Consider the following 114,410-nt stretch of genomic DNA (forward strand, 5'->3'; position numbering starts at 1 on the left):
CACTCCCAAGACGACCTCGACTACGTCGCAGACCAAATGAACCGCAGACCCCGCAAACGCCTCGACTTCGCCACCCCCTACGAGACAATGCAAGAGACCCTGTTGCAATGACCCATTGAATCCGCCGGCCCAATAGGCAGATTCATGGCCCATTCGAGGGGGCACCTCACGTGGCGCCCAGTGGAGCGGGTGACGGGAATCGAACCCGCGTGATCAGTTTGGAAGACTGAGGCTCTACCATTGAGCTACACCCGCACTGCTGATGACTCAGCGCGTACTAGAGTAGCGGAGCCTGCCGGTGGCAGGTGTCACGGGGTGTAGCGCAGCTTGGTAGCGCGCCTGCTTTGGGAGCAGGAGATCGCAGGTTCAAATCCTGTCACCCCGACGAGTGAGCGAGCGCCGAAAGCCGAACGGCTTTCGAGCGCGAGCGAGCGAGGAAGGGGTTGAGGAGCGCCGCAGGCGCGACGATCACCCCGACGAAGTCCCCAGGCGCGACGATCACCCCGACGAAGTCCCGGCGCGCCGAACGCCTCCGGCCTTCGCCCCGGTGCGACACCCACCTAGAACGCAATCCTCACCACGCGACGCCGTTTCGACGGCTCGTGCACCACCTCGAACCCTGCGTCGAGGAACGCACCGAGCGGACCCACGAACACCTCGCCCCATGTGATCGCGGAGTCTCCCCACGTCACGATGGGGTAGCCCTCAAGGATCTTCGCGCCGCGCTCTCGAGCGAACGGCACGGTCGCCGCGCACAGCGGGTGTGTGAGCCCTAGCCCTTGAAACTCCTTGCGCACGCGAAAGCACGTGACGGCCCACACGTCGGGGTCCCCGCGGTCCTGTGTACGGCCCTTCCACACGGTCGCGGTGGGCTCGTTGATGTGGAAGATCCGGTAGTTCACGCGCGGCTCCACGGCCACCCACCCAGCCGGCTCATCGTCCAGGTAGAGCACGAGGCCAGAAGTCTCCACAGCGTCGGGCTGTCCGCAGTTCGTCTGGTCCCTGAGCGCCTCCGCGCGCGCCTCCCACGGCTGGGGCGCGTATCCCGCCTGGCCCATCTTGTAGCGCTGGCACTGGCAGCGGTGAGGGTACCCGCGCTCGCCGAAGATCAACTGCAGGTCTTCCCAGGACGCCTCGTTGGCGGGGACTACGCGCTCGGCCATGTCGCCAGGCTATGCCCGACGCTATGGCCGGCTCGGGCTCAATCGCTCAGTTGGCAACGGGAACAGGCGGCACCGGCCGCTCGCGGAACGTGCGCGCCACCGTGAGGATGCCGAGGATGAGCGCCGCGGGAACGAGCAGCGCCACGCGCCACGTGGTCGCGTCCGCGATGATTCCCGTGGCTGCGGAGCCCACCACCACACCCACGTAGTTGAAGAGGTTGAGGCGGGACACGATCTCGTCGATCTGCTCTGGTGCGAGGTCGCCAGACGCGGAGAACGCGAGCGGCACCAGCACGCCAAGGCCAAGACCAACCACCGCGAAGCCGCCAACCGCGAGCCACGCAACGGGCGCTACCGCGGCCACCGCAAATCCTGCGGTCGCGAGGATCACCGCGAACACCACCACAAACACGCGGCCAACGGCCGCGACGATCCGGTCGCCGATGATCCGTGCAACGAGCACTGTTCCCTGGTACGCGGCATACCCAAGCGGCAGCACCGCCGCGGACGCCATGAACGTCTTGTCCAGGTACACGGGGCTCCACGTGCTGACTACGCCGTCGCCCACGTAGACCACCAGGATTACGAGGCCAAAGAGCGTGAGGCCGCGCCAGGGCAGCGTGGGCTTCGCCGACTCCGGCACACCAACCTCGGGATCGCGAACCAACCCACGCCGCAGCCCAGGCAGTGCGGCAACGGCAACCACGGCGCCCACGAGGAACGCCGTCTCGAACGGTGCGCCGGTGCCGTTAATGCCCGCCACCAGCAGTGCTCCCGTGATCGCGGCCGCAGTCTGGAACGCATAGAAGGTGGTGAAGATGGGGCGTCCGTAGGCGCGCTGCACCGTGAGGCCCTGCATGCCGTTTCCAGCATCGCCAAGGCCAACTCCCAGCCCGAACAGCGCGTACACGGGGAAGAGCGCCGCGTACGGCAGGTTGATCATCGCGAGCAGCAGCGCCGTCGCCTGGATCGCGAAGGCGGGAAGCAGCAGGAACGCGGAGCCTTTGCGCAGCGCGATCGACCCACCAAGCAAAGACCCGATCGCGGCGAATACCAGCACCGACAGCACCACAAACGACACCTGAGTGTCGTCGATCCCCGTGCGATCCTCTAGCCCCGGCAGGTTCGTCAGCACGAGCGCCTGCAGCAACCCCTGCACAACGAACCCAAGCGTTGCCCACGTGCGGGCCCTGGTGAGCACAGCGTCGGCCATCAAACCTCCATGGTTGGCACGGTGCGCTCACTGTAGCGCCGGTTACCTTCGCATACGGCCCGACGCTCGCTCACCCGGGTGCGGGAGCCTCACCGTTGCGGGTAGAATCGCGGGGTTGCCCGTGGCACCACCATGCACAGCGGGACCCATCCATCATCAGGAGAATGCAGTGACCAGCGCCCTCGAGCAGATCGACGCCACGACCGTCAAGCTGACGGTCACCCTCACGGAAGAGGACATTGCGCCCGTTATGGCGCACGCCTACGAGCACGTTGGCTCGCAGGTGCAGATTCCCGGATTCCGCAAGGGCAAGGTGCCGCCGAAGATTCTTGAGCAGCGCGTGGGCAAGGGTGCGATCATCGAGCACGCCGTGAACGACGGCCTGCCTGGCTGGTACTCGGAGGCCGTGCAGGAGCAGGGCATCCGCCCCTACGGCCAGCCCGAGGTTGAGGTTGTGAAGATCCCGGGTATCGAGGCTGGGGATGAAGGCATCGAGTTCACCGCCACCGTTGAGGTGCGCCCAGAGGTGACGCTTCCCGCCGCGGACTCGCTCACCATCACGGTGGCGCCTGCGGAGATCACCGACGAAGACGTGGACGCGCGCCTCACGGCGCTGCGCGAGCGCTTCGGCACCCTCGTTGGCGTTGACCGCCCGGCGGCCGAGGGCGACTTCGTGACGCTCGACCTGTCCGCTGTGGTGGACGGTACGGACGTGGACGCGGTGCAGGGCACCTCGTACCAGGTGGGCGCCGGCAACATGCTTGAGGGTCTCGACGAGGTCATCACCGGCCTCTCGGCCGGCGAGGAGACCACCTACGAGGGTCCGCTCGCCGCGGGCGACCACGCAGGTGAGAAGGCCACGATCACGGTCAAGGTCACCGCGGTGAAGGAGCGCCAGCTCCCCGACGCCGACGACGACTTTGCCCAGCTTGCCTCGGAGTTCGACACCATCAACGAGCTCAAGGAGGACCTGCGCGAGCAGGCCGGCCGCATCAAGACCAACAACCAGGCCATGGAGGCCCGCGAGAAGCTGCTCGAGGCGCTGACCGAGGCCACCGACTTCGAGCTTCCTAAGAAGGTCATCGAGTCCGAGGTGCACACGCACCTCGAGAACGAGAACCGCCTTGAGGACGACGAGCACCGCGCAGAGGTCACCGAAGAGGCGGGCAAGGCGCTGCGCGTGCAGATCCTGCTTGACCAGCTCGCGGACGACTTCGACATCGAGGTGGAGCAGTCCGAGCTTCTCGACTACCTGCTGAATGCATCGCGCCAGTACAACGCGGACCCCGCTCAGTTCATCGAGCAGGTGGAGAAGGCCGGCCAGATCCCCGCGATGGTCGCCGAGGTAGCACGTTCCAAGGCCACCGCGTACGCCCTGCGTCGCGCCACTGTGGTGGACGAGAAGGGTGCTGCAGTTGACCTCACGCCGGTCATCGGATCCATCGAGGACGAGGTTGCTTCGGACGAGGTTGCCGAGGACTAACTTTTCACGCAAGAAAGAGGGGCGTCACCGGATCGGTGACGCCCCTCTTTGCGTATGCGCGATGCGCTAGCTCGTGGAACTGGCGATAGCGGCGATGATGATGATTCCGAAGAACAGCACCAGGAACGCGAGTTCGATGTAGCCGATGATGAGGCCCGCGAGACCGAGTCCCTTGAGGTCGGCCTTGCCCTCGTTCGCGGCCTTGACGCCCAAGTGGCCAAAGATGATCGGCACGATAACCATGCCGAGCAACGCGGTCACGAGCGCCACGATGTTCATCCAGGTGTTGGGCGTGGGGTTTGGCGCGCCATACGCCTGCGGGGGAGCGGGCGGAGCGGCGTAGGGCGCCGGCGCCGCGACGGGCTGGGCGGGGAACACCGGAGCGTCCGCGACGACGGGCTCTGGCACAACCTCCTCGGCGACCTCCGGCTCGGGCGTCGTCGGGGTGTTTTCATCTGATGTGGTCATGATGATTCCTTTCTAGCTACTCAAGTGAGCCTGAGGTCGCGGCCCAAATGATGAATCCGAAGTAGGCGATGATTCCCACCACCGACAGATAGCCGAGCACGAGTCCGGCAATAGCTGCTCCTCGCGCGTCCGCCTCGCCGCGCTTCGACGCGCTGAGGCCCATGTGCCCAAAGACGATGGCGGCGATGCCGGAGATGCACGTGAAGATCGCCGCGATGCCGCACCCAAGCGCCACCCAGTTCATCCAGGTCTTTGGCTTGGACTGGCCCGGGTAGTAGCCAGGCGGAGGCGGGGCGTAACCGGGTTGCGGATAACCGGGCGGGGGATAGCCGGGCGGCGGGTACCCAGGCTGGGCCGCCGGTTGGAGAACCCCGGGTTGCACCACGCCCGGCTGCGCAGGCTGCTGTTGCGGGTACTGCTGTGGTGGGTACTGCTGCTGCGGGTATTGCTGCGGAGGCTGATACTGCGCGGGCGCTCCCTGGGGCGCGGGCGCCGCGTTCGGCGCCGGAGGCGGCGGAGGTTGCGGCGTCGGCTGAGCCGGCTGCATGCCCTCCGAGCCTTTGGGAAGGAACGGGTCGTCACTCATCTTTACCCCCAACCAAGGTGGCGCGTTTCGCCTGACTTGACTCTAGCGTCGGGCCTAGAAGGCGACGAACAGGATCGCGCACGCAACAGCGACAAACACGATTGCGGCGAACGCCCCCGCGACGATGAGCGCGAGCTTTCCCCACGACGTGGGCACCCAAGGATGCTCGCGCTCCGTCTGCTCGTTCCAGGAGTCGAAACGCGTGGTGCGGCTCGACATCGCGGACGCGAACCGTTCGGCATGGCTGACCTGGTCCGGATCGGACGGTGGATCGGTGTTCTTGTCCGCGCCTGCCACGGGTTGCTCCTTCGTCGAGGTACTGCTGGCGACTCTAGCTTCGCCGTTCTCCCAGTAGCGAAAACGGGCCGCAAACGGCATAGGCGAGGCAGCGTCGGGCGTTAGGGTCACACGTGACGAAAGGACGCGACGTGAGTGATTTCACCGCACGAGGCGAGGGCCCCGGAATGGGTCTCAACGACTCGATCTTCAACCGCCTGCTGCGCGAGCGGATCATCTGGCTAGGCGACGAGGTGCGCGACGACAACGCGAACGCCATCTGCGCCCAGATGATGCTGCTTGCTGCGGAGGACCCGGACAAGGACATCTACCTGTACATCAACAGCCCCGGCGGCTCCATCACCGCGGGCATGGCGATCTACGACACCATGCAGTACATCAAGCCCGACGTCGCCACCGTCGCGATGGGCATGGCGGCGTCGATGGGGCAGTTCCTGCTCTCATCCGGTGCGCCAGGCAAGCGCTACGCGACGCCGCACGCGCGGGTCATGATGCACCAGCCCTCCGGCGGCATCTACGGAACCGCAACGGACATCCGGATTAACGCGGAACTCATCATGCACATGAAGAAGGTGCTGGGAGAGCTGACGGCCGCGCAGACCGGCAAGAGCATCGAGCAGATCACCAAGGACGCGGACCGCGACCGCTGGTTCACGGCCGACGAGGCGCTCGAATACGGATTCGTTGACAAGGTCATCAAGCACGCTGCCGAGGCCGGCGACGTGTCGCAGGGAGGTAAGGCATGAGCGAGCTCTACCAGGCCATTCAGGCCGCTGGGCGTACCGCGGGATCGTTCGAGTCGCGATACATCCTCCCCCAGTTCGAGGAGCGCACGGCCTACGGCTTCAAGCGCCAAGACCCCTATGCCAAGTTGTTCGAGGACCGCATCGTGTTCCTTGGCGTGCAGATCGATGACGCGTCCGCGGACGACGTCATGGCGCAGCTGCTGGTGCTCGAGTCCCAGGACCCTGACCGCCTCATCAAGATCTACATCAACAGCCCCGGTGGCTCGCAGACCGCGCTGACCGCGATCTACGACACCATGCAGTACATCAAGCCAGAGATCCAGACGGTGTGCCTTGGGCAGGCGGCCTCTGCGGCGGCCGTGCTGCTCGCGGCGGGAACGCCGGGCAAGCGCCTCGCGCTGCCCAACGCTCGCGTGATGATCCACCAGCCGCGCATTGAGGGCGGGTCTCGGGCGCAGGCCTCGGACATCGAGATCTACGCGGAAGAGATCCTGCGCATGCGCGAGTGGCTCGAGAACACGCTCGCGTTCCACTCTGGCCAGACGCCGGAGAAGGTGCGCGAGGACATCGAGCGCGACACCTTCCTGTCCGCCGCCGAGGCCAAGGAGTACGGCCTCGTCGACGACGTCCTGGAATCTCGCAAGGGCGCCGCGATGGTGGAGGGCGTCAAGTAGCCAACTGATGCAAAAGGCGAGGCCCGACGCTGTGGTGACCATAGCGTCGGGCCTCACCTTTTGGGCGAGTCGCCAGGTGCGTGTCAGGGAGTCTCTGTACGCTGGAAAGACTTGGGAAGGAGCCTTGAATGGCGCGACCAGCCGACTCCGGCGATCTGCTGAAGTGCACGTTCTGCGGAAAGACGCAGAAGCAGGTGCGCAAGCTCATCGCAGGCCCCGCCGTGTACATCTGCGACGAGTGCATCGGGCTGTGCAACGAGATCCTTGACGAGGAGCTTGCCGAGGCGGTGGAGCAAGAGTTGGTTGAGCTGCCAAAGCCGCGCGAGATCTTTGACTTCCTTGAGCAGTACATAGTTGGGCAGGACGCGGCCAAGCGAGCATTGGCCGTGGCCGTCTACAACCACTACAAGCGGGTTCGTGCGGGGGAGACCAAGTCACTTCCGGATGCCGAGGCGGTGGACATCGCCAAGTCCAACGTGTTGTTCATTGGGCCAACGGGATGCGGCAAGACGTACCTTGCGCAGACGCTGGCTCGGATGCTCAATGTGCCGTTTGCGATCGCGGACGCGACCGCGCTCACCGAGGCCGGCTATGTGGGCGAGGACGTGGAGAACATCCTGCTCAAGCTGCTACAGGCCGCGGACTATGACGTCGAGAAGGCGCAGCGCGGCATCATCTACATCGACGAGATCGACAAGGTCGCCCGCAAGGCGGAGAACCCGTCGATTACCAGGGACGTGAGCGGCGAGGGTGTGCAGCAGGCGCTGCTCAAGATCCTTGAGGGATCCGTGGCGTCGGTGCCCCCGCAGGGAGGTCGCAAGCACCCACACCAAGAGTTCATCCAGATCGACACCACCAACGTGCTGTTCATCCTTGGTGGTGCGTTCGCCGGCCTCGAGGAGATCATCTCCTCGCGCGTTGGGCGCAAGGGCATTGGCTTTGGCGCCACGCTCAAGGAGGCGGACAACTCGGACCTGTTCGCGCAGGTGACGCCAGCGGACCTTCACAAGTTTGGGCTCATTCCTGAGTTCATCGGCCGCATGCCGGTGATCGCCACGGTGTCGCCGCTTGATGTGGACGCGATGGTCTCGATCCTCACCACTCCAAAGAACGCCCTGGTGAAGCAATACCAGCGGATGTTCGAGCTCGACGGCGTGGAGCTCGAGTTTGAGCCGGATGCGATCGATGCCGTGGCCGAGCAGGCGCTTGACCGCGGCACGGGTGCGCGCGGGCTCCGGGCGATCCTCGAAGAGGTTCTGCAGGGCGCGATGTTCGAGGTGCCCGGCCGCGACGACGTCTCTCGAGTGGTGGTGACGCGCGAGGCGGTTGTTGATCGCGCTGAGCCGGTCTTCTACCCGGCCGCGCGCGAAGCCGGCGCGGCCTAGCCGCCCGCCGGGCGCCGCCCATCCTGCGACCTCCTACGGGTGCACCAGGTCCGCTTCTGGCACATGGTTGACTCCCGCGGGTACCTTGGGTCCGCCAGCGACCCGCGTCCCCAGATCCGGGGTACATGGGCTTTGTCCACAGTCGAGTCACTCATGGCCAACGCGAATGCCCATTTGCGAGTTGGTTTGGTCCATGACCTCGACTCGCTCGGACACCGTCTCCCTCGACGACTTTCTACGTGACTGCACCGACGCGACTCGGGGGAGAGACCTGCGTGCGCGATACGGCGGGAGTGCGATCAAGCGCGCCGTTGCTAGAGGCGACCTCGTCCGAATACTGCCCGACGTGTACGCCACGCAACTTCACGCGCGCTCGTTTCACGTACGAGCTCGCGCCGCCGCGCTATGGTCAGGCGGCGTCATTTCGGGCGCGGCCGCACTGTTCGCTTGGGGACTGCTAACCGAACCACCACATGTGATCGAAGTGGTGGTCCCCCACGGGATCAATCCGAGACCCAGACCCGGCTTCGCCGTCAGGCGATCGACCATCGATCTGCCCGGAACGGTTCGCCAGGGGCTTCCGGTGCTGACTCCGGCGGCGGCCGTGGTCCTTGGCTACGGACAATTGCCCAAGAGCACCCGGGCCGAGGTGTTCTACACCGCCGTCCGGCGACGTCTAGTGAGTGTCACACAACTTGAAACGATGGTCGCGTTAGCGCCGAGGATCAAAGGTCGCCGGAGCCTCGAACGTAGTATTCGAGCGGCTAGCGCGGGGGCTCAGAGCTGGCTCGAAGAGCGGGCGCTGCGCAAGGTCTTCAATACCGCCGAGTTTGCGCGATTCAAACCGCAGCACGAGATAGTGATCGAGGGGAACCAATTCTTCCTCGACCTCTTTGATCCCGCGACCAAGACCTGCCTGGAGTTTGACGGGCGGAAGGGGCACCTGAACGAGTTCCGCCAGAAGAACATCACCCGAGACTGCTGGGTTGCGTCGGAGGGAATCGTCACCTTGAGGTTCAGCTACGAGGACCTCACAGAGCGCCCGGAGTGGTGTCGGCAGATTGTTCGCGAGGTGCTCCGCGTGCGCGAGGCACAGTTCGGTGCCCGCACCTGGACCTGAGGCACCCACAAGAGACATGCAAGTCCCGAAGCCGGACCTGACGTACCCGCAGGGCGCCCGCGTGGGGGTGGGGCGTGGGGTGGGGCCCGGGTTGGGCGCCGGTGGGGCTACTCCGCCAGGATGGCCGCGGTTGCCACGGGCTCTGGAACGTCCGCGCCCACGAGGTCCAACGACTCAACGCGCCCTGCGGACATCACATCCCCGCGCGCGGACACCACGAGCGACACAGCATCCTGGGGCACCTGCAGCGTCACGGACGTGATGACCGTGCGCTGCGACACCTTCGCCTCAGACTTCACCTTGCGCAGCGCCGCCAGCGCGCCACCGGCGGCAGCGAGCGTGGCCGCGCCCTCGCCCGGCACGCCGGACGGCCAGGCTGAGCGGTGCACCGAACCCTCGCGGTACCAGGACCACACCTCCTCGGTGGCGAACGGCAGCACGGGGGCAAGCAGGGCAAGGAACGTGTCCAGCGCGCGCACCAGCGTGGCACGGGCCGACGCTGCGCCGCCTGAGCACTCGGCGAACGGATCGATCGCCTCACCTGGGGCAGCGCCGTCGTACGCGCGCTCTTTTACAAGCTCCACATAGTCGTCGCAGAAGGTCCAGAACAGCGATTCGGTCACCTCGAGTGCCCGCGTGTGGTCGTACGCCTCGAGCGCCGCGGTGGCGGTGGCGACCACGGAATCCAAAGCACCGAGCATCGCCTCGTCGAGGGGCTCGGTCACGGAGAAGCCGCGCACCAACTCGGCCGCACGCACGCCATCCTCAAGGGTTGCCGCAGAGCCAACGCCCGTGGCGCCCAAGACGAACTTGGACGCGTTGAGCACCTTCATCGCGAGGCGGCGCCCCACCTTCATCTGCCCCTCGTCAAAGGCGGCGTCGGTACCAAGGCGGGCGGAGGCGGCCCAGTACCGCACCGCGTCCGAGCCGTGCGTCTCGAGCAGCCCCATGGGCGTCACGACGTTGCCCTTGGACTTGGACATCTTCTTGCGGTCGGGGTCCAGGATCCAGCCGGAGATCGCTGCATGCTTCCACGGCAGCTCGCCGTGCTCGAGGTGCGAGCGCACCACCGAGGAGAACAGCCACGTGCGGATGATGTCCTGACCCTGAGGCCGCAGGTCCATGGGGAACGTGCGGGAGAACAGGTCCGCGTCCCCACGCCAGCCGCACACGATCTGCGGGGTCAGAGAAGACGTGGCCCACGTGTCCATGATGTCGGCGTCGCCAACGAAGCCGCCCGCCACCCCGCGCTGAGCCTCCACAAAACCGGGAGCAGGCTCGGCAGACGGGTCAACAGGCAGCGCGTCCTCGGCAGGAACGATCGGCGAGTCCCACACGGGCTCGCCATCAGCGCCCACCGGGTACCAGACGGGCACGGGCACACCAAAGAACCGCTGGCGCGAGATCAGCCAGTCGCCCGTGAGCCCGCCCACCCAGTTCTCGTACCTCTTGCCCATGTGCGAGGGCACAAAGTCGAGCGCCTCGCCGCGCTCAAGCAATTCAGAACGCAAGGAAGAGTCGCGCCCACCATTGGAGATGTACCACTGGCGAGACGTCACGATCTCGAGCGGCCTGTCGCCCTTTTCATAGAACTTCACGGGGTGCGTGACGGGCTTGATGTCGCCAACCAGATCCCCGGACTCGCGCAACAGTTCCACGATCCGCTGCTGTGCCGCAAACACAGTCTTACCAGCGATTTCGGCGTACGCAGCGAGTCCCGCACGCGAAGAGATAGCCGAAGGCGCCTCCTCCAGAATGCGACCATCGCGCCCAAGAATCGCGCGCGTAGGCAGCTGCAGTTCGCGCCACCAGATGACGTCGGTGACGTCACCAAACGTACAGATCATCGCGATGCCGGAGCCCTTGTCCGGGGAGGCAAGCGGGTGGGCCACCACGGGCACGGACACCCCAAACAGCGGCGTCACCACGGACGTGCCAAACAGCTCCTGATACCGCGCGTCATCCGGGTGCGCAACGAGAGCCACGCAGGCTGCCAGCAACTCCGGACGGGTGGTCTCAATGAAAACTGGGGAACCGCCGTCGGGCCGTGCAAAGCCAACCCGGTGGTAGGCGCCCGGGCGCTCGCGATCCTCGAGCTCCGCCTGCGCAACGGCCGTGCGGAAGGTGATGTCCCACAGCGTGGGCGCCTCCGCCTGGTAGGCCTCGCCGCGCGCCAAGTTGCGCAAGAATGCCTGCTGGGCCACCGCAATGGAGGACGGCGAAATCGTCTGATACGTGCGCGACCAGTCAACGGACAGGCCAAGGTGGCGCCACAGCGCCTCGAACTTCTCCTCGTCCTCCGCGGTGAGGCGCTCGCACAGCTCAACGAAGTTGCGACGTGAGATCGGCACCTGGTCGGCGGGCTTGACCTCTTTGCCTTCGGTGCCCTGATGCGGCGGCTCAAAGTCGGCAACGTACGGCAGCGTGGGGTCGCAGCGCACTCCGTAATAGTTCTGCACGCGGCGCTCGGTGGGCAGGCCGTTGTCGTCCCACCCCATGGGGTAGAACACCTCGCGGCCGCACATGCGCTGGTAGCGCGCCACCACGTCGGTGTGGGTGTACGAAAACACGTGACCCACGTGCAGCGAACCGGAGACGGTGGGCGGCGGGGTGTCGATTGAGTAGATCTCTTCGCGCGTCTTGGTGCGGTCGAACGCGTACGTGCCCTGCTGCTCCCATACGTCGGCCCAACGGTCTTCGAGTCCGTCGACAGTGGCCTTCTCGGGGATGCGTGCAGTCATGGCGGACATTCTCTCAGAACTTGGCATAGGCCCGACGCTGTGCACGGCCACGCGAAAATCTTCCGCCTTGCGCGGAATGGCTTTGGCCTGCCTGGGCGTTGTCAGTCCCGTCACCTAAGGTGGCCTAAGTCCGCCAGGGTCGGCGGCACACCTTATCCCCGGGAGGTCCGCCCATGGCGGAGTCAGTTCTGCCTGCGTCCGTGAACGCAGACTCCAACCGTTGGCGCATGCTCGCCGTGATCGCGGTTGCTCAGCTCATGATCGTGCTTGACGGCTCGATCGTGAACGTTGCGCTGCCGCACATGCAGCAAGACCTCGGCATCTCCGACGCCAACCGCCAGTGGGTGGTGACCGCGTACATCCTCACCTTCGGCTCGCTGCTCCTCCTCGGTGGACGTATCGCCGACTACTGGGGCCGCAAGCGCGCATTCGTGGTGGGTCTCATCGGTTTCGCGTTCGCCTCCGCTCTCGGCGGCTTCGCGCCGTCCCAGGGCTACCTGTTTGCCGCCCGCGGTCTGCAAGGCATCTTCGCCGCGCTGCTCGCTCCCGCGGCGCTGTCCCTCGTGACGGTCGCATTCACTGAGCCCAAGGAGCGCGCCAAGGCGTTCGGTGTGTTCGGTGCGCTCTCCGGCGCCGGCGCGGCCATCGGTCTGATCCTCGGCGGCCTGCTCACGGACAACTTTGGGTGGGAATGGGTGATGTGGGTCAACGTGCCCATCGCCGCGATTACCGCCGTCTTCGCCGTGATCATCGTTCACGAGTCCAAGGCAGGCGGGCACCCGCACTTCGACATTCCCGGCGCGCTACTCGCCACGTTTGGCCTGCTCGCGCTCGTCTACGGCTTCACGCGCGTTTCCGAGGTGGAGCACGGATGGGCGGACCCAAGCGTGATTGCGCTCTTGGCCGCGGCGGCGATTCTGCTCGTTGGGTTCGTGCTCATGGAGCGCCGCAGCCCCAACCCGCTGCTGCCGCTGCGGATCCCGCTTGACCGCGTGCGTGGTGGCTCCTACCTCACGTTCCTCGTGGTGGGCGCGGGCCTCACGGCGATGTTCCTGTTCCTCGGCTTCTACCTGCAGATCGTGCTCGGCTACTCGGCGCTCAAGGCAGGCATGCACTTCTTGCCGTTCTCCGTGGTCATCATCCTCACGGCAGGCGTGGTGGCCCGCGTGCTTCCCAAGGTGGGCCCGCGCCCGCTGATGGTTGCGGGACTGCTGATCGCGGCCGTCGGCATGCTGCTATTGCTGCGCACGACGCCCGAGGACCAGTACTGGACCCACGTGTTCCCGTCGATGGTGATCATCCCCCTGGGTATGGCGTTCGTGTTCATCCCCACGTCCTCCACGGCGCTCATCGGCGTCGAGGCGCGGGATGCTGGAGTGGCGTCCGCGCTGCTCAACACGTCGCAGCAGGTTGGTGGCTCCATTGGCCTCGCGCTGCTCAGCACGCTCGCTCTCACGGCGCAGGCCAACTCGATCGACGAGCTTGGCCTCACCGCGGACGGCTACCCACATCCTGAGTCGCTCGTCGCTGGCTATCACGTGGGCTACCTGTGGGGTGCGGTGCTGCTCGTGATCGGCGCGCTCATCGCGTTCGCGCTGGTCCGCGTGAAGCGGCACGAGTTCCACGCCTCCGCCGAGGATGAGGCCCCTGCGTTGGCTATCTAGCGTTTCGCCGCGCACAGGCGGCGGCAACGGACTAGCGTTCAGCACATGATCCGATTCCTGATTCGCCTCGCCATCAACCTTGTCGTCGCCGCTCTCGCGTTGTGGGTCACCTCCGTGATCCTCGAAGACTTCAACGTCACGTTGCAGGGACTCGTCGTCGCCGCGGTGATCTTTGCGCTTCTGCAAGCCGTGCTCGCGCCGTTCGTCTTCAATATGGCGCGCAAGTATGCCGACTTCCTGCTCGGCGGCGTTGGGCTCGTCTCAACGTTCCTCGCGCTGTGGATCACCACGCTCATCACGGGTGAGGACGGCCTTGAGATCTCGAGCATCGCCGGCTGGATCGTGGGCACGCTGCTCGTGTGGCTTATCACGGCGCTGGGCGGCTGGGCCCTTGGCCTTATCTTCCTCAAGAAGCGCGCGGAAAACCGCTGATTTTGCTCGCGAGAACCGGCCCCGTGCACACCGCGCGGGGCCGTTTTCCTTGCCCGACGCTGGGGCCAAGATTTTGGTGACAGCCCAGTTTCGTAATTGGTAGGATTGCGGCCATGACTGTGACTGAGGAGCAGACCGGAATTGCCGCTCGACTGCGAGAGGCCACCGCCCCAGAGCACCGCGACACCGAGACCCGCGGCTTCATCACCCGCCTCATGGGTGGCGAGCTGGATCTGGCCGCGTACACCGCATACCTGGCTCAGTACGCCTACGTTTACCGCGCGCTCGAGGCGCGCGTGCCCCTCGCTTCAGACCCCGAGTTCCTCAAGGACGCGGGGCTCATCCGCACGCCCTCCATCGCGAGCGACCTCGCCAACCTCGGCGCCCCAGACTGGGAGCAGACACACCCTGCGCTGCCCGCCACCGCCGCGTACGTGGCGCATCTCGAGTCACTCGATCGCGATGATGTGCCGCGCTACGTGGCGCATCACTACACGCGCTACCTTGGCGACCTGAGCGGCGGCCAGGCCATCGCCGCGCTCGTGGCGCGCCACTACGGCGCCACCGACGATCAGCTCGCGTTCTACCGTTTTGAGACCATCGACTCCCCGGTGCGCTACAAGCGCGCCTACCGCGACGGCCTCGACGGCCTCGACTTCGACGAGGACCAGACGCAGGTGCTCTTCGCCGAGGCGAAGAAGTCGTTCGTCTTCAACGGCGCGATCTTCGAGGCGCTCGGCGCCTCGATCGCCGAGTGAGGCTCCGCGCCACCGCAGCGCTGACAGTCCTCGCGGCGCTCGCTCTCAGCGCGTGCGGCATCTCGATGACGCCGTCGGACAAGCCGACGACGTCCGCCCCCACCTCGAGCGAGACCACCGCCCCGGCCACGCCCCTTGACCAACTGGACTTTCTCGCCGATCCCAGCAACTACCAGGGCCCTTCCACGGCGACCCTGCACATCGACGGCCTCCAAGCCCCAGCGTCGGCCCCTGCGCAAAGCCTTCCCGTGACGGTGACAAGCCACGACCGCTCGGGCGACCAAATGGTGACCGTCACCGACACGAGCCGCATCGTCGCCGTCGACATCGCGGGATCCATTGGCGACACGATCTGGGCGCTTGGGCTCAGCGACCTCGTCGTGGGGCGCGACGTCGCGGCTAGCTTCCCCGGCTCCGAAGACGTGCCCGTGGTGACAGGCAACGGCCACTCCATCAGCGCGGAGGCGGTGCTCGCGCTCGGTCCCACGATCGTCATCACGGACGGTTCCGTTGGCCCCACGAGCGCCATCGACCAGCTTCGCGACGTTGGCGTAACCGTGGTTTACGTGGACAACGTCAGCAGCTTTGACGGCGCGGCCCAGTTGGCGCGGGACGTTGCCCACGTGCTTGGGGTGCCCGACGCGGGGGAGACCGTGGCGCAGAGCCTCACCGAGCAGGTGGACCAGGTTCGCGCGCAGATAGCGCAGATCGCGCCGGCAGAGGGCGACAAGCTGCGCATGGTGTTCCTGTACTTGCGCGGCTCGGCGAGCGTGTACTACCTCTTTGGCGCGGAGTCCGGAGCGGACCAGCTCATCGCGGCGCTTGGGGGAGTGGACGCGGCCGCCGAGACGGGCATCAAGGGAACCCAACCGCTCACCGATGAGGCGATGCTCGCGGCCGATCCCGACGTGTTGCTCGTCATGACAGACGGCATCGAGAGCGTAGGCGGCGTGGACGGGCTCACCGAGACGTGGCCCGCCATCGCGCTCACCACCGCAGGGAAGAACAAGCGCGTGGTCGACATGGCGGACACGCTCATCCTGTCTTTTGGCCCCAAGTCGGCAGCAGTGCTCGATGGTCTTGCCCGTGCCATTTACGCCCCGGACGCTCCGTAAGCCATGGCTCCCGCCGCTCGCCGCAACCGAATCGCCATCGCTACCGCGGTGCTCGCGATCGCGCTCGTGATTGGGGTGGTGATCAGCGCGGCCATCGGCCAGTTCCCCGTGGCCGTCACCGAGGTTCTTGGTTCGCTCCTCAATCGCGTGGGCCTGCACACGTCGTGGGCGCCCGTTGAGGAGCTCAAGGATCAGGCACTGTGGCAGATTCGCTTCCCGCGCATCGCGATGGCCGTGCTCGTGGGCGCGGCGCTTGCGATCGCCGGTTGCGTGATGCAGGCGATCTTTGGCAATCCGCTCGCGGAGCCCGGCGTGGTAGGCGTGTCGAGCGGTGCAGCGCTTGGCGCCGCGTTCGCGATCGCGCTTGGCGTGACCTTCGCGGGGGCCGCCGGGGTTGCGGTGTTCGCGTTTGCCGGCGGGGTCGCGGCCACGCTGCTCGTGTACGTGACGGCAAGGGCCAACGGCCGCACCGAGGTGGTCACGCTGCTGCTCACGGGCATCGCGATCAACGCGTTTGCGGGCGCGGGGCTCGCGCTCATGATCTTCATGGCGGACACGGCCTCGCGAGAGCAGATCATCTTCTGGCAGCTCGGCTCGCTCAACGGCTCGCGGTGGAGCGAGGTGGCGGTGGTTGCGCTGCTTGGCACGGCTGCTGCGGTGGTCGCCTTCGCAAGCGCCCGACGCTATGACCTCCTTGCGCTTGGGGAGCGCACCGCCGCACACCTTGGGGTGCGCGTCGAGCGGCTGCGGGTGGTGTCGATCGTGGTCGTGGCCGTGCTCACGGGTGCAGCTGTTGCCTACGTGGGCATCATCGCCTTTGTTGGCTTGGTGGTGCCGCACGCGCTGCGCATGATCATGGGTCCCGGTCACCGCGCCTTGTTGCCAGCGAGTGCGCTTGGCGGCGCGGTGCTGCTCGTCTTCGCGGACGTCATCGCGCGCACCGCAGTCACGGGTGCGGAACTGCCCATCGGGCTCATCACGTCGCTCATCGGTGGCCCGTTCTTCTTTTACCTGCTGCGCCGCACGCGTACCAGCCAAGGGGGCTGGGCATGAGCGCGCCCAAGCTAACCCCAGCTCCAGCCCTCGCGGCCAGGGAAGCCAGCTACAGCGTCGGGCAGGCCGTGCTTGTCGATGGCGTGACGCTCGAGGTGAACCACGGCGAGCTCGTTGCGCTCGTGGGGCCGAACGGGGCGGGGAAGTCGACGCTGCTGAGCCTGCTCACCGGCGAGCGGGTGCCGTCCGCGGGCAGCACCGAACTTGAGGGCACGCCGCTGCGCGGGTGGAACCACAAGGACCTGGCGCGGCGCCGTGCGGTGCTGACGCAAGAGAACCACGTGGCGTTCTCGTTCCGCGTGAGCGAAGTGGTGGAGATGGGTAGGGCCCCGTGGAGGGGCACAGAAGCCGATTCCGACGACGAGTTCGCGATCGCCGACGCCATGGCCCGCACCGACGTGACGCACCTGGCAGAGCGGGTGTTTAGTTCGCTCAGTGGGGGAGAGAAGGCCCGGGCCTCGCTCGCACGTGTGCTAGCCCAGCGCGCCCCCATCATTTTGCTCGACGAGCCAACCGCCGCCCTGGATCTGCGCCACCAAGAGGAGGTGCTCACTCTTGCACGAGAACTCGCGAGGGAGGGAGCGGCCGTGGTTGTGGTGGTCCACGACCTGTCGCTCGCGGGCGCCTATGCGGACCGTGTGGCCGTGATGGATCGCGGGCAGCTCGTGATCGCTGGCGCCCCGCGCGAGGTGCTGACAGCGGAACTGATCTCTCGCGTCTACGGCACGCCCGTGCGCATCGTGAGCGACCCCGTCACGGGTAACCCCGTGGTGGTCCCAGAGCGCTCCTAGCGCTCTCGTCCTCAGGCGCCCAGAGTCACCACCCCGACAAAAGCGAAGGCGGGCCGGCTTGCGCCGACCCGCCTCGCTTTGGTGTGCTCCGCTACGCCATCGTGTCCCTTCTCCGGCGGGCGAGCACGATGGTCACGGCAATGGCCGCGACCACGATTGCGGCGAGGGCCCACCAGATCCACGATGAGCCGTTGGGCTCGCTCACTCCCTGCGCCGCCTCGGCAGTGGGGGAGGGCTCTGGGGTAGCCGAGACGCTCGGCTCCTCGGTGGGGGCAGCGCCCGCGAGAACCGCGAGGCAGCCATCGGCGCCCGTGGCGGTGAGCGTGATGGGGTCAAGCTCCTCGCCCTGCGGGTAGGTGCCGAACGCCTCTGCGCCCTCCGCGGTGAGCGTCGCCGGGACGTCGGTGAAGGTCACCACGTCGCCGTCAACGGTGGGCGTGACGCTCGTGAGGTCGATGCTGGCGAAGCGCACGCCCGTGGCGGACACCTCCTCGCCCTCCTGCGTGACGCCGGTGACGTCGAGCACCAGGTAGGCGCCGTCCGCGCTGAGCTCCACCACAGGGTTGGAGATCGTCGTGTCGAGAGCGCCCTCGTGGCCCGTGAACTCGATGGAGCCGGTGAAGGCCACCGAGCCGATGCCCGTTGCGGGGTCAACCGCTCCAGAGCCGGCCGACCAGGTGAAGATTCCGGCGTTGTCCTCGACGCCCGTGACGGTCCACTCGCCGTTAGCGATCGTGGAGTCGATGTACGCGCGGAAGGACTCCTTGAAGCCCCACGTGAGCGTTGCCGGGTCAACGAGGCACATGCCCTCGAGCGACGCCCGCTCCGGAATGTTGAGCACGATGCCCTTGGCCGTGTCGCCGCTAAAGAACACGAGCGTGTGTTGCCCGCTCAGCGACGCGGGAAGGGAACCCGTCCACGTGGCGGTGCCCCCAGCGTCGGCCGTCACGGTGCCAAGCACCGTTGGCGAGGAGTAAATGACCACCGTCACCGAGGCGCCGGGCTCGAAGCCGGGGATCGAGATGGTGACCTGCTCGCCTGCGAGGAGCGAGGTCAGGGACTCGTCGTCGAGCTCGATGCCGGTGGTGGCGGGGGGCTCCGACGGGATCTCGGAGCCGGCGGTGTCGCCGTCACCGGTGGCCGTGGCGACCACCTTGGTGCCGCCGCCCGACGGCGTGGTTGCGCCAGCCCCGAACGTCACCGTGACGGGGTCAAGCGCCTTGCCAGCGGAGTAGTAGCCGTCGAACGCGGTAGCTCCGGCCGCGGTGAGCGTGGCAGGCACGCCTGAGTAGCGCGTGGCGCCATCGAACGTGGACTTGGTGCCGCCCGCGAGGTTGAGCGTGGCGAACGTGACGCGCTTACCGTTGACCGTGAGTTCGAGCTTGGCGGTGCTCTTGGAGGTGAGCGTCACCGACGGCTGCGAGAAGGTTAGGTCAAGCGCGCCGTGGTGGCCCGTGAAGCGAGCCGAACCGGCGTAGTTGGCCGTTCCGGAGCCCTTCTTCGCGTCGACCGTGCCGGACTTCTGCACGAACGTGAAGCTGGAGCCCGAGTAGTTCGCGCCCGTCACCGAGATCGCACCCTGCGCGATGGGGCCGGTGACGTAGTTGCGCCAATCGGAGTCGATGCCCCACGTGAGGCGACCAACCACCGTGGTGGTGTCGGGCACCTCGGGCTTGGGCGTCACCGAGGGCTCTGGAGAGGGCTCCGGGGTGACCGAAGGCTCCGGCTCGGGATCTACCGGGGGCTGGGTGTGCGTGAGCGTGAACCCGCCGCCAAGTTCCGTTTCGCTCACCACGGGGAAGGAGAACGTCACGGGTGCGAGAGCGGTGCCAGCCGCGTACGTGAACACCGCAGAGCCGGCCGCCGTCAAGGTGGCGGGCACGTTCGCAAAGGTGACCACGCCGTCGGCCACCGTGCCGGTGACGCCGTTGAGGTTGAGCGTGGCAACCGTGACCGTCTCGCCGTTGAGCGTGGCGTTGAGCTGGCCGATGGTGGCGCCGGTCTGCTTCACGGTGGGGTTGTCGAGCGCCACGCTGAAGTGGTGCGTGGCGTGTGCATAGGTCACGCCGCCGGAGTAGTCGACGTCATCCGTGCTCACCGCGTCGTTGGGGAACGACGTGACCGTGCCGTTGTCGGTGGCACCGTCGCGCGGGGTGATGTCGGTGACGTAGCCGCGCCAGCTGGCGAGGAACGCCCAGTCAAGCTGCCCGACGCTGGGTTCAGGGGTGACCGACGGCTCCGGGGAGGTGGTGGGCTCGGGAGACGTGGTGGGCTCGGGGCTCACCGAGGGCTCCGGGCTGGTGGTGGGCTCAGGTGCGGCCTTCCACGTCACCGGCGTGTACGTCTCGAACGGGGCATAGACGGCGCCGGATCCGGGGTAGGTGTAGATGCCCCAGTTGCCGGTCTCATTGATGACCGTCCCCTTGCCCACCGTGATGGTGGTGGTGAAGGTGCCGTTCGCGTCGATGGCGACGTAGGGGTCACCGCTCGCGTCCGCGGCGGCGACAGCCCACTTCTGCACCGCTACGCGGCGCGTGGAGCTGGCGGCGCTTTCCGAGGGCTTCCACGTGGAGTCGAAGTTGCCGAGCACCACGTACGCGCCGCCGAACTTTCCGGCGAGCGGCGGGCGCGTGCCCGACGTCGTGGTGCCGTTGGGCACAAAGTTCTTGCCCGTAATGGTGATCTCGTCGCCGGCCTCGAGGTCCGCGGTCTTGGATACCGTGATGGTGGGCTTGAAGGTGACCGGGGTGTAGGTCTCGAACTCCGCGTAGGCGGCGCCGGAGCCGGAGTACGTGTACACGCCCCAGTTTCCGGACTCGTTGGTCACGGAGCCCTTAGCCACCACCAGCTGCGTGGTGAAGTTGCCGTAGGCGTCGATGGCGACGTAGGGGTCGCCGGTGGCGTCTGCAGCGGCGACGGCCCACTTCTGCACGGCGACTCGACGTGTGGTGCTCGCGGCGGCCGCCGAGGGCTTCCAGGACGAGTCAAAGTTGCCGAGCACCACGTACGCGCCCGAGAACTTGCCCGCGAGCGGCGGGCGCGTGCCCGTGGTTGCGGGGGCGTTGGGCAGGAAGTTCTGGCCCGTGACGGTGATGACGTCACCGTTCTCGAGGCTTGCGGTCTTGGAGACCGTCACCGAGGGCTTGAACGAGATGGGCGTGTAGGTCTCGAAGCCCGCGTACGTGGCTCCGGAACCGGGGTAGGTGTAGATGCCCCAGTTGCCGGACTCGTTGACGACGGCTCCCTTGCTCACGGTGATCTGAGCGGTGAACGTGCCGTTGGCGTCGATCGCGACGTAGGGGTCACCGGTGGCATCTGCCGCGCCAACCGCCCACTTCTGGATCGCCACGCGGCGCGTGGAGCTGGCTGCACTCTCCGAGGGCTTCCACGTGGAGTCGAAGTTGCCGAGCACCACGTAGGCGCCAGCGAACTTGCCCGCGAGCGGCGGGCGCGTTCCGGTGGTGGCGGGGGCGCGGGGGCCAAAGTTCTGGCCGGTGACCGTGATGACCTCCCCGTTGGCAAGGCTCGTGGTCTTGGACACGGACACGACCGGCTTGAACGTGACGGGCGTGTAGGTCTCGAAGGCGGCGTACGTGGCTCCGGAACCCGCGTAGGTGTAGATGCCCCAGTTGCCGGTCTCGTTCGTCACCGTGCCCTTTGCCACCACGATCGTCGTGGTGAAGTTGCCGTAGGCGTCGATGGCGACGTAGGGGTCGCCGGTGGCGTCTGCAGCGGCGACGGCCCACTTCTGCACCGCTACACGGCGCGTGGAGCTGGCTGCGCTTTCCGAGGGCTTCCACGTGGAGTCGAAGTTGCCGAGCACCACGTAGGCGCCTGCGAATTTGCCTGCCATGGGCGGGCGAACCCCGTTTGTAGCAGGGGCGTTAGGCGTGAAGCCGGTGCCGGTGATCGTGAGGACGTCGCCCGCAACAAGGTCAGCGGTCTTCGAGACCGTGATAGTGGGGGTCGCGGGAACCTCTGGCTCCTCGGTGGGCTCAGGGGTGACGGAAGGCTCGGGGGTCACTGACGGTTCTGGGGTCACGGAGGGCTCAGGGGTGACCGACGGCTCCGGGGTGACCGACGGCTCCGGCTCGGTCTGCGGCACCACGAACCCGCCGCCCGCGTTCTCGCCGCTGAGCTTGGTGAAGGACACGGTGATGGGGTCCATCGCGGTGCCAGACGGGTACGTCGCCACCGCGGTGGTGAGCACCACGGGGATGTTGCGGAATGTGACCACGTCACCGGAGACCTCGGGCTCGATGCCTTCGAGGTTCAGCGATGCGATGGCGCCGCTCGTGGGGGCGCCGGGTGTGAGGGTGGTGTCAACTGACAGGGTTCCGGTGGTGCCAGAAACGCTGATCGACGGGTTCGACACCGTGAACACGAAATGACCCTGCGGCTGCGTGAAGGTCGCGGTGCCCTGGAAGGACACAGCAGACGTGGTGACGCTGGCCTCGGGGAAAGACGTAACGGAGCCGTTGTCCGAGGCGCCCGCGGAGCCCACGGGATTGCCCGCGTAACCGCGGAAGGAGGTCTTGAAGCCCCATTGCAGTGCGCCCGCTCCATCCGCGCGAGCGGGAAGGGCCACCATCACGGTGGAGACGATCAGGGCAATGAGTGCGAGTGCAATGCCGGCCGTACGAGGGCGCGACAGGGCAAGGCGCGAGGTCACAGAGGACTCCCTTGGTGTAGTCAGGTGGGGCGCATACTAGGCGCGATGCCCGCTACGCCGCGGGACTAAGGTCACCCTAACCAACTAGTGAAATTAACGCAACGTCACTGTTGCGTTAATGACTCACCGCCCGGCGTTACGGCGTCGATCATGATATCCGCGACCTCGTGCACGCCCACGATGACGCGGTCGGCACCGCGCTCCTTGAGGTACGTGACGTCGGCGTCCCTGATGCCGCGCGCGAGGATCACGATCGACGGGTTGAGCGCCTTGGCGGTGTCGATGATCGCGCCCGCGTTGAGTGGATCGGGGATGGCGATGATGAGCGCCTCCGCAGACTCCACTCCGGCGGCACGCTGCGCGGACTTGCGCACGGCATTGCCGAGCACCGCGTCGTGACCCTCGTCGCGAATCGCCTGCACGCGCGTCTCGTCGTCCTCGATCACGGTGATGTCGACGTCGGAGTCCCACAGGGCGCGCGAGACGCGCGCCCCTACCCGTCCGTACCCCACGACAACGACGCTGGCAACGCCACTTTCCCCAGCGTCGGACTCTTGGGAAGCCCGGTAGGCGCGAGACGCCCACGCGAAGAGCGCGGGGTTGAGGACGATCGAAATGATGGCGCCCGCCAGCACGAGCGACTGGGCGTCCGAATCAAGGATGTGGAGTTCCTCGCCCATGGTCATGAGGATGAAGGAGAACTCGCCGATCTGCGCGAGTGCGGCGGCAATGACGAGCGACATGGACCGCGAGTACCGCAAGAGCCGCACCAGGCCATACGCCACCCAGAACTTGCCGACGACGATGACGAGCACCGTCGCGACCACCGCGAGCGGGCGCTCGAGGAGGATGTGCCAGTCAAAGAGCATGCCTACGGACACGAAGAACAGCACGGCGAAGGCGTCGCGCATGGGGAGCGAATCATCGGCGGCGCGGTGGGCCAGCTCCGATTCCTTGAGGATCATGCCGGCGAAGAACGCGCCGAGCGCGAAGCTCACGTCGAAGAGGTAGGCGGCGCCCACTGCGACGCCGATGCCGAGGGCGAGCACGCCAAGGGTGAAGAGCTCGCGGGAGCCGGTGGCGGCCACCTTGGCGAGCAACCATGGGACCACGCGGCGACCAACGATGATCATGAGCGCAACAAACGCGCTGACCCGCGCGAGCGTCCACAGCAGTTCTTGGCCCAGTTTGCCGGGATCGCTCGCGTCCGCGGCGATCACGGGAACCGCCACCAGGGCGATGACCATCGCGAGGTCCTCGACGATGAGCCAGCCAACGGCGATGTGGCCGCCGCGAGTGTCGAGCAGTTGGCGCTCCTCGAGTGCTCGCAAGAGCACCACCGTGGATGCGACGGAGAGCGCGAGGCCGAAGAGCAGGGACGATCCCACGTTCCAGCCCAGTATCAGGCCAAGCCCGGTGCCGAGCGCCGTGGCGAACAGCATCTGGCTGATGGCGCCGGGAAGTGCCACGCGCCGTACGGCGAGCAGGTCCTTGATGGAGAAGTGCAGGCCAACGCCAAACATCAGCAGGATTACGCCGATCTCCGCCAATTGCGCTGCTATTTCCCCGTCAGCGACGTACCCGGCGGTGTACGGGCCGACGACGATTCCGGCCGCGAGGTAGCCAACAATCGGCGAGAGATTGAGCTTCTGCGCCCCGAAGCCGAGGGCGAAGGCCATCACCAGGCCCACCGCAATGGTCATCAGCAGGGGCGCGTGGTGCAACATCTGCCAATCCTACCGGGCGGGGCGGGGCCAAAACCGGCCCGTTTTTCCGCGTCTGGCGGACATCCGGCCGCCAGGACAGCCACCAACCCGAATCACCCCTCCACACACGGCGAATGCCTCTCCACACAACCAGAGTGATTCACCCGCCCGCCTGTGCGGGAACAGGTCCTGATTCCGGCCGCACACGGCCGTTTTGTGTGGAGAGGCATTCGCCCTGTGTGGAGAGGTGTCAGTTGTCTTGGGCTGCGATCCTGGCGTCGAACTCGTCGTGCTCGGCCTGGACGGCCGCGGCGACGGCCTCGGAGTCCGCGTCGGTCCAGCCCTCAATATTGAACACTCCCGCCCACGCGTCCGTGTAGTCGTGCACGGCGTACTCGTGGCCAAAGCCCTGCGGAGCACCTCCCGCGCCTGCGAGGTCCATGGCCCCCTGCCAGAACGACACGATCGGCACCCACGTCATCTCGTCTGAGACGTCGGGGGCACGCTCGCCCTCCTTGAGCCAATCGGGCTCGCGATACAGGAGCGTGGGGGAGAACCACACCACGCCGTCGGTCCCGTGCTGCAGGTAGACGAGCCGCGTGTTAGGTCCCCAGACGCCTTCGTCGCGCTTGAGTAGGTCGTCTTGAGCGGTGAATCTGACCGTGCGCCCCTCGTTGTACCAGGGGTTCCAGGCGGGGGTGCCCTCGTCCCTGTCATCGGTGATCTGGGTGTGCAGCGGGTTGAGGAACGGCGGACCTGCCATGAGGGCACCATCGAACGGGGCGTTGACGATGTCGACGTCGGTGAGTACCCCTTCAACGCCGAACGAGCCGAGCGACAGCCCAAAGAGGTACAGCTTGGGCCTCGAGTCTTCCGGCAACGTCACCCAGTAGTCGTGGATGGTGGTGAACATTGTCACCGCGGTCTCTTTGGTGATCGCGGAGTCCGCGAACAGCGAGATCCAGCTGGGAAGGTAGGAGTACTGCATGCCGGCGATCGCGTTGTCTCCGTTGAACATGTAGTCGATGGGGTCCACGGCGTTGGGGTCAAGCCAGCCCGTGCCGGTGGTCGAGCCGATGATGATGGCCTTCCGATCGAAGGCGCCGGTGCGCTTAAGTTCCTCGAGTAGAAGATCCGCTCGCTCCTGCACCGTCTCGCCAGATTTGAGCCCCACGTAGACGCGAATGGGCTCCATGGCGCCGCCGCCACTCACCGCGTTGATGTCCTCTACCTTTGGCGTGCGGCTGATGAAGTCCCGGCCCTGGCGGCCAAGGTCGTCCCACGCCACGACGGAGCCTGGACCCCCCGAGTGGTACTGGTCTGTTGGCTGGGTAGCGAACGGCTTGTCGCCGCTGTCCCTCGTGGAGAAGATCGCGTTCGCGCCCCAGAAGAACGCGTCAAGAATGGCGCCGGAGAGCAGTCCCCAGATCAGCAGGCCCATGACGATCGCGTTGAGCGTGAGCGCGAACCGTCGCGGCAGCCACCGGTTGATCTTCTCTCCGCTCCACCGGAACAGCGTGCGGAACGCCCTGCCCGCGGCCAGTAGCAGCCAAAACGTCACCGCCCCAACAAGAAGAATGGTGGGCCATACCAGGGGAGACATGGCCTCCATGCCCATCAATTCGCGAGTCTGGTTCTGCCACCCAACGTACTTCCAGATCGCGTAGCCAAGCACAATGGCAAGGGTGGCGGTGAGCGAAAGCAGGGTCCAGCGTCGGACCTTTCCGTGCGGAACGGGTCCTTGAACGTAGTGCCAAATGCCCACGAATGAGCACGCGAGGCCGTATCCGATGACCGCAGTGAGGCCCGTGATGATGCCCTGTACAACGCCGGAGCGCGGCAGCAGCGACGGCACCAGTGAGGCGCTGAAGAACAGGAGTGCGCCAACGAGCCCCCAGCGGTTGTACGTGAGCTCGAACGCGTGGGGAGGGCGCCTCTCCGTTCGGCCCCTTTGGTCCGACGCTGCAAGCAGTTTGCGTCGCCTGGTTTCGGTGGTCTCGGTGACGGTCATGGTGCCTCCTCTATGCGCAGATTAGCGGGAGCGCCGACGTTCGACGGCGCGCGCCACGAGTGCGATGCCGGTCATGGTGACGACGGCCGCGAACACGACGATTGCGGAGCGCCAGCCGAACGCGGGATCGAGGAAGTTGCGGTTGGTCATGGTGGGCATGGGGGAGGAGCTAGGCCCGTCGGGAATGACCAGGTTGTCGGGGAGGGCTGCCGAGACCGCGAGTGCGACGGCGAGCACGGCGGCGGTGACGCCTATCACCACCGCGACCACTACGCGAGTCCTCACGCTCCCGAGACTACTGGGGGGCGTGCCAGGAGATTTGACATCACGACGCCATATACCTAATCTCTAGCGAACCCATAGGAAATAAGTCCTGGGCCAAACCAATGGAGAGAGCGATGAACAAGAAGGCACGAGCAGGGTGGTTGGCAGGTGTAGCGGTGGTCGTATCGATGGGCCTCGCGGCCTGCAGCTCGGCCTCAGATGAGACAAGCGGTGCGCCAGATGGCGGCGGCGAGACGTCTCTTTCGCTCGTAGGTTTCGCGGTACCAAAGGCAGCGAACAACGCTATCCAGAAGCTGTGGGCTGAGACGCCAGAAGGCAAAGGCGTGACGTGGGTTGAGTCCTATGGTGCTTCCGGCGACCAGAGCCGCGCCGTTGAGGCGGGCCTCGAGGCCGATTACGTGCACTTCTCGCTCGAGGGTGACGTGACGCGGCTCGTGGACGCCGGCCTCGTTGACCCGTCGTGGAACGCAGGCGAGACCGGCGGCATCGTGTCGTCGTCCGTGGTGGTGTTCGTTGTCCGCGAGGGCAACCCCAAGAACATCCAGGACTGGGATGACCTGGTCGCCGACGGCGTCGAGATCGTGACGCCCAACCCCGGCTCTTCCGGTTCCGCGCGGTGGAACATCCTTGCCGGCTGGGGCGACGTGATCGCCAACGGCGGCTCCGAGGATGACGCGATCGCCTACACCACGGAGCTGTTCAACAACATCGTGGCCCTGCCCGGCTCTGGCCGTGACGCCACGTCGGCGTTCCTCGCAGGAACCGGTGACGTGCTCCTCAGCTACGAGAACGAGGCAATCCTCGCTCGACAGCAGGGAGAAAAGATCGACTACGTGCTGCCGGCTACGACGCTGCGCATCGACAACCCCGGTGCGGTGCTCAAGGACGCGGACCCCAAGGCCTCTGAGTGGCTGAAGTTCCTCTTCACGCCCGAGGCTCAGGCGGAGTTTGGCAAGCTGGGGTTCCGCCCGGTGATCGATGGTGTCGATGTTGGAGAGGTTGAGGGCGCGAATGATCCCGCGAACCCGTTCCCCGCTCCCACGACGCTGCTGAACATCAACGACGACTTTGGTGGGTGGTCAGAGGCCAATCCCAAGTTCTTCGATGAAGAGAACGGCATCATCACCAAGATCCAGATCGAGACAGGCAAGTCGAGTTGACACAAATAGTCGATACACCGACTGACTCAGGGCCGGACCGCGATGTGCGGTCCGGCCCTCGGGTCGTTTTCTACCGTCCTCGCTCCACGCTGACGAAGGGCTCGGGGCTGGCCCTTGGCGTTGCCGTCACGTGGTTCTCGATCCTCGTGCTCATCCCGTTGGCTGCGGTGATTGCGACGGCGCTCGCGGGCGGGTGGTCCGGCTTCTGGTCTACTCTCACGAATGCCCAGACGCAGGCGGCGATCCTGCTGACCCTTGGCCAGGCGGCAGCCGTGACCGTGGTGAATGTGGTGATCGGCACGGTCATCGCGTGGGTGCTTGTGCGAGACTCGTTCCCGGGCAAGCGGCTTATGGAGATCATCATCGATGTGCCGTTTGCTCTGCCCACGATCGTGGCCGGCCTTGTGCTGCTTGGCCTGTACGGGCCGCGCAGCCCCATTGGCTGGGACGTGGCGAACACGCGCACTGCGGTGTTCTTGGCATTCGCCTTCGTGACGCTGCCTTTTGTGGTGCGAGCCGTGCAGCCGGTGCTCGAGGAGCTGGACCCGGAGGTGGAGCAGGCGGCACGGTCCCTGGGTGCCTCTGGGCGGCAGACGCTCACCCGCGTGATCCTGCCCGCGCTCACGCCTGCCATCGCGGCGGGCGCTGCGTTGTCATTCGCGCGCGCGGTGTCTGAGTACGGATCCCTCGTGCTCATCAGCGGAAACCTCGCGCTGCGCACCGAGGTCACGAGCGTGCGCATCCTCACCTATGTGGAAGGTGGTCAACCCGCCCAGGCGGCGGTGGTTGCCACCGTCATTTTGGTAGTAGCGCTACTCGTTATCGTGGCGCTTGACCTGCTGCAGCGGCGGGTGAGCCGCCGTGGCTAAGGCAGTGGTTGGCGCGCGCGGGGCCACCAAGCACGTGGCGCGCTGGGTGGCGATCCTGTACGTGGCGCTCCTCGTCGCGTGGCCCGTTGCGCTGGTGTTCTGGAATACCTTTGCCGACGGCCTGCAACCCGTAATCGAGACCTTCACCGATCCGCTGGTGCTGAACTCACTGCGCCTGACGGCTATCGCGGCGGCGTGGTCCGTGGTGCTCAACGTGTTGTTTGGTGTCACCGTCTCGATCCTGCTGGTGCGCTACGAGTTCCCTGGAAAGAGGCTGCTCAACGCGCTGGTTGACCTGCCGCTATCCGTTTCACCTATCGTCGTCGGCCTGTCCATCGTGCTGGTGTACTCCACCACTACGGGGTGGTTTGGCGAGCCGCTCGCGTCCGCGGGAATCAAGGTGCTGTTCTCCACCCCCGCGATCGTGCTGGCAACCACCTTCGTGGCGATGCCGCTCGTCATCAGGGAGCTGGTGCCCGTGCTGCAAGAGGTGGGCACGGACCAAGAGCAGGCCGCCCGCTCGCTCGGCGCCAACTTCCCGCAGACCTTCCGCCGCATCACGTTGCCGGCGATCCGCTGGGGACTGCTCTACGGCGTGGTGTTGTGCCTCGCGCGGTCCATCGGCGAGTTTGGCGCCGTCAAGGTGGTCAGCGGAAACCTCATCGGCCAGACCCAAACCGCAACGCTCATGGTTGAGCAGTTGTATTACGACTTTGACCAAGAGAAGGCGTTCGCCATCGCGAGCCTCCTCGCCGTAATTTCCATCATCACCATCGTCACCGTGAGCCTGTTGCGCTCACGCGCAGAATCCCGGAGGGACTCGTGAGTATCGAGATAGAAGGGGTGGGCAAGAAGTTCGGGTCGTTCGTTGCGCTCGAAGACGTCAACGTCTCCATCCCCACCGGCCAACTGACGGCGCTGCTGGGGCCGTCCGGCGGCGGAAAGTCCACCCTGCTGCGCATCATCGCCGGTCTTGAGGATGCCGACGAGGGGCGCGTCTTCATCGAAGGCACCGAGGCCACCAACCTCCCGCCGCAGAAGCGCAACGTGGGTTTCGTCTTCCAGCACTACGCCGCCTTCAAGCACATGAGCGTGGCGAAGAACGTGGCCTTTGGGCTGGAAATCCGCAAGCGTCCGCGCGACGAGATCAACGAGCGCGTTGACGAGCTGTTGCGATTGGTTCATCTGCAACAGTTCGCCCACCGGTTGCCGTCCCAGCTGAGTGGCGGGCAGCGCCAGCGCATGGCGCTGGCGCGAGCTCTGGCCGTGGAACCTTCAGTGCTGCTGCTCGACGAGCCGTTTGGGGCCCTGGATGCCCAGGTGCGCAAGGAGCTTCGCCAGTGGCTGCGCCGCCTCCACGACGAGGTCCACGTCACCACCGTGTTCGTGACTCACGATCAAGAGGAGGCCCTGGAGGTCGCAGATGACATCGTGGTCATCAACCAAGGCCGCGTGGAGCAATCCGGCACTCCGGACCAGATTTACGACGCCCCAGCAAGCGAGTTCGTGATGCGCTTCCTCGGCCCCACCACCGAGTTCGGTGGCTCCGTAGTCCGCCCCCACGACCTCGATGTCTTCTCCATCGCGGTTCGCGACTCCACCAAGGCGGAGGTCACCGACGTGCAGCGAGTGGGGCACGAGGTGAGGCTTACGGCGAAGCCAGGCGGGCCGTCGGGCAGTGAAGAGACCACGGTGAGCCTCACGCGCGCCCATTTCCGCGACCTCGAGGTGGGCGTTGGCGACACGGTGTGGTTGCGGCTCGCGGAGGGTGCCTCGCAGATCGCGCAGGCCGAACCCGCTACCCAAGCGGCCCGATAGGATTACCGCATGCACGTTTCAGCCAAAGGCGACTACGCCGCGCGCGCCGTCACGTACCTCGCGGGCGTGTACCCGGAGCGGGCGTCCGCCCAGGTGATCGCGGATTCGTATGAACTGCCGCGGAAGTTCCTCGAGGCCGTACTCGCGGACCTACGCAGGGCGGCGATTGTCACCGCCACGCGCGGCGCCGACGGCGGATACGCGTTGCGCCGAAGCCCGGCTGAGATCACCGTTGGCGAGGTGCTGCGCGCCATCGACGGGCCACTTGCCGACGTCCACGGCCTGCGCCCAGACGAGGTCACCTACCCGCCCGCCCTTCAGCACCTGCAAGAGGTATGGGTGGCGGCGCGGTCTGCCGTGCGCTCCGTGTTCGACGAGGTGACGCTTGATCAACTCGTGACAGGGGAGTTCCCAGAGGCGATCCGGGTCTTGTATGACAACGACGACGCCTGGACCCCCCGCCTTGGCCCGCAACAGCCCACGATCCCGCGCGGAGCCGATCCGGAGTGGCGGATCTAGGACGCCTGCACGCGTCCCTACCCCGTCACGCGCTGACCCTTGACCGTCACCTCGTACCGGAAGATCTGGTTGTCTCCAGACGCCGGATCCGGGAAGTCCCGCCGCACCAAGAACCCGGAGTACGTGGTCCCGCGCAACAGGTTGTCCAGCGTGACCGTGACATTCGCGGGCACCACCCAACGCTCCGCCGCGCGCCACTCGCACGTGGGGGACGTGGGGTAGTAGATCAGGTCGCTGAACACGTTGATTGCGCTCGCGATCTCGTACTCCCGCGCCAGCGGCACCTCGCCCAACCCGGCCTCGGAATCCCTAGACGTCACGCCCGGCCCAAAGCAGCGGTCGCGCTGCCAGTACCCAAATGACGGATACAGCGCCTCTCCAGCCACCGTGATCTCCGAGTCGCGCACCATGAAGGCCGCGTCCTCATACCCAGACCTCTCGATCCGCACGTACGTCTTGACCGCGATCATCGCCTGCGGCGTCGTCACGGCGCCATCCCACCACATGACGTCGGCCGCGACGCCGCCCGCGCCAGGCGGGGCCGCGACGGTCGTCGAGCCATCCGCCGTGGCACGCACAATCACGTCGTAGTGGGTGCCGGGGCAGAGGTTGCGGAACGTCACGGGAGCGCTCCACACCCCGTTGCCCGACGCTCGTGCAGTGCCGCTCACCGCGGCACTTGTCGCGGTCCCGGCATAGCACGGCCCCACGGCTTCTGCGGTGAAGGTCACCTGGCGGTCGAACCCGAGCGTGGTCGCGAGCTGGGCGGTGAATCCGTCGGCGCTCAGCGTTCCCGTGAGGCGCGCCAGTTCGTCGAACTGGGGAGCGTCCGGCACCACCGCGTCGCGGTCCTGTGCCGCGACACCTGACACCGTCCACGCCGCCCTGCCGCTTCCGCCGCCGGGCTCCCACGTCACGTCGATCGTTGCGCGTGCCCCGGCGGTGCGCCGCCTCAGGTCGCAGTCATCCGCAACGGAGTCGGGGCACTGATCCTGGCCCAGTCCCGGAAGGAACGCGGTGTAGGTGCGCGGCTCTGGCTGCGGGCACGCGCCGGTGCACGAGAGCCCGCCCAACAGCAGTCGCGTAGTGGAGTCCGCGTCTTCACTCGTGCCTGCGTCGGACCGCCACCAGGTGCCGATCTCGATCGCGATGTTCTGCCCACCAAGGCGGCACAGCGTGGTGTCCACCGGTGTCACGGTGGGGGTGTCGGAGACCTCGCCCCTCACCGTGATGTAGGAGCTTGGCCCGCAGTACGAGCCGGACTGGCCCGTGGCGCGGATGTTCACAAATCCGGGGCGATACGTGGTGAGCTCGCGCACGGTCACTGCCGCAACCCAGCTGTCGGGAGCCGCCGCAGAGGCGAACTGGGTGCGCTCCGGCACGTCAGCGTCCCAACTTGGGTCGCCCCCCGCGAACGTCATCCCGCACACTCCGGCCTGCGTTCCTCCTGGTACATACAGCAGTGCGGACGTCACGCGGGTAAATGCGTCGTTGATGTTCGCGGCCCGCAGCGCCGTCGCCGAGACCAAAGAGGTGTGGGTGCGCACATCCTCGCGAAGTGCCGGCACCGTCTCCGAGCGAGCGTCCGCGCACGAGGCGGCCCCGCCGTCGGCCAGTGCAAAGCCCTTGATAATCACGGACTCCGTTGGCGTGTGCCCCACGCCCACCCACAGCCAGTTGGAGCCGAGCGGCACCACCGTCATCGCGGGTTGCTCTGGGCGGCCGCGAGAGTCGAAGGTGAACGGCCAGGCCGAGGAGATGGAGCTCATCGATGCCGCGATCGCGCTGCCCGCATAGTCGCCCGCTACCAGCTCGCCTGTGGCGCCGCAGTGGACCACCTCGCCCGTGGCAAACGAACGCTCCGGCTCGAGCACCGCAGACTGCACGTTCGACGGGTCATCCGTTGGCCAATAGGTGACGGTCACCGTGGCCTCCGAGGTGGTCATCGCGCCAAGCCGCAGGCGGTTCTCGCCGGGATCGGTGGCGGGACACCAGATGCTGCTGCCCTGGTCCGCGCCCGTGACCGGATCCGCGACGGCCCACACCCGCAGCGTCTCGTCGTGCTCGAGCGAAAGCAGCGTCGCGGTCACGCCCTCGGGGCACGTCTCGGCAGTGTCGCCCGCGTCCACGGCGCACGGATCGCTCGCCGGCATGCCCGACGCTGTGGGCGCCGGGGTTGGCACCGTCGCCTCGTCGCTTGGTTCTGTGAGCGGCAGGCCCGCGCTGGAGTCGAGGGAGGCGGCAGCCTCGAGGATGGCGGGGGATAGCTGGAACTCGGGAAGGTCCCCTCCGGACTCTGTGGTGATGACTGTGACGGGCGCCGTGCCGGTGGCGGGTGAGAGGTCTTCGGCCGCTGCTGACAGGGCCGCTTCGCCCACGGCAACCGGCCGCAGCACCGAGGCCTGTTCCGTGGTGCTCGCCGGAATTGCGATGGGCTCGTCCACAGGGAGAGCGTCTGGCGTCATCGCGTTCGCTACCAGGAAGGACGTGGCGAAGAGGACTACGGCCGTGCCAGCGGTGACGAGGATGCGGGTTGGTGTCTTCATGATCATCCGAAGCAGTTGGAGCTAGACGACTCCAGCCCAGGCGAGTTGTGGCTTTGGGTGTTGTTCGAGGTGTCCTTTGCCGTCACCTTGAGTACAACCGTGACGTCGTCGACTCCATGACGCTGAACGGTGAACGTGTACTTTGACCCGGACTTGGTGGGTCCGCTGATCTCGATTCCGGGCGCGGTTGAGGTTGCCGTGACGCTCTTGACCTTCACGTTGTCCCTAACGGTGACGGTGTACTTCGCGACGAATGGGCCATCGCCCCCAACCTCGGGAGTGCATAGCCTTGCCACGTTCCAGGATCCGTTGCTGAAGGTCGGCTTCTTGGTGTCCTTGGGCTTCTCAGGCTCTGGCTCAGGCTCCGGCTCGGGCTCGTCGGTCTCGGTGGGCTTGGGTTCCGGCTTGGTGGTCTCGCTGGGCTCGGCACTCGGCTCGGCGCTGGACGATGGCGATGGGGTGACGCTCGGCGATGCGCTGGGGATGGGCGAGGTGGCCTCGTCGCAGCCGCCCACGGGGAGCGCGCTGACGCTCTCGTCGGGGATGGCGTAGCCAGCGGACACCCACACCACGGAACCCAATGCGCCCGGATCGCGCACCGCGAGGTAGGCGCCGTCATCGGTGCGCTGAACCGCGAGAACCCGTGCGCCAGGATCAAGTTGCGTGGTGGACGCCCCGCCGGGGCATGCCGCGGCCGGAATGGCGCCATTACCAGGCAAGGCGACGAAAACGGCGTCGGTGCCTCCAGCGTCGGCCCCCCATGCCTGGTTGGCCCACACGCCGCCGCCAATCGCCACCAAGCCCACCACAGCGGGCACCACCCACGCCGAGAACCCAGCTGCACCCCCACCGGCCGCACCACCGGCAGAACCGAGCGCGGCGGCCTTGGCGGCCACAGCGTCGGCCACGCCTGCGGTGTCACCGGGCTCGGCGAGCCGGCCGAGCGACTCGCGCAACGTGTCGTCGAGGTCAGTCATCGCTGGCCTCCTTTCCTAGCGCCGCGGCAAGTGAGGCGCGGGCGCGGTGAAGCTGGGTCTTGACGGTGCCGGTTGACACCCCAAGCGCGCCCGCGATCGTGTCCACCGAGTGGTCCATGAGGTAGTGGAGGATGCAGATGTCGCGCTGGCGCTCCGGAAGCGCGCGGATCGCGGCGGCGACGTCAAGGTCCAGCGCGGACAGCTCGTCCGCGACGTCCTCGCGCGGCGACGGCATGCGGCCAAGTGCCCGCTGTTCGGCACCGCGACGGCGCTGCACGTCTCGCAGCTTGTTGGTGGCCACCACGGTGATGTAGGCGGCGATGTTGTCCGGCTCACGGCGGGGCGGATTGGCGATGAGGCCAACCAGTGCGTCCTGCACGGCATCGGGGGCGGCGTCGTGGTCGCCCGTGGTGAGGCGAACCGCGGCGACGACGCGCGGATACTCCGAGGCGACGAAGGCCTCGAGGTCAATCCGGGTAGCAGTTGCCACGCTCATATCCCCACGACGAAAAGGGGACGGTCGCGGGTTGACATCCCCAGCTGAAAACGAGGGTAGCGGTGCGCGGGCTGCTGCGCTCGGGCAAGAGCGCTAGGCCAAGGCGGGCACCACGTCGGTCTTGGAGAAGTCGTCCCCCACGAACAGCAGTGGTTCGTCCAAGGACGTCGCAAGCGCGTAGCTGAAGCAGTCGCCAAAGTTGAGGCGCGCGGGGTGGCCGGAGCCCTGCCCAAAGTCTTTGAATGCGCGATCGGCGATGGCCGCCTGGGCTGCAGTGAAGTCGACAATGGAGATGTTGTATCCCCGGAGCACGCGCTCAGCACGTGATTGGGCCACGGGATCTAGGGTTCGTCTCAGTACGGCGGTCAGTTCCACGCGCGTTGCGGCCGACATGACCATTGAGTCGGCGTACTCCAAGCACTCCTTGACTGCCGTTGCCGACGGTTCCTCCCGGAGAATCGCGATGACCCCAGATGTGTCGATCACCATACGGGTAGACCATTCGCGTCGTACATGTCGTCTTGAGCGGTGCGCAGCGCCTCACGCTCCCCAGGGGTGAGGCTTTCGTGCAGTTCGGCGAGGACGGGCTCCACGAGCGAGCGGCGACGCTGAGCTCTCGCTTCACGCGCGTCTTGCGAGTCATGCAGTTCGCGCAAGCGTGCCTCAAGCGCCTCTTCAATCGCGCTAGTAAGCGTCAGCCCGCGTACCTCGGCGAGTTCACGCGCGAGCGCTACGGTGCGCTCATTCTTGATATTGATGGCCACGGGTAGAAGTCTACCTTGGGCAAGGTAGAAAGGGTAGAAGCACCAAGACCAATACGGCCCGACGCTACGGCGGCTACCACCCCCGGCTCGCGATACGTTGTGGGCATGAAGCGAGAGACGGTGGCGGAGCACATCGTCGACGTCTTCGTCTACGTGGTGGTGCTCAACCTCGCCGCGCAGTTTGCGCCCAAGGTGATCACCGAAACCTTCTTGATGTCGCTCCTGGTAGCGGTGCTGCTGAAGCTGGTGCTCGAGGTGGTGGTGCTATTCAAGAAGCGCGCGCTCGCGCGAGTAGGGGGCGCCCCCACCCGCGCGGGCAAGGCCATCGGTGTGCTCACCCTGGTGGTGTTGATACCCGGCGCCAAGTTTGTGGTGCTGTGGCTCGTCGATGTGCTGTTCGGCGACGCCGTGAGCCTCGGCGGCTTCTGGCTGGTGACGGGGCTGATCATCACGCTCATGGCCGCGCGGGCGGGCGTGCGATGGCTGCTAACAAAAACTTGAGCCCCATCCACTCAAGTCTTATAATTGCGTCACGGAGCACACTCTGTTGTGCTTCGCCCGGAGGGTGAGCGCCCTCCGCGGCCACACGACTAAAGGAGGTCAGAGATGACTCGCGATGTACTGCGCCGTCCCGTTCCGGCCACTTCACCGTGGCAGAGTGATTTTCACCGCATCATGACCCAGTTCTTCGCGGACGAAGAGGCGCCGCTTACTGGAGCTTTCGCCCCTGCGCTGGACGTGGAGGAGACCGACGAAGGCTTCACGCTTCACGTGGAGCTCCCGGGTATTAGTCCGGACGACGTCAATCTGTCGATCGAGGAGAACGTGCTTACCATCGCAGGTGAGCGTGCCTTCTACTCGGACAAGACGACTGACGGATTCCGCAGGGTCGAGCGCCGGTTTGGGACGTTCCACCGCTCGGTACGGCTGCCGGACCGGGTTGACCCCGACGCCGTGACCGCAGCGTATGCGGACGGTATCGTCACCGTTACCGTCCCTAAGGCGGAGTCTGCGAAACCGCGACGCATCCAGGTGGAGGCTAAGTAGCCCGCTGTCGAGTGCGGCCGTCGAGAGGCGGCCGCACTCGGCGTGTGCGCACTCGACATCATGTGGTCGCTGTTGGCCTCGTCACGCAAAGTGGATTAGCGCGACCTTCGCGGGATAGCGTGTCTCGCGTGCGAGGGACCACGTGACGGAGAACAACAACGGGCCGACGCCGGGGCAACTTCCCTCTGCAGGTTGGCTTCCCGATCCCGCACGCACCGACCTGGAACGCTACTGGGATGGCAGCGCGTGGACGGGCCACGTGCGGGCCCGCTATATGGGCTATGGGCCTTCGGCACCCATCTACACGCAGCCCGCGAAGAAGCGTCGCGGCGGCCTGCGCGCCCTCGTGCTCACGGCCATCTTGGTGGCCCTTGTGGCCGTTGCCGGGCACCAGGGGATTCTGCCGGAGTGGGTGCCGTTCCGGGCCGCCCTTGTGGGCGGCCCGCCACCAACCCCGGAGGTGGCGTACCCCGTGATGGGGTCAGACGATCTGGTGAAGTACCTGGCAGCAAGCATGATTGACCAGAAGAAGTCCATTGATGTGACCTACTGGGCGAACGCCGAAGGAGTGGGCAGGGACGGCGTCTTCGACGCGGTCTCTGAGGCGGCGATCCAGAACCCGTATCTCTTTGTCCGCGGCTGGACGTACGTGACCTCGCTGTCCGGGGTGACCCTGCAGCCCGACTACGTGTATCCCAGAGCCGAGGCGCGCGAAAGGCAAGACGAGACGGCGGCTGCCGTGGCCGTCGGGCTGGAAGAGCTGGACCTGAGCCAAACCTCAAGCGACGCGGACAAGGCGCGCGCCATCCACGACTACGTGGCGAGCGTGGCCACCTATGACTACGAGGCGGCCGACGCGATTGGCGAGGGCGAGACGGACTCGACGCAAGTGGACCAGTCGCAAGAGGCGTACGGGATCCTCGTGGCGGGAACGGCCGTGTGCAACGGGTATGCGCAGGCGTTCCAGGCCCTCGCCTACGAGGTGGGGCTGCCCACCGTGGTGGTGACAGGCGAGGCCAACAGCGGGCTCACCGTGGGCGCGCACGCGTGGAACCGCGTGCTCGTGGACGGCGAATGGGACGTGGTGGACGTGACGTGGGACGACGTCGACGGCAGTTACGTGCGCCAGGACTATTTCCTGGTGCCGCCAGGAGATGAGAAGCTGGACTCGCGCACCCCTGACAAGGAATGGGTCGTGGACTCGGAGGCCGCCAACTACGGCGGATAGCAGGGGTGCGGCCCTAGATTGGGGCCATGACCACGCACGTGCTGGCGATAGACCAGGGGACCACGTCCACGCGCGCCATGATCTTCTCGCGTGACGGTTCCGTGGTGGCCAGTGCCCAGAAGGAGCACCGGCAGTTCACCCCTCACCCCGGCTGGGTGGAGCACGATCCGCTTGAGATATGGGACAACACTCGCGCGGTGATCGCCGAGGCGCTCTCCGCGGCCTCGCTCACCCACCGCGACATCGCGGCCGCAGGCATCACCAACCAGCGCGAGACCACGATCATCTGGTCCCGCGTCACCGGCGAGCCCGTCTATCCGGCGATCGTGTGGCAAGACACGCGCTCGCAAGACATCGTGGATCGCCTCGCACAGCCCGACGGCGTTGACCGGTTCCGCTCCACCACCGGTTTGCCTCTGGCCACCTACTTTGCTGGGACCAAGATCGCGTGGATCCTCGAGAACGTTGAGAGCGCGAGGGCGCGGGCCGAGGCGGGGGAGTTGCTGTTCGGCACCATCGACACGTGGCTGCTGTGGAACCTGACGGGCGGCGTGGACGGCGGGATGCACGTCACCGACGTCACGAATGCGTCCCGGACGCTGCTCATGGACTTGGAGACGTTGGAGTGGGCGCCGGAGCTGCTGGCGGCGTTCGACGTTCCGCGGGCGCTGCTGCCCACGATCCAGTCTTCATCCCAGGTATATGGGCATGCGAGCCCTCGCACCATGCTGGACGGAGTGCCGATCGCGGGCATCCTCGGCGATCAGCAGGCGGCCACGTTTGGCCAGGCCGCGTTCGACGTTGGCGACACCAAGTGCACCTACGGCACGGGCAACTTTGTGCTCGTCACCACGGGCGAGCGCGTGGTGCGGTCATCGCACGGACTGATCTCCACCGTGGGCTACAAACTGGGCGACGCTCCCGCCGTCTACGCCCTCGAGGGCTCCGTTGCCGTCACCGGATCCCTGGTGCAGTGGCTGCGCGACAACCTGGGCGCGATCACGTCGGCGCCAGACATCGAACGCGTCGCCGCCACCGTCGCCGACAACGGCGGGGTCTATTTTGTGCCGGCTTTTTCTGGCCTGTTCGCTCCGTACTGGAGGCCCGACGCTAGGGGCGCCTTGGTAGGCCTCACCCACTTCGCGAATCGTGGGCATTTGGCGAGGGCCGTACTCGAGGCGACCGCCTACCAAACTGCCGACGTGCTCGAGGCGGTGGCGGCGGATGTGGGGACGCGGCCGTCGGGCCTACGGGTGGACGGTGGCATGACGGCCAACGGGCTGCTGATGCAGTTTCAGGCGGACCTGCTGGGGATCGACGTGGTGCGGCCGCGCGTGCCGGAGACCACGGCGCTTGGCGCGGCCTATGCGGCGGGCCTGGCCGTGGGGTACTGGGGGTCGCTCGACGAGGTGCGCGCCAACTGGCGCGAGGCGGAGCGATGGTCGCCGACGATGCGGCGCGACGAAGCGGAGCGGCTGCTGCGCAACTGGCGCAAGGCTGTTGACAAGACGCTGGGGTGGGTGGACGAGGACGTGAGGTAGGGGCTGACGGGTGCGGCGCGGACTCGACCCGTACGATCGTGACCATGACTCTGCAGTGGCTCCCCGGCGATTTTGCTCACCCCCTGCGCGTCGAGGTGGCGCCCGGCGTCCACGTTCGCCCCATCTCGCCCGATGACACCGAGATCGACATGGTCGCCGTGATGGGGAACCGGGAGATGCTGTGGGCCAAGTATGGCGAGGAGTGGGGCTGGCCGCCCGAGGACATGACCGCGGACGAAGACCGCGCGGACCTCGACCGCCACGCACGCGAGATGGTCACGCACGAGTCGTTCAACTACGCGATCATGCCCGAGGACGAGAGCGCCATCTGGGGCTGCATCTACATTGACCCGCCGGAGCTGGACGTGGAGGCAGTGCCGCTCGAGGCAGAGGTCTCGTGGTGGGTTGTCGCCGAAGCGCCGACTGGGGTGGCCGACGCTTTGGCGGCTTTCGTGCCCGCTTGGCTTGAGCGTGACTGGCCCTTTGAGCAGGTGCGATACCCGTTTGGTGAGGTTCGCTGAGAGTTCGGCGGGTTGAGCGCTCAAGGCGACCACAGCGTCGGGCGGGCTGTGGCTGTTTCGCTGTTTTAAGGATTCCTAAAACAGCCAAACAGCACTAGGCCTCCCCGCGCCGCCGGTCATCGTTGCCGGCGGCGCGGCCGCGAGGGCTAGGCAGCCCTAGTTGCCCTTCACATTCACGAGCTGGTGCAGCGTGTGCCGGATCTCCACCAGGTCAGACGCATCCGCCATGACCTGGTCGATGTCCTTGTACGCCGCGGGGATCTCGTCGATGAAGGCCTCGGAGTCCCGGTACTCGATGCCCACCATCGACGCCCGCAGATCGTCAATCGTGAACGTTGCCCGAGCCCGGTTCCGCGAGTACTCACGCCCCGCCCCGTGAGGCGAGGAGTTCAGGGCCAAGGCGTTGCCCAGCCCCTGAACCACGTAGCTCGCAGTACCCATGGACCCCGGGATGAGGCCCCACTCGCCCTCGCGGGCCGAGATGGCGCCCTTCCGGGACAGCCACACGTCCTTGCCCCAGTGCTTCTCCTGCTGGGTGAAGTTGTGGTGGCAGTTGATCCGCATGGCCTCGTCCACGTGGACCTCGGAACCCGTAGCAGCAGTCATCCACCGCTCGAACTGGTCCACGACCCGGTCCATCATCTCCTCCCGGTTTGCCAGGGCAAACGCCTGGGCCCAGGTGAGGTCGGCGATGTACTCGTCGAACTCCTCCGTGCCCTCCACGAGGTAGGCGAGGTCCCTGTCAGGCAGCGTGATCCAGTACCGGCTCATCACCGTGTGCGCCACGGCGATGTGGTACGTCGCGAGCCGGTTTCCCACGCCCCGGGACCCGGAGTGCAGGAAGAACCAGATCCGGTCCTGCTCGTCGGCGCTCACCTCGATGAAGTGGTTGCCGGAGCCGAGCGAACCGAGCTGCATCGGCCACGAGCCGCTGAGCTTGTTGATCCGTGCCAGCTGCTCGGGGGTGGTCGCCGCCTCCAATGCGGCAACCCGGGCCTCGGCGCTCTCGCGCAGCTTCCGGTTCCGTCCGCCGGCGCTCAGGGGGATCGCCCGCTCGATCTGCTCGCGCAGCTCGGCGAGGTTCTTCCCCTCGAGGTCGGCCTTCGTGAACTGGCTCAGCACCGCGATCATGCCGCACCCGATGTCCACGCCAACGGCGGCCGGAATGATGGCTCCCAAGGTGGGAATCACCGAGCCGACCGTTGCGCCCTTACCCAAGTGAGCGTCGGGCATGAGGGCGAGGTGGGGGTAGACGAACGGCATGGACGAGGTGGTGACCGCCTGCTCCTTGGTCTGAGGGTCCAGGATGGACGCCCAGTTCAGAAGCCGAGCGTTCAGCTTCTCCATTGGTCTTTCCTTTCTGTGAGTTGGTGTGGTGTTCTCGTGGCGAGCAGGCGTGCGCGCGCACGAATGTGCAGCTTGAGTCTTGGTTGGCCGTAACGGCCCGACGCTGGCTGCACTCCCCGCGTTCGTGTGCGGGGAATCCTGTGGCCCGGTGGGGCGAGGAAGTGTGCTGGCTTAGCGCTGGGGGTGCGTTAGGCGACCGAGTTCGCTGGCTTTGCGCTCATTGACCTGGGTCAACTCAAAGCCCCACAAATCGAACTGCGGGTAGGCAGGCAGCAGTGGGCGCCTTGTGATCGGATCTATGGCCTTGATCACGGCGACTCCTTTCCTGCTGCTCTTGGTGTTGGCCGGAACTGTTCCGGCGCACGAGCATGGGACCGTACTCCTGTTTGGCGGGGAGGGCAAGGCTTCGCGCCGTGGGGCGTGTCTGAAGCAGGCGCTACGTTGTGGACATGACCGTCACACCGCGCGAACTTGCGCAGCAACTAGGCGTTGACCAGAAACGCATCCGTCGCGTCCTCCGGAAGCTATTTCGGCCCAATGGCGAGAACTCGCATGCTCGCTGGATTCTCGATGACGAAATGGTTGACCTCGTACGCAAGGAGTTAGGGAAGTGAGCGACACCCGAGACACCGCCAAGCGGAAGTACTACGCATCATTCGAAGCCGCGTTGGCGGACTCGAATGTGCCGCTTGAGAACGTTGATATTGCGCGACAGGTGGCAGCAGCGATTCCTCACGACACGGTCTACATCCCCCAACAGACCAAGGCGTATGTCGCACTTCGAACTGCTAGCGAACGCAGACTCTCCGCCACCATCTTGGCGGGCCACGCGTGGGTTCGGTCTGATCTCGCGCCCTTGCTCGGCGATCTTGCCGAGCATCAGGGCAATTGGTGGGGTGTTCCGTTCCCAGTGCGTCGCGAAGTCGAACGCGGTAGCGCGCGCGGAGCCGTGAGTCTCGCCGCACCAGTTTGCGGTGATTGCTTTGTCCAGTTGCCGGTGACAGGTATCTGCGACAACTGCGATGGCTAGGCCGATCCCTGCCGCGGCAGAGACACTGATCGGGTATCAAGCGCGAGTCGAGTGGATGGGTCGCGAGATCCTCACGCTTGCCGATCTGTGGCCCCGTGAGGTGAGGGCCGCCATCGTGGGCCTCAACCCGGCTCCGCCAAGCGTTGCGGCAGGGCACTATTACCAGGGCAGACTGGGTCTGCCGCAGATGCGGCGCCTGGCTGCGGTCGGCGTATTTGACCTGGCGGATGACGCGCGGACGTATGAGGTTCAAGCCCTCAATGCTGGCGTGGGGCTTACCGACCTCGTCAAGCGACCAACGGTGGGCGAAAAGGATCTGGCTCCCGCGGAGATCGAATACGGACGCGCGATCTTGCTGGAGAAGCTCGCCGTTCACCGGCCTCCAGTCGTGATCTGCGTTTTCCGCCACGTTGTGCGCGCCCTGCTTGGGGCAGAGGGTGCGCCGGGGATCCAACCGAACTCGACGCCCTGGGGCGGAAGCGTCTTTCGCATGCCCGGGCCGTTTTCCCCGAAGGAGGCGGTGGCGCCGGTTATGGCAGAACTCCGCGAGGTTCTCAGCCATCCATAGTCGCGCAGCATCCGGCTTTGCTCGCGCGACCGGTCGACCGCGCGTGATTATTTGGCGGCAAGGAGCTTAATGACCCGACTCCCAGACCTGGCGTTGGCGGAGCAGGGCGAAGACGGCGTTGATGGTGGGCTGGTCGACCACTCCCTCGCTCAGGGCGATCGCCTCGACGACATAAGCGGTCCGGTCTACGACGACGTCTTCTGGCTCGCGGACCACGTGGAAGTCGCTGTAGCTCGTGAGGTCGAGGGCGACGGCGGGATGCACGGGTACGTCGAAACCGTGCGCCTTCAAGACGCGGGATACGTACGCCGCCTCCCGGCGGGCGGCAGGCACGTGGTCAACGAAGGAGCGGCCGACGCTCATGCGATCGCCGATCACCTTGATTGGGAGGTTGCCGTGGGCCTTGGCATTGACTGTCCACACGCCGCCGGAACCGATGAGGAGGTGGTCGATGTCGGCGCGGCCGCCGTAGAGCGGTATGGCGTGGAGAACGCCCCAGCCGCGCTTGTGTAGTTCGTTGAGCTTGACGCCAATGCGGAGTTCTCCGGTGTTGCCCTTGAGGTACTGATCTCGCTGGTAAACGGCGTTCTCGCGCATGTCGTAGATAGTCCGAATGTCTTCGTCGAGAGCGTCGATTTCTGCCTGCCAGGCAGCGGCGAGAGCCTTGGTGTTGTGGCCCGGGATGTGGGTGGCGAGGTCGTCGGCGGGGTAGAAGAGCGCCCAAGCGGTAAACGCGGCCTCGACGCGCGCCTCGCTGCCCGGGATCTGGATGGTGGTCTCGCCGGTGGCTGTGTCCGCCCAGCCGTAGGTGAGCCCTTCTGAGTCTTCGACGTACAGGCGGTCCATGGCTCCCTTGCGATATCGACGCACCCTTGGGAGTTCCACGGAGACAGCATCGGCCCCGTGGATGCGCGCTTCAAGCGAGTGTGGCGAGGTTCACGTGACTAGAACTCTTCGAGCTTGCTGACGCGCGTGATAGTTGACGCGAGCTCGGCAAACGTCACTGCCTCACCGAAGGGAGATCCGATCAAAGCGGCAACACCAATTGAATGCTGGCTGCGCTCACGCGCGTTGAGCCAACTCGTAGGAACCACCCAAAACGACCACTGGGTTAGGTCCAGGGGATTCAGCGTCCCTTGATCGAGGTGATGAAGGAGCGCGAAGACCCAAACCTGAGAACGTCGGCTCACCACGGGTGTCTCGCCGAGGACGACGGTGGGGCTCGCTGTGGGTCTCACCAGAAAGTTGATCCTAGACAGCGCTCTCTGGTCCCATGCTTGGAGGTACGCGGCGGACTTGACCTCGATGGTGACGCCCGCTGGGTCGACTACGTCGTACGGTGCCCACGGATCTCTAGGTACCGTCGTCGAGCCCACTGCGAGCGCGACCAGGTACTCGGCCAGCACACCACGTGAGACATTCCCTACGAGGTCCGAGTTCGCCCATCGCCAGTAGTCGAGAACGGTCGCGGCCTGGTCCGCAGTGCCCTGGAATTGTTCGTCGCCCCCGAGGGGACGTACAGGGATCGCGGGGTACGGCGGTGGCAAGTCAGGCCCGGGGGTCATCTTCGACGACAGTCCAGACCTGTGTCAGAGGGATCGCGTCACGAATCGCGGCCGGCAAATCCGAATACACGGAGATGAGTTCGCGGATGAGGTCGTCCGCATCCCAGAGGCGGATCTGGAAGAACGTCCTGCGCTCCTCGAGTCTCACCGTTCTCCTATAGCCGCCCCACGCCACGAAAAGACCGTGCGTCGCGCCATGCGAATGCATCGTGCCCTGGAGATCGCGAAGCATTGGCGCGTCGGCCTCGCCGGTCTTGACCTGAACGCAAATGCGCGGCTCGCCGAAGCCCATCGGGGGTGCGCCAGCGAGAATATCCACGCCGCCATCCGGGCCCGCGGGCGAGACGATCGTGTGGTACCCGCTCGCCTGCAAGACTGCATTGACGAGGGCAGTGAGCTCGTGGCCAGCGAAGTTGCGCGAAATGATCGATGCGATTCGGTCTCGTCCATATTGCTCGAGGTCGAAGGAAACCGCCGGATCGGTGTCATCGTCTGGCGCCTCCGACACCCTTCCAGGGACGCTCGGAGCCTCGCCCATACCGGGGTCGGGTTGTCCGGCCATAATCCGCGCGATTCGCTTGTCCGCGTCGTTTCGCTGTACTTGGCAGACCGTCAAGAATGCACCGAGCGTGTAGAGGAGATCTTGTCCGAAAGCATTGCGCGGCACGGCGTCGCGGACCCAGCGCACACGCCGACGGTGCCTGACACCAGGAGCGGCATTCGGGTCGTACTCGTAGTCGCCAACCACTTCTCCGAGTGCTACGGCGGCAACTGATCGCAGCGGCAGAGTGACGGTGTCGCCCTTCTGGATCTTGTGCACGAACGTCCAAACTTGGTTCGCATGTGTACGCACCGCGGCCTCGTTCGAGTGGCCTGCGTCGCGCAGCGCCTGACTCAGTTCGGCTTTTGACGTGAACTGTCGGAGATCCGGCAACTCGTGCCAGCCGATCACGGCGTATCCACTCTCGAGTGCAAAGTCCTCGTTAGCCCCGTCGCGCCCAGCGCGTACAAGCCAGGTAGCCATCACCCCTCCTAGGTCTCGCTAGCACCTTAGCGCCCGCGCGATGCAGCTGACTGGGAGGCGCGAGGATCGGTTGAAGTTACTTCACCTGATCTGGACTTCCTGCAGGTCAACGTCTCAGTGAGCCGACCGCAGCGCCCTTACCCAGGTGAGCGTCGGGCATGAGGGCGAGGTGGGGGTAGATGAACGGCATGGACGAGGTGGTGACCGCCTGCTCCTTGGTCTGGGGGTCCAGGATGGACGCCCAGTTCAGAAGCCGAGCGTTCAGCTTCTCCATGAGAGTTTCCTTTCTGTGAGTGGTGGTGTGGTGGGGGTGTCGTGCTCGGTTCCGTTGGGGGAGCCGGCCCGACGCCGTGGCGAGCAGGCGTGCGCGCGCACGGGTGTGCGGGGTCGCTTTTGGCTGCAAATAGCAGGGGTGACGGCGCCCCACTCCCACGGGTGGTGTGGGAATTCTGGTGGCGGGGTCTAGTGCTTGCGCAGCTCTAGGTAGGCCCTGGGTTCTGGCCGCAAGCAGCTATCCAGGGCAGGCAGAAGCGGGCGCTGCGTGTTGGCGGTCGCTTTGGCGAGGGTGCTAAACACGTGCGGCTCCTTTCTTCTGCTCGTTGTGCGGTTCCGGGAGATTCGGCGCACGAGCATGGGACCGTACACCCTGGTAGCGGGGGAGGGCAAGGGTTGTGGGTGTGTCCGGAGCACCTTCGCGCAAGGCTGCGACTCCATCCGTCCAGAAGAATCCGCGTGGCGTCGAAGTCAGCCCTGGGTCGGGCGCGCAGTTGCGGGTCGGACCGTGCTGGGGGTATCACGATGTTTGCTGGTAAGCGGCCGTATAGTGACCGTTGTCGGCAAACAAGTTCGACGTTAGCACTTGCGAGGTCACCAGCGCCTCGATGCGCTAGTTGTAGATCGACTGGGCAATACTGCGTGAAAGGCGGCGGCCTCGATGGCTCCTACTCTCTATCGCGATACCGGGTACTCGCTAAACCACCTTGTTGGCGACATCGAACACGGCAACATTGCTCTGCCGGACATACAGCGACCATTTGTTTGGTCCTCGGCAAAGACACGGGATCTCTTCGATTCGCTCTATCGGGGCTACCCCGTCGGAACGCTCATGTTCTGGGAAACGGGCGCTGAGGTTGGCACGCGACAAGTTGGTGGGGGCGACAGTGACAAGGTCGCGAAGTTGCTTATCGTCGACGGACAGCAACGTCTCACGTCGTTGTATGCGGTGTTGACGGGTACCTCTGTACTTACGAAGTCCTTCGAGGAGAAGCACATTAGGGTCGCCTTTCGTCCCGCGGACGAAACGTTCGAAGTGACGGATGCGGCGATCGAGAAGGATCCAGAGTTCCTGCCTGATATCACTGCGCTGTGGCGCGACGGGTATCGCCCGACAATCAGGAAGTTCTTCTCGCGACTTGCGGACAGTCGCCGCACAGATCTCTCTCAGGAGGAAGAGGACACGCTTGAAGACAGGATCGACCGCGTCTACGACCTGCAGAACTTCAGGTTTCAGGTCATCGAGTTGAACGCAGGCGCGGACGAGGAGCAAGTCGCGGACGTCTTTGTTCGGATCAATTCCGAAGGCGTGCAACTCAAGCAGTCCGACTTCATTCTGACCCTCATGTCCGTTCACTGGGAAGCGGGGCGGAGGGAACTTGAGCACTTCTGCAGAAGCGCGGTTGACCCTGCCGTTCAAGGAGCGTCGTCGAAAAACCCCTTCATTGATCCGAGCCCGGACCAACTCCTCCGCGCGAGTGTCGGACTCGCCTTCCGTCGCGGTCGACTTCAACATGTGTACAACATCTTGCGCGGCAAGGACCTCGAGTCGGGAGACGTGTCCGCTGAGCGTCGTGCCGACCAGTTTGCGGAACTTGCGCGCGCTCAAGCCGAGGTGGTGGACCTATCGAACTGGCACGAGTTCTTGAAGTGCTTGACTTACGCCGGTTTCCGCACACGCCGAATGCTGACGTCGGAGAACGCTCTCATCTACACGTACGTTCTTTGGCTCATCGGCAAGCGCGACTTCGGCTTGGACCGCAAGGTGCTTCGGTCTGTCATCGCGCGATGGTTCTTCATGGCGCACACGACGGGCCGCTACACGTCTTCGCCCGAGAGCGCGATCGAAGCAGATCTTGGTCGAATCGCGGATCTAGAGCCGGGTGACGCCGACGCGTTCTGTGACGAGCTCGACCGAATCGTGCGCTCGAATTTCACTGGAGACTACTGGGAGATCTCCTTGCCGAACCGCCTGGACACGTCGTCAGCGCGGTCGCCGGTCCTGTTCGCATACTGGGCGGCCCTGAATCTTCTGGATGCGGAGCTCTTGTTCAGCGACCTCCGCATTCGCGAGATCCTCGACCCGAGCCTCGCGGCTCCGCGTTCGATCGAACGGCATCACCTCTTCCCCAAGGCGCACCTCGCAGGTGTAGGGATCAAGAACTCGAGGCAAGTCAATGCGATCGCAAACATGGCGTTCCTCGACTGGCCAGACAACTTGGAGATCAGTTCGAACGACCCCAAGGACTACTGGCCCGTCCTAGTGGATGCGCTCGATCCCGAGCGCCTCAAGAGGCAGGCGTATTGGCACGCGCTGCCAGTTGGCTGGGAGCAACTCGACTATCCGACGTTCCTCGAACGCAGACGCGGACTCATAGCGAAGGTCGTCAGGGATGGCTTCGCGCGACTGCAGGAGGGCGCGGCCGCGGCCGTGGGGGGCACAACACTCGGTGACATGCTCGCTGTCGGAGAGTCGCAAACCGTCGAGTACAAGTCGACCGCACGTTGGAACGTTCGCGCTGGCGTGGCTGACAAAAGGATGGAGCACGTGATCACGAAGACGGTCTGTGGGTTCCTCAATGCCGAAGGCGGAACGCTCCTCATCGGTGTTGATGACGATGCGCACGTCCTCGGGCTCGACGACGACTTCAAAACGCTGGGCGCGAAGGGGAACCGAGACGGATTCGAACTATTCCTTCGGCAACTCCTCGATAGCAACTTGTCAATCCAGACCGCTGGCGTCGTGCGCATTCGCTTCGAACGGGCTGGCGACGCGGACGTGTGCGTGGTTGCTGCCGCTGCTGCAGGCAAGCCGGTATTCGCGAAAGCATTCGAGGGAGGGGCCGGCGCTACCGAATTTTGGGTCCGGATAGGCAATGCAACCAAACAGCTGCACGGCGATGACATGGTTGGCTACCAGGGAGAACACTGGGGCTGAGGAGCGCCGAGTGGTGCGCCGTCGAAAGTAGCCGGGCTCTCTCAGGACTCGCACATATCGCGGCGAGTGCCGATACCTCACAACGCAGCGCGTCGCGCTAGGGGCCGTGTGCCGGTCCAACGGGATTCGGCCACGTCCGAGGGCGGTGCGATCGCCCGAGTGGGGACGCCTTGCAGGCGCCCTGGCTACCTTGGACTTGTTCCGACGACCACACTGTCTGGTTCGCCTGCGGGAGGTGATGCGCCGCGGCGGCACCGCGTTCGCGAGCTCGATCTGCACTTGGAAGTGCCAGAATTCATTGGCATGAGCGAGAGCCACGACGCCGAGACTCCTGGCGACGACAAAGACCAAGACTCGGCGGCGGCGGAACGCGCGTACCACCAGGCGTCCCGTGAGTGGCGTGCATCGCTCATCGACGTCAGCGCAAACAACAGGCTCCTCTACTTTCGACCGACTCAGTCCACGCTGAGCTTGAGGGACGTGCCACGCGGTGCGCTGGACAAACTTCTGACCGGAAGTACGGTGCGACTCTCCGAGCTGTTCCCGGACCCTTCGCGTCTTGAGACGGCCCAGAGAGCTTGCAAGTTGCTTGCGCAGAAGCAGCGCGAGGCTCGCGAAGAGTACGGCGTGTCGGTGGCGTATCTGGCGGTGGGTCTAGCGTCGTGGGACCCGGTTGCAAGCGATGCGATCGTTGCTGCAGAGTCCGAGGATCTGGACCAGCCCAAGCGCGCCATTGGAGCCCGGCGGCCACAAGCCCCGGTGTTCATGCGACCCGTTGAGGTGGCGGTTCGGCGTGGCGCTCAGACTGCTTGGGAGCTGACGCTCGATGATGACTTCCAACTGAACGGCGTCTTCCAGCACGTCATGAACGCTGACCGCGTGAGGCTTCCAGAGGACGACGATTTTGGACTGGGGGCGGGGTCTCTCGGCGAGATCTCCCAGGCGTTGGGGAGCGTCCAGCGCGCCTGCGCGGACATTAGCGACTTCGAGGTCGCCGACGACCTGATCCTCGGTGCCTTCAGTTACCTCAAGCAGCCGATGGTGAGCGATGTGGACGACATCACCGCCATTGCGGTGTCGGATCTTGTCGCAGCACTCGCAGGAGACCGCGAGGCAGCCACGCGGGTGCGGGCTCAGGTGGGCGACGTGAGCGAGCGGCAGCCGGACTACGCGCCCGTGGACTCCGAGTTCTTGGTGGTCGACGCCGATGCAAGCCAAAGCTACGTGGTCAATGCAACCCTCGCGGGTCGCAACCTCGTTGTCCAAGGACCTCCGGGAACCGGCAAGAGCCAAACGATCGCCAACCTCATCGCTGGCCTCGTAGCGTCGGGCAAATCTGTGCTCTTTGTCGCCCAGAAACGAGCGGCGATCTCCGCAGTGCTCGACCGCTTGGATCACGTGGGCCTGGCGCACCTCATCCTCGACATGTTCGCGTCGACTGGTTCACGCCGCTACATCGCGGAGCAGCTGCAGCGCGTCCTGGAACACCAACGGACCGTGGGAGTACCGGATGTCGCAGCCCTCGAGTGGGCGCTTGATGCTTCGCGTCGGCGTCTGGTTGAGCACCACGATGCTCTCCACTCGCCCACGCATGCATGGGGCTTGTCTATTCACGACCTCCGCGTGCGGAGCAGCGCCGTTCCCGTGGGTGCGCGGGTGCACCTACGCCTCCCGTCATCGCTCTTTGACCAGTGGGAGCCAACATCGCTCAATGAGTACGAGCAAGCGGTGGATGAGCTTGCGCGGATCGGGTACTTCTCGCCCGGCTGGCAAAGACCGGGAGGGTGGCGGCCGCACACTTTGGCCACCACTGAGCACCTGGTGTGGGCCGACGGTGTGGTTCAGCGGGTTGGCTCTGTTGAGTTGCCGCGCATCACCCAAGACCTGGCTAGGTGCGCGTCGGCGTTGTGCTTTGAGACGCCCACTACGTGGGACGAGGCGCGCGGTCTTGTGGCGCTCAATGAGCAGTTGCAGGGGCTAGTCGCCGCGGCTCCCGCGCTGTACTCGCCGCAGGTCTCCGACGCTGTTGTGGCCCGGTACGCGGCGGCCTCTGACAAGGCTCTTGGCCGACGCCTGGGTGCGGATCTATCGTGGCGAGAGCGGCGCGCTGCCCGCAAGGAGTGCGCGGCGCTCGTCGCTGGGCCAGGCTTGCACGACCCGCGCCGACTGGCGGTGGCGGCGTACGAGCACCGCGCTCGCGGCGCAAGCACAGGCGCGATCCCTACGCCGATCGCTGTGCAGGGGCTCGCTGAGGCAATCCAGAACACGATCGAGGCCTTGACGCAGCTGGAGCCTTACGTGGCTCGGCCACTGGCCACCGTTCCCATCGCTGAGATCGGGCCGATCTTGAAGGAACTCCAGCAGGATCAGCGGCGGCTGCAAATGCCGCGTGCGAATGAGTTGGCTTTGCGGCTGGGGCAGGCGGGTCTGCAACCGCTAGTTGACCTGCTTGTGCGGAGCGGGCGCGAGGAGGATGCGCCTGGGGCCGTCGCACCGAATGCGGTTGCCCCCAGCGCCACTCTCCGGTGGGTGGTGTTGCGGTCCATCCTCGATGCCGCGCAGGTGGCGGACTACCGCATCGGCGCGTCAACTGGTGCCGCGCTGAACGCGGCCACCGCCGAGTTTCAGGCAAACGACCACGAGCACCTCGCCGCAAATGTGGCGCGCATCAAGCGCGCGCAAGCGGAGCGCCTTAAGGCGGCGTTTGACACTTATCCCGAGGAGCATCAGGTGCTCAAGGCGGAAGTCTCGAGAAAGCGCAACTTCCGTCCGATCAGGCGGTTGTTCACTGATGCGCCGCATGTGCTGCAGGCGGCTAAGCCCGTGTGGGCGATGAGCCCGTTGCAGGTCTCGCGCTTCCTCCCGCTGGAGCAGTGCTTCGACGTGGTCATCTTTGATGAAGCGAGCCAGGTGCGCCCGGCGGATGCGATCCCGTCTCTTATTCGTGGGCGACAGGCCGTTGTTGCGGGTGACACCAGGCAGTTGCCGCCTACGGAGTTCTTCGCGAAAGTGCTCGAGGAGTCCGAAGTCTCGCTTGACGAAGTCGACGACGAGTCGATGGATCTCGACGCCGCGCCATCCGCGGCCGCACCGCGCGTCAACGCTGAGAGCTTCACTCGGGACGCGGAGAGCATCCTCTTTGCGATGGACCGCCTCTTGGCTGGGCAGTCGCGGCGGTTGCTGTGGCATTACCGTTCGCGCGATGAGCGGCTGATCTCGGTCTCCAACGCGGGCGTCTACGACCACTCCTTGACCACGTTCCCGGCGGCGGACGCCACCGACGTGGTGCGGCACGTGGTGGTGCCCTATTCGCCGGGGGTCAAAGGCACCGCGAACAGTCCCGATGCCGAGGTGCGCGCCGTCGTGGACCTTGTCAAGGAGCACCTGGTTGCGTACCCGGATCAATCTCTGGGGGTGATCACGTTTGGCGTTGCTCATCAGCGCCGAATCGAAGACGCCCTTGAGGCCGCAGCGACGCAAGACGTCACGCTGCGCACCTTCCTAGACAGTGATGGACACGAAGACTTCTTCGTCAAGTCGATCGAGCGTGTTCAAGGCGATGAGCGTGACCGCGTGATCCTCACCATGGGTTACGGCAAGGGCGCGGATGGCCGCGTGCGCCTGTTCTGGGGTCCGCTCCTGAAGGAGGGCGGCGAGCGGCGGCTCAACGTGGCAATCAGCAGAGCTCGCCGGCACATGACGCTCGTCACGAGCTTTGATGCTGATGACATTGCTCCCGACGCGCATCCGTCTGCGGGCTTCCGGCTCATGGTGCAGTATGTGCGGTTCATGGCCAGCGGAGGTCGCGACCTCACCACGCTGCCCACCCGAGAAGTGGAGCTCAACGCGTTCGAGGTAGACGTGCGAGATCGGCTCCAGGCGGTGGGGCTCCAACTGGACTGCCAGGTGGGGGTAGCGGGATACCGCATCGACTTTGCAGTGAGGCATCCAGAGAAGCCTGGTCGCCACGTGCTCGCGATCGAAGCCGACGGCGCGTCCTACCACTCCGGCCACATCGCGCGCGAGCGCGACCGACTGCGGCAGACCCTTCTGGAGTCTCGAGGGTGGAAGTTTGTGCGCATCTGGAGCACAGACTGGTTCAACGACGCGGATGCGGAGGTAGAGCGCGTGCGCCAAGAGTTCCTGCGCACGATGCGGGAACTCGAGACCGACGAGGCGATCGAAGACGACGCGCCGGACGTGGAGCCCGCGAAGTGGCACTCCGCGGTCGCTGACGCGCCTATCGAAAAGCCATCCGTGTACCCGGGTTTGCCCATCGGCGAGTACGACCACGCCGAGTTGGTGTCGCTGGTCCGCTACGTGCGCCGAGACCGGGTGCTGCGCAGTCGCGACGCGGAATTTGACCTACTGATGGCGGAACTGGGGTTTGCCCGAAAGGGAAACCGCATTGTTGCCGCACTGACCGCGGCGCTCGAAGATCCCGCGGCCATCGTCCAGTAGCTGGACTGTGGCATTGCTCACGGAGGATCCCAGGAATCCGGGTGACGCGAATAGTATGCCGGCATGTTCACGCTGGAGTCGGCCAGAGGCAAGGTCGTGGCGGTTGAACGAGTCGTCGTTGTTGCGTCGGTGGCTGCCGCATTGCTATCCCTTGGCGGGTGTACCCAAGGTGCAACGAACGCCCCGCCCCAAGTCAGTTGTGACGACGTCGTGGCGAGCGTGATCCAGCGCGAGCGTACGAACGACACATCCGGCCGAATCAACACCGAGATTCAGTGGCTCGCCGACCACTGCAGTGAGGGGTACGACATCGCGGTGGGCTACATCTCGGAGAGCGGGATGGCAAGAAGCGAGCTGGGCCCGAATGCCTGTCAGTTCTTGCTTGACCATGACTTCCATCCGACGGCAGTTGAGATGCTGAGTCAGGACGGCCTTTGCATCGAAGACTCGGCAGATGCCGATGCGGGAGTTGACTGGCGCCACGCTGCCAGTGGTGGCGAAGTGTGGCCCGACGGCGGCGTAGCCTGGAACGAGGCAGTCAACTACGTCGGGACCAACAAGCGGGTTTGCGGTCCCCTCGTGAGCATCCGGGGTTCGAATGACGATGTCTTCCTGAACATCGGCCACGACTTCGACAACCCGAATCGCTTCATCATCGTTCTGTGGGACGTCGGCGAGCTGGTGTCGGTCATCGATGCGGGTACCACAGTATGTGCCAGCGGCGTCATCGAACTTTATGAGGGAGCCGCAGAGATTCAGTTGCGGGACGCGGGCGAGGTCGAAATCTGGCGGTGACTGACCTGTGGGGCGGATCTGCGGCTCGGCCTCGCCGGTCTAGTGCGGTTTGCCGCAAACGTACCGGCGGCGGGGGAGCGTTGGTGGTGATGCCCGGGGGCGATTCTCGTTGGTCTGTGAGTTCTCACCGAGCGCGCAGATCCGGACGCCACCGTGTCACCACCCGCGCGTATGGTGCGGCGCATGATCTCTACCAACGAGTCCGAGGGTGGCACTCAGTCAGCTCCGCTCGAGATTCCGCTCGCGCCGACGCTGTTCGAGTTGCTTGTGCGGTTTATGCGCGATCAGGACTCCGACCTCCGTCTGCTCGCGCTTGCAGTCGAACACGCCGAGGACGACGAGTCGCGCTTGCGGCGCATCGCCAGTGAACTGGTGAAACGCTTTCCAAGCTCCGATCCCGAGGTGATGCTGGACTTTGCGCGACGAGGAAGTGACCTGATCAGAGCCCACTTTGCTGCGACGAACGCAGCGAGTGGTTCGCTCGACGGCGCGCAAAGCAGCGCGGCGGAACTCGCCTCGGAAATCGCCGCGAACGACGAGCCTGAGGCTCTTGCGGGAGCCCTGCTTCGCGCGTGCCTGGACGATGCCGACTTGCGGCGCATGACGAACGTGATCCTCGTCACGACGATTGCGACCTTCGAAGGCTGGCTCCTGGCGCTGTCTCGGCTGATCGTGTGGGCTGACCCGGACTCGTTCACGGCGGGCCAACGGCTCGCGTCACCACTTGTCTCGTCGCTGAGGGTTGATCTGGATGCCGAGACGGATGAGGCGATTGAGAAGTCACTCAAGCGCGCATTGCGCGGCAGTTGGCCATCCTGGGAGAAGCTGTTCGCGAGGTTCCCGGCTCCACTGCCTCCGCAGTCAGCTTTGCTGCGCAGCGCGTTTGACGCGCGCAACGACATCGTGCACCGCGGTGGAGCCATCGATGCCGTCGCCGACTCCGGAGACAGCGTGCAGTTGGGAGTATCGGTCGCTGCGGGCGACGTCCGGGCGGTTGCTGACGAGTTGCTTCTGGTCGCGGCCAGGTTGACGTTTGCGCTGCTAGGCGAGACTAGCGGTAGCGGGTCTGAGAATAGCGGCGCGCGCCTGGTGAACCTGCGTTACGAGTTGCTGCTGCGTGAGAGATTCGAGTGTGTGGCACAGTCTGAGGAGTTGGACCCCGTGGTCGCCTTCGGGAGTTCGCGCGCGCGGCTCAATGCCGATGTCAACCGCTGGATTGCGCTGCAGCGGCTGGGTCGGAAGTCTGCATACATGCGCCAGGTCCGAACCCTGGATCGGGACTTTCCGGAATCCATCTACACCGTTGCGCGATTGATGCTGAGTGGGCAGGTCCGTGAGGCGCGTCGGTTGTCTCTGCGCTTACGCGCGGCGGGCCTCATCTCCGAGCGCGAGTGGCAGACGTGGCCGCTGCTCGACGACATTCGAACGGTGGCGTGAACAGACTCGCCCTCGGTTCGGCCGCGACTACCAAACGATCGTCGCGCCGACGTCCGTGAGAACGCCAACACCGCTAACGTGATCGCCAGAGGGCGACGTCCACTACTTTCATCGAGGAACGTGACAATGACACCCACCACAAGCGAAGCCCAGCGCGCGGAACTCCACAAGACGATCTGGCGCATCGCGAACGACCTCCGCGGCAGCGTGGACGGTTGGGACTTCAAGGCTTACGTGCTTGGCATGCTCTTCTACCGGTTCATCTCCGAGAACCTCACCGCCTACATCAACAATGGCGAGCACGAGGCGGGCGATCCCAACTTCGACTACGCGCAGTTGCCCGACGCTGCGGCTGAGTTCGGTCGCAAAGAGACGGTTGCGGAGAAGGGCTTTTACATCCTTCCTTCAGACCTGTTTCAGAACGTGCGACGCGACGCAGCGAACGACCCGAACCTCAATGAGACCCTGGAAAGGGTGTTCAAGGACATCGAAGGATCGGCGCTCGGCACTGATAGCGAAGGCGACCTCAAGGGCCTCTTCGACGACCTCGACGTGAACAGTTCCAAGCTCGGCAACACCGTCGCCAAGCGCAACGAGAAACTCGTGAAGCTCCTCGACGCGATCGGCGACCTGCCGCTGGGGAACTTTGATGACCACTCCATCGATCTCTTCGGCGATGCCTACGAGTACCTCATGCAGATGTACGCCTCACAGGCCGGCAAATCCGGTGGTGAGTACTACACACCGCAGGAGGTCTCGGAGGTCCTCGCCCGCATCAGCGTCGCGGGCAAGAAGCGCGTCAACAAGGTCTACGACCCAGCCGCAGGATCAGGCTCGCTACTGCTGAAGTTCGCCAAGGTACTCGGCAAGGAGAACGTCGGCGGATTCTTCGGCCAGGAGATCAACCTGACCACTTACAACCTCGCGCGCATCAACATGTTCCTGCACGACGTGAACTACGAGAAGTTCAACATCGCGCACGGCGACACCTTGCTGGATCCACAGCACTGGGACGACGAACCGTTCGAGGCGATCGTGTCTAACCCGCCCTACTCGATCAAGTGGGAGGGCGACGCGAACCCGCTGCTGATCAACGACGAGCGCTTCGCTCCCGCTGGTGTGCTGGCACCGAAGTCGAAGGCTGACCTCGCCTTCACGATGCACATCCTTTCGTGGCTGGCAGTAAACGGGACGGCAGCGATCGTCGAGTTCCCGGGCGTGCTCTACCGCGGCGGCGCGGAAGCCAAGATCCGCAAGTACCTGATCGACAACAACTACGTCGACGCCGTGATCCAACTGCCGCCGGACCTGTTCTTCGGCACCACCATCGCGACCTGCATCATCGTCCTCAAGAAATCCAAGACCGACAACGCGGTCCTGTTCGTCAACGCGTCCGATGAGTTCAAGCGAACCGGCAACAAGAACAAGCTCACTCCAGACAACCAGCAGAACATCCTGCTCGCACTCGAAAACCGCGTCGATGAAGACCACGCCGTCAAGCTCGTGTCCAACGCAGACATTGCCGCCAACGATTACAACATCGCCGTCTCGTCATACGTGGAGGCTGAAGACACCCGCGAAACCGTCGACATTGCCGAACTCAACGCCGAGATCGCGCGCATCGTCGCCCGACAGGCTGAGCTCCGCACATCGATCGACGCGATCGTTGCCGACCTGGAGAGCTCCAAGTGAGTCGGCTGTCCGTGCTCATCGACGAGCTCTGCCCAGACGGTGTTGAGTACCGGACACTCGCTTCGCTTGGCCGGCGGAACAAAGGCACCGCCATAACGGCCTCAAAGATGAAGGTTCTCGCATTGACGCCTGGTCCGATCCGCGTCTTCGCCGGGGGCCAAACGATCGCGGACGTTGCGGAAGACGCTGTCCCCGCGAAGGACGTCGTCCGCGTTCCAAGCATCATCGTGAAATCACGTGGGCATATCGGATTCACCTATTACACCGACCCGTTCACCCACAAGTCCGAACTCTGGTCCTACACCCTCGACCATGCCGATATCGATCAGAAGTTCGTGTACTACTACTTGCTCACCCGCGTAGGTGCGCTTCAAGAGCTTGCACGTGCTACGTCAGTGAAACTCCCGCAGTTGAGCGTGCGAGACACCGATGGGCTGCGCATCCCCGTGCCGCCTCTCGAAGTGCAGCGCGAGATCGTGCGAATCTTGGATCAGTTCACTCAGCTGGAGGCGGAGCTGAAGGCGGAGCTGAAGGCTCGCACGCGCCAGTACGACCACTACCGCCAGGAAGCGCTTCAACCCGGCACTGACGCGCGCTGGTCGACGCTTGGTGCGATCTCAACCCGCACTTCGTCAGGCGGTACCCCACGTGCGGGGAGTGCCAAGTACTACGAGAACGGGATCATCCCGTGGCTCCGTACCAGTGAGGTGCGTTTCGGTGAAGTCTGGGAGACCGAAGTCAAGATCACGCAGGCGGCACTCGACGAGACTTCTGCGAAGTGGATTCCGGAGAACTGCGTGATCATCGCAATTTCCGGTGCGACCGCAGGTCGATCGGCGGTCAACAAGATTCCGCTCACGACAAACCAGCACTGCTGCAACCTCGAGATCGACCCCGAGCAGGCCGACTACAGGTACGTCTTCTACTGGGTTGCGGCGAACTACGAGAAGCTGAAGGCTCTCGGACGCGGCGCTCGTGCAGACCTCAACTCGGCGCTCATTAAGGCGTTCGAGATCCCGCTCCCCCCGCTGCCTGAGCAACGCGAGATCGTTGCTCTGCTTGAGAAGTTCGACTCCTTGGTGAACGGCATGACTATTGGCCTTCCGGCTGAGATCGCCGCCCGTCGTAGGCAATACGAGCACTATCGCGACAGGCTGTTGACCTTCGAGGAGGCCGCGGCATGAGCGAGGCCCTTCCGCACAAGTACGATCCGATCGCGGTCTCGGCCGAGAGCACAGTCGTTGCCGAGTACGTTCCGGATGCAGCGTCTCAGGCTGCATATCAGTCGGAGTCTGCTCTCGAGCAGGAACTGATCCGTCTCCTCGAGTCCCAGGCTTACGAGTACCTCCCGGTCACGTCGGAGGAGCAACTCGTCGCCAACTTGCGCGTCCAGCTCGAGGTGCTTAACGGCATCACGTTCACCGATCTCGAGTGGGAACGGTTCTTCACCACGAGCGTGGCCGCCAAGAACGACGGCATCGTCGAGAAGACGGTCCGCATCCAGGAGGACCACGTCCAGGTCCTCAAGCGTGACGATGGTTCGACGAAGAACATCACTTTGCTGGACAAGAAGAACATCCACAACAACCGCCTCCAGGTGATCAACCAGTACGAGATCGACCGGGGCGAGGGCGGCGCGAACTACGCCAACCGCTACGACGTGACGGTCCTAGTCAACGGACTGCCGATGGTCCACATCGAGCTCAAGCGCCGCGGCGTCGACATCCGTGAGGCGTTCAACCAGATCAACCGCTACCAGCGCGACAGCTTCTGGGCTGGCTCGGGTCTTTTCGAGTACGTCCAGCTGTTCGTGATCTCCAACGGCACGTTGACGAAGTACTACTCCAACACCACTCGCAGCGCGCACCTGAAAGAGGCGGCCAAGCCGGGAAAGGGTCGCAAGACCAGCAACAGCTTCGAGTTCACGTCGTGGTGGGCAGACGCTCAGAACAAGCCGATCACCGATCTGACCTCGTTCGCGAAGACGTTCTTCGCCAAGCACACCCTGCTGAACATCCTCACGCGCTACTGCGTTCTCACAGCCGACCGGCTACTGCTGGTGATGCGGCCGTATCAGATCGTCGCGACCGAGCGGATCTTGCAGCGCATCGACATCTCGATCACGCGCGGCAACGACAAGCCCCTCGGCACGACCGCGGCCGGCGGATACGTGTGGCACACCACCGGCTCAGGCAAGACCCTTACGTCGTTCAAGACCGCTCAGCTCGCGTCGAAGATGGACAGCGTCAACAAGGTGCTGTTCGTCGTGGACCGCAAAGACCTCGACTACCAGACCATGCGCGAGTACGACCGTTTCGAGAAGGGTTCGGCCAACTCGAACACCTCGACGGCGGTGTTGAAAAAGCAGCTCGAGGACCCAAACGCGCGGATCATCATCACCACGATCCAGAAGCTCGCGAACTTCATCGCCGCAAACAAGGGCCACGAGATCTACTCAGGTCACATCGTCCTGATCTTCGACGAGTGCCACCGCTCCCAGTTCGGAGACATGCACTCAGCGATCACGAAGGCGTTCAAGCGCTACAACCTGTTCGGCTTCACCGGCACGCCGATCTTCGCCGTGAATGCTGGCTCGGGCGGCAACCCGCAGCTGAAGACCACCGAGCAGGCCTTCGGTGACAAGCTCCACACCTACACGATCGTGAACGCCATCACGGACAAGAACGTGCTGCCGTTCCGCATCGACTACGTCAACACCATCAAGGTCGGAAACGTCAAAGACGCCCAGGTCTCGGCCATCGATGCCGAACGCGCCCTGCTCGACCCCAAGCGCATCAGCGACATCGTCACTTACACATTGACCCACTTCGAGCAGAAGACCAAGCGGTCCTCGAGCTACGAGCACTCAGTCGTGACGAACGTGCATGAGTCCACCCGCGCCCGGCGTCAGGCCGAAGCGATCCGTGAACGCAAGCGTGTCCGAGGCTTCAACGCCATCTTCGCCACCGCCTCGATCGAAGCCGCGACCCGCTACTACTTCGCGTTCCACGAGGCCCAGAGGCACCTTCCCGAGGCCCAGCGGCTCAAGATCGGCATGATCTACTCCTACGGAGCCAACGACGCAGTCGACGACACCACCCTCGATGACGAGGCGTTTGACACCGACCGGCTCAGCAACGACGCGCGCACCCAGCTCGAGATCGCGATCGCCGACTACAACGAGATGTTTGGCACGAGCTATGACACGAGCGCCGACAAGTTCGGCAACTACTACAAGGACCTCTCCCAGCGGCTGAAGAACCGTGAGCTCGACATGGTCATCGTGGTCAACATGTTCCTCACCGGCTTCGACGCCACCACGCTGAACACCCTGTGGGTCGACAAGAATCTGCGCGCCCACGGCCTGATCCAGGCGTGTTCGCGCACCAACCGCATCCTCAACTCCGTCAAGACCTACGGCAACATCGTCGCCTTCCGCGACCTCGAAGAAGAGACCAACAAGGCTCTCGAGCTGTTCGGCAACAAGGACGCGCGCGGCATCGTGCTCCTCAAGCCGTACGGCGACTACTACGCCGACTATGCCGAGAAGGTCACCGAACTCCTCGACCGCTTCCCGCTCGGCCAGCAGATCATCGGCGAGGCCGCACAGAAGGACTTCATCGCCCTGTTCGGTGCGATCCTGCGCCTGACGAACATCCTGACCTCGTTCGACGACTTCGCCGGCAACGAGATCCTCACCGACCGCCAAGCCCAGGACTTCCGAAGCGTCTACCTCGACCTCTACGCCGAGTTCCGCGACAAGGACAAGGCCGACAAGGAAGCGATCAACGACGACATCGTCTTCGAGATCGAGCTGATCAAGCAGGTCGAGATCAACGTCGACTACATCCTCATGCTCGTTGAGAAGTACCGCGCGACCCACGGTGACGGTGATGACAAGGAGCTGCGCGCGGAGATCTCGCGTGCGGTCGACGCCAGCCCGTCACTGCGCAACAAGCGCGACCTGATCGAGGACTTCGTCGAGCGCGTCACCGTCGACGGATCGCTCGACGACGAGTGGCAGACCTTCATCGCCGCGCGACGTGAAGCCGAGCTCGAGGCCATCATCGCCGACGAGAACCTCCGCGCCGACCGCACCCGCGAGTTCATCGACACCGCCTTCCGCGACGGGGCGATCCGCACCAGCGGCACCGCGATCACCAAGGTCCTCCCGCCCGCCTCACGCTTCAGCGCTGACGGCGGCCACGGCGAGAAGAAGCAGCGTGTCATCGAGAAGCTCGGGACGTACTTCGAACGATTCTTGGGCCTAGGCGAAGGGACGCGACAGTGAATGGGTCAGCGCGATGGGAAGAGGTGGCAGATCGGCTTGAATCGTTAGTCGCCTCACCCACGGAAGAGCAGCAGCAACTTGCGACTGCCGTCGGCCTAGACATCCCGGAGAATGCGCCCGCGCCCGTTGTGGCGGTGCTACTCCGTGAACGTCTGGCTGATGTCCTGATGGAGCCAATCGGACGCGCGGCGGAGATTCCTGAGACGCTTACCGCCCTGGAAGATGACCTTGGGCTGACTGAGCGTGCCGTGCTCCGGACAGGTTCTCGCCTGGAGTTGTCCGCATGGTTCACAGCCCGATACATGCTTGTTACCGCGCGGGGGCTGCGCGCTCTGCAACCAGTTCCAGGTGACGTGGTTGTTCGGGCCGACCGGCCGACCGAGAAGTCGGTCATTTCAAGCATCGATGACAGCGGTCGTGTGTTCATGAAGGGCGGGCGGGGACAGCGCGCTTGGCCCAACCACCTACGACTGATCGCCCGTGAGGGCGAATCAGACGAGTACCGCGAAAAGGCTTCAGCAGTCGATGCTGCAATCCGAAACGCAAAAACCAACTACTCACCGAGCTCTCCCGCTTTCGCACATCTAGATGAGTTCCGCGTTGATACGTACGTCCCCACCGTCGATGCGATCCGAGAACTCGAAGACCTCCTGGATTCTGGGGAATCGAATGAAGGTCCGTTCCAGAAGCTTGTGGAGCGCCATCCTCAGCTGCTCTGTTCCCTGGTAATCGGCAACTGGGGCACCTATGTGCTGCCGCAGCAGCGGCTCGGCGCAGAACACGTCACGGACTTCCTCGTCATGGGCGCCAACTCCTTGGGCCCTCAGTGGGTCGCGGTCGAGCTCGAGGCACCGCGGCATGCGCTCCTCACACGAAGCGGTGAGCTTCGGTCCGAGGTGCAACACGCCGTCACTCAGATTCAGGACTGGCGCGACTGGCTTACCAGCAACGTCGCCTATGCACACATGACACTCCACCTCCATGGCATCACCAACTCAGTCCCGGGCCTCGTGATCATTGGACGCGATGATCCGAGCCCCGACCGGCAAGCGGCCCGTAGCCGAGTGGCGGAGCAACAGAACATTCAGATCCATAGTTGGGACTGGGTGCTGCGCCAGGCCAAGCGGCTTGCCGCTGACGGTCGGCAGGTTGCCACAAGCCCGATCTACGACCGTGACGAGGATGGAAATCCATGATCGAGAAGCTCGTACTCATGAACTTTCGCCGGTTTGAGCAAGCCACAATTGAGTTTGATCAGGGCCTCAACATTCTGGTCGGAGACAACGAGGCCGGTAAGTCGACGGTGCTTGAGGCAATCAACCTTGGTCTGACCAAACGCTGGAATGGAAAGTTCTTCGAGCAGGAACTCTCGCACCACTTCATCACGGGGGCAGTCTCGGACGCCTATGTGCAGGATGTCCGTGCGGGTAACAATCCGCAGCCGCCAGAACTGCTTGTCGAGGTGTATCTCGCAGACGATTCGGCGCTCGCTCGCCTCAAGGGGGAGAACAACTCGCTGAGAGAGGACGTCCCCGGCTATCGCCTGCGGGCTGCGCTGGATCCCGATTTCGAAGCGGAATACAAGAGCTTCCTTTCCGAGCCCGACAAGGTGACCTCCGTGCCCACGGAGTACTACCGCGTCGATTGGACAGACTTCTCGGGACAGCCCGTCAATGTTCGGGCGCTCCGTGTCAGAGCGTCACTCATCGACGCCTCGCGCATTCGGCTTCACACCGGAGCCGACTACCACCTCCAGAAGATCATTGGAGAGACTCTCGACACGAAGGACCGGGCCCAGCTAGCTCGGAGTTTCCGACTCCATCAGGAGAGCTTCGGCGCGAATGAGGCCATCGCCGCAATCAATGACTCGCTCGCAGAAGGAAGCGAAGGCATCACCGACAAGAACTTCACGCTCGAGATCGACACCTCGGGTGCGAGCGGGTGGGAGTCGGCCTTGTCTCCGCACCTCGACCGCTTGCCGTTTCACTTCTCGGGCAGCGGCGAGCAGAACAAGTTGAAGATACTGACGGCGCTCGCGCGCAAGGCTCAAGAATCCCACGTCATTCTGATCGAGGAGCCCGAGAACCACCTGTCGTTTTCAAATCTCAACATATTGGTTGAGAGGATCGATACTCAGAGTGGTGACAGTCAAGTGATCATCGCCACCCACAGCTCGTTCGTCGTGAACAAGCTTGGTCTGGCGCAACTGAAGCTCTTGGGTGCGAACGGCACCAACAAGCTGACAGGCCTTTCGCCGGCTACCCAGGAGTACTTCAGGAAGATTGCGGGTTACGACACCCTCCGCTTGGTGCTCGCAAGGAAGGTCGTGCTTGTCGAGGGTCCAAGCGACGAACTCATCTTTCAGCGCGCGTACTGGGACAAGTTGAAGCGGCGCCCGATCGAAGACGGCATCGACGTGATCAGTGTTCGTGGCCTGTCTGCAAAGCGGTTCCTCGATCTTGCGATTCCCCTGGAACGCGAAGTTGTCGTCCTCGCTGACAACGATGGGGACTACGCGAAGAAGGTCGATGACCGCTTTGCCGACTACGCGGTGCACGACTTCGTGACAATCTCGAGAAGCGACAACAATGCGCGGCCCACACTTGAGCCTCAAATGGTCGACGCGAACGGGCTAGACGGCACAAATCTCATCCTCGGCAGATCCTTTGACTCCGAGGAAGCCCTCATCGCGTACATGCAGGACAACAAGACGGACTGCGCGCTTCGGTTCCACGACACGGACGAACCTGTGACTTGGCCGCGATACATCGAGGACGCTATCGATGCCCTCGCGTAACGAGGTTGTGATCGCTGCCGCCGGATCCGGCAAGACGACTCGACTCGTGAACGAGGCTCTGAACGACCCCAGCGCCCGGGTGTTGATCACCACCTACACGCGGGAGAATCTCGCGGAGATTGGCAGCAGGCTCTGGAGTGGATCCGCCTCCGCACCTCACCAAGTCGTAGCCATGACGTGGTTTGAGTTCCTCCTTCGTGAAGGCATCAAGCCTTACCAGGCGTACAAGACAGACATCCTGAGTATCCGTTCAGTCAACTTCGACTCGCAGCCACCCCGCTACGCAAGGGAAGCCAACTTCGACCAGTATTTCGTGGACTCTGCGGGCAACGTGTACAGGGACCGCGTATCGAACCTTGCCTGCAAACTTGACGACCTGTCGGGTGGGCGTGTCGTCGCTCGCCTCGCACGCTGTTTCAGCCTCATACTCCTGGACGAGATACAAGACTTCGCTGGCTACGATCTCGAGCTTGTGCGTCGCCTACTCGACTGCGGTGCGCGCGTGATAGGCGTCGGAGACCCGAGGCAGTCGGTGTACGTCACCAACTACTCACCTAAGAATAAGGGTCTTCGTCGTGCACAGATTGTCGAGTGGATCGAGCAACAGGAGGCCGCTGGTCTGGTCGCGGTCTCCAATCTGACCGATAGTTATCGCTGCAACCAGCCCATATGTGACTACGCCGACGCCCTCTATCCGGACTTGCCAGAAACGGTCGGCAAGAACACAGAAGTTGTGGACCACATGGGTGTCCACCTCGTGCATGTAGATGATCTCGAGCGGTATCGAGAGGAACTCGGTCCACAGGAGTTGCGCTGGGACCGGCGGAATTCACTCGCCCTGCCGTCGGCCAGGAACTTCGGGGAGGTCAAGGGGAAGTCCTTCAACAGAGTGCTCATCTTCCCGACCAATCCGATGTCGTCATATATCGAATCCGGAACTGAACTCGCTCAAGGTGCACGATCCAAGTTCTATGTTGCGGTGACGCGCGCGCGGCACAGCGTCGGACTAGTGACGCGAACACGAGCGAGCAGTTCAGGTTTGCCCTATTGGGCGTGAGGCTGGGCTCACCGTCGCGAGGCAGTGCCGCGTGACCGCTCGCGGGGGCTGCGGATTCTGACGCAACGTTCACGAAGCCGGTCTGCGATTGTCTTCGCGTCGAACCCGAGTTGGGCGCTTACCGCTGCAAGCGGCGAACCTGACTCGTAGAGTTCGCAAGCGCGATCGATCTCCTGGGGGTTCATAGATCTCCGCCGTACCTTGACGCCGTGGCGGCTGAGGATCGCGGTCACCGTGGTGCGGTGCAGCTTGAATGCCCGGGCAACTGCGTTGATCGTCTTCCCCGCCTGATACATCGTGACGACCTCGACCTGCTCCTCCGGACTCAAGTGGCGCTGCACCTGAGACCGGCTTCGTGGTCGCGCGAGTGTCGCGGGGTCGGGAGCCCACCGTCCCGGCTCGAACAGGGGTGAGCATTTTCCCGACTCCCACTCAGAGAGGTCCGCCACTCGGGCTTCAAACCCCTGACACTTTCGGTGCGAGCCGGTTTCCGTAGCGGAGCGCGTGCTTGAGCGGACTACAAGGCCCGACAGCCCGATCGGCGGAATCCTGAGCACCCCATGAGGCGAATGACTTCGCTAGATGCTCACAGCGTCGAACTCCGTCCCGGGGCGTCCCGATGCCCACCGTCGTCCCCCCAAATAGACTCCCCACCAAAGGAGCCGCTCATGCACGAGATCATCTGCCCGCACTGCCACAAGGCCTTCACGATCGACGAGGCCGGCTATGCTGACATCGTCGCGCAGGTGCGCACCAAGGAGTTCGACGCCGCGCTCACCGAGCGCCTGCACCTCGCCGAGCAGGACAAGCGCAATGCCGTGGAACTCGCGAAGACGCAGACGGCAGCGGAACTGGAGCGCGCGTCGGCCGGAAAGGACGCGCAGATCCAGGACCTCAAAGCCAAACTGGACGCCACGAAAACTGAGCAGCAACTCGCGGTGGCCGACGCTGTGGCCAGGTTGGAGAAGGAACGCGACGCGCTCGCGAGCCAGTTGAAGCAGGAGAAGGACGGCGCCAAGACCGCGAGCGAGCTCGCGCAGGCGAAGTTCACCGCCGAGCTGGAGCGCTCGGGGGTGGGCAAGGACCAGGAGATTCAACGCCTGAAGTCGGAGCTGGAGCAGGCGGCGCTCACGAAGCAGCTCGGCGAGACGGCGCTCAAGGACAAGTACGAATCCGAGCTCAAGTCGCGCGAGGTGCAGATCAAGGACCGGGACGACGCGATCGAGCGGCTGCGGGACATGAAGGCGAAGCTCTCCACGAAGATGGTGGGGGAGACCCTCGAGCAGCACTGCGAGATCGAGTTCAACCGCATCCGAGCCACCGCGTTCCCGCGCGCGTACTTCGAGAAGGACAACGACGCGCGCTCGGGAAGCAAGGGCGACTACATCTTCCGCGAGACGGACGCGTCGGGGCCCGAGGTGGTCTCGATCATGTTCGAGATGAAGAACGAGTCCGACACCACCGCCACCAAGCACAAGAACGAGGACTTCCTGCGCGAGCTCGATAGGGACCGCGTGGAGAAGGGGTGCGAGTACGCCGTGCTCGTGTCGCTGCTCGAGCCCGAGAGTGAGCTGTACAACGGCGGGATCGTGGACGTCTCGCACCGCTTCCCCAAGATGTATGTGGTGCGGCCGCAGTTCTTCATACCGATCATCACGCTGCTGCGGAACGCGGCGCTCGGGTCACTGCAGTACAAGCAGGAGCTTGCGCTGGAGAAGGCGCAGCGGATCGACGTGGAGAACTTCGAGAGCCAGCTCGACGCGTTCAAGACTGCGTTTGGGAAGAACTACGACCTGGCGTCGCGACGTTTCCAAACGGCGATCGACGAGATCGACAAGTCCATTGACCACCTGCAGAAGACGAAGGACGCGTTGTTGGGGTCGGAGCGGAACCTGCGGCTCGCGAACGACAAGGCCCAGGACGTGACGGTGAAGAAGCTGACTCGGGGGAATCCGACGATGGCGGCAAAGTTTGATGAGGTGCGGGGAGGCGTCTCGGACACCTTGTAAATCGAACGCAACATGTTAGATTAGCAAGGTGAACACGCCCTGGATCGAGCGCAGCGTCGCACAAGCGCGCCTCGACACCGCCCTGCACCGCGCCCCAGCCACACTCCTCACCGGCCTCCGCCAAGTAGGCAAGACCACACTTGCTCGGCGCCACCTCGCGCCGGACGAAGCCCACTATTTTGATCTCGAGGACCCTCGCGACCTCGCTCGCCTCGCCGACCCCATCCTCGCGCTCGAGCGCCTCGACGGCACCGTCGTCATCGACGAGGCCCAACGCCTCCCCAGCCTCTTCCCGGCGCTCCGCGTGCTCATCGACGCGGACCGCCGCCCCGGCCGCTTCCTCTTGCTGGGCAGTGCGTCGCCAGACCTTGTGGGCCTGGGCGCTGAGTCACTCGCTGGCAGGGTCGCCTTGGTGGAGTTGGGCCCCCTAGGCGTGCCCGACGCTGGGGCCGGGTCGCTGGACACGCTGTGGCTCCGCGGTGGGTTGCCGCCAGCGTTCGCGGCGGCCGACGACGAGGCCGGTTTCGCCTGGCTGGGTGACTACGTTTCCACGTTCCTCGAGCGCGACCTGGCGCAGCTCGGCGTCCGGGTCCCTGCCACAACCATGCGCCGGTTCTGGACGATGCTTGCGCACCGCCACTCGAGCCCGTGGAACGGCGCGGAGATGGCCAGGTCTCTCGGCGCTTCCGAGCCCACCGCGCGGCGCTACCTCGACGCGCTCACCGACGCCCTGGTGGTGCGCCAGCTTCAGCCGTACCTCGCGAACATCGGCAAGCGCCAGGTGCGTTCGCCCAAGGTGTATCTGCGCGAGACCGGCCTGCTGCACGCGCTCTTGGGAATCTCGTCGACCACCGATCTGCTGAGTAATCCCATTGTCGGCGCGAGCTGGGAGGGTCTCATCGTGGAACACGTCGCGGGCTGGGGTGTGCCGGTTTACTTTTGGCGCACGCAGGCTGGCGCAGAGATCGACATCGTGATTGAAGTAGACGGACGACGCTGGGGCATCGAGGTCAAGCGCACGGACGCGCCTTCCGTGACCCCGAGCATGCGCCATGCGCTTGGCGACCTGGAACTTGAGCGCATCCTCGTGGTCCACGCCGGAGACCAGCGGTATCCGCTCGCCGAGCGCATTGAGGCGATCGGCGCTGCGCAGTTCCTGGCCGCCACCTCGCCGGAGGCGCTGCTCTCGTGAACGACCTCACGCTCCACCTCCACGCCACGGCGCCCTTGGCGAAGAAGATTGGCGGCTTCACCGAGCAGGGCCGTGTCACCGAACCGGCGCTTCTCGACACGTGGTACGCCACGCTCATACGCCGTAGGCGGCCCCGCGTCATCGCCGTGAACCCGAACACGCTGGCCACTGTCATCGTCTCGCTCGCGCCAGCCGCCGCGATCACCCAGACGCTGCTGTACGCGATCGGTGAGCACCTCGCACAACGGGGGGCGCCCGCCGGGTTCGCCGAGGAACACGTCCCGACGCTGGGAAATGACAGCGTCATCCTCAAGACCGCGGACCGCAGGATGGTGGGCATCCTCAACCGGCGGGTGTTGTACACGGAGCAGTTCGCGCTCGAGGGCGAGGACCAGTGGGAGAGCATCGCGCACTGGATGACGGACGACCTCACGAGCGTCCCCGGCGGAGGGTACGTGCGCGGTGCCGACCTCTTGGCGGATGCCTTCAAAAACTGGGAGCGTGGCCGCTAGGTACCCCCGGCCTACCTCTTCACCTTCGCCGACGACGCCGTATACACACTCACGGTGGTGTAGCCGCTCTTCTTGCCCGTCACCTTGGCTTTCACGGTCTTTCCGGCCCACGAACTCTTGAGCACGATCTTGCTCTTTGTCGCCCCTGAGACCGCCACGCCGTTGACGTACCACTGGTACGTGAACGTGGTGCCGGACGTCCACGTGCCGGTCTTTGCGTAGAGCGTGCGGCCCACCTTCGCCGTGCCGGAGAGGTACGGCTTGCCCACGCGAGGCACCGCGATGCTCGCGGAGCTCACCGTCTTGGTGGTGTAGCCCGTCTTCTTGCCAGTGACCTTCACGGACAGCTTCTTGCCCACCAAAGTCGAGGGCACCTTGTAGCTCTTGCCCGTGGCGCCGGAGATAGCGACGCCGTTGGCGTACCAGCGATACGTGAACGACGTCCCAGACGTCCACGTCCCAACAATTGCCGTCACCGTGGATCCCACCTTCGCAGAGCCTGAGATCGTCGGCGTTGCGCTCGTCAGCGTCGCGTAGCCCACGGTGACCGCGTTGGAGAAGACCGTCTTGTCGCCAACGTTTTCGTCGGCCCCGCGCACCCGGACGCTCAATGTGGCGCCGGCGTCACTCGCGGTGGTCTTGTAGGTCTGCGCGGTGGCGCCGGGGATGGGTGAACTGTTGCGATACCACTGGTACGTCAGCCAGAGGCCGTTCCACCATCCGCCGGGATCCGCCGTGACGGTGGTCCCCACCTTGATGGCGGTGGGGATGCTCGGTGCGCGCCAGTTGATCTGCCCGCCGGTCACGGCCGCTGAGACGGCGTAGATCTCGTAAGGCTCGTACGCCGTGCGGGTGGCGCGCACCACGCCCTCGAGCGCGCACCCAGAGTCCTCAACCCGCACCGTGTACGTCAGCCCCGTGCCCACTTGCGTGCCGCTGCAGTACCACGTCACCGCGATGGTGGTAGGCGCGGGGAGCACCAACTCCTCGGGCAGCGTCAGCGTAATGGTCTGTCCCACCACCGCCTCGCCGTCCACGCCAATTTCGCCAACCAGCAAGAACGCGTGCGTGGCAACCTCGATGGTCTCTGGGGAAACCTGCGTGAGCGAACCCCCGCTCCAGGTAGCGGTGACGCGAACACTCAACTTGGCCCCGCCGTCGGCCGTAGCGACCACGTAGGTGCGCTCCGTGGCGTCGGGAATCTCAACGCCGTCGCGAAGCCACTGGTACGTCACCGTGGCGCCCGCGGGTACGCCGGCGCCGGGGACGGCGGTGAGCGTGCGGTCTGGCTTGGCCGTGCCGACGATCGCGGGCAGCGAGGTGCGTACGTATCCGTCCACCGTGGGCGAGACGGCGGCGGTGGGGTAGTACCCGGACGCCCGCGCGATCACCTGCACGCGCAGTGACGTGCCAACGTCCTCGGCCGTAGGCGTGTATGAGGCGGAGGTGGCGCCCTCGATGAGCTCGAGCCCTCTGAACCACTGATACGTGAGGGTCGCGTTCGAGGGCGCAAGCCCGGTGACCACGGCGCTCACAGGGGAGCCGACGGCGGGCACGCCAGTGAGCGCAACACCTGTGATAGCAACGCGTGAGACCGGACCGGTGGTGACGGTCACGCTCGCGGACGTGGAACCGGCGGAGGTCACCGTCACGTGCACGTCGCCCGCGGCGTTGCTCCAGGCGCCCTTGGCTTTGAGGCCGTAATCGAGCCTGGTATCCACGCCGTTGAGACGCACGGGCGCCCACTCGCTCGTTCCGTCGTCGTGCACCTCGGTGACGCGCACAATGGCGGAGTCGGGGTACGCGAACTGGTAGACGGTCTCCTCACCAACCCCCGCTCGGTACTCGAGGTAGTACTCCTGGCCGCTCGTGGGGCCGGTCACGTGGATGGCCTGAGTCCCCGTGCCCACTCCCAGGGTGCCCAAGGTGTAGGTGGTGGCTCCCGTGCCTGTCTTCGTGGCAACGGTGCCTGCTGGCATCACGCCAAGGAGATCGCGGCGGTACGCGTCGAGCAGAGGCGTCTCGTTGAACTCGCCGTTATCCTCGACGCTCCCCGCACCCATGGGCGACATGTAGTCGCCGTACTCCGAGAACCCGCACTTCTCCACGGCCGTGAACATGGGCTCGTCGAGGTAGTCGCAGTCCCAGTCGCTCACCGCGCCCGCGTGCTCGAGGCCCAGGTTGTGCCCCAGCTCGTGGATGAGGCTGTCGTCGAACCCAAAGAATCCCGCCGGCGACGAGAAGGCATCGTCGACAAACACGGTCCACCCGCCGGAGCCCAGACCGTCACCCATGGTCGCCGTGGCCGGATTGAGGCTGTATTGGCATGAGCCCAGAACCAGCAAGTGCGCGGGCGTGCCCACCGCAGGTGGACCGATGTAGTCGGATGCCGCGAGGCCCTGGCCGGAGTGGGTAGCTGCGTCTGCGGCCCACGCGCTGTCCGAGGCGTCGCACGTCAACGCCGACGAGTAGCGGGTAATCGAGCGCACAGAGAAGCCGCCGATCGCGCCGTAGGTGTTGGTCGCCCAGTAGGCGCTCGCGGTCTCGATGACGTCCTCGATCTGGGCGTTCGTTGGCTGCTCGTAGTCGCGCAGGTTGGAGACGTTCACCACGATGTCAACAGGGCGCACGTCGCCGTAGGAGTCGAGGCTCTGCGGCGTGGCCGCCGCAAACGAGCCCTGCACGGCACGCAGGGGGCCCGACGTTGGCGCGGCTTGGGCGGTGAGAGGCGCCGCGAGCAGGGCGGCGAGGACGGCAGTGGTCGCGAAGGCGCGAAGGGTCACACGAACTCCCTCAGTACGGTCAGGTGACGATCGGGACCCTAGCAGGGATAACGGTGCCGCAGAGACGAATGTGAGCGTTTGCACACGCGCGCGGGACTAGCGTGGGCTCTATGGCACGCGAACACGTCAGTGTGGGTGAGGAAATACCCGACGACGCTCTGCGTGACGTGGTCTCTCAGGTGGCCTCAGGACGGGTCACGCCGGAGCAGGGCTGGGTCAACCTGCAGTCTCGCCGTGCCGCCAAGGCCCGGCCGGACTTCGAGGACCAGTTTGTGGACCTGCTGCCGTTTCTCACGGCCAAGAGTCACCACGGCGCCAAGTACCCTTACGACACTGCGGGCATGGGCTGGCGTCGGTCCGCGGTGATCGCCGACGATATGCGTGCCACGGGCGTCGAGGCAGACCTTGGCGCGGGGCTCACGCCGTCGCCCGCGGGCTTCCGCGCAACGGGCGAGGTGATGGGTGAGACCCACGTGCCAGGGTGGGACGACCTCGCCGAGGTGTACCTATTCCACAAGAGCTTCTTCCCGGTGCTCAGCGACCCCGACCTCGAGGCAGAGTTGCAGAACTACCGCGCGGCCGTGGCGCGGGGAGAGCTGCGGATCGCCGAATACCGGCGGCAGGAGCGTCGGCTGCTGGAGGCAGATAGGGGTTAGGCGCGCAGCGTGGCCTGGATGTCCGTGATGAGAAGGGCCAGGTGCAGCGGGTCGGTGGGGCTGTGCTCGAACTCCGGTAGCGCGTGGAGGTAGAACGCGCGCGCCTCGTCGCTCTCGGCGTGGACTAAGAGGCCGCGGCAACCAATTTCCTTTCCGAGTTCCGCCGTTCGGGAGACCACATCGGCGAGTAGCGCGTGACCAAGGCCCCGACCTTCGTGCTTGCCGTGAACCCCCAGTCGCGACAGCAGCGCGAACGGTTGTCGGTGGCGACCAACGCCGCGGCTCGCGCGCGCGGGCAGATCGCCGGTGGCAACGCTCGCCATGGACCACGCGTAGTAGGCGACCACGGCTGCGGACTCGCGCTCCGTCACCACCATCACGTGCGCCGAGCGTGATGCGTGCGCCTGTTGCGCGTGGTCGCGTAGCCACAGCGTGTGGGCGGGGGAGTGGCACTCGAACTGGGTGAGGTCGTCGCTTCGTTCGAGCGCTCGAGGTCTCAGGTACGCGGGCATGCACTCAGCTCTGGCGGCCCGTCAGTCCACGAAGAGACTGGGGCGTTCCATGAGGGTCCGCAGGCCCGGCAGGTCACGGGCGGGCCGGTCGTTCAGAGCCTCCCATAGCGCCCACTCCGCGGGAGAGAGGAGGAAGTCGGTGCGATCGGCAAGCACGCGTTGGGCGGCGACGCGGAGCTCGTCCGTGGCGAAGGTGGACACGGACACGCCCGACGCCGCGGCAGCTCGCGCGAAGAGGTCCCTGTCGGCGTCGGACACGCGAAACTCGAGGCGCTGGTCTTTGCGGTTGACATCACTGCTCATCGTTGGCGCTCCAAACGCTTGTGTGGCCTACGAATCGGTGTACGGACAGTGTACGGCGGGCGCTTTGGAGCGGCAACGCCCACGTGGGTAGCTCACGGCTCCCGACGTTGCTCCCGCAGCTCCCTAAGGATCGCGGTACCCAATCGGAACAGCGCCACCAAGGGCAGCATCAGCAGCAGGGTGGCGATGGCGCCCATGAAGAACCCGCCGGCGCCGTTGCCTCCGGTCTCACTGCCGTTGGCCTGCGTGACGGCGCCAACGACGCCCCCAAAGATCACGGCAAGGAACACGCTGATTCCTAGCAGGCTAGACCCAGGAACCGGTGCAGGGGTTTGCGCTGGCTCGGTCATGATGCCCCCAAACTCCAGGACTCGGCCCGGTCATCGGCCCTGGAAATGGGCCGCTTGCGGGGAGCATAGCGCGCGAGTGTTAGCGGCGCACAGTCCTATTGGTCCTGATCGGCGAGGTACTGCGCGCCGGTCTTCAGCGCGGCCGGCTTGGCCCGCCCCAGTTGCAGCACGCCAAGGCGCACCAGATAGAAGAACACCATCAGGGGAATATTGAGCACCGCGGCCAGGCCGGCGCCGCCCCAGAAGGCGGTGCCATTGAACGCGGTCTCGCCATCGAACCCGCCCGGGCGCTGGAACAGTTGGCCAAACAGAAGGCCAATCGCGAGCATGGAAAAGACGTAATATACCCACAGAAATCCGGCATAGACATTGGTCTGCGAGCGCAGGGACTGTTGCGAGTACGCCATGCGGCGAGCCTAGCGCCGGGCAGGCATCAGCGCGCGGAACCTACGGGCCGTGCCAGTTTCGCTATTTTGAGGATTCCTAGAACAGCAAAACAGGGTTAGCCCGCCCGACGCCGCGGCAGCTCGGGCGCTCACCGCACCTTGGCGGCACGCACCTTTAGCACCGGCCGCGCAACCCCGACCCCACGCATGGTCCACACCAACACCGCGGCCCCCAAGGTGATCACCAGCGACGCCACCGGCAGCCACGCGGCGCCCACCGCCGCGAACAGCGCCGCGCCTGCCGCGGAGCCCGCCGCGTTGCCCGCCCCAAACACCGTCGCATACGTGCCATTGGCCGTGTCAGTAGATCCGGGCGCGTGACGGATGGCCCAGTTGACCATCGCCGCCACCAAGATGGACCACGCGAATCCCTGCAGCGCCACGCACGCGATGAGCACCCACGCCACAGAGCCGAACAACGCCATCACGGCCCACACGGCCGCCAGCAACGCCATCCCAAAGGCAACCGCTCGCACCGGATAGCGATCCAAATAGCGTCCTACCAGGAACATCGCCACGAAGCCGCTGACACCACCCACCATCAGCAGCGTGGGAATGGTGGCCTTCCCAAGCCCCGCCACATCCGTGGCGAACGGCGTGATGAACGTCCACGTCAGCGAGACGGACGCCACCGCAAGCCCGCACACCACGAGGATGCGCGCGAAGATCGGCCATGAGGGAATGAGGCCGCGAGCGGCCGTGCCCTGCTCGGCCCGGAAGCTCGGCATGATCAGCACAATCGCCACCGCCACCGCGAGCATCGCCCCGCACAGCACCCAGTACGGCGCGCGCCAGCCCACGTGTTGTGCCAGCACGGTCACGGCGGGAAGGCCCACGATGCCCGCGAGCGACGTGCCGAGCAACAGCCGCGACACCGATCGCCCACGCTCGGCAGAGCCAAACAGCCCCGCCGCCGTGGGCGTCACGATGGCCCAGAACGCCGCGTGCGCGATGCCAGAGACTCCGCGTCCCGCGAGCAACCAGCCGAACGACGGGGCGCTCGCGACCATTGCGATTCCCACGGCAAGCAGCAGGGAAGTGCCCGCAAGCACCCACTTGCGCGGCAACCGGCGCAACAGCAACGCCGCCGGAATGGACATGATCATGTTGACCACGGCCCACACCGTGGTCATGAGGCCAACGGCCGCCTCCGAGCGGTTCATGTCCTCCGCCATCACGGAGATCACGCCGAGCACAGACGTCTCGTTGGTGGAGAACAGGAACGCGGTAGTAGCCAGCACAATCAGGGATGCGACGGCCCTGCGATGGGGCATGGGTGGCGCTTGTTCCTCACCCGGCTGCGCCTCGCCAGGGACGATGGCCACCTCGGTGACGCCGGGTGCGGCGGCGACCACAACGTCGGGCATATCAGCGGCGTCTGGCGCGGTCACCACCAAAGTGTAGCGAAAAACCTACCAGGCGGTAAGCGGGTCTAGTCTGGACTGCGGGGCGGTTGTCAACGGCGATGGCCGCCCTCTTTCCCGGGACTGCCAAGGAGGCGCACGTGTTCACCGGACTCACCACCGAGATCTGCGAGCAGGCATGGGACGTAATCTCCCCGGCAATCGCTCGGGCCGCTGAAGTGGGCGTCACCAACCGCCACACGGGAAGTCTTGTGGTGCTGGACCCCGTGGCCGCGGACGGCACCGTGCTCTTCACCGCGCACGTGGGCGGCGAGGTCAACGAGCGCACGCTCGAGTTCGCCACCGCCAAGGCCCAGCTGGTGAAGCGCACGGGGCGCGACACCTCGGAACTCCGCGCTGCGGCCCCACACCTCTACGCTCCAGGCGACATCAAGTGGCCAGGCGGCATCATCAGAGACGGCCTCATTGTGGCGTTCTCCGGCGTGCAGGGGGAGTTGGACGACATGATCGCCGAGTGGTTCGCGTCCGCCGTGCGCGGCATCTGCCGAGTGGCGTTCAACGGGCCGCAGGGTGGGGATGCGCAGCCAACTCCGTACGTGGGGCGCGAGTCCTGACAAACGCCTGTTGGGCCGCCACGCTCAGCAACACGCACACGCCCAGCCCGGTCCACAGCGGCCACAAGGCCGCCAGCGGTACAAAGGCCGTAATCATCGACCCAACGAGCGCGATTACCAGGCATGTAAGGAGCGCGAGCCAGCCCCAGCGTCGAGCAGTGATGGCAAGCGTGATCACCAGCAGCACGCCGCCGATGCCAAGGAACATGGCCACACTCATCCCCAGAATGAAGTCGGACGGGATGCCCACGGGGCTCAGCACGCTGTCGCTGATCGTGATCATGACCGCGAGCACCGCCGCGAAGCCGCCAACGCCGATGCCCGCGATGAACAGCGCGAGCTTGCCGCCGGCCTCGTTGGAGAAGATGCGGAAGGCCGTGGTGATGATGGCGAGTGCAAGGAACAGCCCCACGCCGAACGCCACGAGAGGCAGCGGTAGCGAGTAGGCGGCGACGTACTCCACCTCGCTGGGAAGCGGCATGGGCTCCACAAATCCTTGCGCCCAGTCGTAGCTGTAGACGCGCTGCCACTCGCCGTCAGGGGAGGGCTTCATCGCCAGCCCGTCGAACCCGTTGGCGGCCCACACCTCGTACCCGCCCTCGACGTGCGGGATGATCGCGATGTCGAACGTGCGCAGGTCGCCCGTGGTTTGGTAGCCGTCTCGCTGGGCCTGGAGGGCGTCAAAGAGCAGTTCGCGCTCGTTGTCAGGAACCTGCCAGTCCACGGTCCACGTGGTGCCGCCGTCGTCGCTGGTCTCCACACCGAGGTGACCCTCGTAGGGGCGGTAGCAGACGCTCGGCTCCCACCAAAGGCACTCCTCTGCGGTGTCCGGCTCGGCCGAGGTCGCGGAGAGCGCCCACCTCTCGTTCTCGTCGTAGGGCACGCTCCACAGCGATCCATCCTCGAGTTGCGTGTACCAGCTCATCGAGTAGGGGTCTTGCCCCGGCGAATCGCCCAGGCCCACCACAAGTGAGCCGTCCACGTTGGTCACCTGCACGGGCATGTCGGGCGGGATCGCGGACGTCGCCGCGCTCGCGAGCACCGCGATCGGCAGCACCGCGATCACACGCCAGCGTGGCGCAACCCGCGGCTGCATCGCCACCCACCCGGCAAGCGCCAGGAAGGGCAGCGTAAGGAGATCGCTACGGTCAGCAAGAACAACGCTTGGCCCCGCGACAGTACTGAGCAGGTCCGACGCTGCGGCGGCTCCCATCGCCGTCGCCTTCACCCACACAAAGCCCAGCGCCGTCACGGTAAGCGCCGAGCCCACCACCGTGCGCCACGCCAGCCGCGGCACTACCAGGGCGACCACAAGCGCCACGAGAGCCGGGAAGAAAACGAGGCCCGCAGCGTCGGACAGCTTGCCCGTCCACCACGAGCCAAACTGTGCCTTGAGCACGTGGTCGTTGACCAGCATCACCACCAACGCCAGCAGGGACACCGGGTGCGCGAGCCAGTTTCCCGCCTGCCTCAACACCCCCGGTGTCTCCATAGGCCCGACGCTAGTGGCAGCCAAACCCCAAGCGCACCAGGCGTGACGCTTTCGTGATGGGGACGTGCTGAATCGTGACCCTTACCCTTGGCATGTGAAGGTGACGGCAGCTACGCAAGCCCTGGAAGCGTCGGGAATCGACTTTGAGGTGACCGAGCACGGACCCGTGCGCTCGCTCGAGGAGGCCGCGGAGGCGCGCGGGCTCAATCCTGGGGCGATCCTCAAAACTCTGGTGGTGCGCCGCGGCGAGGACGACTTCCTCTTTGTGCTGGTGCCGGGCGATCGCGAGATCAGCTGGCCCAAGTTGCGCGCGCTGCTGGGCGTGAGCCGACTGTCGATGCCGGACAAGGATGTGGCGTTCGCGGTGACCGGCTACGAGCGCGGCACGATCACGCCGTTTGGGTCCAGTACTGCGTGGCCGGTTATCGCCGATGCCCTGTTGGTGCAGCGGCAAGGGCCGGTGTCCATCGGTGCCGGCGCGCACGGGCTTGCGGCCACGGTGGCGCCGGAGCAACTGGTTGAGGTGCTTGGGGCTCAGGTTGCCGATGTGACGGAGCCGTTGACGGCTCGCTAGGAGCTACTGCAGGCAGAACTCGTTGCCCTCGGGATCGCGCATTTGGTAGTAGTGCTCTGGCCACGGCCCCCACTGCTGGTCGATGAGCCGCACCACCTCCGCGCCTAGGGCAACGAGGCGATCCTTCTCGGCGTCCAACTCCTCGTGCGAGGGTGCGCGACCGGGGGTTGCCTGCACGTCAAGGTGGATGCGATTGCGGCCGTCTTTGGCCTCGTCCGCGTGGTGGAAGAAGAGGCGCGGGCTCTCGCCGTTGGGGTCCTGGACCAGGCCGCGCTTGGCGAGGTCCTCCTCGGTGAGGCCGCTCGCGAGCAGCTGGTCCTTGAGCTCGCCCTCGAACTCCATGGGCTCCAGGCCGTAGACGCCCGCCCAGAATCGCGCGAGCGCGGCAGGGTTGTCAGCGTAGAAGACGACGTTTCCGATTTTCGATGGCATCTAGCCACCGTACGTCAGGACGTGGGGCCGAGGAAGGCCGAGTACTCCGGGCAGTACAGCGAAATCGACGCCGTCACGGCGAACATCGCGTCGTAGGCGTCGATGCCGTGGGACTGAATCGCGTCCGCACCCGCTTGGGGCGTGCCCTCGGCGTCGATGCCGTCGCAGCCGGCGTTGAGGATCACGACGATCTCGTCGTCGGTCTTCTCGGCGAAGCTGGGGAAGCCCGTGCGGAGGGTCTCGGTGACGTTCGTCAGCGTGAAGCCGTCCTGGATGGGGCGGATATCGCCGGCCGCCGCGGGGGAGGTGGTGGGGGTGGCGCTTGGGCTGGGTTCCGCGCTGTCCGACGGCGTGGTCACCGGGGCGTTCGCCGTTCCACTCGCGGTGGGGGTGGGGTCGGCGTCTTGCGTGCACGCGGAGAGCGTGAGCGCGAAAGCGGCAACCGTGACGGCGACGATGGCGTTGCGGACCTGCATGGTGCTCCTCGGGGTTAGGCGCGTGGCGCCGCGCCCCAGTGTAGGTGGGTCGCGAGGTGCGAACGAATCGCGTACGCGCGCGGTTGCCGCGCGCGGCAAATCGTTTCGATTCTGTGACCTTTGCGAGGAGTTGCGCTACGCCGCGTGGGCGTCGAGATCAGCGAGCCACGCTTCGAGTCGCTCCTCGAACAGATCGGCGGCGTCGGCGTCGTAATCGCGGCTGCACTCGTCGACGAAGAGGTGCCCCTTGTTGGCGTAGCGGTAGACGTTCGCGTGGGGGGCTTGGAACACGAGCCCGTCGAGCTCGTCTGGTTGTACCCATTCGTCGGGCTCGGCCACGTGAATCTCGAGGGCAACGTCCCGCCGCCACGCGCCGCCAAGCGCCCGGGGCGGCAGTGCGCCGCCCATCAGCAGGCATCCGCGAATGCGCCGCACGTCCTGCGCCAAGATCTGCGCCTGCATGCTGCCCAAACTGAACCCAATGACAACGTCGGCTGTGCGGTGTTCGCGAGCGGAGCGTCGGGCAACGTCTTCTACGGCGTCGTGGCCAATGCGTTGGGCGTGGCGCACGCCGTCATCGAGACTGCGGAAGGTGGCGCCGGCGTAGGTGTCGGGGCAGTGGACGGTGTGGCCCTCCGCGGTGAGCCGCGCGGCCAGTCCGCGAAGGCCATCGGTGAGGCCGAACGCGTGGTGGAAGAGGAGGATCTCTGCCATGCCTCCAGTGTCACCCCGGTGAGGCTCAAGCGCGAGGCGAGCGGGCCGTCGGGCAGAAAAAAGTGTGGGGGCATGAAAAGAGCGACGCGCACAAGGCCTCGGGGGGTGATGGCGTTGCGCGCGTCGCTTGATGGATACTCTACAACGCTTACCGGGGTGTAATGCAACTCGGATTCGAAACTTTTTTCCGTGGGCATAATCTGGGGAGCTATGACGACTGGGCGCGTGCTGGTGGGAGTGCAGGGGCTGCTGTTCCTCGCGGTGGCGGTGACCGCCTTTGTGCCAGGCCCGACGCTGTTTGCGTCCCTGATTCTTGGGCTCGCTTTGGTGGTGGCTGGGTCGGTAGTTGTGGTGTGGACGGGGCGGGTTCTTGGGCGCTCCCTGACGCCACTTCCCGAGCCGAACGGTGCCGGAATGGTGGCCGCGGGGCCGTACCGATGGGCGCGGCACCCCATGTATTCGGCGCTCGTGGTGATCTGCCTTGGCGTGGCCGTGGGGGTGGGGGTGGTGTGGTGCTATCTGGCTGTCGCGTGTCTCTGTGTGTTCTTCGCGGTGAAGGCGCGCGTGGAGGAGGGGTACCTGCTTGGCGCCTATCCGGGGTACGGGGCGTACGGGGCGCGAGTGGGGCGCTTCGTGCCGGGTTTGGGACGGTTATCCACAGTTTGACTGGTTGCTGATGCGGTCTTGACTGGCTCCGGCTAGGGTGCTGGGTACCTGAACCGGGATCTTTCGTTGGGGTGCTCGCCATGTTGGGGCGAGCGGGGCCGACTAGGGGGGAAGCAGCATGGACAAGTGGCGTCTCTTGGGCGCGGGCGTTGTTGTTGGCGCTCTGTTGCTGTGTGCGGCCGCGTGCACGCCGGGGGGTGAGCCCGTGGTGACAGAGTCGCCGAGTGGTGGTTCTTCGCCCATTGCGACTACGCCTGTTGCGTCGCCGAGCCCTACGCCCACTGGGACTGATGCTCTGCTTGCTCAGCTGCCTGATGGGGCGACGTCTCCGGGGCTTGACGGGGCGATTGTGACGGCGGAGTTCTTCCTCACGTTGTACGCGCCCATGTTCCACACTGGCGACACGGCGATGTGGGAGTTCTTGAGTGGGGAGGAGTGCTCCTATTGCTCGTCGAGCCTCGACAACGTGAAGACCGTCCAAGATCGTGGCTGGGCAGCCAGCGGCGGCGAAATCGCACCCGAAGTTGGAGCGAGCCGGGCCATTTTCGGCGATGATGACCGGGCCTATGTAGACGTTCCGTCGCACCTGAACGACGCAGTCCTCATCAAGGACGCCGGCACGCCGGAGCTAGCGGAGGCAGCATCCGATACGACCTTCACGCTCCAGCTTGAGTTTCGCGATGGCAAGTGGCTCGTCCAAGGGGTGAAGTTCGCATGATCCTATGGCGCGCCTTCCTCCTCGCACTTCTTGCAATTGTCCTCGCCGGTGGGTCTCTTGCTACGAAAGCGCACGCCGCAGGCGAGGATGATGTTTTCGGTGGCACGACGTCCCCGGACGCGGACGGATTTGAGGTCCAAGGAAGCCGCCACGACAACTCCGGCAGCACGCCCGCCTCCAACTCCGGCGGATCCTCCGGTCCGTTGACCCAGGAAATGCGTGCACCGCGATGCGAGTCCAACAGAACCCGGCAAGATCAGACTCCGATTTGCCCGGACAACGACCCACTCGAGATCCTGTGCATCGACGGCACGCCAGCCCAACTCCCCATTTGGGTCCGCACTCAGAACGCGGACGGCACGTGGACGGACTGGTCCATCTACCGCGACTACTCCTGCCCTCAAGACGCCGCCCTCCTCGCCGCGATCAACCGCGAGTGGACTGAGCTCCAGCCGCAGCCGAGTGACATCAACCTCCAGCCCAACACCGGCTGGGTCATCGCGACGGTTCCCACCATCGCCATGGCCGGCGACGAGCCGCGCCTCCACCAAGCCACCCTCCTGGGTGCGGACGTGGAAATCTTGGCCACAGCGTCGGACTACCGGTGGGAGTGGGGCGACGGCAGTCACACCGCAACCAGCGATCCCGGCCAGCCCTATCCCAACGCGACGCTCACACATACGTACCCGCACGCGTCGGACCGCGCCACCGTTGCGCTTACGACCACCTGGACCGGCGAGTACCGCGTGAATGGCGGGCCGTGGGTGGTGTTTGGTTCCACGATCAGCAGTCAGTCCACACCGGTGGACCTGGTGATCTACGACCCCCGCTCGCGGCTGGTGAACTGCGATCTCGATGGCAACTGTCGTCTGGCCGCGAACGGCTGATCGCGCCAGAATGGCCTCATGACCCGTCTGGAGATTGCACTTGAGGTTGCGCCCATCGACGCGCCAACGGTGCAGCGCCTCAAGGACGCCGGATTAGAGGTTTACAAGGGCAATCGCACCTGGCGCGTGGTCGCGTATGCAGAGCCCAACGAGTCCACGCCCGTGCGCCAGCAGGCCATCAACCTCGCGAACGACATCCTCATTGACTTCCGCCTTGACCCCCTGCACCGCCCGCCAACCGTGACCCTGCGCTACCCCGATGGCGAGACCGAGCAGGCCGTTGGCGACCTGCTGCTCGAGGACGCGCGGCGCGCCAGCGACCCCGATCCCTTGCCCCGCCCCAAGCGCAAATGGTGGCAGAAGCAGATGGAGTTGGGGCTGGGGGAGCGCAAAGGTGACTGACATCCGCCCACGGCCCGACGCTCCTGGCAGCCGCCTCTTTCACCTCGCCCTGGCAGCGGATTGGGCGGCGGCATTCGAGGCTGGCGAGTACCGCGTGTCCACCTTGGGCATGACGCTCGACGACGTGGGATACCTCCACGCGAGCCACGCCCACCAAGTTCAGGGCGTCGCGGACGCGTTCTACCGCGGACGCTCCGATGTTGTCCTGCTCGTCATCGCCCCCGAGCGCTTCCCCGGTGAGATCCGCGAGGACCTGGACCCAGCGTCGGGCCAGTATTTTCCCCACCTGTATGGCGCCTTGCCGGTGGGTGCGGTGGTCGCCGCCCCGGCCGTCGGGCTGGCAGCGGACGGAACCCTGGACCTGGCGGCCCTCCTCGCGCCCTAGAGTGAAGAAATGGGTCAGTTACGGGCAGTGGTGACGGGGGCGTCGTCGGGGATTGGGGCGGCAACGGTCCGACGCTTGGTTGCGGACGGCTGGCACGTCACCGCCGTCGCTCGGCGGGATTCGCGACTGCGCGAGCTGGCGCGCGAGACGGGGTGTGCTGTCTTTGTCGCGGACGTAACGTCCGACGGGGAAGTGGCGGCGCTCGCGGACCATGTGGGTGCGCGCGGCGGGGTGAATCTGCTGGTCAACAACGCTGGCGGGGCGTTGGGGATGGACCTCATCGCGGACTCGGCGCTTGAGGCGTGGACGTCCCAATACGAGGTGAATGTGGTGGGCGCCGTGCGCATGACGCAGGCGCTGCTGCCGCTGCTTCGTGAGAGCGGGCGCGGCGACGTGGTGGTCGTTACCTCCACGGCCGGGCACGAGGCTTACGAACGCGGGGCGGGGTATGTGGCGGCGAAGACGGCAGAGGCGGCGATGACACGCACGTTGCGGCTGGAACTGACGGGCACGGGTGTGCGGGTCATGGAGATCGCGCCAGGGATGGTGGCCACGGAGGAGTTCTCGGTGAACCGCTTTGGCGGGGATTCCGAGCGCGCGGCGGCCGTCTACGACGGGATAAAGCCCCTGGTAGCGGAGGATATTGCGGACGCGATTGGGTGGATGGTTGGGCTGCCACATCACGTCAACGTTGACCTCATGGTGGTGCGGCCGCGCGAGCAGGCTAGCGCCACCAAGACGGTGCGTTCCTAGGGCGTCTTCAGAAGTTATCCACAATTGGGGCTTTTCCGGCCTCTGCGTCGGGGGCGCCTGATTCACTGTTTCTATGACCTTCCAGACCGCGCGATACGCCTCGGCGAGCGCTGCGGTGTGCGCGCGCGATGGCGCGCCGTTGGCGCCTCTGAGCGACGACGCGCTCCTCGACGTGCAGCGGGATATCGGCGAGGCGCGTAGGGCGCTCGACGCTCTCGCGTCCGAGGTTGCCGGGGAGATCCAGGCGCGAGCTGAGGCCGTTCCTGGGCCCGGCGGGATCGCGCGGCGCATGGGCTTCAAGAGCGCGAAGGCTCTCGTGGCAGAGTCTCTTGGCGGCTCGGGGTGGGAGGCCGAACGGCTCGCCAAGGTGGGTCGTGCGTTGGCAACGGCCGACGCTGTGGAGGCCTTGGGCAGTGAGACCGGTGAGGCGCCTCGAGGGTGGGCGCTTGTCGCTGCCGCGCTGAGGGCCGACGAGATCACGGTGGAGAAGGCGGACATCCTCATCGAGACGCTGGAGAAACTCCGTGGGGATTCTGAGGTGGAGTCCCAGTTCGTGGGGCTCGCGCGGCGGCTGCGACCGCACGACCTGCGGCAAGCATGTGCGCGCGAGGTCGTGTTCAACAATCCTGCAGAGGCGGAAGAGCGTGAGCGGCAGCTCTACGAGGATCGCCGCCTGACGCTGGCGGAGCGTTTGGACGGCGCGGTCGTTGTCAGGGGGCTGCTGGATCCGCTGTCGGCGGCAGGGATTCTGACGTGGCTCGACGCGCAGACGCGCGCAGCTTTCCAGGCCAAGCGGGCCACTCCGGGGGATGAGCGGACGCCCGCTCAGATGAGAGTGGACGCACTCGCGATGCTTGCCCACCACGCGCTGAAATGTGGCGCGCCCGGATCGGGGGTGGCGACCACCTTGGTGGTGCGCATCGACGAGGAGTCGCTGAGGGCGCGCTTGGGAGTGGGGACGTGCGATTCGCTGAAGGCCCCGATCTCTGCGAGCACTGCGAGGGCGATGGCGGTGGACGCAGGCATTCTGCCCGCCGTGATGGGCGGCGCCTCGCTGCCGACAGACGTGGGTCGAACGTGTCGCAGCGCAACGCAAGCCCAACGAATCGCTCTAGGCGAGCGCGACGGTGGCTGCGCGTGGTGTCATGCGCCAACGTCGTACTGCGACGTCCACCACATCATTCACTGGCTCTTCGGCGGCAAGACCAATATGGACAACCTGGTCATGCTGTGTGTGAGCTGTCACCATCGGATCCACTTTGGGGGATGGTTGATAGAAGTGAAGCGGGGCGAAGTGTGGTTCACTCCGCCCGCAGCCATTGATCCCGCGCGAACCCCACGCAAGGGAGGCCTTGCGCACCTCGCGCTGTCTCCGTAGCGAAACGTGGTCGTGCGCGTGAGCGTGCGCGTGCGCGTGCGTGTGTGCGTGTGCATGTGCGCGCGCGTGCGACGATATCGCGTGCCCTTGACCCGGATCGGCGCAGCGCTATGGACTGCCACCCTCATCTCCGTGCTGCTGGGTGCTACCTCCGGCGAGTCGGTGCTCGAGGTGCTCACGCGGACTGCCCCGGTCTTGGGGTTCGCGGTGGCGATCACGATGGTGGCGGACGTCGCATTCCGCTCGGGCGTGTTCACCTCACTCGCCGAGTGGCTGGCGCGAGTCGCCGGGCACCGGCGCTGGGTGCTTTTTGGCGGAGTGATGGCGCTTGCTGTCGTGTGCACCGCGTTTCTGAGCCTCGACACTACCGCTGTGCTGCTGACGCCCATCGTGGTGCTCTTGGCTCAGCACACTCGTTCCGCGGCGATGCCCTTCGCGCTCGCGACGGTGTGGCTCGCGAACACCTCGTCCCTGACCCTGCCTGTCTCAAACCTCACGAACCTGCTCGCCTCTCACGAGCTGGGAAACCCGAGCCCAGGGGAGTGGCTTCGCACCTTCGCGCTGCCATCCCTTGCGGCAGTGCTCGTTACGTGTGGTGCGCTAGTCATCGTCTCCCGCCGCCACCTGCGGGGACGCTACGACCTTGAGGAGCGCACGCCAACCCCGGATCGCGCCCTGTGGTGGGTCACAGTGCTCACGTTGGCGGCGCTGTTGCCTGCACTGCTGCTGCCCGTGGCGCCGTGGATCCCCGCCACGGCGGCCGCGATTGCGCTGATCGTGGCGGCCGCGGCTCGGCGCTCGCTGGCGGCCACGCAATGGCGCGCCCCGTGGAGGGATGTCCCCTGGGCGCTCGTCGTGTTCGCTTCTGGACTGTTCGTAGCCGCCGACGCGATTGAGCAAGGTGTGCTGAGCCGCCTAACCGTTCCCGGCCCAGGTGACGGGGCAGCGGCCGTCTTCGCAGCGTCGGGCATCGCCATGGTTGCCGCAAACCTGGTAGACAACTTGCCCGCATACCTGATTCTGGAGCCGCTCACGACGAGTCCGCTCGCGCTCAAAGCGGTGCTCATAGGCGTCAACGTGGGACCCTTGATCACGCCGTGGGCGTCGCTTGCCACGCTGCTGTGGCACCGGCAACTCAGCGCACTTGGCGTGGAGGTGCCGTGGAAGCGCTATGTGATGTGGGGTGCCGTGGTGGCGCCGCTCAGCGTGCTGGCAGCGACGGGTGCGCTGCTGGCTGTGAGTTAGTCGTTGACCTTAGGGGCAACTTCCTTGCCGGTGGCCTCAACGAGCCTGGGTAGCTTGAACGCGTCGATGATCCAGAAGATGAGCACAATGCCCCACGCAACCGCCGCGAGCACCCACACCACCGGAAGCACGCCGGCTGAGAGAGCAATCGCGATGATGGTGCCAACCAGGAAGAGCACTCCCTTAAGCATGTGGCCCACGTAGAAGCGGTGAGCGCCGAGGGTTCCAAAGAAGAACCACAGTGCGTAGGCGAGAACCAGGTTCTTGCCCTTAGGAGCCCTAGAAATGTCTTCGTACGCGCCACTTTGCATCGTCATAAGGGCACTGTAGCGGCTCTGCGGCTGCGGCGGGGTGAGATTTCGTACCGTTTCGATTACGAGGTTCGTTGATGCGGCGGCCACGTCGAAGGGCCAAGATGGGGGAATGGTGGCAACAGTCGCGGAATACATCGAAGGGTTCGAGGGCCTCACTCGTGAGCGGCTCGAGGAGTTGCGCGAACTCGTGTTGCGCATTCTTCCCGACGCCGTGGAGGGCGTTGCGTACGGCATCGCCGGCTTCAAGGTGGGAGGGAAGCCCGTGGTTTACCTCGGCGGGTTCGCCAAGCACGTGAGCGTCTATCCGATCACGCAGCTTCCTCCCGCACTCGACGCTGCCGTGGCGCCGTACCGCAGCGGCAAGGGGACCGCGAAGTTTCCCAACACGGAGCCATTGCCGAGGGATCTCATCGAGGACCTTGTGCGCTTCATGGCGGATCGCGCCGCCGGCGCCTAGGTGCTGGGGGCGTCGCGGCCTGGGGCGCGGCGTGCAGGTGGGCGCGCAGGTGGGCGCGCGCGGCCCGCGTATACGTACACGCGTGCGCACCCACCTAACACGTGCACGCACGCGTGCGCGCGGGACTCGCGCGAGCGTCGGCACTTGGGAAGCGCCAAACCGAGGCCGTACACTTGTGGCCAACAGCGCAGACCCGGCAATCACCGGCGAGCTTGCGGAAGAACGGGCGTGAGCCTCAGTAGACCCGTACGGGCAGCCCGTTACAGCGGCGCTCCGGTGATGGCCGGAGCATGAGCGGTTCTGACCAGTAATCGGCAGGTTATTGGTGGAGCAAGCGAGGTGGTACCGCGTGAGCGGGGGAGTTCCCCGTAAGCGTCCTCGTGGCAGTGACCGTCAAGAAAGCAGCCATGAACGACGCCCGGTACCCGTTGCACCGTCCCAACACCGAGGTTCCCGCCTCCCCGCACTTCCCGTCCCTCGAGACCGAGGTGCTGAAGTACTGGGAGATTGATGGCACCTTCCAGGCGTCGATCGACAATCGCGAGGGTTCCGAGGAGTTCGTCTTCTACGACGGCCCGCCCTTTGCCAACGGCCTGCCGCACTACGGCCACCTCCTCACGGGCTATGCGAAGGACGTCGTGCCGCGCTTCGAGACGATGCGTGGCAAGCAGGTGCACCGCCGCTTCGGTTGGGACACCCACGGGCTGCCGGCGGAGCTTGAGGCCGAGCGCATCCTCGGCATCACCGACAAATCCCAGATTGAGGAGATGGGAATCGCGGCCTTCAATGAGGTCTGCCGCTCGAGCGTGCTGAAGTACACGAAGGAGTGGGAGGAGTACGTCACCCGCCAGGCCCGCTGGGTGGACTTCGAGAACGACTACAAGACCCTCGACGTGACCTTCATGGAGTCCGTGCTGTGGGCCTTCAAGAACCTCTACGACAAGGGCCTCGCCTACGAGGGCTACCGGGTGCTCCCGTATTGCTGGCGCGACGAGACGCCGCTCAGCAACCACGAACTACGCATGGACGACGACGTCTACCAGATGCGCCAGGACCCCGCGCTGACGGTGTTGCTGCCGCTCAAGGGCGGCGAGGGGGCGCTCGCGGACGCGTCGCTGCTGATTTGGACCACCACCCCGTGGACGCTGCCGAGCAACCTCGCCGCGGCAGTCGGCCCCGATATCGAGTACTCGATCGTCGAGCCGGTTGAGGGCGCCTTCGCGGGGCGCAAGCTCGTCCTCGCGAGCGCGCGCGTGGGCGCCTACGCAAGGGAGTTGGGAGAAGGCCCGACGCTGGTGTCAGTGGTCTCTGGCGCCCAGCTCGCCGGCCTCACCTACCAACCACCCTTCCTGTTCTTCGAGGGCCGCGACAACGTGCACCAGGTGCTCGCCGCGGACTTCGTGTCCACGGAAGACGGCACCGGCATCGTCCACCTGGCCCCAGGCTTTGGTGAGGACGACGCCGCGGTGTGTGGAGCGTCGGGCATCGAGACCGTGGTTCCGGTGGACGCACACGGCCGCTTCACGGCCGAAGTTCCCGATTACCAGGGACAACAGGTCTTCGATGCGAACCCGCACGTGATCGCCGACCTCAAGGAGCGCGGCATCGTTCTGCGCCACGAGACCTACGACCACAGTTACCCGCACTGCTGGCGCTGCCGCAACCCCCTGATCTACAGGGCGGTGGGCTCGTGGTTCATCAAGGTCACTGAATTCCGTGATCGCATGGTGGAACTCAACGACGACATCACGTGGGTGCCCGAGCACATCAAGCACGGCCAGTTCGGCAAGTGGCTTGAGGGCGCGCGCGACTGGTCGATCAGCCGCAACCGCTACTTCGGCACGCCCATCCCCGTGTGGGTCTCGGACGACCCCAACTTCCCGCGCGTGGACGTCTACGGCTCCCTTGAGGAGCTCGAGCGCGACTTCGGCCGCGTCCCCACGAACGAGGCTGGCGAGCCAGACCTCCACCGCCCCTTCATCGACGACCTCACGCGGCCCAACCCGGATGACCCCACCGGCAACTCCACGATGCGACGGATCAGCGACGTCTTTGACGTGTGGTTCGATTCCGGCTCCATGCCCTTCGCCCAGGTCCACTACCCGTTCGACAACCGCGATTGGTTCGAGGGCCACAACCCGGCGGACTTCATCGTGGAGTACATCGGCCAGACGCGCGGTTGGTTCTACGTCATGCACGTGCTCGCCACGGCCCTCTTTGACCGCCCTGCCTTCACAACGTGCATCAGCCACGGCATCGTGCTCGGCAGCGACGGCCGCAAGATGTCCAAGTCCCTGCGCAACTATCCGGACGTCAACGAGGTATTCCACCGCGACGGCTCCGACGCGATGCGCTGGTTCCTCATGGCGAGCCCCATCCTGCGCGGCGGCAACCTCATCGTCACCGAGGAGGGCATCCGCGAAGGCGTTCGCCAGGTGATGTTGCCACTGTGGTCCACGTATTACTTCTTTACGCTCTACGCAGGGGCCGCGAACGGCGGCGCCGGGGTCTTGGGTAAGCGCCTGCCCGACGCTGCGGTTGCCGATCTCCCCACGATGGACCGGTATGTGCTCGCCAAGACGGCCGAGTTGGTTCGCGATGTCACGTCCCAGATGGAGGAGTTTGACGTGCCTGGGGCGAGCGAGTCCCTGCGCGTCTTCTTCGAGCTGCTCACCAACTGGTACGTGCGTACGCAGCGCGACCGCTTCTGGGAGGAAGACCAGGCCGCGTTCGACACCCTGTGGACCGTCCTCGAAACGGTGACTCGCCTCGCGGCACCCCTGTTGCCCCTCGAGACCGAGGAGATCTGGAGGGGACTCACGGGCGAGCGCTCCGTGCACCTGACGGACTACCCAACAGCACCGCCGGCCTGGGACGCGCCAGAGGTGGCGCCCGTGATGGACACGGTGCGCGAGGTGGTCTCTGCCGCGCACGCGCTGCGCAAGCGCGAGCAGATTCGCGTGCGTCAGCCGCTCAAGGCTCTCGAGGTGGCCGTTGACGACGTCAAGGCGCTACAGCCCTTCGTTGAGCTCATCGCGAGCGAGCTCAACGTGAAGTTCGTGGTGGGCGTAACCCCTGAGGCATTCGTGAAGGCCAACCCCGTGGAGCGTCGCCTCACCGTCAACGCGCGCGCCGCAGGCCCGCGCATCGGCAAGCAGGTGCAGCAGGCGATCGGCGGCGCAAAGTCTGGCGACTGGTCAGAGACCGACGGCGGCGTGGTCGCCGGGGGAGTGGCGCTCGAACCCGGTGAGTACGAACTCACCACCGTGATTGGCGGCGAGGGCGTCGTGGCGAGCGTGCTCGCGTCTGGCGGCTTCGTGCTCCTCGACACCGAGATCACCCCAGAGCTGGAGGCCGAGGGCTTCGCGCGCGACCTCATCCGCACCATCCAGGACGAGCGCAAAAACTCGGGCCTCAACGTGGGCGATCGCATCGCTCTGACCGTAACGGTTCCTCAGGAGCGGGTCTCCGCCGTGCACACGCACGAGGACCTGATCGCGCGCGAGGTGCTCGCCACGGCCTTCCAGGTGGAGGCGGGGTCAGCCGTGACCGTGCGAGTGGCAAAGGTGTGACGCGACACATGGACAATTCCTACTAAGTTAGTATGAATAACATGACCGTTCTCGTCTCCGCTGTTGACCTGCGCCGCGAACTCGCGAACGCGGGCGCCCCCGTGGTGCTCGACGTGCGGTGGAGCCTTGCTCAGCCAGACGGCTCGCGGGAGTTCCGTCAGGGCCACATCCCGGGTGCGGCCTACGTGGACCTAGAGAGCGAGCTCTCGGCACATGGAGAACCAGAGGACGGTCGCCACCCCCTGCCCACCCGCGAGGCCCTCCAGGCCGCGGCGCGCACCTGGGGAGTGAACAACGGCTACTCCGTGGTGGTCTACGACGCCGGACCGTCCTTCGCGGCGGCCCGCGCGTGGTGGCTGCTGCGCCATGCGGGTGTCGCCGATGTTCGGATCCTTGACGGCGGCTTCGAGGCGTGGGTGGAGGCCGGCGGCCCCATACAAACCGGCGCGAACGTCCCTGAGTTCGGCGACGTCGAGCTCAGCTGGGGTCACCTGACCACCATCGATGTCGACGAGGCCGCAACCTTCAGCGAAGCCGGCACCCTCGTCGATGCGCGCGCCCCAGAGCGCTATCGCGGTGAGACCGAGCCCATCGATCCCATCGCCGGCCACATCCCAGGTGCGGTGAATCTCCCAACTGCCACCAACGTCGGGCCGAATGGCGCCTTCTTGTCAGAAGAGGAACTGCGCGCAAGATTCGCGGAGCTCGAGGGCCCCATCGCGGTCTACTGCGGCTCAGGAGTCACGGCCGCGCACGAGATCGCAGCTATGGCTATCGCGGGTAAAGACGCGGCGTTGTATCCGGGCTCGTGGTCGCAGTGGTCCAACCTCGAACTCCCGGTGGCCACGGGCGAACGTTAGGGACAGGTGCCCTCGTCGAGCGCACCCGTTGACGAGTAGAAGGCTGCGGCGTCGGAGACCGTTCCCTCCACCCACACGCACCACGTGCCGTCGTTGTTGCTGGTAAACCCGCCAAGCTCGATCTGGTCCTCGAACGTCACGGACTGAACCACTATCCCGTCCGCGGTTGCCACGTCCATCCCGTACGAGGTCGCGGTAACCCACGGCTCCGTCGCCGGATAGTCCACGAAGTAGTACTCGAGAGCGGTAGCGGCCTGCGCGACGGAGGCCTCTGCGCCAATCTGGGCCGCCTTGTCGCGCTGATTGAGGAACACGGGGATCGCGATCGCCGCGAGAATGCCGAAGATCACGAGCACGCCCGCGACGATCCCCACCACAATTCCCGCGGTAGCGGCCCCACTCATCTGCTTCTTCTGCGGTTGCGGCATCGCCATCGCCGGTGCCACGGCCGGGGCCACGGGAGACACGTGCCCGGTCCACTGGGTGCCGTCCCAATAGCGCAGATGTGTGGGGGATTGCGGGTCTGGGTACCAGTTGGGAGGAGGGGTGCTCATGGCCTTCAATCAGGAGATCGTGGACGAGGAGATGGACAACTTCTTGCCGAGGTAGAACAGGTCGTGGCGCGAGCCGGTCCAGAACGCCTCGCCCGTGTTGCCCGTGACCGTGGAGCCCTTGATCGTGAGGGTTCCGCCGCGGTTGTTGGAGACGTAGAACACTCCCGAGCCGCCGCCTCCCTTTCCAGCCTTGTTCTTCGTGATCTTCGTGCTCGAGATGGTGACGTTCTGGCTCGCTCCGTCGAAGTAGACGCCCCCGCCATTACCGCCTTTGCCAGAGGACGCCCCGGATCCAGTGGCCGCGTTGCCCGTGATGGTGGACGTGGAGATCGACATGGGTGAGCCGAGCGATGAGATTGCCCCACCGTTCGCGCACTTGTTGCCGCTGAAGGTGGATCCACTGATCTTGACGGACTTCACGCCCACCACGCGGATCGCGCCGCCACCGGCGTCGGAGTGCGCCTTGACACACACATTGGACTTGAACGTGGAGTTGACGACCGTGAGCTTGTTGCCGCGCATCGCGATGGCCCCGCCTCCGCCTCCGCCGCCAACGCTTTCCTTGTCGGGCACTCCCTTGGTGGCGTTTCCGCTCACAAACGTGAGGTTCTTGAAGGTGACCTGCAGGGTCGCGTCCTTATCGCAGCGGCTCGATAGCCACCCAAACGACTCCTCGCACGAGTTCGCGTAGTAAATCCCCACCTTCCCGCCGCCGGAGAGCGTGACCTTGCCACCGCCGTCGAGCGTCATCGCGGTGAGCGGCTTGCCGCCCTCCCATGGGTGCTTGCAGTTGTGGGTGTTGCACGTGCGCAGCGTTTTGGTGATCTTGATGGTGACGGGGTTGGGACCACAGTTGAAGGTGATGCTGCCGCCCGTTCTCACGGCGGCAAAGAGCGCGGTCTCCGTGCACGAGGCGGGCGTGCCCTTGCCCACCACCTTCTTGACCACGGGTGCGTTGGCCGTGGGCACGCTGGCCGTGGGCGTCCCGCCAGCCGTAGCGTCGGCCGCCGTTCCCACGCCAAGTGAAAGCGCGAGCAACGTTCCAAGCAGTGCTACCCACCGCTTCGCCGCGCGTCCAGACATGTGGGGAACCCTAGCCCAAAGGGGGCGAATCGGACCCCCGGAAGTGACATTCGCCATTTCGCGGGCACGGGGCGCCCCATGGGACACTTGCCGCATGACAATCGACCTCGGTGGCTTGAGCCTCGACGAGGCGGAACGCGAGATCTACGCCAGCATCATCGCCCGCAATCCCGAACACGACTTTGAGCCAACGCTTGACCGCGTTCGCGAGGCCTGCGCCCTGCTTGGCGACCCTCAGCAGGCGTACCGCGTCATCCACATCACGGGCACCAACGGCAAGACGTCTACGGCGCGCATGTGTGAGGCGCTCGTGCGCGAGCACGGTCTGCGCACCGGCCTGTTCACGTCTCCGCACCTCACCACCGTGCGCGAGCGCATTCAGATCGACGGAGAACCCATCAGCCAGGCCGCCTTCGTGGAGCTGTGGCTCGATGTTGCACCCATCATCTCCCTGATAGATGAGCGTTCCCGTGCCGCCGGTGGTCCGCGCCTGAGTTTCTTTGAGGTCTTCACGGTGCTCGCCTTCGCCGCCTTCGCTGACGCCCCCGTCGACGTGGCCGTGATCGAGGTTGGCATGGGCGGGGGCTGGGATTCCACCAACGTGGCCGACGGCGATGTCGCCGTCATCGGCCCCGTCGCCATGGACCACGCCAAGTGGCTTGGAGACACCATCGCCGACATCGCCGCCGAGAAGGCGGGCATCATCAAGGACGGCGCGTCCGTGGTTGTCGCCGCCCAGATCGATGCCGCTGCGGAGGCCATCGCGGCGGCCGCCGCCGAACACGACGCGACCGTCGCGTGGGAGGGCGAACAGCTTGAGGTGGTTGACCGCCAGCCCGGCGTGGGCGGCCAACTCCTCACCCTTCGCACCCCCGCCGCCACCTACGCGGAGGTGTTCGTGCCGCTCTACGGCGAACACCAAGCCCACAACGCCCTGCTAGCGCTCGCGGCCGTTGAGGCCCTCATGTCCGACGGCGGCTCACCTACCGCTCTTGACCCCACCACAGTGGAGGCCGGGTTTGGCTCGGCGACGTCCCCTGGCCGTCTCGAGGCGGTCCGCACCTCGCCCATGATCCTCGTGGACGCGGCCCACAACCCGCACGGCATCGACGCGCTCGCGAGCGCGCTGGAGGAGGCTTTCAGCTTCTCGTCCCTCGTAGGCGTGGTTGGCATCCTCGGCGACAAGGACGCGGAGGGCATCCTCGCGGGGCTCGAACCGGTTCTCGATCACGTGGTGCTGACCACCGTCGGCTCACCTCGCGCCATCGCCGCAGAGGACCTCGAGGGGCTGGCCAAGCGCCTCTTCGGAGACGATCGCGTGACGGTTGCCCCCAAGCTTCCCGACGCCATCGACGCTGCCGCCGCCATCGCCGAGCGAGATGACGACATGGGCGCGGGCGTGCTCATCGTCGGTTCCGTGATCCTTGTGGCCGAGGCCCGCATCCTTCTTGATGCCGATCGCCGCAAGGGCGCCGGGAGAGCCAGGTGAGCGGCGAGGTGACGGACGAGGCTACCCAGCCAGAGCGTCGGGCAGATGAGGGCGAGCAGCCGTTCAAGCCGCTGCGTTCCGCCAAACTCGTGTTCAAGCAGGCCGTTCTTGGACTGCAGGCGTTCGGCGTGCTTTTCGCCACCACCTTCGTGGCGGGCATGGCGAATGCAGGCGCGGTCGAGGCGAGCGCTGGCGCCATCTGGGGGCTCGGCCTTTGGCTCATGGTGATGATGGGCTACGCCGCGGGCCAGCAGAAGAAGCGCTGGGGCGAATGGCTGGGCTGGGCGCTGCAGGTGCCGATGCTGCTTGGGTTCTTCATCGACTCGGCGATCACCATCATCGGCGTGATGTTCTTGGCCCTGTGGATCACGGCGCTGCGCCTTGGCGGGCGCATCGATCGCGAGCGGGCTGAGCGGGACGAGGCATTCTTGGCAAGAGGGCAGCAGGCATGAGCGGCGGCTTTACCGGCGGCGTGAGCGGATTCTTGTGGCGCATGGCCGGTGCCCTTGTGGCCGGAGTCATTGGGCTGTGCATGCTGCTGTGGGCGCTCGAGCTCACCTCGCTCGCCTCGTTCGCGGCGGCGGAAACGGGCGGCGACTCGAGCCCCACCACGGGCACCTACCTGCTGATGTTCGCGGGGTTGGTGCTGGTGAATCTCGCCACGTTCTACGCGCTGACGCAGTGGAGCAGGTACCTGCGCGAACACCCCAACACCAAGCAGTTCCCCGTGATCGTGATGGTGGGCGTGCTCATCCTCGCGGGCGCGGCGATGGTCTACGGCGTGGCCACGCACTCCGACTGGATTCGCGCGCAAGACACCGTGCCCACCACCGTGCGGCAGGGCTTCATCGCGTATCAGGTGGTGTTCTCCACGATCATCATCGCCACGCTCGTGCTGCTTGCGGTGCGGTGGTCGCCGGGGTTCAGGCGCCGTCCCATCGAGGACTGAGGCGGGTAGCGTCCTAGGGCGCCTCGACCACCGAGGCCACTTCGAAGCCCTCAAGCGCAGCGCGTCCGTTGAGCGCGGGCAGCTCTAGCAGGAACGAGAACTGCACGCTTGCCGCACCACCAGCCATGAGCATGCGCGCCACCGCGCTCGCGGTACCACCCGTCGCGAGGACGTCGTCGATGACCAGGATGTGCTTGCCTGCGATCCCGTCGGGGGAGACCACCAGTTCGGAAGCGCCGTACTCGATGGTGGCGTCCGCCTCGAGCAATTCGCCTGGCATCTTGCCCTTCTTGCGCACCATCGTCATGCCCACGCCGAGCGTCTGCGCCACCACGGGGGCAAAGATGAAACCGCGCGCGTCCACTCCCGCCACGAGGTCAACGGGAGCACCGCCCACGGGCATGAGCTGGATGCACGCCTCGCGGAACGCCTCGGGGCTCGCAAGGATGGGGGAAATGTCGAAGAACAGGATTCCGGGTTGCGGGAAGTCGGGGAACGTCGCGAAGTCGTCGAGCGTGATCACGCCCACCATCGTGCCACCCGCATGACTCCCAAGGGTGCCAGGTACTGGTGTGACGGATGTGACGAAGTGAGGGCCGTGGACCGTCCCACCCGGCACATCTGTCACAACGACCCTTGTTTGTCTGGCGGGTAGGCTCTCCGCATGACCGAACGCACCCTTGTCCTCATCAAGCCCGACGGCGTAGCCAGGGGGCTCAGCGGCGAGATTCTGCGCCGCATCGAGGCGAAGGGCTACACGCTCGTTGCCGTTGAACTCCGCACCGCCACCCCCGAGCTGCTCGCCGAGCACTACGCGGAGCACGTGGGCAAGCCGTTCTACGGCCCTCTCGTGGAGTTCATGCTTTCCGGCCCGACGCTCGCAATAGTTGCCGAGGGAGACCGGGTTATCGAGGGGTTCCGTTCGCTGGCGGGGGCCACGGATCCCACCACCGCGGCGCCCGGCACCATTCGCGGTGACTTGGGGCGGCAGTGGCCCGTCACCGTGCTGCAGAACCTTGTGCACGGCTCCGATTCCGTTGAGAGCGCAGAGCGCGAGATCGGCATTTGGTTCCCCGGGGTGACGGCATGAGCGCAGCACCATCGAGCAGGGGAGAGAAGCTAGAGCAGCGCCTCGAGAGCGGGCTTTTTGCCACGCGCTGGCTGCTTGCGCCCATCTACTTTGGCCTCGTCGCGGCGCTCGCGATCATCCTCTACAAGTTCTTTGAGCAGTTGTGGCACTTGCTCACGCACCTTGGCGACCCCAAGTTCGCGGAGGCGGACAGCCTCATGGTGGCGATCCTCACGCTCGTCGACATCGCGCTGCTCGCCAACCTCATTCTCATCGTGATCTTCGCGGGCTACGAGAACTTCGTGTCCCGCCTGAGCGTCGCGGACGACCACATCGACAAGCCCGCGTGGATGGGCCACGTCGACTTCTCTGGCCTCAAGATCAAGCTCATCGGCTCGCTCGTTGCGATCTCAGCGATCCTGCTGCTCAAAGACTTCGTGAACATTGGCAACAAGGAGGTGGACGTTGATTACACCGCGATTCGCTGGCAGATCATCATCCACCTCACGTTCGTGTTCTCCGGCCTGATCTTCGCGATCATGGATTACTGGGGCGCCAAGCGACTCAAGGTGCTCTCGGACCTCCACGCCCCCGACGTCGCTGCGTCCGCGACAGAGCCCTTCGACCCCCACGCGTCCTAAGGCCCTAGAGTTTCCACGTGCATCTCAAGACGCTGACGCTTAGGGGCTTCAAGTCCTTCGCGTCCGCGACCACCCTTGAGTTCGAGACCGGAATCACGTGTGTGGTGGGTCCCAACGGCTCCGGCAAGTCCAATGTTGTCGACGCGCTCGCGTGGGTCATGGGTGAGCAGGGCGCCAAGACCCTGCGCGGCGGCCAGATGGCCGACGTCATCTTTGCCGGCACGGCGGGCCGCGCGCCCCTTGGCCGCGCCGAGGTCTCACTCACGATCGACAACACCGATGGCGCGCTGCCCATCGACTACACCGAGGTCACGATCACGCGCACGCTGTTCCGCTCCGGTGGCTCCGAGTATGCGATCAATGGCTCGCAGTGCCGCCTGCTCGACATCCAGGACCTGCTGTCGGACTCGGGACTCGGCCGCGAGATGCACGTCATCGTTGGCCAGGGCCAGCTCGACGCGGTGCTGCGTGCCACCCCAGAGGAGCGCCGCCACTTCATCGAGGAGGCCGCCGGCATCCTCAAGCATCGCCGCCGCAAGGACAAGGCGCTGCGCAAGCTCGACGCGATGCAGGGCAACCTCACGCGCATCCAAGACCTCACCGCAGAAATTCGCCGCCAACTAGGCCCGCTCGGCAAGCAGGCAGAGGTGGCCCGCCAAGCGCAGACGATCCAGATAGAGGTTCGCGACGCGCGCTCTCGCCTGCTCGCCGACGACATTGCCCAGTTGTCCGACGCTCTGGAACAGGAGCGCGCAGACGAGACCGCCCTTCTGGAACGGCGAGCAGTGGTGGAGGCCTCGCTCACGGAGGCCAGGGGCCGCCTGGCTGACCTCGAGCGCGCCTCCGCGGAGGCGACCCCCGCCCTCACCAAGGCCAACGACGTCTACTACCGCCTGAGTGCGATTCGCGAGCGCCTGCGCAACCTCGAGACCCTTGCCCAGGAACGGCTACGCATGCTGGGCAGCGCCGTCATTCAGACGACCCCCGCTGACCTCGTTGACCTCGACGAGCAGCTCTCACGTGCGCGTGCCGCCCAGGCCGAGCTCGACGCCGAGGTGGCCGCAGCGCAGGCGGCTCTTGAGTCCGCGGAGGCAGCACGGGCGGAGTCGGAGCAGGTGGCCGTGGCGTCGGAGCGCCACCTCGCAGACCTCATGCGTTCCGTCGCGGATCGCCGCGAAGGAGTGGCCCGGCTTGCGGGAGACGTGGCGGCACGGCGGTCCCGGGTGGAGTCCACGGAGGCAGAGATTGGGCGCCTGCGGGAGTCCCTCGCGGCAGCCGAGCGCCGCGCCCACGAGGCGAGCACCGAGTTCCAGCACGTCGAGACCACCGTGGCGGATGTCGAGGACGGCGAAGAGGACCTCGACGCCGCCTACGAGGCCGCGTCCGACGCCCTCGAGACGGCACGCACCGAACTCGCGGCGCTGCGCGATGCCCTCAACGCATCGATGCGTGAACGCGACTCGTGGGCCGCGCGCGCCGAAGCCCTCGAGCTGTCCCTCACCCGCAAGGACGGGGCCGGGGCGCTGCTCGCCTCCGGTTCGCGCGCGGTGCGCGGCACCGTCGCGTCCCTCATCGACGTCTCTGGTGACGCGGAGGACGCGATCGCCGCCGCACTTGGGGGCCTCGCCGATGCTCTCGCTGTGGATTCTGTCGAGGACGCCGTGGACGCCATCCGTTGGCTGCGCGACGAAGACGCCGGCCGCTCGTGGTTCCTCGTCGCCGACAAAGCGGCAAGCCCCACCAATCCCCAGGTGACGCTTCCCGCCGGAGCCCAGTGGGCGTCGGACCTCATTGCTGGCCCCGCGGGAATCGTGGACACCGTGCGCGCCTTCGTGAGCGGCGTTGCCGTGGTGGACGATCTCGCTGCGGCGCGCGCGATCGTTGCCGCTCACCCCGACGTGGTGGCGGTGACGCGTAGGGGAGACCTGCTTGGCACGCGCAACGCCTCCGGCGGCGCGGGAGACGCGCCAAGCGTGCTGCATATGCAGGCCGCGTTCGAGGACGCGCGCGCGAAGCGCGAGGCCGCCTCTGCGGAGGTGGAGAAGACGTCCTTCGCCATTCGCGCTGCCGAGGATGCCGAAGTGGGCGCCCGTACCAGGCACGACGTTGCGATGGAGCGCCTCAATGAGTCCGACGCTCGCATGGCAGCCGTTGCCGAGCAGCTTGGGCAGTTGGGCGCCCAGGCGCGGGCGGCCAAGGCCGAGGCGGAGCGCCTGACCTCGCAAATCGCGGACGCGCACTCGCGCATGGAGGCCGATCAGACGGAACTCACGAGCCTCGCCGATCGCCTGCGAGCCGCGCAAGCCGAACCCGAGCAGACCCAAGCGGAGACCGTCAACGCGCAAGCGAAGCGAGACGAGGACGCCGCGGCGGCCACCGCCGCGCGCGCACATGAGACCGAGGCGCGCCTCGCGCTGCGCACAGCAGAGGAGCGCGCCCGCGCCCTGTCCGCACGGGCCGAGAGCCTCGAGCGCGCGGTCATTGCAGAGAGAGACGCGCGCGCCCGCGCGGAAGAGGCCGCGGCCCGCCGCGAACGCCAAGCTGAGGCGGCCCGCGAGGTCACCGAGGGCGCCCGCGCAGCCCTCGCGCAGATCGACGTCTCCGTGCAGCGAGCAGACGACGCCCGCGCGGAGGTGGAGGCGGCCCGCAGCGAGCGTGCAGGCACCCTCGCCGATGTTCGCCGTCTCGTGGACGAGTACAGCGCGGAGCACTCCCGCCTCACGGATGACGCGCACAAGGACGAGGTGGCGCGAGCGGAGCTGCGCGTACGGCTTGAGCAGTTGCGCCAGCGCGCCATCGATGACTTGGGCACGGACCCGGACGAGTTGGTGAAGGAGTTCGGCCCACACGTTCCCGTTCCCGTGGTGGGCGCGGACCCCGACGACACCAGCGAGCCTCAACCCTTTGTGCGCGAGCAGCAAGAGAAGCGCCTGCGCACCGCCGAGCGCGCCATGAGCCAACTGGGCCGCGTCAATCCTCTCGCGTTGGAGGAGTTTGCCGCCCTTGAGGAGCGCCACAAGTTCCTCTCGGATCAACTGAGCGACATCAAGAAGTCCCGCGAGGACCTGCTGACGATCGTCAAGGAGATCGACGAGCGCGTGGAGCAGATCTTCGCGGAGGCCTACCGCGACACCGCGGAGAAGTTCGACGAGGTCTTCCCACGCCTCTTCCCTGGTGGAACGGGCCGCCTGGTGCTCACCGATCCGGCCAACATGCTCACCACCGGAATCGACGTGGAGGCGAGCCCGGCTGGCAAGAAGGTCAAGCGCCTCTCTCTCCTCAGCGGCGGCGAGCGTTCGCTCACCGCGGTGGCGATGCTCGTGGCCATCTTCAAGGCCCGCCCTAGCCCCTTCTACGTGATGGATGAGGTGGAGGCCGCGCTCGACGACGTGAACCTTGGGCGCCTCCTCGAAATCTTCCGTGAACTGCGCGACGATTCGCAGCTCATCGTCATCACGCACCAGAAGCGGACCATGGAAATCGCCGACGCCCTGTACGGTGTCACTATGCGTGGCGATGGCGTCACGACGGTCATCAGCCAGCGACTCACGGAAGAATCCGTCACCGCTTAGGCGTTACACCCAGTGAACTTGCGCTGTCCGCATTCCTGGGTGACGATGGCTACAAGTCCGATTTATACGATTTGTCCTGTAATGGATGCACTGTGCCGCGAGGCGCGGGGAGGAGATCCAGCACATGCTTTCGCAGATGGTCCCGTTCTACATCACTGGTGGCCTCATCGCCGTGGCGATGTTCATCGCCGCGATGGCGGCGGAGGGCCGCGGCGCGCACATCCTGCGCTTGTGGCTCGAGTCCGGCCGCAAGGACACGGTCCAGGCGCTCAAGGAAGAGGCGCTTGTCGGCGACGTTCCCCGCGACCCCAACACCCTCAGCCTCGTTTCCCACCTTGGCGCCGCCGAGCGCCGTTACACCGAACTGGATGCGCGCCGCGTCCGCGAGGAGGAGCGCGCAAGCGCCTGAATCGCTGACACACTGGTGCCGTGGATGTCACATGGATTCCAGGAGACGCTGACGCACTAGTTCTCGCCGTGGTGGCGGTAGTCGCCATTGGCTGTGCCATCTGGGGAGTTGCCCGACGCTCGGGCACCAAGGCGCCAACCGTCACCCCTAGCGCGCCCCCAGGTGGGCGGCCCGCGGCCGGGCCCGCAGAGGACGCCGCCACAGAGACACCAGCGCACGAGGCGCCGGAGGTCATTTCCTCCGACACGATCGTCGAGACGCCAACTTCTCCCGCGCCCTCACAACTCGTAGACCACCCCGAGTCCACCGTCGGCCGGTTTGCCCGCTTGCGCGGCCGCCTCGGTGCCACGCTCGCGGGCGTGCTGCACCGCGGCGCGATGTCGGCGTCGGACTACGACGCGCTTGAGGAGGCCCTCCTCCTTGCCGACGTAGGCGCCGCCTCCACGGACGCGATCCTCGCGGGGGTGAAGGCGCGGCTCGGCGCCAACTTCGAGATGGAGCCGCGCGACGCGCTCCGTGAGGCACTGCTTGAGGCGATCGATCCCGCGGCCGATCGCTCGCTCGCGCTCGGCGCGGCGGGCGATGGCGAGGCGAAGTCGATCATCGTCGTTGGCGTCAACGGCGTGGGCAAGACCACCACAGTGGGCAAGCTTGCACGCGTGCTGGTCGCTGACGGCTACTCCGTGGTGCTTGGCGCCGCAGACACCTTCCGTGCCGCGGCGGCAGACCAGCTCGAGACGTGGGGAGCACGCGTGGGCGTTCCGGTAGAGCGGTCGGAGCGCGACGGGGCAGATCCCGCGTCCGTGGCCTTCGCTGCCGCCGAACGCGCGGTTGGCGACTCCGCGGACGCGCTGCTCATCGACACCGCGGGCCGCTTGCAGAACAAGCAGGGCCTCATGGACGAGCTCGGCAAGATTGTGCGGGTCGTGGGCAAGGTGGTGCCGCGCGCCGAGGTGCTGCTCGTGCTCGACGCCACCACGGGTCAGAACGGCCTTGCGCAGGCGCGCGTGTTCGCGGAGGCAACGGATGTGACGGGAATCGTGCTCACCAAGCTCGACGGGTCTGCAAAGGGCGGCATCGTGGTCGCGGTGCAGCGCGAGCTTGGTGTGCCGGTCAAGTTCGTTGGACTTGGCGAGGGCGCGGACGACCTCGCGCCGTTCGATCCGGTTGGCTTCGTCGAGTCGCTCGTCGGTGACGCGTGAGCCAGATCGCGCCCGGCTGGTACGACGACGGTAGCGGCGCACTTCGCTACTGGGACGGCACTATCTGGACCGAGCACACAGCCGCCGCTTACGCTCAGCCAGCCCCAGCGTCGGGCCCACGGCCAAAGGCGGGAAAGTGGGTGTGGATCACCGTTGCGATCACCGCCGCCGTGCTGGTGGTGGCCACCGCAGGCGTGGCGGTGTTCTTCTCCGCGCGCGTCGCGCCCGTGCGCGAGGCGAGGGCCGCGGTCGAGTTGTACGACGACGCGTGGGCCAACGTTGACTGCGAAGCGCTCAATGAAGCGACAACGGCCAACTTCCGCAGCGACTGGGGCTTCACCGATTGCGCGGACTTCGAGGCGGAGGCGCGGGACTTCAACCAGTCGGAGCGCGAGTTCTACCTGTACATCGTTGACGCGACGTACGAGTCCGGTCACGTGATCGTCCGCACCGAGGAGTCGTACTACGACGAGGACGGCGACTACCAGTACGACGACGTGACGTACACCCTCGTCAAGGACACCGGCGCCTGGCGCATCAACATCATCGACTTCGCAAGCGATGACGAAGAGCGCACCACGACCTAGCCCGCCCGTGTCTGCCGCCCCCGCGTAGGCAACACACCTTTTACGTGAGCGCCAATCTTGTAACGCTGCGGAAACTCGCGGGCCGTTCAGGGGTAACACTCCTGCGGAACTCTCGTCCTAACTAGCCAGAGAGCTAGGAAAAGGGAGAGACAACAACTATGGAAGATGCAATGGCTTACGCCGATTCCGTGGGAGCCACCGCATGGCTCCTCGTGTCGGCATCGCTCGTGCTCCTGATGACGCCAGCCCTGGCGTTCTTCTACGGCGGTATGTCGCGCGCCAAGTCCGTGCTCAACATGATGATGATGAGCTTCGGTGCAATGGCAGTGGTGGGCGTGCTGTGGATTTTGTTCGGAGCAAACATCGCCGGCGGCTCTGGCGCTTACTTCGGAGACCCGTTCTCTGACGTCGGTCTGCAGGATGTCGTCGCTGCCGGTGACCCGGTCGCGATCATCAGCGCCGGCTTCGGCGCAACGTTCGCCATCATCACGGTGGCCCTGATCTCTGGCTCGATCGCAGACCGCGCCAAGTTCTCCGCGTGGCTCATTTTCGCGGGCCTGTGGGCGCTGCTCGTGTACTCGCCCGTGGCGCACTGGGTGTGGGCGCTCGACGGTGACGGCAACGGCATTGGCCTCCTCGGTGGCGCTGGCCCGATCTTCGAGGGTGGCACTGCCCCCATCGACCTCGCTGGTGGAACCGTGGTGCACATCAACGCTGGTGTTGCCGGCCTGATCCTCGCTCTGCTGCTCGGCGTCCGCAAGGGCTTCGGCAAGGAGCCCTTCAAGCCGCACAACCTGCCGTTCGTCATGCTGGGCGCCGCCCTTCTGTGGTTTGGCTGGTTTGGCTTCAACGCTGGCTCCGCATTCGCCGCGAACGGCCTTGCGTCCACCGCGTGGCTCAACACCACCGCTGCTACGGCAACCGCGATTCTCGGCTGGCTCCTCGTAGAGCGCATCCGTGACGGCAAGGCCACGTCGCTTGGCGCCGCGTCCGGTATTGTCGCCGGTCTTGTGGCCATCACCCCTGCGTGTGGTGCCGTGGACCCGATTGGCGCGATCATCATCGGCCTCTTCGCCGGTATCTTCTCCGCCCTCGCGGTTGGTCTCAAGTACAAGTTCGGTTACGACGACTCACTCGACGTCGTAGGCGTCCACCTCGTCTCCGGACTCTGGGGCACGCTCGCCATCGGCCTGCTTGCGACGGAGTCTGCGATCGGTGCTTTCGGTGCCAACGGACTGTTCTACGGCGGCGGCCTTGACCAGCTCGTCTCGCAGGCCATTGCTGCCGGTGTCGTCATCGTGTACTCCGCGGTGGCTACGCTGGTGATTGGACTGTTGATCAAGTACACGATCGGCTTCCGCGTCAGCGAGGAAATCGAGCTCAGCGGTATTGACCTCGCCCTGCACGGCGAGACCGCATACGAGGAGGCAAAGTAGCCATGAAGCTGGTAACCGCAATCATTCAGCCACACCGCGTTGACGAAGTTAGGGCCGCCCTTGAGGCGACCGGAGTCAAGGGCGTCACGGTCTCCGAGGCAGCCGGCTACGGCCGCCAGAAGGGCCACACCGAGGTCTACCGCGGTGCCGAATACACCGTTGACCTGGTGCCCAAGACGCGTCTTGAGGTACTCGTTGACGACGCCGACGCCCCTGCCGTGACCGAGGCGATCGTCTCTGCTGCGCAGACCGGCAAGATCGGCGACGGCAAGGTCTGGGTTGTGCCGGTTGACGATGTCGCTCGTGTTCGCACGGGTGAGCACGGCGCCGACGCGCTCTAGTCCGCAACGCAATAACTGCATCATGACGAGCCGGGCGGGACACGTTTCGCAAGGCTCCGACGCTGAGGTCCCGCATCCCCATGGGGTGCGGGACCTCAAGCGTCTGCGTCGCGAACTCGCGGAGAGCCTCTACGCGCAGGGCGTCCCTGGCGACGAGCGGCGCAGCCTCCTGACCCGGTTTGTCACCGATCGGCTCGCGGAACACTTCGCGGAGGTGGCCGACGGCGCGGCCGGGGTCACGCTCGCGGCCGTCGGTTCAGTGGGGCGTGGGGACGCGGGGCCGGCCTCTGACCTTGACCTTGTGCTGCTGCACGATGGTCAGACGCTGTCGAAGGCAGAGGTTGCCGACCTCGCGCAGCGTCTCTGGTATCCCATCTGGGACGCAGGGCTCGAGCTCGACCACTCGACGCGGTCGATCACGGAATGCCGCCAGGTGGCGGCGAAGGACCTCGCGGCCGCCGCGGGTCTGCTTGACCTCAAAGAGATTGCCGGTGACGAGGAGCTCGCGCTGCAGGCCCGCGCGCTCATCTATCAGGACTGGCGTGCTCAAGCGCGCAAGAAGCTTCCGGACCTGTTGGCGGCATCGCGCGCCCGCGCCGAGCGCTTTGGCGAGGTGGCGTACCTCATCGAGCCCAACCTCAAGGAATCTCGCGGAGGCACTCGCGACTACATCAGCCTTGCCGCGCTCGCGGCGACGTGGCTCACGGACCGTCCGCACGGTGCCATCGACGACGCCGCACGCACCTTGATGGACGTGCGCGACGCCATCCAGATGGTTGCGGGCAAGCCACAGAATGTGTTGGGGCGCCACCTCGGCGACGACGTTGCTCAGGTGATGGGCCTCGAGGACCCCGATGACGTCCTCAAGGAACTCGCCGAGGCGGGCCGCACGGTCGCGTTCGCTCTCGACGCGACCGAACGTAGGGCGCGCCGCTCCGTGGAGCGCTCCGGCGTGGGGTCGCGCGCGTTCATCGCCCGCCGATTCGCCTCCGCGCCGCGCCACGTGTCGGTAGGCGAGGGCCTCATCGACGTGGACGGCGACCTCGCCCTTGCGCAGGACTGGGACGTGTCCGCAGACGCGGAACTTCCGCTGCGGGCCGCCGCCGTCGCCGCCACCACAGGGCTGCCGTTCACCCCTGGCCTGCTCGAGGCACTGCCGTTGGCCCCGGACCTTCCTGCTCCGTGGTCGCCGCAAGCGCGCGCACACTTCAGGGACCTCTTGCGGGCTTCAAACCACCTGGTATCTGTCTGGGAGGCCGTGGACCTCGCGGGCCAGGTGGTGCGCTGGATTCCCGAGTGGGAGGGTGTGCGCAATCGCCCCCAACGCTCTCCTGTGCATCGGTTCACCGTGGATCGCCACATGGTGGAGACCGTGGTGCTCGCAGGTCGCCACCGCCGCTCCGTGCCCAACCTTGACCTTGTGCTCTTCACCGGGTTGCTTCATGACATCGGCAAGCGCGCGGGCGCCACAGACCACTCGACCACAGGCGCCGCTCTCATCCCGGCGATCGGCGCGCGCATGGGTCTCGACGGAGGCTTCATCGCGGACGTCACCGTGTTGGTTCGCGAACACTTGACGCTCGCGGGGCTCGCTACCACCGAGGACGTCAACGATCCGGCAACGGCGGACCGGCTGCTCGAGGCGCTCGGGGGGCGCGAAGATCTGCTCGACGCACTCAGGGCACTCACCGAAGCGGACGCCATCGCCGCGGGCCCCAAGGCCTGGACCTCGTGGCGCGCCACCCTCATCGACACGCTGACGGCGAACGCGAGGCGACGCCTGCCACATTAGGTGACCACAGCGTCGGGCCTGCGCACCGGAGCCGCTACGGCACCCAGGTACTCTTGTACGAGCCCCACCCGAAGGGAATCAGGTGTTCGCCAACCTCTCCGATCGCCTCACCGCGACCTTCCGCAACCTGCGCGGAAAGGGTCGCCTGAGCGAAGCCGATATTGACGCGACGATCCGCGAGATTCGCCGCGCACTGCTCGACGCCGACGTCGCCGTGCCCGTGGTCCGCACGTTCACGGGAAACATCCGCGAGCGCGCGCTCGGCGCGGAGGTCAGTGGCGCGCTCAACCCCGCGCAGCAGGTGGTCAAGATCGTCAACGAGGAGCTTGTGGCGATCCTCGGCGGCGAGTCTCGCCCCCTCAAGTTCGCGAAGAACGGCCCCACGGTCATCATGCTCGCGGGACTCCAGGGCGCGGGTAAGACGACGCTCGCAGGGAAGCTCGCGCACTACCTCAAGCAGCAGGGCCAGACGCCGCTGCTTGTGGCAGCCGACCTCCAGCGACCCAACGCCGTCACGCAGCTCAAGGTGGTTGGTGAGCGCGCGGGCGTGCCCGTATTCGCCCCTGAACCAGGCGTGACGCGCGAAGACGAGAAGGTGCGCGGCAACCCGGTCAAGGTTGCGAAGAAGGGCATCAAGGAGGCCGAGAGCCGCCAGCACTCCGTGGTGATCGTCGACACCGCGGGTCGCCTCGGCGTTGACCGCGAGCTCATGCAGCAGGCCGCGGATATTCGCAAGGCCATCGATCCGCATGAGGTGCTGTTCGTCATCGACGCGATGATTGGCCAGGACGCCGTCGCGACCGCCCAGGCGTTCCAGCAGGGCGTAGACATCACGGGCGTTGTCCTCACCAAGCTTGACGGCGACGCTCGCGGTGGTGCCGCGCTGTCCGTCGCCGAGGTCACGGGCCGCCCCATCCTGTTCGCCTCCACGGGCGAGAAGCTCGACGAGTTCGAGGTCTTCCACCCCGACCGCATGGCGAGCCGCATCCTCGACATGGGCGACATCCTCACGCTCATCGAGCAAGCGGAGAAGGCGTTCGACCAAGAAGAGGCCGCGGCGCTCGCGGCCAAGGTCGTCAAGGGCGAGGACTTCACGCTCACGGACTTCCTCAGCCAGATGCAGCAGCTCAAGAACATGGGCTCGATGAAGAAGATGCTGACGATGCTTCCCGGCATGGGCCAGGTGCGCGATCAGATCGAGAACTTCGACGAGCGCGAGATTGTGCGAACCGAGGCAATCATCCAGTCGATGACACCCGGCGAGCGCGACAACCCCAAGTTGCTCAACGGCTCGCGGCGCTCGCGCATCGCGCGCGGCTCCGGCATGCAGGTAAGTGACGTCAACTCGCTCGTCAAGCGGTTCGAGGATGCGCAGACGATGATGCGCGCCATGGCCAAGAACGGCGGAAACATGCCCGGACTCCCAGGCATGGGTGGGGGCGCGCCAGGCTCGTTCGGTGGCTTCCCCGGTGGCAAGAAGTCCAAGGGCAAGCAGGCCCCGCAGCGCAAGGTGAAGGGAAAGTCCGGAAACCCCGCGGTCCGGGCTCAGCAGGAGGCCGCGGCGCGCAATAAGCCCGACGCTGCGGCACCTGCCGGTTCGGCGTTCGGCTTGGGTGCCGCCCCCCAGGCGCCCGAGGAATTCGACGCCTCAAGCCTTAACGCCGACTTTGGCAAATACCTGCGGCGATAGTTCGTGATGACCAGGTTATCCACAGTTGGTCCGGTTACTCAAAACATGTTTTTGCTAGCCGAACAGCTGTGGATAACTGACGGCCGCATCCATTTTGAACGCCCCGATGACGGTCCCTTCGAGACGATCGAGGGCTATGTGGTTCCCGGGCTCGTCGACGTCCATTGCCACGTGGGCCTCGACAGCGGGGGAGTCCTCAACGAGCAACTCACCCTCAAGCAGGCGCTTGCCGATCGTGACGCGGGAACCCTGCTGATTCGCGAGCCAGGATCGCCGGTGGACACCGGCTTCTTGCACTCGGTGGCGAGCGCGCCCAGGCTCATCAGGGCAGGGCGCTTCATTGCCCGCCCCAAGCGCTACATCGCAGGCTACGCGCGGGAGATTGAGGTAGAAGATCTGCCCCGAGTGGCCGCGGAGGAGGCTCGCGCGGGTGACGGCTGGATCAAGCTGATCGCCGACTGGATCGACCGTGATGCCGGCGATCTCACCCCGCTGTGGCCAGCGCCCGTCCTGAAAGAGGCCATTGCCGCCGCTCACGCTGAGGGCTCTCGTGTCACCGCGCACGCCTTCTCCGCCGAGGCCATTGATGGCCTCCTCGAGGCAGGGATCGACTGCATCGAACACGGCACCGGCATGACCAAGGCCCACATGGAGCGCGCCGCCGCAGCTGGCGTCCCCGTGGTCCCCACCTTGTTGCAGGTGGGCAACTTCGCGGGCTTCGCAGCCAAGGGGGAGGCCCGCTTCCCTCGGTACGCAGCACGCATGCGCGCGATGTACGAGAGCCGCTACGAGCACGTGCACGCCCTGTGGGAGGCCGGCGTGCAACTCCTCATCGGCACCGACGCGGGCGGCGAGATCGGCCACGGAAGGCTTCCCGAGGAGTGCCTGGAGCTGCGCCGCGCTGGCATCCCTGACGCCGACATCCTCGCCGCCGCGACCTGGGCGGCGCGAGAGTTCCTTGGCGTCGACGCCATCGCGGACGGTGCCAGCGCGGATCTTGTGGTGTACGCGAGCGATCCCAGCGAGGACATCGCGGTGCTTGCCGAGCCCGAGGCGGTCATTCTGCGCGGCGAGCGCGTCGCATAAGAGTTTCCGCAGAGTTCTTCCCGCGCGACACGGCACCGAAACCCGCACCAGGCACAATGTGGGACATGTCCTCAGCACCCCCGCGTGAATGGCGCGCCGATGCACTCGTTGCCGCCCTGTGGTGGGTGGGTGCCGTCGGCGTCGCCTTCTTCCTTGCCGGAGGCGGCCTCACCACGTCCTCTCCCGTCGACTACCTGTACGCGCTCGGGCGGGTGGCCGGCATTGTCGCCGCGGTGCTCGTCCTCAATCAGATCCTGCTGATCTCTCGCGTGCCATGGATTGAGCGCACGCTTGGGCACGATCGCGCGGCCGCCACGCACTCGCTCATGGGCAAGGTCGCGTTCATCGCAATGCTCGCGCACGCGGCGCTCATCCTCATCATGACCGCGCACTACGACGGCCGCTCGGTGTTCGCCGCGATCCCGGCCATGTGGGATCTTGGCTGGTACATGGTGGCTGCGCAGGCTGCGCTCGGTCTGTTCACCGTCGTGGTGGTGACGAGCCTCCTCATCGTGCGCCGCCGCTGGCGCTACGAGAACTGGCACACCGTCCACCTGCTCGTCTACATCGCCATCATCCTGGTAGTTCCGCACCAGTTCATCGAGGGGTCCACGTTCCGCAGCATGGGGCCCGCGTGGTGGTTCTGGCTTGTGCTGTACGTGGTCACGGTGGGCTGTTGGCTCGCCTTCCGCGTGGCAAAGCCACTGGTATATGCCCGACGCTATGCCCCTGTGGTCTCGAGCGTCACCACCCACGGGGATGGGTCAACGAGTGTGGTGGTCGCGGGCCGCGGGCTTGGTCGCCTTGGCGCGCACCCCGGCCAGTTCATGTTGTGGCGCTTCCTCGCGAAGGGCTACTGGCGCGAGGCGCACCCGTTCTCGTTGTCCAAGGCGCCGGGAGATTCGCTGCGCATCAGCGTGGGACCGAGCGGCGATTTCAGCCGCTCGCTCGCGTCACTTCCTGTCGGTACAAAGGTGCTGTTTGAGGGCCCCCTTGGCGTCTTCACGCAGCGCTCGCGCACGCGTCCCGGCGCGGTGTTCGTTGCCGGAGGCATCGGCGTGACGCCGTTGCTCGCGATGCTTGAAGAGCCCGGTGGCGGGCCCATCGACGTGATCCTGCGCGCGAGTTCCCTGGAGCGGGCACCCCTTCGCGACGAGGTGCACGCCGCTGCCGCGGCGCGCGGCGCCACCGTCCACGAGTTCTTTGGCCCGCGCGGCGAGGGGTGGTCGTCTGCGGCGGAACCCGCGACACTCGGCGGCCTTGTCGCCGGGCTCGGAGACAGGGATGTGTTCATTTGCGGTCCCGTTGCCTGGGCCGACGCTGTGGAGGCCGACGCTGTGGCCGCTGGCGTTGCCCCTGAAGCTATTCATCGCGAAAGGTTTGGGTGGTAGCGATGCGCACCTCACACAAGGTGGTGATCGGCGGTGGCTGTGCGGCAATCGTCGCTGTTGGCTTCGCGGCCGCGCCCCCACTGACCATCAGCAAGGGCGACGCTGCCGAGCCCACAGCCACCACGGAGCCCACGGCGTCGGCGACGTCTGAACCCACGGCGACTTCAGCGTCGGGCGGGGAAACCTTTGATGGTCCAGCCGTCAGCAACGCGCGCGGCACTTACCAGGCGCAGATCACGGTGGTCGATGGCGTGGTGACGGACGTCATCGCGTTGCAAGCTGGAACGGACGCTCCCGAGTCGGTCCGCGTCAACGAGGCGGCGATTCCGGCCTTGCGCCAAGAGGTGCTCGACGCGCAGTCCGCGGACGTGGCCGCGATCTCCGGAGCGTCATTCACGAGCCCCGCCTTCATCGAGTCGCTCGAGGGCGCGTTCGAGGCCGCGGGGCTGTCCTGATGACCTCGACCACGCGTCGCCTGCGCGCGATGGCCATGGCGTTCGACGTCACGCTCGACGGCCTCGCGAGCGAGGCGGCGGCGACGTCCGCGATCGACGCCGTCCATCGCGAGCTCATGCGGGCCGATGACCTCTTCTCGCTGTTCCGGCCCGACACGCCAATGTCGGCCCTGGCCACCGGCGCCGCTGGGCTCGAGGACATGCCAGATGAGGTCCTCGAGGTGTTGCGGCTGTGCGAGGCGTACCGTCACGCCACGGGAGGCGCCTTCGACATCAAGCGCGCCGACGGCGTGCTCGACCCCACAGGGGTGGTCAAGACGTGGGCGGTTTCTCAAGCCGCGACGAGACTCGGCAACGTGCCCTCGTGGCTCATCGCAGCGTCGGGCGATGTGCTTGCCCATGGTGGGGAGAGGCGAGTGGGTATCGCCGACCCAGCCGTGAAGGGCGACCCAGCGGGCTCGAAGGTGCTCGATGTCGTGACGATTGGCGGAGCGTTCACTGCGGTGGCGACCTCGGGATCCGCTCAGGTGGCCGATCACATTTGGGATCCGGTCACGGGAAAGCCCGCGCGACACTTCGTGCAGGCGTCCGTGGCGGGCAACGACATCGTGGAGTGCGATGCGTGGGCTACGGCGATCTGCGCAGGGGGTGCACCGGTGGTCGAGAGGGCTGCTGCGGCGGGGCTCGAGGTGCTCATCGTGACCTCTGGCCGTTCGCAGGGCGGCTACGAGGCGGTGTCCACGCCGGGGTGGCCACGCGCGTCGTGACCGTGATTGGTGAGCGCGCGCGAGGTCTGGCACAATAGATCGCTGGCTCACTCACGAGCCACCCGTCTTGCTAGTCGCCCACCGGCGACCGGCTCACACCGGATACAAGGAGAACAGCCATGGCTGTGAAGATTCGTTTGAAGCGCTTTGGCAAGAAGCGCGCCCCGTTCTACCGCGTTGTCGTCATGGACTCGCGCACCAAGCGCGACGGCCGTGCCATCGAGGAGATCGGCAAGTACCACCCTACCGAGGAGCCCTCGGTCATCGAGATCAACTCTGAGCGTGCCCAGTACTGGCTCTCCGTTGGCGCCCAGCCCACCGAGCAGGTCGAGGCGCTCCTGAAGCTCACGGGCGACTGGGGCACCTTCAAGGGTGAGAAGGGTGCCAAGAGCACCGTCAAGGTTGCCAGCGAGAAGGCAAGCGCCGAAGACGCCATCAAGGCCCACGCGGACGCTGCTGAGAAGCTCAAGGCCGACAAGGCTGCCGCCGCCGAAGCTAAGAAGGCGGAGGAGGCCGCTGCCGCTGCTGCTGCCGAGGCTGAGGCTGCCGAGGACGCCGCGAACGACGAGGCCGGCATTGCCGACGAGAGCAGCGAGGTCCCCTCCGACGAGGGCACCGAGGTCGCCGTGGAGATCGCCGAAGGCGAGCCCGCCGCGGACGACGAGGCTGCCGAGGGCGCCGCAGAGGAGAAGTAAGTGGTCACCGAGGCGCTCGAGTTCCTGGTGCGGTCAATTGTCCGCAACCCGGATGACGTGCGCGTCACGGAGCGTTCCGGCCGTCGCGGCACCACCCTCAACGTGGTGGTCAACCCCGATGACCTCCCGCGCGTGATCGGCCGCCGCGGCCGCACCGCGCAGGCGATCCGCACCGTGATCGATGCCATCTCTCGCGACGAGGTGCGTGTCAACATCGTTGACGTGGCCTAAACCGCGTACACGCGAGAGCGGCCCCGGACCAACAGGTCCGGGGCCGCTTTTCTCGTCTAGGGCGGGATCTACTTCTTGGCTCCCTGGAGGTACGCGGTGGTTTCGCGACTGAAGAGCATCAGCAGCACCACGCCCGAGATCAGCAGCTGAATCATCGCAGCCACTGCCGCGTTGGAACCGATCGCGATCCAGGCGACGATGTGGACACCGATGTGCAGCAGCATCACGATCGCGATCAGGGTGCGCGCCACCGTCGAGCCCTGGAACAGCAGCGCAGCCACGGCCACAGTCGCGAGGCCGATGAGCAGGCTCGCCCAGGCGAACCACGCTTGGGCGCCGTCGATGGAGTCGTTTGCAACGAGCCACGCCACGCCCTGGATCACGTCGCCGGCGCCCGCGATGAGCGCAAGCAGGGTAACGACGACCACGTCGGTTGGGCGTCCGCCGCTCGGTGCCGCCGGCGAGGGAGCGACAGGGGTCACGGGGGACGCCGTGACGCTTCCGATCATCGGCTCAGGAATGGGCTCGGTGAACTCGCCGTGGGTGTTGTCTGAGCTCATGTTTCCTCCTGGAGGTGGCCCAACCGGGCCCTAGGTGGGTTATGCGGAAAGGTCCCTGCCCCTGTAATAGTCAGAGGCGGAACGATTGGTGAGCAGGGCAATGATGAGCACCGCGAGGGCCAGGTCAAACACCGCGGACCACACGGAAATGCCACGGATCGCGATGAGCGCCCACAGGGCACTCGCCGCGCGCGCGGCCATGAGGATCACCACGAAGGCCCGCGCAAACTGGCTGCGGTTGCCAAGCCCTAGCGCCACGAGAATCGTCGCGAGTCCCAGCGCGAGCAGCACGAGCGTGTAGTACCGAAGGGTGATGACGTCGACGCCACTCTCGAGCATCATCACGCGATCGAACGACATGAAGAACAGCGTGATCGAGCCGATGAGATCACCGATAGCGGCAAGCCACACGAGCACTATCACAAACGACACGCCCGCGGGCCTGCGTGCGGGAACCGGTGAAGGTGCTGGGGAATCGAGATCTCCGCTCATAGGCCCACGCTAGCGCGGGCGAGGCCGCGCCGGGCTGCCGTCTACGCTTGTTCCCATGAAGTTGACCGTCGCGAAGATCGGCAAGGCCCACGGGCTCAAGGGCGAGGTGTCTCTCGACCTCCGCACCGACACTCCCCAAACCCGGCTTGTGCCAGGGGCGACGTTCGAGACCGAGGGGGGAAGCGTCGGGCAGTTGACGTTGCTCAGGGCGCGCGAGCAGAGCGGGCGCTGGGTGGCGTCGTTCGCGGAGCTCACCGACCGTACCGCCGCCGAGAACGCGCGCGGCACCGTGCTACTCATCGAGGGCACCGAGTCCGACGAGGACGACGCGTGGTACGTCCACGAGCTCGTGGGGCTCACGGCCGTGAAGGCGGACGGCACCGAGGTGGGTGAAGTGGTGGACCTTCTCGACCTCCCTGCCCAAGATGTGCTCGTGGTGCGCGAGCCGAGCGGTCATCGCGCCATGATCCCGTTCATCGAGGCATTCGTGCCGCACGTGGACATCGCGAATGGCACGGTCATCGTGAACCCGCCGTTCGGCCTGCTTGAGGGTGAGGACGACGAATGAGGATCGACGTCGTCACGATCTTCCCCGAGTTCTTCCAGGTGCTCGACGTCTCCCTGCTGGGCAAGGCCCGTGCGGCAGCGCTCGTGGAGACCCACGTTCACAACCTCCGCGACTGGTCCCACGACGTCCACCACACGGTTGACGACGCGCCGTTTGGCGGC

General features: G+C 65.7%; 108 protein-coding genes, 2 tRNA genes and 2 pseudogenes (1 of these 112 running past the window's edge). 74 read left to right on the forward strand and 38 right to left on the reverse strand.

Annotated features, from left to right (window positions below; translation table 11 throughout):
* Positions 1-111, forward strand: a pseudogene (locus QM618_RS04845) (IS30 family transposase); the annotation flags it as partial.
* Positions 112-181: 70 nt separating this feature from the next.
* Here QM618_RS04845 and QM618_RS04850 read toward each other — a convergent pair.
* Positions 182-255, reverse strand: a tRNA-Gly gene (locus QM618_RS04850).
* Between the two features lie 56 nt (positions 256-311).
* Here QM618_RS04850 and QM618_RS04855 point away from each other — a divergent pair.
* Positions 312-385 (forward strand) — tRNA-Pro (locus QM618_RS04855).
* 175 nt (positions 386-560) lie between these two features.
* On the opposite strand, the gene QM618_RS04860 is transcribed toward QM618_RS04855, so the two are convergent.
* Positions 561-1,163 carry a GNAT family N-acetyltransferase gene (locus tag QM618_RS04860; protein ID WP_428095336.1) on the reverse strand — a complete coding sequence of 201 codons (603 nt, stop codon included), beginning with the start codon at positions 1,161-1,163 and terminating at the stop codon, positions 561-563.
* A gap of 46 nt (positions 1,164-1,209) precedes the next feature.
* Positions 1,210-2,376 (reverse strand): MFS transporter, encoded by a 1,167-nt coding sequence (locus tag QM618_RS04865; RefSeq protein ID WP_428095337.1) that lies wholly within the window; start codon positions 2,374-2,376, stop codon positions 1,210-1,212.
* 169 nt (positions 2,377-2,545) lie between these two features.
* On the opposite strand from QM618_RS04865, the gene tig reads away from it, so the two are divergent.
* Positions 2,546-3,859, forward strand: a complete 1,314-nt coding sequence (gene tig, locus QM618_RS04870) for a trigger factor (protein WP_428095338.1) — start codon at positions 2,546-2,548, stop codon at positions 3,857-3,859.
* Positions 3,860-3,925: 66 nt separating this feature from the next.
* Here the strand turns inward: tig and QM618_RS04875 are convergent, their stop codons facing one another.
* The 3 genes from QM618_RS04875 to QM618_RS04885 are packed head-to-tail and all read right to left on the reverse strand — an operon-like array spanning position 3,926 to position 5,210.
* On the reverse strand, positions 3,926-4,327 hold the full coding sequence (locus QM618_RS04875) for a DUF4190 domain-containing protein (RefSeq protein WP_428095339.1): 402 nt from the start codon (positions 4,325-4,327) through the stop codon (positions 3,926-3,928).
* Between the two features lie 16 nt (positions 4,328-4,343).
* Complete coding sequence (locus QM618_RS04880) at positions 4,344-4,913, reverse strand: DUF4190 domain-containing protein (RefSeq protein ID WP_428095340.1); 570 nt, start codon at positions 4,911-4,913, stop codon at positions 4,344-4,346.
* Positions 4,914-4,967: 54 nt separating this feature from the next.
* The gene (locus QM618_RS04885; protein WP_428095341.1) at positions 4,968-5,210 is read right to left on the reverse strand and encodes a hypothetical protein; all 243 of its coding nucleotides are present in this window, start codon (positions 5,208-5,210) and stop codon (positions 4,968-4,970) included.
* Between the two features lie 167 nt (positions 5,211-5,377).
* Between QM618_RS04885 and QM618_RS04890 the strand changes: the two genes are divergently transcribed.
* The 4 genes from QM618_RS04890 (at position 5,378) to QM618_RS04905 (ending at position 9,135) form a co-directional block, all read left to right on the forward strand.
* A complete protein-coding gene (locus tag QM618_RS04890; RefSeq protein ID WP_428095521.1) occupies positions 5,378-5,956 on the forward strand; it encodes an ATP-dependent Clp protease proteolytic subunit in 579 nt (192 codons plus the stop codon).
* Positions 5,953-6,630, forward strand: coding sequence for an ATP-dependent Clp protease proteolytic subunit (locus QM618_RS04895; RefSeq protein WP_428095342.1), 678 nt, complete (start codon positions 5,953-5,955; stop codon positions 6,628-6,630). Before QM618_RS04890 ends, QM618_RS04895 begins: the two co-directional genes overlap by 4 nt.
* A gap of 128 nt (positions 6,631-6,758) precedes the next feature.
* Positions 6,759-8,015, forward strand: coding sequence for an ATP-dependent Clp protease ATP-binding subunit ClpX (gene clpX / locus QM618_RS04900; protein WP_428095343.1), 1,257 nt, complete (start codon positions 6,759-6,761; stop codon positions 8,013-8,015).
* Between the two features lie 346 nt (positions 8,016-8,361).
* The gene (locus tag QM618_RS04905; protein WP_428095344.1) at positions 8,362-9,135 is read left to right on the forward strand and encodes a DUF559 domain-containing protein; all 774 of its coding nucleotides are present in this window, start codon (positions 8,362-8,364) and stop codon (positions 9,133-9,135) included.
* A gap of 107 nt (positions 9,136-9,242) precedes the next feature.
* Here the strand turns inward: QM618_RS04905 and valS are convergent, their stop codons facing one another.
* Positions 9,243-11,876 (reverse strand): valine--tRNA ligase, encoded by a 2,634-nt coding sequence (valS, locus tag QM618_RS04910; protein WP_428095345.1) that lies wholly within the window; start codon positions 11,874-11,876, stop codon positions 9,243-9,245.
* 173 nt (positions 11,877-12,049) lie between these two features.
* Here valS and QM618_RS04915 point away from each other — a divergent pair, with 173 nt between their 5' ends.
* From QM618_RS04915 to QM618_RS04940, 6 genes are all read left to right on the forward strand, one after another.
* Complete coding sequence (locus tag QM618_RS04915; RefSeq protein WP_428095346.1) at positions 12,050-13,540, forward strand: MFS transporter; 1,491 nt, start codon at positions 12,050-12,052, stop codon at positions 13,538-13,540.
* 45 nt (positions 13,541-13,585) lie between these two features.
* Entirely contained in the window at positions 13,586-13,972 is a 387-nt protein-coding gene (locus QM618_RS04920; RefSeq protein ID WP_428095347.1) for a phage holin family protein, read from the forward strand.
* A gap of 113 nt (positions 13,973-14,085) precedes the next feature.
* Positions 14,086-14,730 carry a heme oxygenase (biliverdin-producing) gene (locus tag QM618_RS04925; protein WP_428095348.1) on the forward strand — a complete coding sequence of 215 codons (645 nt, stop codon included), beginning with the start codon at positions 14,086-14,088 and terminating at the stop codon, positions 14,728-14,730.
* Positions 14,727-15,845, forward strand: coding sequence for a heme/hemin ABC transporter substrate-binding protein (locus tag QM618_RS04930; protein WP_428095349.1), 1,119 nt, complete (start codon positions 14,727-14,729; stop codon positions 15,843-15,845). The genes QM618_RS04925 and QM618_RS04930 overlap by 4 nt, the downstream gene beginning before the upstream one ends.
* 3 nt (positions 15,846-15,848) lie before the next feature.
* A complete protein-coding gene (locus tag QM618_RS04935; protein WP_428095350.1) occupies positions 15,849-16,898 on the forward strand; it encodes a FecCD family ABC transporter permease in 1,050 nt (349 codons plus the stop codon).
* The gene (locus QM618_RS04940) at positions 16,895-17,689 is read left to right on the forward strand and encodes a heme ABC transporter ATP-binding protein (protein ID WP_428095351.1); all 795 of its coding nucleotides are present in this window, start codon (positions 16,895-16,897) and stop codon (positions 17,687-17,689) included. The genes QM618_RS04935 and QM618_RS04940 overlap by 4 nt, the downstream gene beginning before the upstream one ends.
* Before the next feature lie 91 nt (positions 17,690-17,780).
* Here QM618_RS04940 and QM618_RS04945 read toward each other — a convergent pair whose 3' ends face one another.
* The 4 genes from QM618_RS04945 to QM618_RS04960 all read right to left on the reverse strand — a co-directional run bounded on the left by QM618_RS04945 (position 17,781) and on the right by QM618_RS04960 (position 26,363).
* A complete protein-coding gene (locus QM618_RS04945) occupies positions 17,781-22,361 on the reverse strand; it encodes an HtaA domain-containing protein (RefSeq protein WP_428095352.1) in 4,581 nt (1,526 codons plus the stop codon).
* A gap of 104 nt (positions 22,362-22,465) precedes the next feature.
* Positions 22,466-24,088, reverse strand: coding sequence for a YbaL family putative K(+) efflux transporter (gene ybaL, locus QM618_RS04950; RefSeq protein WP_428095353.1), 1,623 nt, complete (start codon positions 24,086-24,088; stop codon positions 22,466-22,468).
* A gap of 229 nt (positions 24,089-24,317) precedes the next feature.
* Positions 24,318-26,078, reverse strand: a complete 1,761-nt coding sequence (locus tag QM618_RS04955; RefSeq protein ID WP_428095354.1) for an alpha/beta hydrolase — start codon at positions 26,076-26,078, stop codon at positions 24,318-24,320.
* A 21-nt stretch (positions 26,079-26,099) separates the two neighbouring features.
* On the reverse strand, positions 26,100-26,363 hold the full coding sequence (locus QM618_RS04960; RefSeq protein WP_428095355.1) for a hypothetical protein: 264 nt from the start codon (positions 26,361-26,363) through the stop codon (positions 26,100-26,102).
* 113 nt (positions 26,364-26,476) lie between these two features.
* On the opposite strand from QM618_RS04960, the gene QM618_RS04965 reads away from it, so the two are divergent.
* Genes QM618_RS04965 through QM618_RS04985 form a run of 5 tightly spaced genes read left to right on the forward strand, consistent with a single transcriptional unit; the run spans position 26,477 to position 30,729 of the window.
* Positions 26,477-27,523, forward strand: a complete 1,047-nt coding sequence (locus QM618_RS04965; RefSeq protein ID WP_428095356.1) for a sulfate ABC transporter substrate-binding protein — start codon at positions 26,477-26,479, stop codon at positions 27,521-27,523.
* Between the two features lie 44 nt (positions 27,524-27,567).
* A complete protein-coding gene (gene cysT / locus QM618_RS04970) occupies positions 27,568-28,392 on the forward strand; it encodes a sulfate ABC transporter permease subunit CysT (protein WP_428095357.1) in 825 nt (274 codons plus the stop codon).
* Positions 28,385-29,218, forward strand: a complete 834-nt coding sequence (locus QM618_RS04975) for a sulfate ABC transporter permease (RefSeq protein WP_428095358.1) — start codon at positions 28,385-28,387, stop codon at positions 29,216-29,218. Before cysT ends, QM618_RS04975 begins: the two co-directional genes overlap by 8 nt.
* Positions 29,215-30,210 carry a sulfate/molybdate ABC transporter ATP-binding protein gene (locus QM618_RS04980; protein WP_428095359.1) on the forward strand — a complete coding sequence of 332 codons (996 nt, stop codon included), beginning with the start codon at positions 29,215-29,217 and terminating at the stop codon, positions 30,208-30,210. The genes QM618_RS04975 and QM618_RS04980 overlap by 4 nt, the downstream gene beginning before the upstream one ends.
* Before the next feature lie 9 nt (positions 30,211-30,219).
* Entirely contained in the window at positions 30,220-30,729 is a 510-nt protein-coding gene (locus tag QM618_RS04985; protein WP_428095360.1) for an RrF2 family transcriptional regulator, read from the forward strand.
* 17 nt (positions 30,730-30,746) lie between these two features.
* Here the strand turns inward: QM618_RS04985 and QM618_RS04990 are convergent, their stop codons facing one another.
* The 5 genes from QM618_RS04990 to QM618_RS05010 form a co-directional block, all read right to left on the reverse strand.
* A complete protein-coding gene (locus tag QM618_RS04990; RefSeq protein WP_428095361.1) occupies positions 30,747-33,275 on the reverse strand; it encodes a hypothetical protein in 2,529 nt (842 codons plus the stop codon).
* A 2-nt stretch (positions 33,276-33,277) separates the two neighbouring features.
* Complete coding sequence (locus tag QM618_RS04995; RefSeq protein ID WP_428095362.1) at positions 33,278-34,252, reverse strand: hypothetical protein; 975 nt, start codon at positions 34,250-34,252, stop codon at positions 33,278-33,280.
* Complete coding sequence (locus QM618_RS05000; RefSeq protein WP_428095363.1) at positions 34,245-34,742, reverse strand: sigma-70 family RNA polymerase sigma factor; 498 nt, start codon at positions 34,740-34,742, stop codon at positions 34,245-34,247. The genes QM618_RS04995 and QM618_RS05000 overlap by 8 nt, the downstream gene beginning before the upstream one ends.
* A gap of 99 nt (positions 34,743-34,841) precedes the next feature.
* Positions 34,842-35,237, reverse strand: a complete 396-nt coding sequence (locus QM618_RS05005; protein WP_428095364.1) for a type II toxin-antitoxin system VapC family toxin — start codon at positions 35,235-35,237, stop codon at positions 34,842-34,844.
* Positions 35,231-35,512, reverse strand: a complete 282-nt coding sequence (locus QM618_RS05010; RefSeq protein ID WP_428095365.1) for a type II toxin-antitoxin system VapB family antitoxin — start codon at positions 35,510-35,512, stop codon at positions 35,231-35,233. Before QM618_RS05010 ends, QM618_RS05005 begins: the two co-directional genes overlap by 7 nt.
* Positions 35,513-35,617: 105 nt before the next feature.
* On the opposite strand from QM618_RS05010, the gene QM618_RS05015 reads away from it, so the two are divergent.
* The 5 genes from QM618_RS05015 (at position 35,618) to QM618_RS05035 (ending at position 39,849) form a co-directional block, all read left to right on the forward strand.
* Positions 35,618-36,013 carry a hypothetical protein gene (locus QM618_RS05015; RefSeq protein WP_428095366.1) on the forward strand — a complete coding sequence of 132 codons (396 nt, stop codon included), beginning with the start codon at positions 35,618-35,620 and terminating at the stop codon, positions 36,011-36,013.
* Positions 36,014-36,118: 105 nt separating this feature from the next.
* On the forward strand, positions 36,119-36,559 hold the full coding sequence (locus QM618_RS05020; RefSeq protein WP_428095367.1) for an Hsp20/alpha crystallin family protein: 441 nt from the start codon (positions 36,119-36,121) through the stop codon (positions 36,557-36,559).
* Positions 36,560-36,701: 142 nt separating this feature from the next.
* A complete protein-coding gene (locus tag QM618_RS05025; protein WP_428095368.1) occupies positions 36,702-37,787 on the forward strand; it encodes a transglutaminase domain-containing protein in 1,086 nt (361 codons plus the stop codon).
* A 26-nt stretch (positions 37,788-37,813) separates the two neighbouring features.
* Positions 37,814-39,328 (forward strand): glycerol kinase GlpK, encoded by a 1,515-nt coding sequence (glpK, locus tag QM618_RS05030; protein WP_428095369.1) that lies wholly within the window; start codon positions 37,814-37,816, stop codon positions 39,326-39,328.
* Between the two features lie 44 nt (positions 39,329-39,372).
* Positions 39,373-39,849, forward strand: a complete 477-nt coding sequence (locus tag QM618_RS05035; protein WP_428095370.1) for a GNAT family N-acetyltransferase — start codon at positions 39,373-39,375, stop codon at positions 39,847-39,849.
* A 156-nt stretch (positions 39,850-40,005) separates the two neighbouring features.
* Here QM618_RS05035 and QM618_RS05040 read toward each other — a convergent pair whose 3' ends face one another.
* Positions 40,006-41,196: an RtcB family protein gene (locus tag QM618_RS05040; RefSeq protein ID WP_428095371.1), complete on the reverse strand. Its 1,191-nt coding sequence runs from the start codon at positions 41,194-41,196 to the stop codon at positions 40,006-40,008.
* Positions 41,197-41,645: 449 nt separating this feature from the next.
* On the opposite strand from QM618_RS05040, the gene QM618_RS05045 reads away from it, so the two are divergent.
* The 3 genes from QM618_RS05045 to QM618_RS05055 are packed head-to-tail and all read left to right on the forward strand — an operon-like array spanning position 41,646 to position 42,794.
* The gene (locus tag QM618_RS05045; protein WP_428095372.1) at positions 41,646-41,810 is read left to right on the forward strand and encodes a hypothetical protein; all 165 of its coding nucleotides are present in this window, start codon (positions 41,646-41,648) and stop codon (positions 41,808-41,810) included.
* A complete protein-coding gene (locus QM618_RS05050; RefSeq protein WP_428095373.1) occupies positions 41,807-42,226 on the forward strand; it encodes a hypothetical protein in 420 nt (139 codons plus the stop codon). Before QM618_RS05045 ends, QM618_RS05050 begins: the two co-directional genes overlap by 4 nt.
* Positions 42,219-42,794, forward strand: a complete 576-nt coding sequence (locus QM618_RS05055; RefSeq protein WP_428095374.1) for a uracil-DNA glycosylase family protein — start codon at positions 42,219-42,221, stop codon at positions 42,792-42,794. The genes QM618_RS05050 and QM618_RS05055 overlap by 8 nt, the downstream gene beginning before the upstream one ends.
* Before the next feature lie 66 nt (positions 42,795-42,860).
* Here QM618_RS05055 and QM618_RS05060 read toward each other — a convergent pair whose 3' ends face one another.
* The 4 genes and pseudogenes from QM618_RS05060 to QM618_RS05075 all read right to left on the reverse strand — a co-directional run.
* Complete coding sequence (locus QM618_RS05060) at positions 42,861-43,640, reverse strand: nuclease-related domain-containing protein (protein ID WP_428095375.1); 780 nt, start codon at positions 43,638-43,640, stop codon at positions 42,861-42,863.
* A gap of 98 nt (positions 43,641-43,738) precedes the next feature.
* Positions 43,739-44,200 carry a hypothetical protein gene (locus QM618_RS05065; protein WP_428095376.1) on the reverse strand — a complete coding sequence of 154 codons (462 nt, stop codon included), beginning with the start codon at positions 44,198-44,200 and terminating at the stop codon, positions 43,739-43,741.
* A 142-nt stretch (positions 44,201-44,342) separates the two neighbouring features.
* Positions 44,343-45,383, reverse strand: a complete 1,041-nt coding sequence (locus QM618_RS05070) for a restriction endonuclease (protein WP_428095377.1) — start codon at positions 45,381-45,383, stop codon at positions 44,343-44,345.
* A gap of 115 nt (positions 45,384-45,498) precedes the next feature.
* A pseudogene (locus QM618_RS05075) lies at positions 45,499-45,657 on the reverse strand (RtcB family protein); the annotation flags it as partial.
* A 660-nt stretch (positions 45,658-46,317) separates the two neighbouring features.
* Between QM618_RS05075 and QM618_RS05080 the strand changes: the two are divergent.
* The 10 genes from QM618_RS05080 to QM618_RS05125 all read left to right on the forward strand — a co-directional run bounded on the left by QM618_RS05080 (position 46,318) and on the right by QM618_RS05125 (position 65,124).
* Positions 46,318-48,594, forward strand: coding sequence for a GmrSD restriction endonuclease domain-containing protein (locus tag QM618_RS05080; RefSeq protein ID WP_428095378.1), 2,277 nt, complete (start codon positions 46,318-46,320; stop codon positions 48,592-48,594).
* Positions 48,595-48,897: 303 nt separating this feature from the next.
* Entirely contained in the window at positions 48,898-53,055 is a 4,158-nt protein-coding gene (locus QM618_RS05085) for an AAA domain-containing protein (protein WP_428095379.1), read from the forward strand.
* 63 nt (positions 53,056-53,118) lie between these two features.
* Complete coding sequence (locus QM618_RS05090) at positions 53,119-53,850, forward strand: hypothetical protein (protein ID WP_428095380.1); 732 nt, start codon at positions 53,119-53,121, stop codon at positions 53,848-53,850.
* 183 nt (positions 53,851-54,033) lie between these two features.
* On the forward strand, positions 54,034-55,287 hold the full coding sequence (locus QM618_RS05095) for a hypothetical protein (RefSeq protein ID WP_428095381.1): 1,254 nt from the start codon (positions 54,034-54,036) through the stop codon (positions 55,285-55,287).
* Positions 55,288-55,413: 126 nt separating this feature from the next.
* Positions 55,414-56,979: a type I restriction-modification system subunit M gene (locus QM618_RS05100; RefSeq protein ID WP_428095382.1), complete on the forward strand. Its 1,566-nt coding sequence runs from the start codon at positions 55,414-55,416 to the stop codon at positions 56,977-56,979.
* An 11-nt stretch (positions 56,980-56,990) separates the two neighbouring features.
* Complete coding sequence (locus tag QM618_RS05105) at positions 56,991-58,163, forward strand: restriction endonuclease subunit S (RefSeq protein ID WP_428095523.1); 1,173 nt, start codon at positions 56,991-56,993, stop codon at positions 58,161-58,163.
* Positions 58,160-61,270 carry a type I restriction endonuclease subunit R gene (locus QM618_RS05110; protein WP_428095383.1) on the forward strand — a complete coding sequence of 1,037 codons (3,111 nt, stop codon included), beginning with the start codon at positions 58,160-58,162 and terminating at the stop codon, positions 61,268-61,270. The genes QM618_RS05105 and QM618_RS05110 overlap by 4 nt, the downstream gene beginning before the upstream one ends.
* Positions 61,271-61,293: 23 nt before the next feature.
* Positions 61,294-62,466 carry a Shedu anti-phage system protein SduA domain-containing protein gene (locus QM618_RS05115; RefSeq protein WP_428095384.1) on the forward strand — a complete coding sequence of 391 codons (1,173 nt, stop codon included), beginning with the start codon at positions 61,294-61,296 and terminating at the stop codon, positions 62,464-62,466.
* Positions 62,463-64,067, forward strand: coding sequence for an ATP-dependent nuclease (locus QM618_RS05120; RefSeq protein ID WP_428095385.1), 1,605 nt, complete (start codon positions 62,463-62,465; stop codon positions 64,065-64,067). Before QM618_RS05115 ends, QM618_RS05120 begins: the two co-directional genes overlap by 4 nt.
* A complete protein-coding gene (locus tag QM618_RS05125) occupies positions 64,054-65,124 on the forward strand; it encodes a UvrD-helicase domain-containing protein (RefSeq protein ID WP_428095386.1) in 1,071 nt (356 codons plus the stop codon). Before QM618_RS05120 ends, QM618_RS05125 begins: the two co-directional genes overlap by 14 nt.
* An 8-nt stretch (positions 65,125-65,132) precedes the next feature.
* On the opposite strand, the gene QM618_RS05130 is transcribed toward QM618_RS05125, so the two are convergent.
* Positions 65,133-65,681 carry a helix-turn-helix domain-containing protein gene (locus tag QM618_RS05130; protein ID WP_428095387.1) on the reverse strand — a complete coding sequence of 183 codons (549 nt, stop codon included), beginning with the start codon at positions 65,679-65,681 and terminating at the stop codon, positions 65,133-65,135.
* Between the two features lie 111 nt (positions 65,682-65,792).
* Between QM618_RS05130 and QM618_RS05135 the strand changes: the two genes are divergently transcribed.
* The 3 genes from QM618_RS05135 to QM618_RS05145 are packed head-to-tail and all read left to right on the forward strand — an operon-like array spanning position 65,793 to position 68,837.
* Positions 65,793-67,133: a DUF2130 domain-containing protein gene (locus QM618_RS05135; RefSeq protein WP_428095388.1), complete on the forward strand. Its 1,341-nt coding sequence runs from the start codon at positions 65,793-65,795 to the stop codon at positions 67,131-67,133.
* Positions 67,134-67,161: 28 nt separating this feature from the next.
* Positions 67,162-68,325, forward strand: coding sequence for an ATP-binding protein (locus QM618_RS05140; protein WP_428095389.1), 1,164 nt, complete (start codon positions 67,162-67,164; stop codon positions 68,323-68,325).
* On the forward strand, positions 68,322-68,837 hold the full coding sequence (locus QM618_RS05145; RefSeq protein WP_428095390.1) for a DUF6933 domain-containing protein: 516 nt from the start codon (positions 68,322-68,324) through the stop codon (positions 68,835-68,837). The genes QM618_RS05140 and QM618_RS05145 overlap by 4 nt, the downstream gene beginning before the upstream one ends.
* 11 nt (positions 68,838-68,848) lie before the next feature.
* Here the strand turns inward: QM618_RS05145 and QM618_RS05150 are convergent, their stop codons facing one another.
* Positions 68,849-71,620: a hypothetical protein gene (locus QM618_RS05150; protein ID WP_428095391.1), complete on the reverse strand. Its 2,772-nt coding sequence runs from the start codon at positions 71,618-71,620 to the stop codon at positions 68,849-68,851.
* 110 nt (positions 71,621-71,730) lie between these two features.
* On the opposite strand from QM618_RS05150, the gene QM618_RS05155 reads away from it, so the two are divergent.
* On the forward strand, positions 71,731-72,276 hold the full coding sequence (locus QM618_RS05155; protein WP_428095392.1) for a hypothetical protein: 546 nt from the start codon (positions 71,731-71,733) through the stop codon (positions 72,274-72,276).
* Here the strand turns inward: QM618_RS05155 and QM618_RS05160 are convergent.
* The 5 genes from QM618_RS05160 to QM618_RS05180 form a co-directional block, all read right to left on the reverse strand.
* Entirely contained in the window at positions 72,273-72,788 is a 516-nt protein-coding gene (locus tag QM618_RS05160; protein ID WP_428095393.1) for a GNAT family N-acetyltransferase, read from the reverse strand. The genes QM618_RS05155 and QM618_RS05160 overlap by 4 nt on opposite strands.
* Positions 72,789-72,809: 21 nt before the next feature.
* Positions 72,810-73,091, reverse strand: coding sequence for a DUF1778 domain-containing protein (locus QM618_RS05165; protein WP_428095394.1), 282 nt, complete (start codon positions 73,089-73,091; stop codon positions 72,810-72,812).
* 92 nt (positions 73,092-73,183) lie between these two features.
* Complete coding sequence (locus QM618_RS05170; protein WP_428095395.1) at positions 73,184-73,441, reverse strand: hypothetical protein; 258 nt, start codon at positions 73,439-73,441, stop codon at positions 73,184-73,186.
* Between the two features lie 95 nt (positions 73,442-73,536).
* On the reverse strand, positions 73,537-73,848 hold the full coding sequence (locus tag QM618_RS05175; RefSeq protein ID WP_428095396.1) for a hypothetical protein: 312 nt from the start codon (positions 73,846-73,848) through the stop codon (positions 73,537-73,539).
* Between the two features lie 128 nt (positions 73,849-73,976).
* On the reverse strand, positions 73,977-75,278 hold the full coding sequence (locus QM618_RS05180; protein ID WP_428095397.1) for an MFS transporter: 1,302 nt from the start codon (positions 75,276-75,278) through the stop codon (positions 73,977-73,979).
* A 113-nt stretch (positions 75,279-75,391) separates the two neighbouring features.
* Here QM618_RS05180 and QM618_RS05185 point away from each other — a divergent pair, with 113 nt between their 5' ends.
* Complete coding sequence (locus QM618_RS05185; RefSeq protein ID WP_428095398.1) at positions 75,392-75,865, forward strand: hypothetical protein; 474 nt, start codon at positions 75,392-75,394, stop codon at positions 75,863-75,865.
* On the opposite strand, the gene QM618_RS05190 is transcribed toward QM618_RS05185, so the two are convergent.
* Positions 75,807-77,357 carry a hypothetical protein gene (locus tag QM618_RS05190; RefSeq protein WP_428095399.1) on the reverse strand — a complete coding sequence of 517 codons (1,551 nt, stop codon included), beginning with the start codon at positions 77,355-77,357 and terminating at the stop codon, positions 75,807-75,809. The two genes, QM618_RS05185 and QM618_RS05190, sit on opposite strands and share 59 nt — an antisense overlap.
* Before the next feature lie 94 nt (positions 77,358-77,451).
* Between QM618_RS05190 and QM618_RS05195 the strand changes: the two genes are divergently transcribed.
* Entirely contained in the window at positions 77,452-77,931 is a 480-nt protein-coding gene (locus QM618_RS05195; protein ID WP_428095400.1) for an aminoacyl-tRNA deacylase, read from the forward strand.
* A 3-nt stretch (positions 77,932-77,934) separates the two neighbouring features.
* Here the strand turns inward: QM618_RS05195 and QM618_RS05200 are convergent, their stop codons facing one another.
* The 3 genes from QM618_RS05200 to QM618_RS05210 form a co-directional block, all read right to left on the reverse strand.
* Entirely contained in the window at positions 77,935-78,363 is a 429-nt protein-coding gene (locus QM618_RS05200) for a VOC family protein (RefSeq protein ID WP_428095401.1), read from the reverse strand.
* Positions 78,364-78,377: 14 nt separating this feature from the next.
* Positions 78,378-78,839: a hypothetical protein gene (locus QM618_RS05205; protein WP_428095402.1), complete on the reverse strand. Its 462-nt coding sequence runs from the start codon at positions 78,837-78,839 to the stop codon at positions 78,378-78,380.
* Positions 78,840-78,974: 135 nt separating this feature from the next.
* Positions 78,975-79,553 carry a dienelactone hydrolase family protein gene (locus QM618_RS05210; RefSeq protein WP_428095403.1) on the reverse strand — a complete coding sequence of 193 codons (579 nt, stop codon included), beginning with the start codon at positions 79,551-79,553 and terminating at the stop codon, positions 78,975-78,977.
* Positions 79,554-79,763: 210 nt separating this feature from the next.
* Here QM618_RS05210 and QM618_RS05215 point away from each other — a divergent pair, with 210 nt between their 5' ends.
* From QM618_RS05215 to QM618_RS05250, 8 genes are all read left to right on the forward strand, one after another.
* On the forward strand, positions 79,764-80,219 hold the full coding sequence (locus tag QM618_RS05215; protein ID WP_428095404.1) for a methyltransferase family protein: 456 nt from the start codon (positions 79,764-79,766) through the stop codon (positions 80,217-80,219).
* Between the two features lie 118 nt (positions 80,220-80,337).
* Positions 80,338-80,937: a DUF6318 family protein gene (locus QM618_RS05220; protein ID WP_428095405.1), complete on the forward strand. Its 600-nt coding sequence runs from the start codon at positions 80,338-80,340 to the stop codon at positions 80,935-80,937.
* Entirely contained in the window at positions 80,934-81,824 is an 891-nt protein-coding gene (locus QM618_RS05225; protein ID WP_428095406.1) for a hypothetical protein, read from the forward strand. The genes QM618_RS05220 and QM618_RS05225 overlap by 4 nt, the downstream gene beginning before the upstream one ends.
* A gap of 18 nt (positions 81,825-81,842) precedes the next feature.
* Positions 81,843-82,226, forward strand: coding sequence for a hypothetical protein (locus tag QM618_RS05230; RefSeq protein ID WP_428095407.1), 384 nt, complete (start codon positions 81,843-81,845; stop codon positions 82,224-82,226).
* Positions 82,219-82,611: a DUF952 domain-containing protein gene (locus QM618_RS05235; RefSeq protein ID WP_428095408.1), complete on the forward strand. Its 393-nt coding sequence runs from the start codon at positions 82,219-82,221 to the stop codon at positions 82,609-82,611. Before QM618_RS05230 ends, QM618_RS05235 begins: the two co-directional genes overlap by 8 nt.
* A 9-nt stretch (positions 82,612-82,620) precedes the next feature.
* Positions 82,621-83,364, forward strand: coding sequence for an SDR family oxidoreductase (locus QM618_RS05240; protein ID WP_428095409.1), 744 nt, complete (start codon positions 82,621-82,623; stop codon positions 83,362-83,364).
* Positions 83,365-83,437: 73 nt separating this feature from the next.
* Positions 83,438-84,742, forward strand: coding sequence for a DUF222 domain-containing protein (locus tag QM618_RS05245; RefSeq protein WP_428095410.1), 1,305 nt, complete (start codon positions 83,438-83,440; stop codon positions 84,740-84,742).
* 81 nt (positions 84,743-84,823) lie between these two features.
* Entirely contained in the window at positions 84,824-85,987 is a 1,164-nt protein-coding gene (locus tag QM618_RS05250; protein ID WP_428095411.1) for an SLC13 family permease, read from the forward strand.
* Here the strand turns inward: QM618_RS05250 and QM618_RS05255 are convergent.
* Positions 85,984-86,304, reverse strand: a complete 321-nt coding sequence (locus QM618_RS05255; RefSeq protein WP_428095412.1) for a TM2 domain-containing protein — start codon at positions 86,302-86,304, stop codon at positions 85,984-85,986. The two genes, QM618_RS05250 and QM618_RS05255, sit on opposite strands and share 4 nt — an antisense overlap.
* A gap of 106 nt (positions 86,305-86,410) precedes the next feature.
* Between QM618_RS05255 and QM618_RS05260 the strand changes: the two genes are divergently transcribed.
* From QM618_RS05260 to QM618_RS05270, 3 genes are all read left to right on the forward strand, one after another.
* Entirely contained in the window at positions 86,411-86,758 is a 348-nt protein-coding gene (locus QM618_RS05260; RefSeq protein ID WP_428095413.1) for an iron chaperone, read from the forward strand.
* A gap of 407 nt (positions 86,759-87,165) precedes the next feature.
* Positions 87,166-90,330 carry an isoleucine--tRNA ligase gene (ileS, locus tag QM618_RS05265; protein ID WP_428095414.1) on the forward strand — a complete coding sequence of 1,055 codons (3,165 nt, stop codon included), beginning with the start codon at positions 87,166-87,168 and terminating at the stop codon, positions 90,328-90,330.
* A 41-nt stretch (positions 90,331-90,371) separates the two neighbouring features.
* Positions 90,372-91,190, forward strand: coding sequence for a sulfurtransferase (locus tag QM618_RS05270; protein WP_428095415.1), 819 nt, complete (start codon positions 90,372-90,374; stop codon positions 91,188-91,190).
* Here the strand turns inward: QM618_RS05270 and QM618_RS05275 are convergent.
* Together QM618_RS05275 and QM618_RS05280 are read right to left on the reverse strand one after the other, a co-directional pair.
* Complete coding sequence (locus QM618_RS05275) at positions 91,187-91,744, reverse strand: DUF2510 domain-containing protein (RefSeq protein ID WP_428095416.1); 558 nt, start codon at positions 91,742-91,744, stop codon at positions 91,187-91,189. The genes QM618_RS05270 and QM618_RS05275 overlap by 4 nt on opposite strands.
* Before the next feature lie 9 nt (positions 91,745-91,753).
* Positions 91,754-92,827 carry a hypothetical protein gene (locus QM618_RS05280; protein WP_428095417.1) on the reverse strand — a complete coding sequence of 358 codons (1,074 nt, stop codon included), beginning with the start codon at positions 92,825-92,827 and terminating at the stop codon, positions 91,754-91,756.
* Between the two features lie 94 nt (positions 92,828-92,921).
* On the opposite strand from QM618_RS05280, the gene QM618_RS05285 reads away from it, so the two are divergent.
* The 3 genes from QM618_RS05285 to QM618_RS05295 are packed head-to-tail and all read left to right on the forward strand — an operon-like array spanning position 92,922 to position 95,265.
* Entirely contained in the window at positions 92,922-94,316 is a 1,395-nt protein-coding gene (locus QM618_RS05285; RefSeq protein WP_428095418.1) for a bifunctional folylpolyglutamate synthase/dihydrofolate synthase, read from the forward strand.
* Positions 94,313-94,768, forward strand: coding sequence for a DUF4233 domain-containing protein (locus QM618_RS05290; RefSeq protein ID WP_428095419.1), 456 nt, complete (start codon positions 94,313-94,315; stop codon positions 94,766-94,768). The genes QM618_RS05285 and QM618_RS05290 overlap by 4 nt, the downstream gene beginning before the upstream one ends.
* Positions 94,765-95,265: a hypothetical protein gene (locus QM618_RS05295; protein ID WP_428095420.1), complete on the forward strand. Its 501-nt coding sequence runs from the start codon at positions 94,765-94,767 to the stop codon at positions 95,263-95,265. Before QM618_RS05290 ends, QM618_RS05295 begins: the two co-directional genes overlap by 4 nt.
* 13 nt (positions 95,266-95,278) lie before the next feature.
* Here the strand turns inward: QM618_RS05295 and QM618_RS05300 are convergent, their stop codons facing one another.
* A complete protein-coding gene (locus tag QM618_RS05300; RefSeq protein WP_428095421.1) occupies positions 95,279-95,788 on the reverse strand; it encodes an adenine phosphoribosyltransferase in 510 nt (169 codons plus the stop codon).
* A 141-nt stretch (positions 95,789-95,929) separates the two neighbouring features.
* Between QM618_RS05300 and ndk the strand changes: the two genes are divergently transcribed.
* From ndk to QM618_RS05380, 16 genes are all read left to right on the forward strand, one after another.
* Positions 95,930-96,355: a nucleoside-diphosphate kinase gene (ndk, locus tag QM618_RS05305; protein ID WP_428095422.1), complete on the forward strand. Its 426-nt coding sequence runs from the start codon at positions 95,930-95,932 to the stop codon at positions 96,353-96,355.
* Entirely contained in the window at positions 96,352-96,975 is a 624-nt protein-coding gene (locus QM618_RS05310; RefSeq protein ID WP_428095423.1) for a TIGR00645 family protein, read from the forward strand. The genes ndk and QM618_RS05310 overlap by 4 nt, the downstream gene beginning before the upstream one ends.
* 17 nt (positions 96,976-96,992) lie before the next feature.
* Complete coding sequence (smc, locus tag QM618_RS05315) at positions 96,993-100,547, forward strand: chromosome segregation protein SMC (protein WP_428095424.1); 3,555 nt, start codon at positions 96,993-96,995, stop codon at positions 100,545-100,547.
* A 124-nt stretch (positions 100,548-100,671) separates the two neighbouring features.
* Entirely contained in the window at positions 100,672-100,956 is a 285-nt protein-coding gene (locus tag QM618_RS05320) for a hypothetical protein (RefSeq protein ID WP_428095425.1), read from the forward strand.
* Between the two features lie 20 nt (positions 100,957-100,976).
* Complete coding sequence (ftsY, locus tag QM618_RS05325) at positions 100,977-102,158, forward strand: signal recognition particle-docking protein FtsY (RefSeq protein WP_428095426.1); 1,182 nt, start codon at positions 100,977-100,979, stop codon at positions 102,156-102,158.
* On the forward strand, positions 102,155-102,745 hold the full coding sequence (locus tag QM618_RS05330; protein ID WP_428095427.1) for a DUF2510 domain-containing protein: 591 nt from the start codon (positions 102,155-102,157) through the stop codon (positions 102,743-102,745). The genes ftsY and QM618_RS05330 overlap by 4 nt, the downstream gene beginning before the upstream one ends.
* Positions 102,746-102,915: 170 nt before the next feature.
* Positions 102,916-104,181, forward strand: coding sequence for an ammonium transporter (locus tag QM618_RS05335; protein ID WP_428095428.1), 1,266 nt, complete (start codon positions 102,916-102,918; stop codon positions 104,179-104,181).
* Positions 104,182-104,183: 2 nt separating this feature from the next.
* Entirely contained in the window at positions 104,184-104,522 is a 339-nt protein-coding gene (locus tag QM618_RS05340; RefSeq protein WP_428095429.1) for a P-II family nitrogen regulator, read from the forward strand.
* Between the two features lie 22 nt (positions 104,523-104,544).
* The gene (locus QM618_RS05345) at positions 104,545-106,314 is read left to right on the forward strand and encodes an HD domain-containing protein (RefSeq protein ID WP_428095430.1); all 1,770 of its coding nucleotides are present in this window, start codon (positions 104,545-104,547) and stop codon (positions 106,312-106,314) included.
* Between the two features lie 82 nt (positions 106,315-106,396).
* Positions 106,397-108,004 (forward strand): signal recognition particle protein, encoded by a 1,608-nt coding sequence (gene ffh / locus QM618_RS05350; RefSeq protein WP_428095431.1) that lies wholly within the window; start codon positions 106,397-106,399, stop codon positions 108,002-108,004.
* A gap of 45 nt (positions 108,005-108,049) precedes the next feature.
* Complete coding sequence (locus QM618_RS05355) at positions 108,050-109,090, forward strand: amidohydrolase family protein (protein WP_428095432.1); 1,041 nt, start codon at positions 108,050-108,052, stop codon at positions 109,088-109,090.
* Between the two features lie 65 nt (positions 109,091-109,155).
* Complete coding sequence (locus QM618_RS05360; RefSeq protein WP_428095433.1) at positions 109,156-110,481, forward strand: ferredoxin reductase family protein; 1,326 nt, start codon at positions 109,156-109,158, stop codon at positions 110,479-110,481.
* 2 nt (positions 110,482-110,483) lie between these two features.
* Positions 110,484-110,936 (forward strand): FMN-binding protein, encoded by a 453-nt coding sequence (locus QM618_RS05365; protein WP_428095434.1) that lies wholly within the window; start codon positions 110,484-110,486, stop codon positions 110,934-110,936.
* Complete coding sequence (locus tag QM618_RS05370) at positions 110,936-111,703, forward strand: FAD:protein FMN transferase (protein ID WP_428095435.1); 768 nt, start codon at positions 110,936-110,938, stop codon at positions 111,701-111,703. Before QM618_RS05365 ends, QM618_RS05370 begins: the two co-directional genes overlap by 1 nt.
* A 119-nt stretch (positions 111,704-111,822) precedes the next feature.
* Positions 111,823-112,398, forward strand: a complete 576-nt coding sequence (rpsP, locus tag QM618_RS05375) for a 30S ribosomal protein S16 (protein WP_428095436.1) — start codon at positions 111,823-111,825, stop codon at positions 112,396-112,398.
* Complete coding sequence (locus tag QM618_RS05380; RefSeq protein ID WP_428095437.1) at positions 112,399-112,629, forward strand: KH domain-containing protein; 231 nt, start codon at positions 112,399-112,401, stop codon at positions 112,627-112,629.
* Between the two features lie 68 nt (positions 112,630-112,697).
* Here the strand turns inward: QM618_RS05380 and QM618_RS05385 are convergent, their stop codons facing one another.
* Positions 112,698-113,189, reverse strand: coding sequence for a hypothetical protein (locus tag QM618_RS05385; protein WP_428095438.1), 492 nt, complete (start codon positions 113,187-113,189; stop codon positions 112,698-112,700).
* Between the two features lie 39 nt (positions 113,190-113,228).
* Positions 113,229-113,681, reverse strand: a complete 453-nt coding sequence (locus tag QM618_RS05390; protein WP_428095439.1) for a hypothetical protein — start codon at positions 113,679-113,681, stop codon at positions 113,229-113,231.
* A gap of 55 nt (positions 113,682-113,736) precedes the next feature.
* On the opposite strand from QM618_RS05390, the gene rimM reads away from it, so the two are divergent.
* Together rimM and trmD are read left to right on the forward strand one after the other, a co-directional pair.
* Positions 113,737-114,249, forward strand: coding sequence for a ribosome maturation factor RimM (gene rimM / locus QM618_RS05395; protein ID WP_428095442.1), 513 nt, complete (start codon positions 113,737-113,739; stop codon positions 114,247-114,249).
* On the forward strand, positions 114,246-114,410 hold the 5' end (the start) of the coding sequence (gene trmD, locus QM618_RS05400; RefSeq protein ID WP_428095444.1) for a tRNA (guanosine(37)-N1)-methyltransferase TrmD. The gene runs 516 nt beyond the window's last position; the window shows 165 of its 681 coding nt (coding positions 1-165); its start codon is at positions 114,246-114,248; the stop codon falls past the right edge of the window. Before rimM ends, trmD begins: the two co-directional genes overlap by 4 nt.

Origin of the sequence: Demequina sp., from assembly GCF_049841215.1 — a bacterium.
GTDB lineage: Bacteria > Actinomycetota > Actinomycetes > Actinomycetales > Demequinaceae > Demequina.

What these genes read in the sequence shown, in the direction of transcription:
- QM618_RS04860 (WP_428095336.1), bottom strand. Translation starts at nt 1,163, where the DNA reads ATGGCCGAGCGCGTAGTCCCCGCCAACGAGGCGTCCTGGGAAGACCTG.
- QM618_RS04865 (WP_428095337.1), bottom strand. Translation starts at nt 2,376, where the DNA reads ATGGCCGACGCTGTGCTCACCAGGGCCCGCACGTGGGCAACGCTTGGG.
- QM618_RS04875 (WP_428095339.1), bottom strand. Translation starts at nt 4,327, where the DNA reads ATGACCACATCAGATGAAAACACCCCGACGACGCCCGAGCCGGAGGTC.
- QM618_RS04880 (WP_428095340.1), bottom strand. Translation starts at nt 4,913, where the DNA reads ATGAGTGACGACCCGTTCCTTCCCAAAGGCTCGGAGGGCATGCAGCCG.
- QM618_RS04890 (WP_428095521.1), top strand. Translation starts at nt 5,378, where the DNA reads ATGGGTCTCAACGACTCGATCTTCAACCGCCTGCTGCGCGAGCGGATC.
- QM618_RS04895 (WP_428095342.1), top strand. Translation starts at nt 5,953, where the DNA reads ATGAGCGAGCTCTACCAGGCCATTCAGGCCGCTGGGCGTACCGCGGGA.
- clpX (WP_428095343.1), top strand. Translation starts at nt 6,759, where the DNA reads ATGGCGCGACCAGCCGACTCCGGCGATCTGCTGAAGTGCACGTTCTGC.
- valS (WP_428095345.1), bottom strand. Translation starts at nt 11,876, where the DNA reads ATGACTGCACGCATCCCCGAGAAGGCCACTGTCGACGGACTCGAAGAC.
- QM618_RS04915 (WP_428095346.1), top strand. Translation starts at nt 12,050, where the DNA reads ATGGCGGAGTCAGTTCTGCCTGCGTCCGTGAACGCAGACTCCAACCGT.
- QM618_RS04920 (WP_428095347.1), top strand. Translation starts at nt 13,586, where the DNA reads ATGATCCGATTCCTGATTCGCCTCGCCATCAACCTTGTCGTCGCCGCT.
- QM618_RS04925 (WP_428095348.1), top strand. Translation starts at nt 14,086, where the DNA reads ATGACTGTGACTGAGGAGCAGACCGGAATTGCCGCTCGACTGCGAGAG.
- QM618_RS04935 (WP_428095350.1), top strand. Translation starts at nt 15,849, where the DNA reads ATGGCTCCCGCCGCTCGCCGCAACCGAATCGCCATCGCTACCGCGGTG.
- QM618_RS04940 (WP_428095351.1), top strand. Translation starts at nt 16,895, where the DNA reads ATGAGCGCGCCCAAGCTAACCCCAGCTCCAGCCCTCGCGGCCAGGGAA.
- ybaL (WP_428095353.1), bottom strand. Translation starts at nt 24,088, where the DNA reads ATGTTGCACCACGCGCCCCTGCTGATGACCATTGCGGTGGGCCTGGTG.
- QM618_RS04955 (WP_428095354.1), bottom strand. Translation starts at nt 26,078, where the DNA reads ATGACCGTCACCGAGACCACCGAAACCAGGCGACGCAAACTGCTTGCA.
- QM618_RS04965 (WP_428095356.1), top strand. Translation starts at nt 26,477, where the DNA reads ATGAACAAGAAGGCACGAGCAGGGTGGTTGGCAGGTGTAGCGGTGGTC.
- QM618_RS04985 (WP_428095360.1), top strand. Translation starts at nt 30,220, where the DNA reads ATGCACGTTTCAGCCAAAGGCGACTACGCCGCGCGCGCCGTCACGTAC.
- QM618_RS04990 (WP_428095361.1), bottom strand. Translation starts at nt 33,275, where the DNA reads ATGAAGACACCAACCCGCATCCTCGTCACCGCTGGCACGGCCGTAGTC.
- QM618_RS04995 (WP_428095362.1), bottom strand. Translation starts at nt 34,252, where the DNA reads ATGACTGACCTCGACGACACGTTGCGCGAGTCGCTCGGCCGGCTCGCC.
- QM618_RS05005 (WP_428095364.1), bottom strand. Translation starts at nt 35,237, where the DNA reads ATGGTGATCGACACATCTGGGGTCATCGCGATTCTCCGGGAGGAACCG.
- QM618_RS05015 (WP_428095366.1), top strand. Translation starts at nt 35,618, where the DNA reads ATGAAGCGAGAGACGGTGGCGGAGCACATCGTCGACGTCTTCGTCTAC.
- QM618_RS05020 (WP_428095367.1), top strand. Translation starts at nt 36,119, where the DNA reads ATGACTCGCGATGTACTGCGCCGTCCCGTTCCGGCCACTTCACCGTGG.
- glpK (WP_428095369.1), top strand. Translation starts at nt 37,814, where the DNA reads ATGACCACGCACGTGCTGGCGATAGACCAGGGGACCACGTCCACGCGC.
- QM618_RS05035 (WP_428095370.1), top strand. Translation starts at nt 39,373, where the DNA reads ATGACTCTGCAGTGGCTCCCCGGCGATTTTGCTCACCCCCTGCGCGTC.
- QM618_RS05040 (WP_428095371.1), bottom strand. Translation starts at nt 41,196, where the DNA reads ATGGAGAAGCTGAACGCTCGGCTTCTGAACTGGGCGTCCATCCTGGAC.
- QM618_RS05045 (WP_428095372.1), top strand. Translation starts at nt 41,646, where the DNA reads ATGACCGTCACACCGCGCGAACTTGCGCAGCAACTAGGCGTTGACCAG.
- QM618_RS05055 (WP_428095374.1), top strand. Translation starts at nt 42,219, where the DNA reads ATGGCTAGGCCGATCCCTGCCGCGGCAGAGACACTGATCGGGTATCAA.
- QM618_RS05060 (WP_428095375.1), bottom strand. Translation starts at nt 43,640, where the DNA reads ATGGACCGCCTGTACGTCGAAGACTCAGAAGGGCTCACCTACGGCTGG.
- QM618_RS05070 (WP_428095377.1), bottom strand. Translation starts at nt 45,383, where the DNA reads ATGGCTACCTGGCTTGTACGCGCTGGGCGCGACGGGGCTAACGAGGAC.
- QM618_RS05080 (WP_428095378.1), top strand. Translation starts at nt 46,318, where the DNA reads ATGGCTCCTACTCTCTATCGCGATACCGGGTACTCGCTAAACCACCTT.
- QM618_RS05085 (WP_428095379.1), top strand. Translation starts at nt 48,898, where the DNA reads ATGAGCGAGAGCCACGACGCCGAGACTCCTGGCGACGACAAAGACCAA.
- QM618_RS05090 (WP_428095380.1), top strand. Translation starts at nt 53,119, where the DNA reads ATGTTCACGCTGGAGTCGGCCAGAGGCAAGGTCGTGGCGGTTGAACGA.
- QM618_RS05095 (WP_428095381.1), top strand. Translation starts at nt 54,034, where the DNA reads ATGATCTCTACCAACGAGTCCGAGGGTGGCACTCAGTCAGCTCCGCTC.
- QM618_RS05100 (WP_428095382.1), top strand. Translation starts at nt 55,414, where the DNA reads ATGACACCCACCACAAGCGAAGCCCAGCGCGCGGAACTCCACAAGACG.
- QM618_RS05110 (WP_428095383.1), top strand. Translation starts at nt 58,160, where the DNA reads ATGAGCGAGGCCCTTCCGCACAAGTACGATCCGATCGCGGTCTCGGCC.
- QM618_RS05120 (WP_428095385.1), top strand. Translation starts at nt 62,463, where the DNA reads ATGATCGAGAAGCTCGTACTCATGAACTTTCGCCGGTTTGAGCAAGCC.
- QM618_RS05125 (WP_428095386.1), top strand. Translation starts at nt 64,054, where the DNA reads ATGCCCTCGCGTAACGAGGTTGTGATCGCTGCCGCCGGATCCGGCAAG.
- QM618_RS05135 (WP_428095388.1), top strand. Translation starts at nt 65,793, where the DNA reads ATGCACGAGATCATCTGCCCGCACTGCCACAAGGCCTTCACGATCGAC.
- QM618_RS05155 (WP_428095392.1), top strand. Translation starts at nt 71,731, where the DNA reads ATGGCACGCGAACACGTCAGTGTGGGTGAGGAAATACCCGACGACGCT.
- QM618_RS05160 (WP_428095393.1), bottom strand. Translation starts at nt 72,788, where the DNA reads ATGCCCGCGTACCTGAGACCTCGAGCGCTCGAACGAAGCGACGACCTC.
- QM618_RS05165 (WP_428095394.1), bottom strand. Translation starts at nt 73,091, where the DNA reads ATGAGCAGTGATGTCAACCGCAAAGACCAGCGCCTCGAGTTTCGCGTG.
- QM618_RS05170 (WP_428095395.1), bottom strand. Translation starts at nt 73,441, where the DNA reads ATGACCGAGCCAGCGCAAACCCCTGCACCGGTTCCTGGGTCTAGCCTG.
- QM618_RS05175 (WP_428095396.1), bottom strand. Translation starts at nt 73,848, where the DNA reads ATGGCGTACTCGCAACAGTCCCTGCGCTCGCAGACCAATGTCTATGCC.
- QM618_RS05190 (WP_428095399.1), bottom strand. Translation starts at nt 77,357, where the DNA reads ATGGAGACACCGGGGGTGTTGAGGCAGGCGGGAAACTGGCTCGCGCAC.
- QM618_RS05200 (WP_428095401.1), bottom strand. Translation starts at nt 78,363, where the DNA reads ATGCCATCGAAAATCGGAAACGTCGTCTTCTACGCTGACAACCCTGCC.
- QM618_RS05205 (WP_428095402.1), bottom strand. Translation starts at nt 78,839, where the DNA reads ATGCAGGTCCGCAACGCCATCGTCGCCGTCACGGTTGCCGCTTTCGCG.
- QM618_RS05210 (WP_428095403.1), bottom strand. Translation starts at nt 79,553, where the DNA reads ATGGCAGAGATCCTCCTCTTCCACCACGCGTTCGGCCTCACCGATGGC.
- QM618_RS05215 (WP_428095404.1), top strand. Translation starts at nt 79,764, where the DNA reads ATGACGACTGGGCGCGTGCTGGTGGGAGTGCAGGGGCTGCTGTTCCTC.
- QM618_RS05220 (WP_428095405.1), top strand. Translation starts at nt 80,338, where the DNA reads ATGGACAAGTGGCGTCTCTTGGGCGCGGGCGTTGTTGTTGGCGCTCTG.
- QM618_RS05225 (WP_428095406.1), top strand. Translation starts at nt 80,934, where the DNA reads ATGATCCTATGGCGCGCCTTCCTCCTCGCACTTCTTGCAATTGTCCTC.
- QM618_RS05230 (WP_428095407.1), top strand. Translation starts at nt 81,843, where the DNA reads ATGACCCGTCTGGAGATTGCACTTGAGGTTGCGCCCATCGACGCGCCA.
- QM618_RS05240 (WP_428095409.1), top strand. Translation starts at nt 82,621, where the DNA reads ATGGGTCAGTTACGGGCAGTGGTGACGGGGGCGTCGTCGGGGATTGGG.
- QM618_RS05245 (WP_428095410.1), top strand. Translation starts at nt 83,438, where the DNA reads ATGACCTTCCAGACCGCGCGATACGCCTCGGCGAGCGCTGCGGTGTGC.
- QM618_RS05255 (WP_428095412.1), bottom strand. Translation starts at nt 86,304, where the DNA reads ATGACGATGCAAAGTGGCGCGTACGAAGACATTTCTAGGGCTCCTAAG.
- QM618_RS05260 (WP_428095413.1), top strand. Translation starts at nt 86,411, where the DNA reads ATGGTGGCAACAGTCGCGGAATACATCGAAGGGTTCGAGGGCCTCACT.
- ileS (WP_428095414.1), top strand. Translation starts at nt 87,166, where the DNA reads ATGAACGACGCCCGGTACCCGTTGCACCGTCCCAACACCGAGGTTCCC.
- QM618_RS05270 (WP_428095415.1), top strand. Translation starts at nt 90,372, where the DNA reads ATGACCGTTCTCGTCTCCGCTGTTGACCTGCGCCGCGAACTCGCGAAC.
- QM618_RS05275 (WP_428095416.1), bottom strand. Translation starts at nt 91,744, where the DNA reads ATGAGCACCCCTCCTCCCAACTGGTACCCAGACCCGCAATCCCCCACA.
- QM618_RS05280 (WP_428095417.1), bottom strand. Translation starts at nt 92,827, where the DNA reads ATGTCTGGACGCGCGGCGAAGCGGTGGGTAGCACTGCTTGGAACGTTG.
- QM618_RS05285 (WP_428095418.1), top strand. Translation starts at nt 92,922, where the DNA reads ATGACAATCGACCTCGGTGGCTTGAGCCTCGACGAGGCGGAACGCGAG.
- QM618_RS05295 (WP_428095420.1), top strand. Translation starts at nt 94,765, where the DNA reads ATGAGCGGCGGCTTTACCGGCGGCGTGAGCGGATTCTTGTGGCGCATG.
- ndk (WP_428095422.1), top strand. Translation starts at nt 95,930, where the DNA reads ATGACCGAACGCACCCTTGTCCTCATCAAGCCCGACGGCGTAGCCAGG.
- QM618_RS05310 (WP_428095423.1), top strand. Translation starts at nt 96,352, where the DNA reads ATGAGCGCAGCACCATCGAGCAGGGGAGAGAAGCTAGAGCAGCGCCTC.
- QM618_RS05320 (WP_428095425.1), top strand. Translation starts at nt 100,672, where the DNA reads ATGCTTTCGCAGATGGTCCCGTTCTACATCACTGGTGGCCTCATCGCC.
- QM618_RS05335 (WP_428095428.1), top strand. Translation starts at nt 102,916, where the DNA reads ATGGCTTACGCCGATTCCGTGGGAGCCACCGCATGGCTCCTCGTGTCG.
- QM618_RS05340 (WP_428095429.1), top strand. Translation starts at nt 104,184, where the DNA reads ATGAAGCTGGTAACCGCAATCATTCAGCCACACCGCGTTGACGAAGTT.
- QM618_RS05345 (WP_428095430.1), top strand. Translation starts at nt 104,545, where the DNA reads ATGACGAGCCGGGCGGGACACGTTTCGCAAGGCTCCGACGCTGAGGTC.
- QM618_RS05355 (WP_428095432.1), top strand. Translation starts at nt 108,050, where the DNA reads ATGTTTTTGCTAGCCGAACAGCTGTGGATAACTGACGGCCGCATCCAT.
- QM618_RS05360 (WP_428095433.1), top strand. Translation starts at nt 109,156, where the DNA reads ATGTCCTCAGCACCCCCGCGTGAATGGCGCGCCGATGCACTCGTTGCC.
- QM618_RS05365 (WP_428095434.1), top strand. Translation starts at nt 110,484, where the DNA reads ATGCGCACCTCACACAAGGTGGTGATCGGCGGTGGCTGTGCGGCAATC.
- QM618_RS05370 (WP_428095435.1), top strand. Translation starts at nt 110,936, where the DNA reads ATGACCTCGACCACGCGTCGCCTGCGCGCGATGGCCATGGCGTTCGAC.
- rpsP (WP_428095436.1), top strand. Translation starts at nt 111,823, where the DNA reads ATGGCTGTGAAGATTCGTTTGAAGCGCTTTGGCAAGAAGCGCGCCCCG.
- QM618_RS05385 (WP_428095438.1), bottom strand. Translation starts at nt 113,189, where the DNA reads ATGAGCTCAGACAACACCCACGGCGAGTTCACCGAGCCCATTCCTGAG.
- QM618_RS05390 (WP_428095439.1), bottom strand. Translation starts at nt 113,681, where the DNA reads ATGAGCGGAGATCTCGATTCCCCAGCACCTTCACCGGTTCCCGCACGC.
- rimM (WP_428095442.1), top strand. Translation starts at nt 113,737, where the DNA reads ATGAAGTTGACCGTCGCGAAGATCGGCAAGGCCCACGGGCTCAAGGGC.